Source organism: Rhodanobacter sp. C03 (assembly GCF_002001175.1).
Taxonomy (GTDB): Bacteria; Pseudomonadota; Gammaproteobacteria; order Xanthomonadales; family Rhodanobacteraceae; genus Rhodanobacter.
The window spans coordinates 1,038,090-1,153,432 of sequence record NZ_MUNT01000001.1 but is presented as its reverse complement, the minus strand read 5'-3'; the positions used below and the strand labels follow the sequence as shown (position 1 = coordinate 1,153,432).

At 62.8% G+C, this 115,343-nt stretch carries 96 protein-coding genes and 1 tRNA gene (2 of these 97 cut by a window edge); 53 read left to right on the top strand and 44 right to left on the bottom strand.

The annotated features are described in order from the left end of the window. The 4 genes from ppk1 to B0E48_RS04880 all read left to right on the top strand — a co-directional run. On the top strand, positions 1-189 hold the 3' portion of the coding sequence (gene ppk1, locus B0E48_RS04895; protein ID WP_077516418.1) for a polyphosphate kinase 1. The gene continues 1,905 nt to the left of window position 1, outside the view; only the last 189 of its 2,094 coding nucleotides appear in the window; its start codon lies beyond the left edge, outside the window; its stop codon occupies positions 187-189. A gap of 67 nt (positions 190-256) precedes the next feature. Beyond that, positions 257-1,774, top strand: a complete 1,518-nt coding sequence (locus tag B0E48_RS04890) for a Ppx/GppA phosphatase family protein (protein WP_077516416.1) — start codon at positions 257-259, stop codon at positions 1,772-1,774. 71 nt (positions 1,775-1,845) lie between these two features. Continuing rightward, the gene (locus B0E48_RS04885; protein WP_077516414.1) at positions 1,846-2,556 is read left to right on the top strand and encodes a peptidylprolyl isomerase; all 711 of its coding nucleotides are present in this window, start codon (positions 1,846-1,848) and stop codon (positions 2,554-2,556) included. Positions 2,557-2,564: 8 nt separating this feature from the next. Continuing rightward, positions 2,565-3,293, top strand: a complete 729-nt coding sequence (locus tag B0E48_RS04880; RefSeq protein ID WP_077516992.1) for a UDP-2,3-diacylglucosamine diphosphatase — start codon at positions 2,565-2,567, stop codon at positions 3,291-3,293. 36 nt (positions 3,294-3,329) lie between these two features. Here B0E48_RS04880 and B0E48_RS04875 read toward each other — a convergent pair whose 3' ends face one another. From B0E48_RS04875 to B0E48_RS04855, 5 genes are all read right to left on the bottom strand, one after another. Further along, entirely contained in the window at positions 3,330-4,577 is a 1,248-nt protein-coding gene (locus tag B0E48_RS04875) for a cysteine desulfurase (protein WP_077516412.1), read from the bottom strand. A gap of 54 nt (positions 4,578-4,631) precedes the next feature. Beyond that, a complete protein-coding gene (gene sufD / locus B0E48_RS04870) occupies positions 4,632-5,936 on the bottom strand; it encodes a Fe-S cluster assembly protein SufD (protein ID WP_077516410.1) in 1,305 nt (434 codons plus the stop codon). Continuing rightward, a complete protein-coding gene (gene sufC, locus B0E48_RS04865) occupies positions 5,933-6,685 on the bottom strand; it encodes a Fe-S cluster assembly ATPase SufC (protein WP_077516990.1) in 753 nt (250 codons plus the stop codon). Before sufC ends, sufD begins: the two co-directional genes overlap by 4 nt. Before the next feature lie 505 nt (positions 6,686-7,190). Next, positions 7,191-8,657, bottom strand: coding sequence for a Fe-S cluster assembly protein SufB (gene sufB, locus B0E48_RS04860; protein ID WP_174566718.1), 1,467 nt, complete (start codon positions 8,655-8,657; stop codon positions 7,191-7,193). 8 nt (positions 8,658-8,665) lie between these two features. Then, positions 8,666-9,139 carry an SUF system Fe-S cluster assembly regulator gene (locus B0E48_RS04855; RefSeq protein WP_077516406.1) on the bottom strand — a complete coding sequence of 158 codons (474 nt, stop codon included), beginning with the start codon at positions 9,137-9,139 and terminating at the stop codon, positions 8,666-8,668. Positions 9,140-9,380: 241 nt separating this feature from the next. On the opposite strand from B0E48_RS04855, the gene B0E48_RS04850 reads away from it, so the two are divergent. The 4 genes from B0E48_RS04850 to murU all read left to right on the top strand — a co-directional run bounded on the left by B0E48_RS04850 (position 9,381) and on the right by murU (position 12,877). Next, positions 9,381-9,719, top strand: a complete 339-nt coding sequence (locus B0E48_RS04850; RefSeq protein ID WP_077445118.1) for a P-II family nitrogen regulator — start codon at positions 9,381-9,383, stop codon at positions 9,717-9,719. Continuing rightward, positions 9,709-11,031 (top strand): ammonium transporter, encoded by a 1,323-nt coding sequence (locus B0E48_RS04845; protein ID WP_077516404.1) that lies wholly within the window; start codon positions 9,709-9,711, stop codon positions 11,029-11,031. The genes B0E48_RS04850 and B0E48_RS04845 overlap by 11 nt, the downstream gene beginning before the upstream one ends. A gap of 71 nt (positions 11,032-11,102) precedes the next feature. Then, positions 11,103-12,176, top strand: coding sequence for a phosphotransferase (locus B0E48_RS04840; RefSeq protein WP_077516402.1), 1,074 nt, complete (start codon positions 11,103-11,105; stop codon positions 12,174-12,176). Next, positions 12,173-12,877, top strand: coding sequence for an N-acetylmuramate alpha-1-phosphate uridylyltransferase MurU (gene murU, locus B0E48_RS04835; protein ID WP_077516400.1), 705 nt, complete (start codon positions 12,173-12,175; stop codon positions 12,875-12,877). The genes B0E48_RS04840 and murU overlap by 4 nt, the downstream gene beginning before the upstream one ends. 142 nt (positions 12,878-13,019) lie before the next feature. Here murU and secF read toward each other — a convergent pair whose 3' ends face one another. The 9 genes from secF to B0E48_RS04790 form a co-directional block, all read right to left on the bottom strand. Beyond that, positions 13,020-13,982, bottom strand: coding sequence for a protein translocase subunit SecF (secF, locus tag B0E48_RS04830; protein ID WP_077516398.1), 963 nt, complete (start codon positions 13,980-13,982; stop codon positions 13,020-13,022). 9 nt (positions 13,983-13,991) lie between these two features. Then, entirely contained in the window at positions 13,992-15,875 is a 1,884-nt protein-coding gene (secD, locus tag B0E48_RS04825) for a protein translocase subunit SecD (RefSeq protein ID WP_077516396.1), read from the bottom strand. A gap of 103 nt (positions 15,876-15,978) precedes the next feature. Next, positions 15,979-16,311, bottom strand: a complete 333-nt coding sequence (yajC, locus tag B0E48_RS04820; protein ID WP_077516394.1) for a preprotein translocase subunit YajC — start codon at positions 16,309-16,311, stop codon at positions 15,979-15,981. A gap of 322 nt (positions 16,312-16,633) precedes the next feature. Then, positions 16,634-17,761 carry a tRNA guanosine(34) transglycosylase Tgt gene (gene tgt, locus B0E48_RS04815; RefSeq protein WP_077516392.1) on the bottom strand — a complete coding sequence of 376 codons (1,128 nt, stop codon included), beginning with the start codon at positions 17,759-17,761 and terminating at the stop codon, positions 16,634-16,636. 26 nt (positions 17,762-17,787) lie between these two features. Then, the gene (gene queA, locus B0E48_RS04810; protein WP_174566709.1) at positions 17,788-18,852 is read right to left on the bottom strand and encodes a tRNA preQ1(34) S-adenosylmethionine ribosyltransferase-isomerase QueA; all 1,065 of its coding nucleotides are present in this window, start codon (positions 18,850-18,852) and stop codon (positions 17,788-17,790) included. A gap of 33 nt (positions 18,853-18,885) precedes the next feature. Next, on the bottom strand, positions 18,886-19,488 hold the full coding sequence (locus B0E48_RS04805) for a response regulator transcription factor (RefSeq protein ID WP_077516389.1): 603 nt from the start codon (positions 19,486-19,488) through the stop codon (positions 18,886-18,888). A 70-nt stretch (positions 19,489-19,558) separates the two neighbouring features. After that, a complete protein-coding gene (locus tag B0E48_RS04800; RefSeq protein ID WP_077516388.1) occupies positions 19,559-20,788 on the bottom strand; it encodes a sensor histidine kinase in 1,230 nt (409 codons plus the stop codon). A gap of 44 nt (positions 20,789-20,832) precedes the next feature. Beyond that, complete coding sequence (locus B0E48_RS04795; RefSeq protein ID WP_254423843.1) at positions 20,833-21,612, bottom strand: ABC transporter permease; 780 nt, start codon at positions 21,610-21,612, stop codon at positions 20,833-20,835. A 13-nt stretch (positions 21,613-21,625) separates the two neighbouring features. Then, the gene (locus tag B0E48_RS04790) at positions 21,626-22,570 is read right to left on the bottom strand and encodes an ABC transporter ATP-binding protein (RefSeq protein WP_077516385.1); all 945 of its coding nucleotides are present in this window, start codon (positions 22,568-22,570) and stop codon (positions 21,626-21,628) included. 290 nt (positions 22,571-22,860) lie between these two features. Here B0E48_RS04790 and B0E48_RS04785 point away from each other — a divergent pair, with 290 nt between their 5' ends. The 3 genes from B0E48_RS04785 to upp all read left to right on the top strand — a co-directional run bounded on the left by B0E48_RS04785 (position 22,861) and on the right by upp (position 25,691). Beyond that, positions 22,861-24,357 (top strand): aminotransferase class III-fold pyridoxal phosphate-dependent enzyme, encoded by a 1,497-nt coding sequence (locus B0E48_RS04785; RefSeq protein WP_077516383.1) that lies wholly within the window; start codon positions 22,861-22,863, stop codon positions 24,355-24,357. 159 nt (positions 24,358-24,516) lie between these two features. Then, a complete protein-coding gene (locus tag B0E48_RS04780) occupies positions 24,517-24,912 on the top strand; it encodes a PsiF family protein (protein WP_077516381.1) in 396 nt (131 codons plus the stop codon). Between the two features lie 134 nt (positions 24,913-25,046). Further along, on the top strand, positions 25,047-25,691 hold the full coding sequence (gene upp, locus B0E48_RS04775; RefSeq protein ID WP_077516379.1) for a uracil phosphoribosyltransferase: 645 nt from the start codon (positions 25,047-25,049) through the stop codon (positions 25,689-25,691). Positions 25,692-25,724: 33 nt separating this feature from the next. On the opposite strand, the gene pip is transcribed toward upp, so the two are convergent. Both pip and B0E48_RS04765 read right to left on the bottom strand, forming a co-directional pair. After that, complete coding sequence (gene pip / locus B0E48_RS04770; RefSeq protein ID WP_077516377.1) at positions 25,725-26,681, bottom strand: prolyl aminopeptidase; 957 nt, start codon at positions 26,679-26,681, stop codon at positions 25,725-25,727. A 62-nt stretch (positions 26,682-26,743) separates the two neighbouring features. Then, positions 26,744-28,135 (bottom strand): FAD-binding oxidoreductase, encoded by a 1,392-nt coding sequence (locus B0E48_RS04765; protein ID WP_077516988.1) that lies wholly within the window; start codon positions 28,133-28,135, stop codon positions 26,744-26,746. Positions 28,136-28,255: 120 nt separating this feature from the next. Here B0E48_RS04765 and serA point away from each other — a divergent pair, with 120 nt between their 5' ends. Then, positions 28,256-29,488: a phosphoglycerate dehydrogenase gene (gene serA, locus B0E48_RS04760; protein ID WP_077516375.1), complete on the top strand. Its 1,233-nt coding sequence runs from the start codon at positions 28,256-28,258 to the stop codon at positions 29,486-29,488. A gap of 45 nt (positions 29,489-29,533) precedes the next feature. Here the strand turns inward: serA and B0E48_RS04755 are convergent, their stop codons facing one another. Beyond that, positions 29,534-30,283 carry a hypothetical protein gene (locus tag B0E48_RS04755; RefSeq protein ID WP_077516373.1) on the bottom strand — a complete coding sequence of 250 codons (750 nt, stop codon included), beginning with the start codon at positions 30,281-30,283 and terminating at the stop codon, positions 29,534-29,536. A 676-nt stretch (positions 30,284-30,959) separates the two neighbouring features. Here B0E48_RS04755 and B0E48_RS04750 point away from each other — a divergent pair. After that, positions 30,960-31,949 (top strand): hypothetical protein, encoded by a 990-nt coding sequence (locus B0E48_RS04750; protein ID WP_217317809.1) that lies wholly within the window; start codon positions 30,960-30,962, stop codon positions 31,947-31,949. A gap of 246 nt (positions 31,950-32,195) precedes the next feature. Beyond that, on the top strand, positions 32,196-32,918 hold the full coding sequence (locus tag B0E48_RS17445; protein WP_168170285.1) for a hypothetical protein: 723 nt from the start codon (positions 32,196-32,198) through the stop codon (positions 32,916-32,918). Positions 32,919-33,866: 948 nt separating this feature from the next. Here B0E48_RS17445 and B0E48_RS04745 read toward each other — a convergent pair. Together B0E48_RS04745 and B0E48_RS04740 are read right to left on the bottom strand one after the other, a co-directional pair. After that, on the bottom strand, positions 33,867-34,565 hold the full coding sequence (locus tag B0E48_RS04745) for a ribonuclease H-like domain-containing protein (protein ID WP_077516369.1): 699 nt from the start codon (positions 34,563-34,565) through the stop codon (positions 33,867-33,869). A gap of 119 nt (positions 34,566-34,684) precedes the next feature. Next, positions 34,685-37,093, bottom strand: coding sequence for a DEAD/DEAH box helicase (locus tag B0E48_RS04740; RefSeq protein ID WP_077516366.1), 2,409 nt, complete (start codon positions 37,091-37,093; stop codon positions 34,685-34,687). A 201-nt stretch (positions 37,094-37,294) separates the two neighbouring features. Between B0E48_RS04740 and lexA the strand changes: the two genes are divergently transcribed. From lexA to B0E48_RS04715, 5 genes are all read left to right on the top strand, one after another. Then, positions 37,295-37,915: a transcriptional repressor LexA gene (gene lexA, locus B0E48_RS04735; RefSeq protein ID WP_077516364.1), complete on the top strand. Its 621-nt coding sequence runs from the start codon at positions 37,295-37,297 to the stop codon at positions 37,913-37,915. Continuing rightward, entirely contained in the window at positions 37,915-38,538 is a 624-nt protein-coding gene (gene imuA, locus B0E48_RS04730) for a translesion DNA synthesis-associated protein ImuA (RefSeq protein ID WP_077516362.1), read from the top strand. Before lexA ends, imuA begins: the two co-directional genes overlap by 1 nt. A 12-nt stretch (positions 38,539-38,550) precedes the next feature. Continuing rightward, positions 38,551-39,954, top strand: coding sequence for a DNA polymerase Y family protein (locus B0E48_RS04725; protein WP_077516360.1), 1,404 nt, complete (start codon positions 38,551-38,553; stop codon positions 39,952-39,954). Next, entirely contained in the window at positions 39,951-43,022 is a 3,072-nt protein-coding gene (locus B0E48_RS04720; RefSeq protein ID WP_077516359.1) for an error-prone DNA polymerase, read from the top strand. Before B0E48_RS04725 ends, B0E48_RS04720 begins: the two co-directional genes overlap by 4 nt. 320 nt (positions 43,023-43,342) lie before the next feature. Next, entirely contained in the window at positions 43,343-45,883 is a 2,541-nt protein-coding gene (locus tag B0E48_RS04715; protein WP_254423842.1) for a cbb3-type cytochrome c oxidase subunit I, read from the top strand. 244 nt (positions 45,884-46,127) lie between these two features. Here the strand turns inward: B0E48_RS04715 and B0E48_RS04710 are convergent, their stop codons facing one another. Then, positions 46,128-46,505, bottom strand: a complete 378-nt coding sequence (locus B0E48_RS04710) for a response regulator (RefSeq protein WP_077516357.1) — start codon at positions 46,503-46,505, stop codon at positions 46,128-46,130. Positions 46,506-46,607: 102 nt separating this feature from the next. Between B0E48_RS04710 and B0E48_RS04705 the strand changes: the two genes are divergently transcribed. Then, positions 46,608-47,915 (top strand): PAS domain-containing sensor histidine kinase, encoded by a 1,308-nt coding sequence (locus B0E48_RS04705; RefSeq protein ID WP_168170284.1) that lies wholly within the window; start codon positions 46,608-46,610, stop codon positions 47,913-47,915. A 276-nt stretch (positions 47,916-48,191) separates the two neighbouring features. Here the strand turns inward: B0E48_RS04705 and B0E48_RS04700 are convergent, their stop codons facing one another. From B0E48_RS04700 to B0E48_RS04690, 3 genes are read right to left on the bottom strand one after another with little or no spacing between them, the layout of a single operon-like run. After that, positions 48,192-49,175, bottom strand: a complete 984-nt coding sequence (locus B0E48_RS04700) for an SOS response-associated peptidase family protein (RefSeq protein WP_077516353.1) — start codon at positions 49,173-49,175, stop codon at positions 48,192-48,194. A 26-nt stretch (positions 49,176-49,201) separates the two neighbouring features. Further along, positions 49,202-49,603 carry an ASCH domain-containing protein gene (locus B0E48_RS04695; protein ID WP_077516351.1) on the bottom strand — a complete coding sequence of 134 codons (402 nt, stop codon included), beginning with the start codon at positions 49,601-49,603 and terminating at the stop codon, positions 49,202-49,204. A 2-nt stretch (positions 49,604-49,605) separates the two neighbouring features. After that, complete coding sequence (locus tag B0E48_RS04690; RefSeq protein ID WP_077516349.1) at positions 49,606-54,534, bottom strand: type ISP restriction/modification enzyme; 4,929 nt, start codon at positions 54,532-54,534, stop codon at positions 49,606-49,608. 253 nt (positions 54,535-54,787) lie between these two features. Between B0E48_RS04690 and B0E48_RS04685 the strand changes: the two genes are divergently transcribed. Further along, positions 54,788-55,153, top strand: coding sequence for a hypothetical protein (locus B0E48_RS04685; protein ID WP_077516347.1), 366 nt, complete (start codon positions 54,788-54,790; stop codon positions 55,151-55,153). A gap of 28 nt (positions 55,154-55,181) precedes the next feature. Here B0E48_RS04685 and B0E48_RS04680 read toward each other — a convergent pair whose 3' ends face one another. From B0E48_RS04680 to map, 15 genes are all read right to left on the bottom strand, one after another. After that, positions 55,182-55,385, bottom strand: coding sequence for a hypothetical protein (locus B0E48_RS04680; RefSeq protein WP_077516345.1), 204 nt, complete (start codon positions 55,383-55,385; stop codon positions 55,182-55,184). Between the two features lie 185 nt (positions 55,386-55,570). Further along, entirely contained in the window at positions 55,571-57,442 is a 1,872-nt protein-coding gene (locus B0E48_RS04675) for a site-specific integrase (protein ID WP_139350144.1), read from the bottom strand. Positions 57,443-57,590: 148 nt separating this feature from the next. Beyond that, a tRNA-Pro gene (locus tag B0E48_RS04670) sits at positions 57,591-57,667 on the bottom strand. A 69-nt stretch (positions 57,668-57,736) separates the two neighbouring features. Beyond that, positions 57,737-58,093 (bottom strand): MerR family transcriptional regulator, encoded by a 357-nt coding sequence (locus B0E48_RS04665; protein ID WP_007804493.1) that lies wholly within the window; start codon positions 58,091-58,093, stop codon positions 57,737-57,739. After that, the gene (ihfA, locus tag B0E48_RS04660) at positions 58,074-58,373 is read right to left on the bottom strand and encodes an integration host factor subunit alpha (RefSeq protein ID WP_077516341.1); all 300 of its coding nucleotides are present in this window, start codon (positions 58,371-58,373) and stop codon (positions 58,074-58,076) included. The genes B0E48_RS04665 and ihfA overlap by 20 nt, the downstream gene beginning before the upstream one ends. Before the next feature lies 1 nt (position 58,374). Then, positions 58,375-60,753, bottom strand: coding sequence for a phenylalanine--tRNA ligase subunit beta (gene pheT / locus B0E48_RS04655; RefSeq protein WP_077516339.1), 2,379 nt, complete (start codon positions 60,751-60,753; stop codon positions 58,375-58,377). Between the two features lie 37 nt (positions 60,754-60,790). Further along, positions 60,791-61,786 carry a phenylalanine--tRNA ligase subunit alpha gene (gene pheS, locus B0E48_RS04650; RefSeq protein WP_077516337.1) on the bottom strand — a complete coding sequence of 332 codons (996 nt, stop codon included), beginning with the start codon at positions 61,784-61,786 and terminating at the stop codon, positions 60,791-60,793. 109 nt (positions 61,787-61,895) lie between these two features. Beyond that, positions 61,896-62,255, bottom strand: coding sequence for a 50S ribosomal protein L20 (gene rplT, locus B0E48_RS04645; RefSeq protein ID WP_072757645.1), 360 nt, complete (start codon positions 62,253-62,255; stop codon positions 61,896-61,898). A 16-nt stretch (positions 62,256-62,271) separates the two neighbouring features. Continuing rightward, entirely contained in the window at positions 62,272-62,469 is a 198-nt protein-coding gene (gene rpmI / locus B0E48_RS04640) for a 50S ribosomal protein L35 (RefSeq protein WP_077445148.1), read from the bottom strand. A 227-nt stretch (positions 62,470-62,696) separates the two neighbouring features. Next, positions 62,697-63,239 (bottom strand): translation initiation factor IF-3, encoded by a 543-nt coding sequence (infC, locus tag B0E48_RS04635; protein WP_083743671.1) that lies wholly within the window; start codon positions 63,237-63,239, stop codon positions 62,697-62,699. A 29-nt stretch (positions 63,240-63,268) separates the two neighbouring features. After that, positions 63,269-65,170 carry a threonine--tRNA ligase gene (thrS, locus tag B0E48_RS04630; RefSeq protein WP_077516335.1) on the bottom strand — a complete coding sequence of 634 codons (1,902 nt, stop codon included), beginning with the start codon at positions 65,168-65,170 and terminating at the stop codon, positions 63,269-63,271. Positions 65,171-65,371: 201 nt separating this feature from the next. Further along, on the bottom strand, positions 65,372-65,821 hold the full coding sequence (locus B0E48_RS04625; RefSeq protein WP_077516984.1) for a CopD family protein: 450 nt from the start codon (positions 65,819-65,821) through the stop codon (positions 65,372-65,374). Between the two features lie 82 nt (positions 65,822-65,903). Continuing rightward, positions 65,904-68,552, bottom strand: a complete 2,649-nt coding sequence (glnD, locus tag B0E48_RS04620) for a [protein-PII] uridylyltransferase (protein WP_254423841.1) — start codon at positions 68,550-68,552, stop codon at positions 65,904-65,906. Between the two features lie 29 nt (positions 68,553-68,581). Next, positions 68,582-68,863, bottom strand: coding sequence for a hypothetical protein (locus B0E48_RS17440; protein ID WP_139350143.1), 282 nt, complete (start codon positions 68,861-68,863; stop codon positions 68,582-68,584). 30 nt (positions 68,864-68,893) lie between these two features. After that, positions 68,894-69,658 carry a type I methionyl aminopeptidase gene (gene map, locus B0E48_RS04615; RefSeq protein WP_077516333.1) on the bottom strand — a complete coding sequence of 255 codons (765 nt, stop codon included), beginning with the start codon at positions 69,656-69,658 and terminating at the stop codon, positions 68,894-68,896. A gap of 310 nt (positions 69,659-69,968) precedes the next feature. Between map and rpsB the strand changes: the two genes are divergently transcribed. From rpsB to dnaE, 17 genes are all read left to right on the top strand, one after another. Further along, on the top strand, positions 69,969-70,844 hold the full coding sequence (gene rpsB / locus B0E48_RS04610; protein ID WP_077516332.1) for a 30S ribosomal protein S2: 876 nt from the start codon (positions 69,969-69,971) through the stop codon (positions 70,842-70,844). Positions 70,845-70,937: 93 nt separating this feature from the next. Further along, positions 70,938-71,816 (top strand): translation elongation factor Ts, encoded by an 879-nt coding sequence (gene tsf / locus B0E48_RS04605; protein WP_077516330.1) that lies wholly within the window; start codon positions 70,938-70,940, stop codon positions 71,814-71,816. A gap of 215 nt (positions 71,817-72,031) precedes the next feature. Continuing rightward, entirely contained in the window at positions 72,032-72,754 is a 723-nt protein-coding gene (gene pyrH / locus B0E48_RS04600; RefSeq protein WP_077516328.1) for a UMP kinase, read from the top strand. An 86-nt stretch (positions 72,755-72,840) separates the two neighbouring features. Then, positions 72,841-73,398, top strand: a complete 558-nt coding sequence (frr, locus tag B0E48_RS04595; RefSeq protein ID WP_077516326.1) for a ribosome recycling factor — start codon at positions 72,841-72,843, stop codon at positions 73,396-73,398. A 25-nt stretch (positions 73,399-73,423) separates the two neighbouring features. Next, complete coding sequence (gene uppS, locus B0E48_RS04590; protein ID WP_077516324.1) at positions 73,424-74,179, top strand: polyprenyl diphosphate synthase; 756 nt, start codon at positions 73,424-73,426, stop codon at positions 74,177-74,179. A gap of 9 nt (positions 74,180-74,188) precedes the next feature. Continuing rightward, entirely contained in the window at positions 74,189-75,007 is an 819-nt protein-coding gene (locus tag B0E48_RS04585; RefSeq protein WP_077516323.1) for a phosphatidate cytidylyltransferase, read from the top strand. Between the two features lies 1 nt (position 75,008). Further along, complete coding sequence (locus B0E48_RS04580; protein WP_077516321.1) at positions 75,009-76,184, top strand: 1-deoxy-D-xylulose-5-phosphate reductoisomerase; 1,176 nt, start codon at positions 75,009-75,011, stop codon at positions 76,182-76,184. 36 nt (positions 76,185-76,220) lie between these two features. Further along, positions 76,221-77,567 (top strand): RIP metalloprotease RseP, encoded by a 1,347-nt coding sequence (rseP, locus tag B0E48_RS04575; protein ID WP_077516319.1) that lies wholly within the window; start codon positions 76,221-76,223, stop codon positions 77,565-77,567. Positions 77,568-77,762: 195 nt separating this feature from the next. Next, positions 77,763-80,177, top strand: coding sequence for an outer membrane protein assembly factor BamA (bamA, locus tag B0E48_RS04570; RefSeq protein WP_077516317.1), 2,415 nt, complete (start codon positions 77,763-77,765; stop codon positions 80,175-80,177). A 129-nt stretch (positions 80,178-80,306) separates the two neighbouring features. After that, complete coding sequence (lpxD, locus tag B0E48_RS04565; RefSeq protein WP_077516315.1) at positions 80,307-81,338, top strand: UDP-3-O-(3-hydroxymyristoyl)glucosamine N-acyltransferase; 1,032 nt, start codon at positions 80,307-80,309, stop codon at positions 81,336-81,338. Beyond that, positions 81,331-81,804: a 3-hydroxyacyl-ACP dehydratase FabZ gene (fabZ, locus tag B0E48_RS04560; protein ID WP_077516313.1), complete on the top strand. Its 474-nt coding sequence runs from the start codon at positions 81,331-81,333 to the stop codon at positions 81,802-81,804. Before lpxD ends, fabZ begins: the two co-directional genes overlap by 8 nt. After that, a complete protein-coding gene (lpxA, locus tag B0E48_RS04555; RefSeq protein ID WP_077516311.1) occupies positions 81,801-82,589 on the top strand; it encodes an acyl-ACP--UDP-N-acetylglucosamine O-acyltransferase in 789 nt (262 codons plus the stop codon). Before fabZ ends, lpxA begins: the two co-directional genes overlap by 4 nt. Positions 82,590-82,655: 66 nt before the next feature. After that, complete coding sequence (gene lpxB / locus B0E48_RS04550) at positions 82,656-83,873, top strand: lipid-A-disaccharide synthase (RefSeq protein ID WP_077516309.1); 1,218 nt, start codon at positions 82,656-82,658, stop codon at positions 83,871-83,873. A gap of 58 nt (positions 83,874-83,931) precedes the next feature. Continuing rightward, positions 83,932-84,510 (top strand): ribonuclease HII, encoded by a 579-nt coding sequence (gene rnhB / locus B0E48_RS04545; RefSeq protein WP_254423840.1) that lies wholly within the window; start codon positions 83,932-83,934, stop codon positions 84,508-84,510. Between the two features lie 229 nt (positions 84,511-84,739). After that, entirely contained in the window at positions 84,740-84,940 is a 201-nt protein-coding gene (locus B0E48_RS04540) for a hypothetical protein (RefSeq protein ID WP_077516305.1), read from the top strand. Between the two features lie 165 nt (positions 84,941-85,105). After that, complete coding sequence (locus B0E48_RS04535) at positions 85,106-85,651, top strand: TlpA disulfide reductase family protein (RefSeq protein ID WP_077516980.1); 546 nt, start codon at positions 85,106-85,108, stop codon at positions 85,649-85,651. 138 nt (positions 85,652-85,789) lie between these two features. Next, on the top strand, positions 85,790-89,344 hold the full coding sequence (dnaE, locus tag B0E48_RS04530; RefSeq protein WP_077516302.1) for a DNA polymerase III subunit alpha: 3,555 nt from the start codon (positions 85,790-85,792) through the stop codon (positions 89,342-89,344). 106 nt (positions 89,345-89,450) lie between these two features. Here the strand turns inward: dnaE and B0E48_RS04525 are convergent, their stop codons facing one another. Beyond that, positions 89,451-89,831, bottom strand: coding sequence for a YajD family HNH nuclease (locus B0E48_RS04525; protein ID WP_077516300.1), 381 nt, complete (start codon positions 89,829-89,831; stop codon positions 89,451-89,453). Between the two features lie 161 nt (positions 89,832-89,992). Here B0E48_RS04525 and B0E48_RS04520 point away from each other — a divergent pair, with 161 nt between their 5' ends. The 6 genes from B0E48_RS04520 to B0E48_RS04495 all read left to right on the top strand — a co-directional run bounded on the left by B0E48_RS04520 (position 89,993) and on the right by B0E48_RS04495 (position 95,613). Beyond that, entirely contained in the window at positions 89,993-90,949 is a 957-nt protein-coding gene (locus B0E48_RS04520) for an acetyl-CoA carboxylase carboxyltransferase subunit alpha (protein ID WP_077516298.1), read from the top strand. A gap of 37 nt (positions 90,950-90,986) precedes the next feature. Then, the gene (locus tag B0E48_RS04515; protein ID WP_077516296.1) at positions 90,987-92,189 is read left to right on the top strand and encodes a hypothetical protein; all 1,203 of its coding nucleotides are present in this window, start codon (positions 90,987-90,989) and stop codon (positions 92,187-92,189) included. 57 nt (positions 92,190-92,246) lie between these two features. Next, positions 92,247-92,987: an NYN domain-containing protein gene (locus tag B0E48_RS04510; protein WP_077516294.1), complete on the top strand. Its 741-nt coding sequence runs from the start codon at positions 92,247-92,249 to the stop codon at positions 92,985-92,987. Continuing rightward, positions 92,984-94,285: a tRNA lysidine(34) synthetase TilS gene (gene tilS / locus B0E48_RS04505; protein ID WP_077516292.1), complete on the top strand. Its 1,302-nt coding sequence runs from the start codon at positions 92,984-92,986 to the stop codon at positions 94,283-94,285. The genes B0E48_RS04510 and tilS overlap by 4 nt, the downstream gene beginning before the upstream one ends. Positions 94,286-94,472: 187 nt before the next feature. After that, positions 94,473-94,730, top strand: coding sequence for an exodeoxyribonuclease VII small subunit (locus tag B0E48_RS04500; RefSeq protein WP_077516290.1), 258 nt, complete (start codon positions 94,473-94,475; stop codon positions 94,728-94,730). Beyond that, the gene (locus tag B0E48_RS04495) at positions 94,714-95,613 is read left to right on the top strand and encodes a farnesyl diphosphate synthase (protein WP_077516288.1); all 900 of its coding nucleotides are present in this window, start codon (positions 94,714-94,716) and stop codon (positions 95,611-95,613) included. Before B0E48_RS04500 ends, B0E48_RS04495 begins: the two co-directional genes overlap by 17 nt. Before the next feature lie 66 nt (positions 95,614-95,679). On the opposite strand, the gene B0E48_RS04490 is transcribed toward B0E48_RS04495, so the two are convergent. Both B0E48_RS04490 and pmbA read right to left on the bottom strand, forming a co-directional pair. After that, a complete protein-coding gene (locus tag B0E48_RS04490; protein WP_077516286.1) occupies positions 95,680-96,120 on the bottom strand; it encodes a DUF4870 domain-containing protein in 441 nt (146 codons plus the stop codon). A 113-nt stretch (positions 96,121-96,233) separates the two neighbouring features. After that, positions 96,234-97,601: a metalloprotease PmbA gene (gene pmbA, locus B0E48_RS04485; RefSeq protein ID WP_077516285.1), complete on the bottom strand. Its 1,368-nt coding sequence runs from the start codon at positions 97,599-97,601 to the stop codon at positions 96,234-96,236. Between the two features lie 106 nt (positions 97,602-97,707). On the opposite strand from pmbA, the gene B0E48_RS04480 reads away from it, so the two are divergent. The 6 genes from B0E48_RS04480 (at position 97,708) to B0E48_RS04455 (ending at position 105,563) form a co-directional block, all read left to right on the top strand. Then, a complete protein-coding gene (locus B0E48_RS04480; RefSeq protein WP_077516284.1) occupies positions 97,708-97,947 on the top strand; it encodes a DUF1653 domain-containing protein in 240 nt (79 codons plus the stop codon). A 29-nt stretch (positions 97,948-97,976) separates the two neighbouring features. After that, complete coding sequence (gene yjgA / locus B0E48_RS04475; protein ID WP_077516282.1) at positions 97,977-98,531, top strand: ribosome biogenesis factor YjgA; 555 nt, start codon at positions 97,977-97,979, stop codon at positions 98,529-98,531. Positions 98,532-98,860: 329 nt separating this feature from the next. Continuing rightward, positions 98,861-100,927 (top strand): tetratricopeptide repeat protein, encoded by a 2,067-nt coding sequence (locus B0E48_RS04470; RefSeq protein WP_077516280.1) that lies wholly within the window; start codon positions 98,861-98,863, stop codon positions 100,925-100,927. Continuing rightward, positions 100,924-102,777 carry a tetratricopeptide repeat protein gene (locus B0E48_RS04465; protein ID WP_077516278.1) on the top strand — a complete coding sequence of 618 codons (1,854 nt, stop codon included), beginning with the start codon at positions 100,924-100,926 and terminating at the stop codon, positions 102,775-102,777. The genes B0E48_RS04470 and B0E48_RS04465 overlap by 4 nt, the downstream gene beginning before the upstream one ends. A gap of 282 nt (positions 102,778-103,059) precedes the next feature. Continuing rightward, a complete protein-coding gene (locus B0E48_RS04460) occupies positions 103,060-103,632 on the top strand; it encodes a YkvA family protein (RefSeq protein WP_077516276.1) in 573 nt (190 codons plus the stop codon). An 806-nt stretch (positions 103,633-104,438) separates the two neighbouring features. Then, entirely contained in the window at positions 104,439-105,563 is a 1,125-nt protein-coding gene (locus tag B0E48_RS04455; RefSeq protein ID WP_139350142.1) for a hypothetical protein, read from the top strand. Between the two features lie 540 nt (positions 105,564-106,103). Here B0E48_RS04455 and tldD read toward each other — a convergent pair. Next, on the bottom strand, positions 106,104-107,543 hold the full coding sequence (gene tldD, locus B0E48_RS04450) for a metalloprotease TldD (RefSeq protein WP_077516273.1): 1,440 nt from the start codon (positions 107,541-107,543) through the stop codon (positions 106,104-106,106). A gap of 133 nt (positions 107,544-107,676) precedes the next feature. On the opposite strand from tldD, the gene B0E48_RS04445 reads away from it, so the two are divergent. Further along, on the top strand, positions 107,677-108,864 hold the full coding sequence (locus tag B0E48_RS04445) for a sterol desaturase family protein (RefSeq protein ID WP_077516271.1): 1,188 nt from the start codon (positions 107,677-107,679) through the stop codon (positions 108,862-108,864). A 1-nt stretch (position 108,865) separates the two neighbouring features. Here B0E48_RS04445 and B0E48_RS04440 read toward each other — a convergent pair whose 3' ends face one another. Both B0E48_RS04440 and rng read right to left on the bottom strand, forming a co-directional pair. Beyond that, entirely contained in the window at positions 108,866-112,786 is a 3,921-nt protein-coding gene (locus B0E48_RS04440; protein ID WP_139350172.1) for a YhdP family protein, read from the bottom strand. Between the two features lie 27 nt (positions 112,787-112,813). Next, positions 112,814-114,301, bottom strand: coding sequence for a ribonuclease G (rng, locus tag B0E48_RS04435; RefSeq protein WP_077516267.1), 1,488 nt, complete (start codon positions 114,299-114,301; stop codon positions 112,814-112,816). A gap of 177 nt (positions 114,302-114,478) precedes the next feature. On the opposite strand from rng, the gene B0E48_RS04430 reads away from it, so the two are divergent. After that, positions 114,479-115,186: an ATP-binding protein gene (locus B0E48_RS04430; protein WP_077516265.1), complete on the top strand. Its 708-nt coding sequence runs from the start codon at positions 114,479-114,481 to the stop codon at positions 115,184-115,186. Further along, positions 115,170-115,343: the 5' end (the start) of a mismatch-specific DNA-glycosylase gene (locus B0E48_RS04425; RefSeq protein ID WP_077516263.1), read on the top strand. The gene runs 336 nt beyond the window's last position; only the first 174 of its 510 coding nucleotides appear in the window; its start codon is at positions 115,170-115,172; the stop codon falls past the right edge of the window. Before B0E48_RS04430 ends, B0E48_RS04425 begins: the two co-directional genes overlap by 17 nt.

Here is a 115,343-nt window from a genome sequence, read left to right as displayed (position 1 = left end):
GAGGTGGCGTTCCCGATCCTCGATCCCGAACTGGCGGCGCGGGTGTTCGAGGAAACCCTCGCCAACGGCCTGGCCGACAATACCCAGGCGTGGCTGCTCGGCAGCGATGGTCGCTATGTACGCTCCGAACCCGGCGAAAATCCGCCCTACAGTGCGCAGCAAGGCTTGCTCGAGCGGTTCTGCCCATGAACAGGTTCCATATCCAGCCTGTACTCCCATGCGAGAATCCACACTTCACCGTCGTGGGAGTCTTGGCGTGAGTGCAGCCGAACAGACACCGATCCGCGATGGCGAACTGATCGCCGCGGTGGACATGGGCTCGAACAGCTTCCATATGGTGGTGGCACGCATGGAACACGGCGAGCCACGGGTGATCGACCGTTTGCGCGACAGTGTGCGTCTGGCTGCCGGCCTGCGCGCCGACGGCACGCTGGATGCCGAACGGCGCGCGCGCGCGCTGAATTGTCTGGCTCGTTTCGGCCAGCGCATCGCCGGTCTGCCGACGATCCGGGTGCGTGCGGTGGCAACCAATACGGTGCGCCGGCTGGCCTCGCCGCAAACGTTCCTGACCGCCGCCGAGGCAGCGCTCGGCCATCCAATCGAAATCGTCTCCGGCCGTGAGGAGGGGCGCTTGATCTTTCTCGGTGCCGCCCACGATCTGCCCGCCTCGCGCGAACCGCGCCTGGTGATCGACGTCGGCGGCGGCAGCACCGAATTCATCATTGGCCGCGGACTGTCCCCGCTGCATACCGAGAGCGTGCAGGCCGGCTGCATCGCCTCGACCCTGCGCTTCTTCCCCGGCGGCAAGCTCAACCGCAAGCGCTGGCAGCGCGCGCGCAGCGAGATCGGCGTGCTGCTGCAGCAGTTTGCCGAGGACTATCGCGAATCGGGCTGGCAGGATGCCTTTGGTTCGTCCGGCACCGCCAAGTCGATCGGTGCGGTGGTGCAGGCGATGAAATTCTCCGACGACGGCATCACCCCGACCTCGCTCGCTGCGCTGCGCGACGTGCTGATCGAACACGGCCAGATCGACACGCTCAAACTGCCTGGCCTGGTCGAGGAGCGTGCACCGGTGATCGCCGGCGGCGTGGTGATCTTCGAGGCGGCGTTCGCTGCGCTCGGCATCGAGCGCATGCGCGTGTGCGAAAGTTCGATGCGCGAAGGGCTGCTATGGGATCTGCTCGGCCGCGCCGGCGGCAGCGATCCGCGTACGGCCAGCATCGATGCACTGGCCACCCGCTACGGCGTCGACCGCGCCCAGGCGCGACGGGTGGAGTCGACCGCGCTGATGCTGTTCGACCAGATTGCGCGCTCATGGAAGCTCGACGCGGATGCGCGCGAATGGCTTTCATGGGCATCACGCGTGCACGAGATCGGCCTGGCCATCGCACACAGCCAGCACCATCACCACGGCGCCTACATCCTGCGTCATGCCGACCTGGCCGGCTTCTCGCGGCAGGAGCAGCAACTGCTCGCGGCCGTGGTCGAGATGCACCGGCGCAAGCCGGACCGGGCGGTGATCATGGCCTTGCCACAACGCTATCGCCAGTTGGCTCGCTACACCACCGCACTGCTACGCGTAGCGGTGCTGTTCCGTCGTGCCCGTCGTGCCGAGTCGCTGCCGCCGATGCGGCTCGCCGCCAACAGCAAGTCCCTCCGACTGAGCCTGCCGATCGCGTGGCTTGAGCAGCATCCGCTCAGCGAAGCCGACCTGCAACAGGAACAGGCGCCGATGGCGGAACTGGGACTGCGGCTGGAACTCTCTGCCAGCTGATCGCAGCTTCGTCTTCCTGAGCCATGCCGCAGCCGCGTATCATGCACGGACGCCCAGACTGTCTGATGCCCATGCTCAAGTCCCTGCTCGCCGCCCTGCTCCTGCTCCTGCCGTTGACCCTGACGGCACAAACCACCAAGCCGGCGACAACCGCGTCCCCGGCGCCGCAAGTGCTGCTGCGTACCTCGCAGGGCAACATCACGCTGGAACTGTATCCGGACAAGGCGCCGAAAAGCGTGGCCAATTTCCTGCAGTACGTGCGCGACGGTTTCTACGACGGCACCCTGATCCATCGGGCCATCCCCGGTTATCTGGTGCAGGGCGGCCTGTACACGCGCGACCTGCAGCCGAAGCGCACACGTCCGGCGATCGTCAGCGAAGCCGACAACGGCCTGTCGAACCTGCGCGGCACGCTGGCCGTCGCGCGCGGCGCCGATCCGAATTCCGGCACCGCACAGTTCTTCTTCAACCTGGTCGATAACCGCCGGCTGGATTTCGTCGGCAACCAGAGTGGCCTGACCTGGGGCTACACCGTGTTCGGCAAGGTGACCAAGGGCATGGACGTGGTCGACAAGATCGCCGCCATGCCCACCCACGCGCTCGGCCCGTTCGCCGGTGATGTGCCGAACCCGCTGGTACTGATCGAGAGCGCGCATGTCGTCGGCGAGGAGGCACCGGCTCCAGCCGCCAGCGCCAAGGCACCTGCGGCAGTGACACCAGCAGCTGCCAAACCGGCCACCAAGGCCGGCCGAAAGCCCGCCAAGCCCAGCGGCAACGGTTGACCGTCGCGATGGCAACGCTGTTCATCTCCGACCTGCATCTGGATCCGGCCCGGCCACAGATCACCACGCTGTTCGAAAATTATCTGGCCAGCGACGAGGTTCGCCACGCTGATGCGCTGTACATCCTCGGCGACCTGGTCGAAGTGTGGCTCGGCGACGACGACGACGCCGAACTGCCGCGGCGCATCGCCGACGCCACCCGTGCGGTGCACGACGCCGGTGTGCCGGTGTACTTCATGGTCGGCAACCGCGACTTCCTGCTCGGCGAGACGTTCGCCCGGCGTGCCGGCATGACCCTGCTTGACGACGGCACCGTGCACGACATCCAGGGTCATCCCACCCTGCTGATGCATGGCGACGTGCTGTGCACCGACGACGTCGCCTACCAGGCCGTGCGCCGACAGGTACGCACGCCGCAGTGGCAGGCACAGGTCCTGTCGATGCCGCTGGAAGCGCGTCGCGCCTTGGCCACCCAAGCGCGCGAGGACAGCCGCAAACATACCGGCAGCACGATGGAAAGCATCATGGATGTGAATGCCGCAGCCGTGGCCGACACCATGCGAAAGGCCGGCGTGATGCGCTTGATCCACGGGCATACGCATCGCCCGGCCGTGCACGCCTTCGAACTCGACGGCCAACCGGCCGAGCGCATCGTGCTCGGCGACTGGTACGAACATGGCTCGGTGCTGCGGCTGACGGCAGACGACGTGGTGCTACGCGGACTCGCAATCGCCTGAAGGAAAATATCGCCGAATCGACATCCGACGACAGCCTTACATCAGCAGCTTGCGTACCTTGAGCAAGGCGACGATGAACGCGTCGATCTCCTCACGCGTGTTGTAGAACGCCAGCGAGGCGCGCAGCGTGGCGGGCACCCCGTAGAACTGCATCAGCGGATGCGCACAATGGTGACCCGAGCGCACGGCAATGCCCTGCAGGTCGAGCAGAGTCGCCATGTCGGTGGCCTGCGCGCCCTCCAGCAGGAACGAAATCACCGGCTCCTTTTCCTTCGCCTCGCCGAAGATGCGCAGGCCGGGAATCTCGCGCAGGCGTTCGGTGGCATAGGCCAGCAGGTTCTGCTCCCACGCGTGGATCGCTTCGAAACCCATCGACTGGTAGTACTCGATCGCCGCCGCCAAACCGACGAAGCCGGCGATGTTCGGCGTGCCGGCCTCGAACTTGTGCGGTGGGGCGGCGAACGTGGTCCCGCTGAAACGCACCTCGCGGATCATTTCGCCGCCGCCGAAAAACGGCGGCATCGACTCCAGGTGTTCGCGCTTCGCCCACAGCGCGCCGGTACCGGTCGGGCCAAGCATCTTGTGCCCGGTGATCGCGTAGAAGTCGCAGCCCAGCGCCTGCACGTCGACCGGCCGATGCGGCACTGCCTGCGAGCCGTCGACCAGCAATGCGATACCGCGCTTTTTGCATTCACGCGCAATCTCGCGCACCGGGTTGACTGTGCCAAGCACGTTCGAGACATGGGTGACGCAGGCCAGCTTCACTTCCGGCGTCAGCATCTCGATGTACTTCTCGACGATCAATTCGCCGCGCTCGTCGATCGGCGCGGCCTTGACCGTAGCGCCACTGCGTGCGGCGACCAGCTGCCACGGCACGATGTTGGCGTGGTGTTCCATCACCGTGGTGAGGATCGCATCGCCGGGCTTGAGCCGCGGCAGCGCATAACTGTAGGCGACCAGGTTGATCGCCTGGGTGGTGCCGGAAGTGAGGATCACTTCGTTGCGCGACGTCGCGTTGATGAAACGCGCCAGCTTGTCGCGCGAGCCTTCGTAGGCCGCGGTGGCTTCCTCGCCGAGCTGGTGCACCGCACGCGACACGTTCGCGTTGTGCTCGCGGTAGTGTGTGTTCACCGCCTCGATCACCGACACCGGCTTCTGGCTGGTGTTGGCGTTGTCGAGATACACCAGCGGCTTGCCGTGCACGCTGCGTGCAAGCAGCGGGAAATCCGCGCGGATGCGCTGGACGTCGAAGACCGTGGGGGTGCTGGTGTGTGGTGCGGTCATCTTCGACGTTTCCGTAATTGGCTCCTTCCCCTTTTGCAGGGAAAGAAGAAAAGATCACGCGGGTAACTGTGCGACCAGCAACGCCGACAGATGCTCGCGCAATGCCTCGTTCGGCAGATCATCCAGCACCGCTCGACAGAACGCGGCTGTGAGCAGCGCACGCGCTTCCGCCAGCGGAATACCGCGCGAGCGCAGGTAGAACAGCGAGCGTTCGTCGAGCTGACCGACGGTGGCGCCGTGTGCCGCCTTCACCTCATCGGCGTAGATCTCCAGCTCCGGCTTGGTGTCGATCTCGGCGCCCGGTGACAGCAGCAGGTTCTTGTTGCTGAGGCTGGCGTCGCTGCCGTCGGCACCCGGCGCCACCACGATCGCACCGCGGAACACGCCGCGCGCGCGGTCGTTGGCGACACCGCGCCAGGTCGAGGTGGAGGTGGTGTTCAACGCCTGATGACGGATCGCCAGCTGGGTGTCGATATGCTGACGACCGTGCGGCATGAATACGCCGCGGGTATCGAAGCGTGCGCCGTCGCCGATCAGCTCGGCGCGCAGGTCGTGACGCACCAGCGCGCCACCGAGCTCCAGCACATGCAGCACCGCGTGGGCCCGCGCGTGCAGGCGCACGCTGCTGCGACGAATCAGGCTGGTCGCGACCGCGACGTTCTGCAGCACGGTATGGTGCAGTTGAGCCCCTTCGCGCAGTTCGATGTCGCTGACCACGGTGGCCAGCTGCGCCGGCTCGGTATCGGAAACATGTTGCTCGATCAGGCTCAGCTCGGCACCTTCGCCCAGCTCGATCACGTTGCGCAGGTGCCAGGCGAGTTCGACGTCGGTAGCCGCACCGACGAACACCAGCTGCACCGGCGCTGAGATCTTCACGCCGGCAGCAACGCGCAGCACCACACCATCGGTGGCGCTGGCGGCGTTGATCCGGGCAAATGCATCGCCCGCCTCGCGGTAATAACGCGAGAGTACGAAGCGCAATGGCTCTGCATCGCCGAGCAACGCCTGCGACAACGGCTGCAGGATCAGTCCGGCCGGCAGCGCATCGAGTGCCGACAGATCGGCACGGAACACACCGTTGACGAACACCAGTCGCGGCCCATCGGCACTGGGCAGCTTGAGCGTCGACGCATCCACCGCACGCGACGCAGCAGCAGCATCGCCTCGGGCAAAGCGGCGCTGGCCGAGCGCACGCAACGCGGTGTATTTCCACGCTTCCACCCGCGTATCGGGCAGCCCGCTGGCGGCAAACGCCGCGCGATTCTCCTGCCGTGCCGCATCCAGCCACGCGATGCCGCTGATCGGCAACGGTGCATCGAGCAGGGACTCGACCAACGGCAGCGACGCCGGCTGGCTCATGCCGCGGCTCCCTCACCGAGGCCGGCGTAGCCATGTTCTTCCAGCTTCAACGCCAGCGACTTGTCGCCACTTTCGACGATGCGGCCATCGGCCAGCACATGTACAAAATCCGGCACCACGTAATCGAGCAGGCGCTGATAGTGGGTGATCATCAGGAATGCGCGATCAGGCGAACGCAGTGCGTTGACGCCATCGGCGACGTGCTTGAGCGCGTCGATATCCAGCCCTGAATCGGTCTCGTCGAGGATCGCCAGCTGCGGTTCCAGCACCGCCATCTGGAAGATCTCGTTGCGCTTCTTCTCGCCACCGGAGAAGCCTTCATTGACCGCGCGATGCAGCAGCTCGTCGGAAATCTGCATCACCTTCAGCTTCTCGCGCACCAGCTTGAGAAACTGCATCGAATCGAATTCCTTTTCGCCACGCGCCTTGCGCTGCGCATTGAAGGCCGCGCGCAGGAAGTAGGTGTTGTTGACGCCGGGAATCTCCACCGGGTACTGGAACGCCAGGAATACGCCGGCAGCGGCGCGCGCTTCCGGCTCCAGTGCCAGCAGGTCGATGCCGTTATAGGTCACGCTGCCGGCGGTTACTTCATAACCGTCGTGACCGGACAGCACGTTGCCCAGCGTCGACTTGCCCGCGCCGTTCGGCCCCATGATCGCGTGCACCTCGCCCGCATTCACGCTGAGGTTGAGTCCCTTGAGGATTTCCTTGCCCTCGACGCGGGCGTGCAGGTTTTCGATTTTCAGCATGCTCATTTCTTTGATTCCGCGACCGACAGGTCGCAAGGTCCGTTGCCCACCAGAGATTTGTCGCCCGCGATGACACTGGACTTGCTTGCCGCATTCAAATCACACGTGGCGACGATGGGAGCTTTCAGTACGTAACCGAACAGTGAGTGATCCGACAGCCAGCCAGGATGCCAAGGCTGCGCGGAAGTCGATAACCGAAGGCCCCATGGAACAGTTTTTTCCATGGGAAATAGCGGTACGACTGCAGTCCAGGAAAACCGGCGAATCGGCCCCACCGTGAAACGACCCTGTGCGTCTGTGACGACCTCCTGCTTCCTAGCTGCGGGAGTGATCTCACCTGATTCATCCATCACGTCGGCAAGTTGTACATGCGCACCGGCTACCGGCTGCCCTGCCCTCGTGACTGTCCCGCTTATCCGTGGTGCAGTCAGATAGCGATGAGGCCAGGGCACACATCCGGCGAGACTTGCACACACCGTGCACAGCAGAAACTGAAGGAACCATCTCATCCGACAGCACCTTCCAGCGATACCTCAAGCAGCTTCTTCGCCTCCACCGCGAACTCCATCGGCAGTTCGCGGAACACCTGCTTGCAGAAGCCGTCAACGATCATCGACACGGCGTCTTCCTCGCTGATTCCGCGCGAGCGGCAATAGAACATCTGGTCGTCGGAGATCTTCGAGGTGGTCGCCTCGTGCTCAACGATTGCGGTCGGGTTCTTCACTTCCATGTACGGGAAGGTATGCGCGCCGCACTTCTTGCCGATCAGCAGGGAATCGCACTGGGTGTAGTTGCGCGCGCCCTCGGCGCCCTTCTCCATCTTGACCAGACCGCGATAGCTGTTGGAACTGCGTCCGGCGCTGATGCCCTTGGCGACGATCTTCGACTTGGTGTATTTGCCGAGGTGGATCATCTTGGTGCCGGTGTCGGCCTGCTGGTAATGATGGGTCAGTGCGACCGAATAGAACTCACCGACCGAGCGGTCGCCGCGTAACACCACGCTGGGATATTTCCAGGTGATCGCCGAGCCGGTTTCCACCTGGGTCCAGGAAATCTTCGAATCGTCGCCGCGGCAGTCACCGCGCTTGGTGACGAAGTTGTAGATGCCGCCGACACCGTTCTCGTCGCCGGGATACCAGTTCTGCACGGTGGAATACTTGATCTGCGCCTTTTCCAGCGCCACGAGTTCCACCACCGCCGCATGCAGCTGGTTCTCGTCGCGCTTCGGCGCCGTGCAGCCTTCCAGGTAGGAGACGTGGCTGCCTTCCTCGGCCACGATCAGGGTGCGCTCGAACTGACCGGTGTTCTGCGCATTGATGCGGAAATAGGTGGACAGTTCCATCGGGCAACGCACGCCCTTCGGGATGAACACGAAGCTGCCGTCGGAGAACACCGCCGAGTTCAGCGCGGCGAAGAAGTTGTCGCCGGTCGGCACCACGCTGCCCAGATATTTGCGCACGATTTCCGGGTATTCGCGGATCGCCTCGCTCATCGAGCAGAACAGCACGCCGGCTTCAGCCAACTGCTTGCGGAAGGTGGTGCCGACCGAGACCGAGTCGAACACAGCGTCCACCGCCACGCCGGCCAGCGCCGCGCGTTCATGCAACGGGATGCCCAGTTTCTCGTACGCTTCCAGCAACGCCGGATCGACTTCATCCAACGACTTGGGACCTTCCTTGGGCGCGGCGTAGTAGCTGATCGCCTGATAGTCGATCGGCTCGATATTGAGCTTGGCCCAGTCCGGTTTCGGCATGGTCAGCCAATGACGATAGGCATCGAGCCGCCATTCGGTCATCCACTCAGGCTCCTGCTTGATCGCAGAAATCTGGCGAACGGTTTCCTCGTCCAGGCCAGGCGGCAGGCCGGTCATCTCGATCTCGGTGACGAAGCCGGCTGCGTAGCTGCGGCCTAGCGCCTCGGCGACCTCGGCGTTGTCACGCAGCACGGTGCTGGCATTGCTCTCGTTGATCATGCTGCTGTTCATTCGGTGGTGGCCTCGCCGGTTTTCACGGTGACCGCAATCTTTCGGCCCTGACTCGATACAGCGGGTGGCAACGGCTTGAGCATTTCGGCAAGGCTGACCGCACGCAGGGTTTGGTCCAGCACGCTGTTGATCCGCTGCCAGCTGCCGCGCACGCCGCACTGCGATTCGCGATCGCACTGGCCCTCGCCTGCGCTGCACTCGGTCATGCCGATCGGGCCTTCCAATGCCTCGACAATTTCGGCCAGTGAAATTTCGCTGGCCGGCCGGGCCAGCCGGTAACCGCCGTTGACGCCGCGGAACGACTCGACCAGCGCGGCGTGACTTAGCGCCTTCAGCAACTTGCTCACCGTCGGCAATTCCAGATGCGTCTCGTCGGCGATCTGCACCGTGCTGAGCACGTCATCCGGATGCGCGGCGATGCAGGTCATCACCACGGTGGCGTAATCGGTGAGTCGGCTGACGCGGAGCATGGATGCGCTCGGGCTTGGGCGGCTTGAATCGGGACTAAAATGGTACTGATTTGACGCGGCGCGGTCAATTCGACTGAACGCACCAAGATCGGGCAATACTCTTTGAGCATCGCCCGCTTATCGTGCATCACTCCCGATCACCACGATGCAAGCCACTGAAATCATGAGTCATGTCTGTCCCTGATGCGATGGCATGCATCGTGCTGCATCGCAATAAGATACCATCATCAGGGAGCACGTCATGAAGTGGATCACGGCCATCATCAAGCCGTTCACGCTGGACGACGTGCGCGAGGCACTGGCCGAGGCCGGCGTGCAAGGCATGACGGTGACCGAGGTGAAAGGCTTCGGCCGCCAGCACGGCCATACCGAGCTATACCGCGGCGCGGAATACGTGGTCGATTTCCTGCCCAAGCTGAAGATCGAGGTGGCGGTGGCTGACGATCGCCTCGACCACGCGATCGAGGCGATCAGCAACGCCGCACGCACCGGCAAGATCGGCGACGGCAAGATCTTCGTCGGCGAACTCGACCAGGTGATCCGCATCCGCACGCAGGAGGTCGACGCCGATGCGCTCTAGATCCTTGCTCATCGCCGGCGCCGGCGTGGCCATCCTGCCGTTGTCCGCTACCGCGCAAACCACAGCTGCCGTACTCGACCACGGCGATACTGCCTGGATGATCGTCGCCAGCATGCTGGTGCTGATGATGACGATCCCCGGCGCAGCGCTTTTCTACGGCGGCATGGTGCGCGCGAAAAACCTGCTGTCGGTGATGATGCAGTGCTTTGCGATCACCGCCCTGGTCACCGTGCTGTGGATGCTCTACGGCTACTCGCTGGCCTTCAGCACCGAGGGCATGCATGCCGGCGTGACGAACTGGCATTCGTTCATCGGTGGCCTGGATCGCGTCCTGCTCGCCGGACTGAAACCCGACACGCTGTACCAGACGGTGCCGGAAAGCGTGTTCGTGATGTTCCAGCTGACCTTCGCGATCATCACCCCGGTGCTGATCATCGGCGCCTATGCCGAGCGCATGAAATTCAGCGCGATGCTGTGGTTCAGCGGCTTGTGGCTGACCTTCGTCTACCTGCCAGTGGCGCATATGGTGTGGAGCGGCCCTGGCTCGCTGCTCGGTGATCTCGGCGTGCTCGATTTCGCCGGCGGCACCGTGGTGCACATCAACGCCGGTATCGCCGGTCTGGTCGCCTGCCTGGTGATCGGCAAACGCCGTGGCTGGCCGCAGACACACATGCCACCGCACAACCTCGGCTACACGGTGATCGGCGCCAGCTTGCTGTGGCTGGGCTGGTTCGGCTTCAACGCGGGTTCGGCAGTAGCGGCGAACGGCAGCGCCGGCATGGCGATGCTGGTGACCCAGATCGCCACCGCCGCCGCCGCAATCGGCTGGGTCGCGGTGGAGTGGGCGATCCACAAGCGCGCCAGCGTGCTTGGCATCGCCTCGGGCGCGGTGGCCGGCCTCGTGGCGATCACGCCCGCAGCCGGCACGGCAGGTCCCGCCGGCGCCCTGCTGATCGGCTTCGTTGCCGGCACGGTGTGCTTCTTCACCGCCACGCGACTCAAGCACAAGCTGGGCTATGACGACACGCTGGACGTGTTCGGCGTGCACGCCATCGCCGGCATCATCGGCGCCCTGCTCACCGGCCCGTTCGCCGCGCCGAAGCTGGGCGGCTTCGGCACGGTGACGTCACCGCTGCTGCAACTGTGGATCCAGGCCAAGGGCGTGGGCTTCACCATCATCTGGAGCGCGGTGCTCAGCTGGGGCATCCTGAAACTGCTCGACCGCACCATCGGGCTGCGCGTCGATGCCGAACAGGAACAGATGGGCCTGGACATCGCCGAGCATGAGGAGCGCGCCTACAACCTGACGTGAGCAAGGCAGTCAACGGTGCGTTCGGCGCGCGCAGGCTCTAAGCTGCTCGCGTTTATCCAGCGACTTACTTCATGGACAGCACCCAAGACCGCGCCACCGCCCGCCTCGCCTGGACACGTCACACCCTTGGCGATCCAACCCTGACGCTGGCATCCGCCTCGGTCGATGCCAGCTTCCGCAGCTACTGGCGTACGCAGCACCAGGGTCAAAGCTGGGTCGTGATGGACTCGCCACCGGCGCAGGAGGATCCGCAACCATGGCTGGAAATCGGTGCGCGGTTGTCCGCCGCCGGCCTGCACGTGCCAGCCGTCAAGGCACAGGATCTGCAGCAGGGCTTCCTGCTGATCGAGGATCTCGGTTCACAGTTGTACCTGCCGGCCCTGAACGACAGTACGGTCGATGCGCTGTATGGCGACGCCATGGATGCGCTGCTGCGCATGCAGCGCGACGCGAACGTGGACGGCATGCAGCCGTACGACCATGCGTTCCTGCAACGCGAATTGGAAATCATGCCGGAGTGGTTCCTCGGCAGGCACCTCGGGCACACGCCCAGCTGCGCGGAATGGGACACGCTGGAGTCGGCGTTCACCGTGCTGCTGCACAACGCGCTGGCACAGCCTCGCTGTTTCGTGCACCGCGATTACCACAGCCGCAATCTGCTGATTGTGGATCACGACAGTCCACGCACCATCGCGCAGAGGCTGGCGAGCCGCGGCAATACTGCTCCGGGCCTCTTGAGTCCGGGGATTATCGATTTCCAGGGCGCGCTGATCGGCCCGATCACCTACGACCTCGCCTCGTTGTTGCGCGACTGCTACATCGCATGGGAACGCGAGCGCGTGGAGGGCTGGGTGGAAGGCTACCGCCAGTGTCTGCAGGCCGCCCAGCTGATCGACGCTGCGGTGGATCGCCAGCACTTCCTGCGCTGGTTCGACCTGATCGGGCTGCAGCGGCACATCAAGGTGCTCGGCATCTTCTGCCGGCTCTGCTACCGCGACGGCAAGCCCGGTTATCTCGACGACCTGCCGCGCGTGTACGACTACGTGGTCGACGTGGCCAGCCGCTATCCCGAGCTGGCCGACTTCGTGGCGTTGCTGCAGCGCTGCGTGGGTGAACGCGATTTGCGCCGCTTGGTGGCGGCATGAAGCACGCGCTGATCTTCGCCGCCGGCCTCGGCGAACGCATGCGTCCACTCACCGACCACACAGCCAAGCCGTTGCTGCCCGTGGGTGGCAAACCGCTGATCGTGTGGCATCTGGAAAAGCTGGCCGCGGCCGGTGTGCACTACGTGGTCATCAATACCTCGCACCTGGCCGAACAGTTTCCCGACACGCTCGGCGACGGCTCGCGCTGGGGCGTGCGCATCCGCTATGCCTACGAAGGCACGACGCCACTGGAAACCGGCGGTGGCATGTTGAACGCGTTACCGCTGCTCGGTGTCGAACCGTTCCTCGTGGTGAGCGGCGACGTGTGGTGCGACGCCGATTTCAGCGCGCTGCCCGCCGAGCCGCGGGGCCTCGCGCATCTGCTGATGACGGACAACCCCGCGCATCATCCGCGTGGCGATTTTCGACTGGACGCACAGGACCGACTGCACGACGAGGGCGAACCCCGACTCACCTACAGCGGTATCGGCGTGTTCCGTCGCGAACTGCTGGACGGCTGGTGCGAGACTGTCGGCGATGCGCCGGGCGCCGGCGCGAAACCGCCGCGCTTCAGGTTGCGGCCACTGCTGGAGACGGCGATGGCGCGTGGACAGGTTGATGGCACGCATCATCGGGGCGCGTGGACCGACGTGGGGACGCCGGAGCGGCTGGCACAGCTGGAATCCGAACTGAGCGGGTAACGCTTACGCGCCAACGAAAACGGCCCGGTACAAACCGGGCCGTTTCTACTTCTGATGCGGCTTCCCCCTCTGCCCTTCGGGCACCTTCCCCCGCAAGCAGGGGAAGGAAGAGGAATCACTCGCTACACGAGCGATCGTGTCTTCAGGGACGCCGCGCCAGCTCCGGATTTTCCTTGGTAACCGGCATCAGATCCTTCTTCGACACACCCAGCCACAACAGGATCGGGCTGGCCACGAAGATCGAGGACAGCGTGCCGACCACGATGCCGATCAGCATGGTGATGGCGAAACCGTGTACGGCCGGCCCACCGAAGAAGTACAACGCACCCATGGTGATCGCCGTGAACAGCGAGGTGATGATGGTTCGCGACAGCGTGTTGTTGATCGAACGGTTGAGGATCTCCTCCGGCTCGGCCTTGCGCGCGAGGCGGAACAGTTCACGGATACGGTCGAACACCACCACCTTGTCGTTGATCGAGTAGCCGATCACGGCCAGCACCGAGGCCAGCACGGTCATGTCGAACTCGCGCTGCACCAGCGCCAGGATGCCCAGGGTCACCAGCACGTCGTGGATCTCGGTGGCCACCGCGGCGATCGCGAAGCGACGTTCGAAGCGGATCCACAGATAGGCCATGATGCCGAGGATCACGAACACCGCAGCGACGGTGCCGTCACTGCGCAATTCCGAACCCACTTCCGAGCCCACGTAATCGCGGCTCTTCAGCTTCGCGTCCGGACGCGCCGCCTGCAGCATCTTGGTGACATCAGCGGCAATGCGATCGAGATTGACCTTGCCATCGGCTGCCACCGCGCCCGGGTCATCCTTCGGCTGCATGCGGATCGAAACCTCGCGGGTGCCGCCGAGCGTCTGCACCACGGCATGGTCGAGGCCGCCCTTGGCCAGTGCATCGCGCACGTCGGCAATCTGCACCGACTGGTCGTAGTCGACCACCATCGAGACGCCGCCGGTGAAGTCCAGGCCATAGTTGAGGCCCTTGGTCGCGATCAGCACGATCGAGGCGATCATCAGCGCAAGCGCGATGGCGATGCTGTACTTGCGCATGCCCAGGAACGGGATATTGCTGTCGTGATTGAAAATTTCCATGGTGGTTCCTTAGACCGACAGCGTCTTGAGCTTGCGGTGGCCGTGGATCAGCGCGGTGAACGCGTGAGTCAGCGTCACCGAGGTGAACAACGAGGTCAGGATGCCGATCATCAGCGTCACGCCGAAGCCCTTGATCGCGCCGGTCCCCATCGTGGTCAGCGCCAGCGCAGCGATCAGGTGGGTGACGTTGGCGTCCAGAATGGTCGACCAGGCTTTCTCGTAACCGGCACGGATCGATGCGTGCGGTGTGGAACCGTTGCGCAATTCCTCACGCACGCGTTCGCAGATCAGCACGTTCGCGTCGATCGCCATGCCCAGGGTCAGCACGATGCCGGCGACGCCTGGCATGGTCAGGGTGACGCCGATCAGCGACATCACCGCCAGCAGGATCACCAGGTTGAAGAACAGCGCGATATCGGCAACCAGGCCGAACAGCTTGTAGTAGATCGCCGCCGCCAGCAGTACCAGCGCCAGACCGAGCAGCACCGCCTTGAAACCCTGGTCGATATTGTCCTGGCCCAAGCTGGCACCGATCACGCGCTCTTCGACGATGTCGACCGGCGCGGCCAGCGCGCCGCCCTTGAGCAGCAGCGCCAGGTCGGAGGCCTCCTTCTGGCTGCCCAGACCGGTGGTCTGGAACTGCTTGCTGAAAGCGCCCTGGATAGTGGCGTCGTTGATCACCGATTCGGTGATCTTCGGCGTACGCACTTCCTTGCCGTCGACCATCTTGGTTTCGGTCACGCGCTCCACGTACACCACCGCCATCGGTTTCTGGATGTTGGCGTTGGTGAAGTCGCCCATCTTCTTCGCGCCGGTGGCGTTCAGAGTGACACTGACCATCGGCGTGCCGGACTGCGTGTCGGTACCCGAAACCGCATCCACCAGCTCATTGCCAGTCACGATGATCTGTTTGCTGACCAGCACCGGCTGGTGGCTGCCGCGCATGTAGTAGAGATTGGCATCCGGCGGAATGTTGCCGGTACGGGCTGCGTCCTGTGCCGCCTGGTCGCCGGCATAACCGATGCCGGCACGATACTGCAGGGTGGCCGTGGCGCCGATCAGCTTCTTCGCCTCGGCCGGATCCTGCACGCCGGCCAGTTCGACCACGATGCGGCTGTCGCCCTGCTGCTGGATCAGCGGCTCGGAAACACCCAGTGCATTGATGCGGTTGCGCAGCGTGCCCAGGTTCTGCGTGATCGTGTTGCGCGACAGCTCGCGCAGCTTGTCCGGCTTGACCGTGGCATTGAGCACGAAGCGGTCACCGGTGCTGGGGCCGTCGGCGACCAGCAGGTCGGTGTATTCGTTGGCGATCGCGTCCGATGCCTTGGTGCGATCGTCGGCCGAACGCAGGATCACCGCGATGCCCTGACCGCGCACGGTGTTGCGCGCCACCGACTCGTAACGGATGTTCTTGTCGCGCAGCAGGCCACGGATATCGTCCGCGTAGCTGTTTTCCTGCTTGTCGATGACATCGTTCTCATCGACCTGCATCAGGAAATGCACGCCGCCCTGCAGATCGAGGCCGAGCGGCATCGCACGCGCGCCGATCGCAGTCAGCCAGCCCGGCACGGTGGATTGCAGCTTGAACGCAACCGTGTAGCCGTCGCCCAGGGCCGCCTTGATCGCATCGGCACCGCTCTTCTGCACATCGGTATTGGCGAACGTCGCCAGCAGATGATCGCCCTGCACACTCACTTCGCCAACCGTGATGTGCTGTGCGGCCAGTGCGGCCGTCGCTTTCTGCTGCACCGACGCGTCGATCGGCGGAGCATCACGGTTGGCGGTGACCTGTACCGCAGACAATGGCTTGAATGCATTAGGCAGCGCATAGATGACGCCAAACAGCATCACCAGCGCGACCAGCGCGTACTTCCAGCGGGGAAAATCACTCATGCCCTGAATCCATCAAAGCCGCGGCAACAACCCGCGGCGGTAGCAACAATCGAGGAATAATCGCGTGACAGGCAGCCGCCGGGCGGCGCCTCGAAGCCGCCGATCAGACAGACTTCAGCGAGCCCTTGGGCAACACCTGCGAAACCGCGCCCTTCTGCACCTTGACCTTCACGTTGGCGGCGATCTCGACCGTGATGAAGGTCTCGCCCACCTCGTCTACGCGGCCGGCAATGCCGCCGTTGGTGACCACTTCGTCGCCCTTGGCCAGGCCGGAGATCAGCGCACGATGCTCTTTCTGGCGCTTCATCTGCGGACGAATCATCATGAAATACATCAGGCCGAACAGCACCACCATCATGATGATCATGGACATGCCGCCACCGGCGGGCTGCGCCGCGGCAGCCTGGGCGATCACGGGGGAGATCGGAAAACTCATCGGTTTGTCTCGCAAGTTGTGGCACCAGCAGGGATTTCTGCTGAACGCCCGATAAAAGATCGTCGATTATGCCACGCACCCTCACACCGTGCACGGCACCACGTGGCGCCTCGGATCACGCGCCTGTTCCCTATTGAGGGCGCCGCGCTCCCGTTGCAAGCCCGGCCATGTGCCGTTGAGCCGCTCCGGCTGTCGCAGCGGCAGTCATGTAGGGCGGGCACTCCGCGCCGCTCTGTTCCATCCGCGCAAAAATCCAGAGCCGGCGGGCAGTGCCCGCCCTGCGAAGTCGTTTACACCAGCATATCGATCATGGGATGTGTTTCTATGCGACGCCGGCGCTCTGCCTTTGCGCATAGAACCCGGCAACAAAGTCATCCAGCGTACGACTGGCAATCGCCTCGCGCAGGCCAGCCATCAGCCGCTGGTAGTAGCGCAGGTTGTGGATGGTGGCGAGCTGGCTGCCGAGGATTTCGTTGCAGCGATCGAGATGGCGCAGGTAGGCGCGGCTGAAACCATTGCTGCAGGCATAGCAGTCGCAGCCCTCCTCGATCACCTGTGTATCGGCGGCGAACTTCGCGTTGCGGATGCGCAGCGTGCCCTCGGCGGTGAACAGGAAACCGTTGCGCGCGTTGCGCGTCGGCATCACGCAGTCGAACATGTCGATGCCACGGCGCACCGCCTCGACGATGTCTTCCGGCCGGCCCACACCCATCAGGTAGCGCGGCTTGTCGACCGGCAGCAGTGGCACCGTGAAATCCAGCGCATGATTGCGCTCGGCCTCCGGCTCGCCGACTGCCAGACCACCCACCGCATAACCGTCGAAACCGATGTTCACCAACCCCGCTGCGGAACGCTTGCGCAGGTTCTCGTACACACTGCCCTGCACGATGCCGAACAGCGCATTTGGATTCTTCAAGTCATCGAATGCCCGGCGCGAACGCTCAGCCCAGCGCAGCGAAAGCTCCATCGAGTCGCTGGCGACCTTCTCGGTGGCCGGGTACGGCGTGCACTCGTCGAAGATCATCGCGATGTCCGAATCCAGTGTCTTCTGGATCTGCATCGACACTTCCGGCGACAGGAACACCTTCGAACCATCCACCGGCGAGGCGAACGTCACGCCCTCCTCGGTGATCTTGCGCTTGTGCGCCAGCGAGAACACCTGGAAGCCGCCCGAGTCGGTGAGTATGGGTTTATCCCAACCGATGAACTTGTGCAGTCCGCCGAACTTCTCGACGATCTCCAGCCCCGGCCGAAGAAACAGATGGAACGTATTGCCCAGAATGATCTCGGCGCCGGTCTCGGTGACGTCGCGCGGTGTCATTGCCTTGACCGAGCCATAGGTGCCCACCGGCATGAACGCTGGCGTTTCCACCGTACCGCGGGCAAACGTGAGACGACCGCGGCGCGCGGCACCATCAGTGGCGAAAAGATCGAAATTCATGGCAGTCATCCGCCCAGTTTAACCGCTGCCGCTGCTCAGCCGCCCTGCGGCAGGATCAACATCGCGTCGCCATAGGAGAAAAACCGGTAACCCTGCTCGACCGCATGGCGATACGCGTCGAGCATGTACTCGCGTCCGGCCAGTGCCGACACCAGCATCAGCAGGGTCGACTGCGGCAGATGGAAATTGGTCAGCAGGCCGTCGATGCTGCTGAAGTGGTAACCGGGAAAGATGAAGATCTGCGTCTCACCGGCAAACGGGTGCAGCTCGCCGTCCTTGCTGGCGCTCTCGAGCGCGCGCACCACGGTGGTGCCAACGGCAATCACCCGGCCACCGTTGGCGCGCGTGCGGCGGATCTGTCCGATCAGGTGCGCCCCGACGTTGAGCCACTCGCGGTGCATGTGGTGATCCTTCAGATCGTCCGCACGCACCGGCTGGAACGTACCGGCACCGACATGCAAGGTGATGTAGCCGAAATCGACGCCGCGTTCGCGCAGCGTGGCCAGCATCGCCTCGTCGAAATGCAGGCCAGCGGTAGGCGCGGCGACGGCACCCGGTTCGCGTGCGAACACGGTCTGGTAGCGCTCCAGATCGCTGGCATCGGCATGCCGCTCGATATACGGCGGCAGCGGCATCTCGCCGAGCTTGAGCAACAACTTTTCCAGTGGCTCGGGCGCCTCGAAATGCAACCGGAAGAAACCTTCGTCGCGACCTAGCACCACCGCATGGCTGCCATCGGCCAGCTCGATCCGGCCGCCTTCCTTCGGCTTCTTGCTGACGCCGAGTTGCACGGTCGCCTCGTGCGCGCCGGTGACCCGTTCGATCAGGATTTCCACCACACCGCCGCTGATCTTGCGCCCGTACAGGCGCGCCGGCAGCACGCGGGTGTCGTTGAACACCAGCAGATCGCCCGGCCGCAGGAAGTCGGGCAGCTCGCGAAACATGCGGTCCTGCCGCGACTGCGCCGGCACATCGAGTAACAGCATGCGGCTGGCCGAACGCTCGGGCAGTGGCGCCTGCGCGATCAGCTCGGGCGGCAGTTCAAAATCGAAATCGGACTTCTTCAAGGGATACAAGGCCAGCAGGTGAAAACGGGGCATTATCCCGCACTGGACCAGCCCTTGCTCGACGACCTACAACCAGCCTTTCTGCCGTGCCAGTCGATACGCCTCGATGCGGTTGGCGACACCGAGCTTGCCGATCGCCTCGGACAGGTAATTGCGCACAGTGCCGTGCGACAAGCTCAGCTGCGTCGCGATATCACCAGCCGACTGGCCTTCGCCAGCCAGCCGCAATACCTGGCGCTCACGGTCGTTCAGCGGATCGGCCTCCGACCAGGCTTCCAGCGCCAGCTGCGGATCGATCGCGCGGCCACCACGATGCACGGTGCGCAATGCCTCGGCCAGATTTTCAGCAGGCGCATCCTTTAGCAGGTAACCGCTGACGCCAGCGTCGAGCGCACGACGCAGGAAGCCCGGGCGAGCAAACGTGGTGACGATGATGACCTTGATCGGCATGGCGTGCCGCTGGATACGTTGCGCGAGTTCCAGCCCGGTGAGACCGGGCATTTCGATGTCGGTAACCAACACGTCCGGTTTCAACCGCTGCAGTTCGCGCCACGCAATTTCACCGTCGGCGGCCGAACCGAGTACCTCGATATCGGATTCCAGCTTGAGCAGCGCCGAGAGCGCGCCGCGCACCATCGCCTGATCCTCAGCCAGCAAGATGCGGATCATGCAGCGCTCCTCGGGTGCCCGTTGCAAGGCACTACGGCAGTCAGATGTACGGCCAACGATAAAGAGCTTTTCATGTAGCAGGTTGTCCAGAAATTGTTGTGGTCAATGCTTCATCGACGGGCATGTTTGATGGCATGGATGACGTATCGACGAGCCGAAGAATCGGTACCGGCACAACCACCTTCAACCGGGTTCCCTGACCACGCGTCGACTCAATCATCAACGTGCCACCCAGCGCACGCACACGCTCACGCATGCCGCACAGCCCATTGCCCTCGTTGTCAATGCCACCGTGGCCGTTGTCGATGATCTGCATGCGCACACTGGCATGCTCGCGGGCCCACTCGACCTGTGCGCGACTGGCATCGGCGTGGCGCGCGATGTTGGTGACCGCCTCGCGCAATACCAGCGACAAGCCACGTTCAATGTCGCCCGGCAGGTCGGACGGCGGCAGGCCATAGTCCAGATGCACTCGCGAGGATTCCAGCAGCAACCGGGCGGCCGCCAGTTCGGCCGCCAGATCGGCAGCACGGATGCCGGTGACGGCACAGCGCACCTCGGCCAGCGCATGGCGCGCAACTTTCTCGGCCTCCTCCACTTCGCGCTTTGCCGCCTGGACATCGCGGTCGAACAATTTGCGCGACAACTCCAGCTTCAAGGTGATCAGTGACAGCGTATGTCCCAGCAGATCGTGCAGGTCGCGCCCGATCCTTTCGCGCTCCGCCGTCGCGGCGAGCCGACGCACTTCCTCATGCGAAAGACTGAGTGCGGCATTCTTCTCCTGGCTCATGTGCTCGACGGCGACAATGGTGAAAATGATGAAGACTGTGACCGGCATGATCACCAGCAGTACGGGCGGATAGCCAAGCCACCAGGCCAGAGCCACGTAGGCTGCGTTGAGCAGCAGCACCTGGATCGCATAGTTGCGAAACCGGCGCATGTCGCAATGGCCCAACATCACACAGGCATAGACGAAATAGCTGAGGCCACTCGGATACCAGTGCAGCAAGCTGAAACACAGGACTGCCATGCCCCATGCATACCAATGCGCCGTCCGACGGGAAGCCAGCTGGATCTTCGCGAACAGCAGCAAAAACACCGGATACGAACCCAGCGTGCACAGCAGCCAGGTTCTGGTGTAGCCGTTCAGGCCATGGTCGAACAACGGCGTGATGAATACCCAGAACGACCACAGCACGTGCACGCTGTCGATCCATGGTGACTTGCCCCGGCGAAGGTCGTCGGCCACACCCGAATCGGGCGCTGGTGAGAACCATCGTGCAATGAAGTCAGGGATCATGGCGTGGCTTTTCGCTGATGGATCGGTTTGGACAGCATGCTACTTCAACCGTAGCGGCGCAGGCGCCGCGCGGCCAGCAGCAGGAATCCCGCAGCAAATCCAAACAACGTCAACACATGCGGCAGCAACATCCCTTGCCGCATGCCCACTGCCGCCAGGGCCAGCTGATCGAGGTGATAGCTCGGCCACACCGGCGCGATCTGCTGCAGGAATTTCGGCAGCATCGGCAGCGGAAACCACAGACCGGACATGATCGACATCGGCATATAGACCAGCTGCAGCATGCCGGGCGCACCCTGGCCCTTGATCAGGGTACCAACGAACATGCCCAGCGCACAGAACGGCAGCACACCGAGCATGCCGGTGAGCAGCAACGCACCGGCTTGCAACGGACTCAACGCCACGTGCCCCAGCGTTACAGCCATGGTCAGCAGCAACAGGATGACCACGCCAGCCGCTACCATCGCCATCAACATCTTGCCCAGCAGATAGGCGCCCGGCGGCATCGGCAGTGCGCGCTTGAAAGTCAGCAGGCCGCCATCGCGTTCCAGCGCCAGCGACACACCAAAGCCGAACAGGCCCGGACTCATCACGCCGAACGTGCCGTAGCTGGCCAACAGGTAGCGCCCCGCATCAGCGCCCTCGGTCCGGGCCATCAACACACCGAAAAACAGATAGAACAGTCCAGGGAACAGCATGATCGGCAGCATGAAGGACGGCGCGCGCATGTAACGCAGGCACTCGCTGCGCGCCTCTTCCAGATAGGCGCCGATGACGCGACTGCGCGGCATCGCACTCGTCGTTGTCAGTTCGGTGACAGGCATGATGGTTTCCATCTCAGGCAGCCTCGCGCTGGTCGGTATCCGATGCCTCGTCGGCATCGCGGGTAAGTTCGGTGAATGCCTCAGCCAGGCCGGCGCGGTGTACTTCCAGTTCGCGCAGGTGGCGATCAGCGTCGAGCAATCGACGCACGACAGTTTCGGCCTCGGCGGTGGCGATGTGCAGGCGCTCGTTTTCCCGACGCACTTGGCTGACCTCAGGCCAGCCTTGCACGGTGTCGATCGGCAGTGCACTCAGGCAACGGATGCGTTTCATCGCCACCCGCGCCCGCAGCTCGTCAACCGTGCCTTCGTGGATCATCCGGCCCCGCGCCATCACACAGACACGGTCGGCCAGTGCCTCGGCCTCTTCCAGATAATGCGTGGTCAGCAATACCGAGCAACCTTCCGCAAGCAGTTGGCGGATCGCCACCCACAGCTTCTGCCGCGCCTCGATATCCATGCCCACAGTGGGCTCGTCCAGGAACAACAGCTCGGGGCGACCGCACAACGCCAGCGCGAATTGCACGCGCCGCTGCTGGCCACCGGAGAGTTTCGCGTAGGGGCGCTTGAGCAGGTCGGCAATGCCAGCCAGCTCGGCGGTTTCCGCCAGGGTGCGCGGTGCCGGGTAATAGCTGGCGGTCAACCGCAGCAGTTCGACCACCCGCAGCGTTGCCGGCAGCTCGGCGTTCTGCAGCATCACGCCGATCCGCCGGCGCGCCTCGATCCGCTGCGGATCCTGACCAAACAGTTCGATCGTGCCCGCATCGGCACGAATCAGCCCCAACAGCAGGGCAATCGCGGTGGTCTTGCCCGCCCCATTGGGGCCGAGCAGGGCGAGCAGTTCGCCGCGCTGCAGACTCAGGTCGGCGCCGTCCAACGCGGTCAGTGGGCCATAGCGTTTGACGGCACCGCCGAGGCGGGCGATCGGTTCACGGGTATGTGGATCAGGGGAATGCGGCATGGGAACTCCTCCAGTGCCACCTATCCTGCGCGGGACCAAGCGCCGCAGGCAGTCGCTGGCGTCAGTCATCGGGGGTGACAGCCGTCACCCCACCCGGGTACGGGGTTACGGCCACCGACGCCGCAAGGTATCCTGTGAGGGATAAAGCCGCCCGTAAGGCACTGAAATGGCGGCATGAAATACCTGAAACCTTGAGGAAGCGCCTGCTCGCCTGCGTTTCCCGCCACGCATTCACTAATGTCCGCCAGTCCGGCACGCGTGCCGACCGACGGAGCTACGGAGGACTCATCATGGGTGTGATCAACCAGCTGCGCGAATTGCGCGATTTTGGCGGCAAACCGCGGACCGTCGGTCTGGATGACGCCAGCATCGAGCGCATGGCTGCCAACGACCCGATGCTGGTCCAGGCGATTGCCGAAGCGGTGGTGCGCCATCGCGAACTGCGTGCCGACCTGAGTGATTTCCTCAAGCTCGATGAAGTCGAGCAACTGGCGCAGACCCAGGCCGGTTTCGTCAACTTCTATCCTGACGACGCGATCAACCCGTACCTGGCGGCTGCCGCGCGCGGCCCGTGGATCGTCACGCTGAAGGGTACCGTGGTGCACGACAACGGCGGCTACGGCATGCTCGGCTTCGGCCACAACGACCCGGCGATCCTCGATGCGCTGAGCCGTCCGCAGGTGATGGCCAACGTGATGGCACCCAGCGTGTCGCAGCTGCGCTTCACCGCCGCGCTCAACAAGGAGCTGGGCCGCACCCGCGGTGGCAGTCCGTATACGAATTATCTGTGCCTGAACTCCGGCTCCGAGTCGGTCTCGCTGGCCTGCCGGATCGCCGACGTCAATGCCAAGCTGATGACCGACACTGGCGCCCGCTATGCCGGTCGCACGATCAAGCGGCTCGCGGTGAAGGGCGCGTTCCATGGCCGCACCGACAAGCCGGCGCTGTATTCCGATTCCAGCCGCAAGACCTACCAGCAGCACCTGGCCAGCTACCGCCACGAAGACAGCGTGCTCACCGTGGCGCCATATGACATCGCGCAGCTGGAAACCGCCTTCGCCGACGCCGACAAGCACGGCTGGTTCATCGAGGCGATGTTCCTGGAGCCGGTGATGGGCGAAGGCGACCCGGGCCGCGCGGTGACACCGGATTTCTACAAGGCAGCGCGCGCGCTGACCGAAGCGCACGGCACCCTGCTGCTGATCGATTCGATCCAGGCTGGCCTGCGTGCGCATGGCGTGCTGTCGATCACCGACTACCCGGGCTTCGAGAAACTCCCCGCACCGGACATGGAAACCTTCTCCAAGGCGCTCAACGCCGGCCAGTACCCGTTGTCGGTGCTGGCGGTCAGCGCGCGCACCGCCGGGTTGTACCGCAAGGGCATCTACGGCAACACCATGACCGCGAACCCGCGCGCGCTGGACGTGGCGCTGGCCACGCTGGGTGAGCTGACCGACGAAGTGCGCAGCAACATCCGCGAGCGCGGCAAGGAATTCGTCGACAAGCTCAACGCGCTGAAGAACGAGCTGGGCGGCCTGATCACCAAGGTGCAGGGCACCGGCCTGCTGTTCTCCTGCGAACTGGCGCCGGAGTACAAGTGCTACGGCGCCGGCTCGACCGAGGAGTACATGCGCGAACACGGCGTCGGCGTGATCCACGGCGGCGTCAATTCGCTGCGTTTCACCCCGCACTTCAACGTCACCAGCGCCGAAATCGACCTGGTCGTGGCACATGTGCGCAAGGCCTTGCTGGAGGGTCCGCGCAAGGCCAAGGCCGAGGCGGCCTGAGCGCTCGTACCGAAGTCATCCTGCGGCGAGGCTGAATACTCGCCCGTCGCAGGATGAATCGAAAGCACACGGGAAATCACCCCCACTGTCGCACTTTCATGCAACCGGCATAGACTTGCCTCCACCGGTACTCGCCGGTCATCTCAGGAGGGTTTCCACATGTCTCTGCGTTTCAGCCTGATTGCTGCCAGCGCCGCGCTGGTTCTTGCCGCCACCTCGGCCTTTGCCGCCACCCCGGCAGCCCCCACCAAGACGTTGTCCGCATCGCAGCAGCGCATGGCCGACTGCAGCCACCAGTCCGCCGGCAAGAAGGGAGCCGACCACAAGGCTTTCATGAGCGCCTGCCTGAAGGGCGATAGCACCGCGGCTGCCACTCCAGCCGCTGCGCCAGCTGCCGCTGCCGCAGCTCCCGCAATGACCGCGAAACAGACTCAGCAGCAGAAGATGACCAGCTGCAATGCCGACGCCAAGACGAAGGCGCTAGCGGGCGCTGCCCGCAAGACTTTCATGAGCGGCTGTCTGAAGGGTGGGGCCGCCGCACCGGCCACGCCGTAATTGTTTTCGGGGGCGCCGGCAATCGGCGCCCCTTCTCTTTCCGTACGCGTCATCGTGCGGTAAGCGGAACCTCCCGTTAAGCTTCCGACTGTCGCGGTGCGCAAGGCGCTGCATCCATCCCCAGGCAGTCAGGCATGAAAATCACCGAAGTCCGCCATCCGCTGATCCAGCACAAGCTGGGCCTCATGCGCCGTGCCGGCATCAGCACCAAGGAATTCCGCGAGCTGGCCTCCGAAGTCGCCGCCCTGCTCACCTACGAAGCCACCAAGGATCTGGAAACCGTCGAGGAACAGATCGATGGCTGGGCCGGTCCGCTGCAGGTGCACCGGATCAAAGGCAAGAAGATCACCATCGTGCCGATCCTTCGCGCGGGTCTGGGCATGTTGCCTGGTGTGCTCGACATGATTCCGTCGGCCAAGGTCAGCGTGGTCGGGGTGCAGCGGGACGAACACACGCTGCAACCGGTCGCCTACTACGAGAAGCTCAGCGGCCGCATGGACGAGCGCATCGCGCTGATCGTCGATCCGATGCTGGCCACTGCCGGCACCCTGATCGCTGCCGTCGACATGCTGAAAGCCGCCGGCTGCAAGCGCATCAAGGGACTGTTCCTGGTCGCCGCGCCGGAAGGCCTCAAGCGCATCGAGGCCGCCCATCCGGATATCGAGATATACACCGCCTCGATCGACGAGCGCCTGAACGAGCACGGCTACATCCTGCCGGGACTCGGTGACGCGGGTGACAAGATCTTCGGTACCAAACAACTGCCGGCAACCGACTGAAGCCAGACCCGCTCCTGCAATGCCGACAGAGCCTCAGCGACCGAAACGATCGGTCGCCTCCAGCAGCTGATGCATGATGCCTGGCTCGAATGCCGAGTGACCCGCATCCTGCACGATGTGCAGATCGGCTTCGGGCCATGCACGATGCAGATCCCACGCACTGCGCAGCGGGCAGACCACGTCGTAGCGACCCTGCACGATCACCGTGGGAATGGTGCGGATACGATCCACGTTGCGCAGCAACTGATCGTCGTGCTCGAAGAAGCCACCGTTGACGAAGTAATGGCATTCGATCCGCGCGAACGCCAGCGCGAACTCGTCTTCGGCGCTGGATTCGATGTGCGACTTGTCCTGCCACAGAAAGCTGGTGGCACCCTCCCAGACCGACCAGGCGCGGGCAGCATCGGTACGCGTTTTCTCATCAGTGCTGGTCAATCGCCGGTGATAGGCACTCATCAGATCGCCGCGCTCGACCTCCGGAATCGCGTTGAGATAGGTCTCCCACGCGTCCGGGTACAGCGCGTCGCAACCCTTCTGGTAGAACCACTCCAGCTCCCAGCGGCGCAGCATGAAGATGCCGCGCAGCACCAGTTCGGTCACCATGTCCGGATGCGCCTGCGCATAAGCCAGTGCCAGCGTGGAGCCCCAGGAGCCGCCGAACACCTGCCAGCGGTCGATCACCAGGTGCTCACGCAGGCGCTCGATGTCAGCGACCAGCTCCCAGGTAGTGTTGTCAGTCAGTTCCGCATGTGGCGTGGACTTGCCGCAACCACGCTGATCGAACAGCACGATGCGATAGATCGCCGGATCGAAGAAACGTCGGCACTTCGGATTGGTACCGCCGCCCGGGCCACCGTGCAGGAACACCACCGGCTTGCCGTTCGGGTTGCCGCTCTGTTCGTAGTACAGCGTGTGCAGTGCGGACACCTTGAGCAAGCCGCTGTCGAAGGGCTCGATCTCGGGGTACAGCGAACGAAGCGGCGGCGACATGACGGCTCCTCAAAGCGAATAAACAAGCCGCCAAGATTAGCATGCAGGCGGCTTCAGAGCCCTCAGCCGCCTGCGAACAGCTTGCCGGGATTGAGGACGCCGTTCGGATCAAACACCTTGCGCACGCCCTGCATCAACGCAATTTCCGCCGCGCTGCGAGTGCTTTCCAGGTAGGCCCGCTTGACCAGCCCGATGCCGTGCTCGGCCGAGATGCTGCCGCCGTGCCGTTGCAGGGTTGCCGCCAGCAGCCTGGTGACGTGTTCGCATTGGGCGATGAACGTCTCCTCAGACATACCGTCCGGGCGCAACACGTTGATGTGCAGGTTGCCATCGCCGATATGGCCAAACCACACCACCTCGATCTGCGGGTATTCGTGCGCCAGCAGCGCCTGCATCTCGTGCAGGAACGCCGGTACGGCACTGATGCGAACCGACACGTCGTTCTTGTAGGGTCGCCGCGACGCCAGGCTCTCCGTGATGCCTTCGCGCAGCCGCCACAGTGCAGCTGACTGCGCCTCGCTCTGCGCGATCACGCCGTCGCTGACCCAGCCCTGCTCCAGTGCATGCTCGAATGCCGCCAGCGCGGCGTCCTGCGCCCGCTCATCGACAGCATCGAACTCGGTCACCACGTAATACGGATAATCGCCGTCGATGGCACGCTGCGCGCCATGCGCCAGTACATGCTCAAGCGCGTGATCGGTGAAGAACTCGAATGCCTGCAACGTCAGGCGCGCACGGAACAGCGCAAACACCTGCATCAGCGCGTCCATGTGAGGCAACGCCAGCAACATCACCTGCGACGGCGGCGGCGGATCGGTAAGTTTCAGCGTCGCTTCCACCACAATGCCGAGCGTACCCTCCGAACCGATCATCAGCTGACGGAAGTCGTAGCCGCTGGAGTTCTTGATCAGGCCGCGATTGAGCTCAAGCAGCTCGCCGTTGCCGACCACCACCTTCAATCCGACGATCCACTCGCGCGTATTACCATAACGGATCACCCGGATGCCGCCGGCATTGGTCGCGATATTGCCGCCGATCGAGCATGAACCCCGCGCGGCGAAATCGACCGGATAGATCAGGCCATGGCTGCGGGCGGCCTCATGCACGGTTTGCAGGATGATGCCCGGCTGCACGGTCAGCGTGCGATCCACCGCGTCGAAATCCAGCACGCGATTCATCCGTTCCAGGCTCAACACCAACTCACCGTTGGCGGCCACTGCGCCACCAGACAGGCCGGTGCGGCCGCCGGAGGGGACGATCGCAATCTGCCGTTCGTTGGCCCAACACACGATCGCCTGCACCTCGTCGATGCTCGACGGCAACGCGATCGCCAACGGCGCCGGCGTCCAGCGCCGGGTCCAGTCGCGGCCGTAATGCTCCAGCTCGCCTGGCTCGGTGAGCAGCCGCAGATCAGGCAACCGGCGGGACAGGTCGGCAAGGCGGGCATCGGACATGCGTGGCTCCAGAATGTCCGCACAGCCTGCCAGTCGCATCGCTTCGCGTCCAGTGTTGCAGCGCCGCAAATCGTCTCCAGCTCTGGCATAGTACGAACTCCTTCCTGCCCGGGCCGACGCATGCAAACCTCCTACCCCCGCCAAGACATCAAGGTGTTGCTGCTGGAGGGCGTCAGCGCCAGTGCGGTCGAGAATTTTCATCGTGCTGGCTACAGCCAGATCGAGCTGCACGCGAAGTCGCTGCCGGAGGTCGAGCTGAAGGCACGCATCGCCGACGCGCATATCGTCGGCATCCGTTCCCGCACGCAGCTCAGCGCCGAGGTACTGGCGCAGGCCAAGCGCCTGATCGCGGTGGGCTGCTTCTGCATCGGCACCAATCAGGTCGACCTGACTGCCGCGCGCAAGCTGGGCGTGCCGGTGTTCAACGCGCCCTACTCCAACACGCGCAGCGTGGCCGAACTGGTGATCGCCGAGGCGATCATGCTGTTGCGCGGCATCCCGCAGAAGAACGCGCTATGCCATCGCGGCGGCTGGACCAAGTCCGCCACCGGCAGCTACGAGACGCGCGACAAGGTGCTCGGCATCGTCGGCTACGGCCACATCGGCACCCAGGTCGGCGTGCTGGCCGAGAGCCTGGGCATGCGGGTGATCTTCCACGATATCGAAACCAAGCTGTCGCTGGGCAATGCGCGCGCGGTGTCCAGTCTCGACGAACTGCTGGAACGCGCCGACGTGGTCACCCTGCATGTGCCGGAGACTCCCGCCACGCAGCTGATGATCCGGCGCGAGCAACTGGCGAAGATGCATGCCGGCGCGATGCTGATCAACGCCTCGCGCGGCAGCGTGGTGGACATCGACGCGCTGGCTACTGCGCTGCGCCAGGGCCATCTGGCCGGCGCCGCGGTGGATGTCTTCCCGCTCGAACCAAAAGGCAACGACGATGCCTTCGTCTCACCGCTGCTCGGCATGGACAACGTCATCCTCACCCCCCACATCGGCGGCAGCACGCTGGAGGCGCAGGACAATATCGGCATCGAGGTCGCCAGCAAGCTGATTCGCTACAGCGACAACGGCTCGACCCTGTCGGCAGTCAACTTCCCCGAAGTCACCCTGCCCGAACATCCCAACAGCCGCCGCCTGCTGCACATCCACCGCAACGTGCCGGGCATCCTTTCGCGCGTCAACGAACTGTTCTCGGCTGGCAACATCAACATCGATGCGCAGTTCTTGCAGACCGACAGCGAAGTCGGCTACGTGGTGATCGACGTCACCGCCGATGCGGCGCAGGCCACGGTGTTGAAAGAGCAACTCGCAGCGATTCCCGGCACCTTGCGCAGCCGCGTGCTGTATTGATCCGGGTTGCTGTGGCCCGCGCGAACGCGCAGGCCACAGCAACGATCAGGTAACCGGGGTGCGGGCCTTGCCCCGCCCATCGGCCGTCTTCTTGCCAATTGCTGGCTTCTTCGCCGGCGGCTTCCCCGCCGCACGGCTAGCACCACGTTCACCGATTGCGGCCGCGTTGCTCTTGGCCGCTACGTTGCCGGATGCACGGCGCTCCACCCGATGCTCCTCGCGAAATGCCGCGGCATAAGACTTCAGCTCATCGCGCAGCTTCGCACTGCTGCCCGGCGCGCGATCGATGTGCTGCAGCATCTGCTGCATCAACTCGTAGTCGTGATAATCGCGGTACGGCTTGAGATCGAGATCCGCCGGAACCTTGCTCAATCGCTCGTCACCGATCGACTTCACATACTTCTGCATGAAGCGGTCGTACGCCGCCCAGGTGATGCGCTCGGCGTTCACCGCCGCCTCCTCGGCGCGGGTGGCGATCTGGTGGGCATGCAGATAGTGCAAACCGAGCTGGTCGATCAGGGTTTTCTCCACTTCCTCGTGCAGGATCAGGAAGCGATCCACTTCGATGGTGCGACCGCGGAAAGTGAAGCTCTTCGGCAGATGACGGTCGATGTAAATCGTCTTGCCGTCCTGGCTGTAGCCGGCGAGGTAAGGAATGTCGTGATTGCGATCGAGGTTCTTGAGCCGACGCAGGATCGCGTCCAGCGCACGATCCAGCATCAATGCCGACACATACCAGTCCGGCGCCTTCAGCTTGATGTGGGGTGCATCCGGGTGACAGCAGTTCGACGGCATACGCAACACCTCCGAGTGGGAATCCGGAGACAGCCTAGCGCGCCGCTGGCAGCGGCGTCGCGTGCGCACAAACGACAACGGCGCCCTAGGGCGCCGTCACGTGATTCTTGCGAATTGGTCGGGGCGGCCGGATTTGAACCGACGACCTCGCTCTTTGCAATCAACAACTTAGCCAAGACGCGTCTCTGATCAAACGTAGCAACCGCAGATGCCACTAGGAATCAGACACTTAGCGCTCGACCAGTGCTGCCAGACGTAGCAACTACTCGTGCTGACAATCGTAGCACGCGGGAAGCAAGATTCCGGGTGCCAGACGCACAACTAACGATGCCGCTCTGAAGGCATAGGTCGAGGGAAAACCAAGGATTATAGTCAGCATGCAACTAGTTTGACGGACGGGTCGGTGACCCGGATTCCGGGCGAATTTTTTTTCTTCAAGAAAAAAATTCCTGACTAAACTGTAGGTGGTCAACAACACTTTTCAGCGGTGGTATCGGATCTGACGCGCCGACTGCTGAACTCGTTGGCGTTGACATAACCAGCATGCATCGGTTGATGCGTGCTTCTTCACGGCACTAGAGCGAGCCTAGTGCGGTGTTCAACAACTCAGCCTTCAAACATGCATCGAATGATGTGTGGTGGATGCTTTCGCCTTGGAAATTGTATGCAATCACCTATGACACCGCCGCGCGCAGCGGTAACAACGAAAACGAACAACCGGAAAAATGTCACCTACCCCGCGGCGAATTCGAAGACCCATCAAGGCGCACAAGCTCTTGTTGCGATTAGCCTTCTTCACCCTGACGTTCAGCCGGTGGTGAAGCGCCCTTTAGTGACGCTAACCATCCAGAACACAAATCCAACTAGCCTTGTTTATACCAATAGCTCAAAGGGATCTCAGGAGATCACGATGGCAACCGGGGAAGACCTGAAGATGGCTCTCTACAACAAGCAGCCCATCTACTTCCCCAAGAAAGAACTGTTGAAAGCAAGGGAAGTGTCGCTAGACGCGTCCTACTACCACTACACGCTCAGGAACTGGGATACCAAGTCAGCCGTAGAGAAGGTGATGATGGTTGCCAGTGGCGTTGATCGGACCAAGGGTGGTGTCAGCTTTACCGTGAATTTCGGAGAACGGCGACGAGAGGCCATGCAGATTGATCCGCGTGAGGTATTTCGCAAACTGCGCAACGAGCTGATGCCACTCCTTTGGTGCGGGCCTGTGATGATGACGCTGGAGAGGTCACGTTCCGGCATATTGCACTTGCACGGGTTGATCAGAACCACCGCAGATCCCAAGACCATCAAAGGGCTGCTGTGGAACCTCGCCGGGCATTCTCCCAACCTGGCGTTCCGGAACCTTCATCAAGTCCACGCCGATCGGTGCCACTCGGCTGTTTGCTGGTCGCTCTATATGACCAAAGACCTGTTGAAGCTGGATGCGGCGGAAGCCTCGAAGCGGATCTACATGTCGCACGAGTCAACTCGGCTGGGCAAAGAGCAGCTCGGCGTGCTTCGCGAGGCGGCGTTCCGGAAGTTAGGTATTGAAGCTGAGTGGCGCGGTCGTTGGCAACAACATCGCACTTACAAGCCGAGCCTCGGTAGACCCGCATGGGCGGGTCACGATGGTTCGAGCACCTCGCCGGCATCGAGCATCATCCACTGAGGGTTCGTGGTGTGAGCACGCTGGGAGAGCGCATCAGCAGCGATTCTGGCGCGCTGTCGAACGACCTGTGGGCGAGCAGGTATCACCTTCCGGATCGCCACAGGAGACCATTCTGTGGCTGCTGGTGCGTGTCAATATATGCAAGGTGGCGGTTTTCCGGATCTTCAACGACTCGGTCACAGGGGAGCTATGGGTACAAATAGGAAGCGTGACAATCTAACGTTCGTGCTCACGGTTTTTACGGCGATGGCCACCGCGGTGGCTGGTTGGCTGCTCCGGAAGTCGGGGCTGTTCCAGGACGGTTGGACATACCCCAGCTTGGACCAGCTCGATCATGTTGGCGCGTTCTTAAGTGGGGTATTCACACCCCTCGCGCTTGCCTGGGCTGCGCGAAGCTTCTTGCTGCAGAGGCAACAGATGAGCGAATCATTCCAAGCCATGCAGGAACAGATCGAAACACAACGCAAGGCGAATGATCTGACCAGTGCTGCCATGGAAGAACAGCTCCGGCTTCAACGGCAAGCCAATGAGCACACACAACAACAGATAGACGATGATCGGGTACATCGACGGGAAGAGCGCGAGAGGACTGGGCCGGATTTCACGTTGGCACCTGGTCTGCAAATCGCAAGCTCAGGCACCCTCACCCAAAAACTCGTTTTACAGAACATCGGACTGGTCGCGAGACGCACGCGAATTTCATGGATCGTGACGGATCGGTCTGATAGTCGGAGGGTCTTCTGCAATCTTATGACGGACTTGCCGCATCCATTACAACCCAATGAAAAGCGGGAAATTGACATAATTCTGAGAAACAGATTCCCGCCTGAAAACGAACTTCATACTGTTGTAAGAGTGCAAACGGAGCGCGCAGATGGTGAATATGGATTGTGGGTGTTTTCGTTTGACGGGTACTCCAGACCAACGCTATCCGAGAAACACCCGATTTACCCGGACGCGAGATTTTGAATCTTCTGGCACGACAATCAAGATGATCACCATTTGCACGAAGCAAGAGGTGTATCCATTCAACCAGTCGACCCGACCATAACGCATGCCGGAGCGTGCGAGATGTGTATGACGAATGCTTAGGTGTGCGCAGTCGGTCTACCGCAAACCGACCTCAAGCAAGGCTCAAGTTCGTCCCTGCTGCGTTGACCATCTGAGCCCGGGAATGCAGTTGAGTGCATTTCAAGCGTCAATATGCGAGTCAGATCGCGTGACAGCGCGAATTCGCGTTTTTGAGCGCTGGCAAGGGCTGCGAGCGACAAACGTCATGCTAACGTCAAGTAAAGGCGATGCAAACTGAGTATTGAATTCTTACACCGCAGAGCAGGTCCGCAGCCTGATCAGCATTCTGGGCGATGTATAAGCACCATCCCAGGATCAGCTGCAACTGCCGTCAGGAATTTCACTGCGCCGTGGTATCTGCCCAGAGTGGAAGTCCTAGGAAAATCCACGTGTCCCCCTTATCCCTTACGCCGAACTTCAGGTGCTTCTAGCCAATCTCCATACAGGCGCCACTGTCATTCCGGGTCCCGTCGTCGCAGCGACTCAGCATTAACTGAAAGCGTGCTCTACAGCGTCGCTCACGCGCTTCTGCTGAGCGCCAATGTGCTGCGAGTAGAGGGGCGCGAGCGACGTCGAGGCGAGCTCACACGTGCGCCATGAAGCCCTGACCTAGCACGCCCATCGACTGCTTTGCGACGCCCAGAAAAGCAAAGCCCCACAGTTGCCTGCAGGGGCGCGCGAGGGTTCAGAGGCGCTCATCTCTCTGTCCTGCTGCAACTGCCATCCTTGCGGATCTCGCTGCAGTCTCGAAAGTCGAACTGAATCGACAGGTGAATTCTAACGCTGAACGAGTTCAGGTCAAGCTCGTGGTGCGCATGAAGTCGTCCAGTCCATCGCTACCTGCGCTTACGAAGGCAAGCCGGCCAAGTGCAGCAACACACCCGCCACGCTCTTCAGATCTTGCGAGTTGTGCACCATCACTCGTCTCAGGTTCACCGCGGACCCGCCACGCAGATAGCTAAGCCAAGCGGCAGGAGCTTCCGATCCCGGCAAGTCGTCTTCGCGCACCACGCCGAGCAGTTCGCGTTCTGCAGTGGCCAAGCGGCAGTTCTCCCACGAACCTTTCCAGTGCCGGCGCACAGGATGAAGCAGATCCAGATGACCAAGTCCAGTCAGTGGTTCCGGTAGCCGAGCCAAGCGATATCGCGTCTTGAGCAGAGGTGAGTCGTAGCATTTGCCGTTGTAACTGACGAGCACCGTGTCCGGTCGCAGCCACCGGGCGAAATTCCGCAGCATGTCGGTCTCTGCGCCCATCGTGGTCGTTGTCAGCTGGCGCAGGCGGAAGCGCCCATCAGCCAGCCAGTCAGCAGTCCCAATCATCCATGCGCGCGTGCCGGTGCCTCCGGCGAGACCTGTTGTCTCAGTATCGAAGTGCAACAAGCGGTTGTGAGCGACAGGTTCATTCCACCGCGCGAATGTAGTGTCGATCATCGCTGGGGGATGTCCCCACTCCATGATCGCTTCGGTAAGGAACAGACCCGGTGCGATCTCAATCCCAGGGACCATTCGGTCGCTGGACGGTGCACGCGGACCCACGCTCAGCATGCGAGCGCGTCCTTGAATCAGCCGGAGCAAGTCAGGCGACAGGCTGGGCTTCGAGGGGGCCACAGCAGACGGTTTACCTGACTGTGTACGTAGTTGGCGCAAACGCGCAGCCAAAGCGCTCACAGGGCCACCAGCAGCGCCAGCACGCGAAGTGCTAACGCCTTGGGCGTTGTTGCTGCATTTTCATCTGCAGCCAGCACCGGACCCACACAGCCCGGACAGCCGCCACGACAATCGCAGCGTTCGATGAGGGTCACGGATTGCGCCACGAGATCCTCGCGCCGACTGAACAGCGGTTCGCTTTGACCGATGCCACCGGGAAACGCGTCGTAGAGGTAGACCGTTGGTGTAAACGGTGCGTCGGCCGCCAATGCGACAGGCTGTCCGTCTGTGCCGCGGATCTGGCCGCGACCTGCCACATCGGCACTGACGAACCACGCGCCATCACCACTGCCTACGGACTTCTGCAGGTCGCGCGCTTCGGCCATCACGGCTACGGTCGCCACGATGTGTAGCGCATAAGCCGCTCCGAGAAAGCCGTCGAGCGCTTGCTGGCGCTGCTCGAAGGCGGCATCCAGCACCAGCTGCGCGAGCTGCCACCACACGGCCGTCGTGTGCAACTCCTGATCAGGCAGGTTGACTGGACCGAAGCCGATGTTCTCGTGCGAGTAAAACCTGATCTTCTTGTAGCCTGGCACGCGGCGAACGACATGCACTTCGCCATGGTGGGCCTGACCACATCCGGCGTTGGACGTGTCGAAGCAGTCAAGCACTTTGAGCTTCGTATAGTCGATTGCGTCGGTGTAGTAGTCGACGTGGGTTCGCGTGACGTAGGCCTTGCGACCCTCCCAGTCGAGCCGTTCCACCTGGTAAGGCACGGACTGGATCATGTGGATGGCGCCCTCGTAGAGGGTCACCGGCGCGGCGGAGTAGTCGACTTCGGCAATGATCGTCTGACGTCCGTTGGTGCGATCGACCACCACGAAGTTGCCGTCGGCAACCGAGCGCAACGACACGGTGATGGCCGGATAGCTGTCGGCAATCCACTCCCAACGATCGCCTTCTCGATGCAGCACCCCTTCCTCACCCAACACGTCGAGCCAAGGCGTTGCCACGTCGGTGCCGAACATCTCGTCGCCAATGAAAGGCAGCTCGAAAGCGGCACAGCGAATGTGGTCGAGCAGGATCAGCGGCTGATCGGGCTGGATGCGGGCATGTTCAGGCGTTGCGCCCTGGAAGAACTCCGGGTGCCGCACGAGGTATTGATCGAGTGGGTCTGAGCTGGCCACCATCACGCCCAACGCCGACTGCTGCCGGCGACCAGCACGGCCGAACCGCTGCCAAGTGGCTGCAACGGACCCGGGATACCCGTTGAGCACGACGACATCGAGGCTGCCAATGTCCACGCCCAGCTCCAGGGCAGAGGTGCTCACGATCCCGTCGATGGTGCCAGCACGCATCTCCCGTTCTGCAGCGCGCCGTTCCTTGGGAAGGTAGCCGCCGCGGTAGGCCCGAATCCGGGCGGGTTTGCGCGGATCGCTGTCGAACACGTCTTTCAGATACTTGGTCAGCACCTCGACCATAGTGCGCGACTGCGCAAACACCAACGTCTTCATCCCCGACTTGATCGCCAGTCGCGCGATGCGGTTGGTTTGCGACCGCGCCGAGGCGCGCAGACCGAGATCGGGATTTACCACGGGTGGGTTCCACAACAGCACGTGCTTGTCGCCGGTCGGTGCACCGCTTTCGGTGATCGCGGTGACGGCGTCCTCGATCAGTGCCTCGGCGTGCTCCTTCGGGTTGCCTATCGTGGCGGAGCAGAGGATGAACTGCGGGGTCACGCCATAGAACGCGCACACGCGCTTCAGCCGGCGAATGACATTGGCGACGTGCGAACCGAAGACGCCGCGGTAGGTATGCACCTCGTCGATCACGACATACCGCAGGTTCTCGAAGAATTGCGCCCATTTGGTGTGATGCGGCAGGATCGCCTGGTGCAGCATGTCGGGATTACTGACTACGATGTCGCCATGCAACCGGATGGCTTGGCGCGCGTCACCGGGCGTGTCGCCATCGAAGGTGAAGGCTTTGACTCCCAAATCGCCGGCCTGATTGAGTTCGAGCAACTCGGCCACTTGGTCCTGCGCCAGCGCTTTCGTGGGAAAGAGATACAGCGCCTTGGCGTGCTGCGTCATTGCGGCAGTGATGACAGGCAGCGTGTAGCAGAGCGACTTGCCTGAAGCGGTGGGCGTGACGATGGCGACATGGGCGCCTGATTGCGTCGCGACCCAAGCGTCAGCCTGGTGGCTATACAGCTGCTCGATGCCACGCGAGCGCAAGGCTTGGGCGAGCGCAGTTGGTAGGTCGTCGGGCAACGGTGCAAATGAGCCGTCACGCCCAGGCACGACGAAGGCGCCAGTGATCCTTGCCGCATACCGCTTTGAGAGACGCTGGGCGAGCGTGCGGCCGTCACCCGGTTCCCGCAGGACCAGTTCATCGGAAGCGTAGCGGTCGGGAAGAGCGTTCATGCGATGGCCTGGTCTGGTGATGGTTGCAGTGAATCGCGGCGCCATCTCATCCCGTGAGATAGCTTCGGGGGACGCTGGGACTGAAACGGCGTTTGAAGCCGGATGCGAACACCGCGCTAAACCTTTGATCTGTCTCAAGTGGTTCGGCGTGGCTTTTTTTCATCTTCCATTTTCACCTAAATAGGTGAAACTATGCGAGCCATGACCATCCAGATCACCCAGCGCCAATCGAACGTCCTCGCTTTCATCCGCGCGCGGATCGAGCGGGATGGGCAGTCGCCCACCTTGGAAGAAATCGGTGAGGCATTGGGGATCGGCAACGTCAGTGCAGTGTTCAAGCACGTCCAATCGCTCGCAGCGAAAGGTCGGCTGACGATCGAGACCAGCCATGCCCGCGGTATCCGACTGGTACGCGAACCCGATCCGATGGATGCGGACACGCTGGATCTGCCGCTGATCGGCCGCATCGCGGCCGGTGAGCCCCTATTTTCGGAGTCTCGCGTCGATCGCAGTCTGCGCGTGTCCCGTTCGTTGTTCCGATTGCGACCGGACTACCTTGTGAAGGTGGTAGGCGATTCGATGCGCGACGAAGGCATCCGGGACGGTGATCTGGTGGCAGTGCACGCCACGCCGGTGGCTCGTCACGGCCAAGTGGTGGCTGCGCGTGTGGATGGCGACCGTTTCACGATCAAGCGCCTCTACATGAAGGACGACGTGATTCGGTTGATGCCGAACAGTCCTGGCTTCAAACCCATCGACGTGGACCCGACCGAAGATTTCGCGATTGAAGGTCTGTTTGCAGGCCTGCTGCGGGGCAGCTGATGAATGCGGTTGTCCCACTGTCCGCTTTGCTCGATGCCCGTCAGGTCTGGCGTGGTCGTGCCCCCGAGGTGCCGATCGGTGATCAGCCCACTGGCTTGCGCGCACTCGATGCCGTGTTGCCGGCAGGCGGTTGGCCCGAGGCTTCGCTGTCCGAGATCCTGCTGCCCGTCGATGGTGTGGGCGAACTTCGCCTCGTGTTGCCCATGCTTGCACGGTTGACCCAAGGTCAGCGCCACGTAGTGATCGTGTCGCCGCCGTATGCGCCGTGTGTCGCCGGTTGGCGCCAGCAAGGTGTCGACATGCGCCGCGTAGAAATCGTTGATGCTGGTGAGAAGGATGTGCTCTGGGCCACCGAGCAGTGCCTACGATCGGGAAGCTGCGCCGCCGTGCTGGCGTGGCCGCATCACGCTGACGATCGCGCCTTGCGCCGTCTGCAGGTTGCCGCTGCCACCGGGCAGGCCCTCGCCTTCGTATTCCGCGATCGCTCTCACCTGTCCAACGCATCACCTGCGGCGCTGCGTCTGGAACTGGAAGCACTGCCACGTCCGCAGGTCTGGGTCCGTAAATGCCGAGGTGGCGCTGTGCCCGCCCAAGCCGTTCCCTTGCCGCGTTCTGTTCATTGATGGCGCTCAGACATGCTTTGGGCCTGTATCTACCTGCCAAGTCTGGCGCTGGATGGGATTCTCCGACGTCGCCCCACAGAAGGACCGTTGGTGCTGGTCGACGGGCCGATCAACGCACGTACGATCGTCTCGGCCAATGACGCCGCCCGAGCGGCAGGCTTGCATGTCGGGCAGCGACTGAGCGCTGCGCAAGCGTTGCTGTCGCAGTTCGACGCGATCCCGTATGACCGTGAGTCGGTAGAGAGGTGGCATCAGTTCCTGGCCGCTGTGGCTTACCGCTACAGCTCCGAAGTCAGCCTGCTGCCGCATGCGATTGTGCTGGAGGTCAGCAAGAGCATGGGTCTGTTCGGGCCGTGGCCACGGCTTGAATCCATGCTGCGGGCGGACTTCACGGACCTGGGATTCCGTCATCGCATGGCGGCGGCACCGACCGCTCACGCCGCCCATGTGCTGACGACGGTTTCCGATGGGCAAGCGGTGCTGACCGTAGACACGCTGCGCAACGCCCTGCAGCGGGTGTCGATCGTCAAGAGTCGATTGCCCGAAAAGGCGATCGCGACGCTGCCCAGCATGGGTATTCGCACACTTGGCCAAGTCCTGGCGCTACCACGAGACGGATTGCGTCGACGCTTCGGCGTGGAGCTGTTGGCGTCGCTGGATCGTCTGACTGGCGATCTGCCGTCTGGCTTGGAGCTGTATCGACCGCCGGACACGTTCGATCTGCGCATCGAATTGCTCCACGAGGTCGAGAACCAATCCGCCCTGATCTTTCCAGTGCGGCGCATGGTCGATGATCTGGCCGCGTACCTGGCTGGTCGCGATGGTGGAGTGCAGCGTTTCCTGCTGCGCCTGGAGCACCGCGAAGGTCACTTCACGGATGTGCCTGTGGGGCTGCTGGCATCGGAGCGCGACGGTGCCCTGTTGTTCGAGTTTGCACGGGGTCGGCTGGAACACGTGACGCTGCCTGAGCCAGTTCTGGCGCTGCGCCTGATCGCCCGTGATCTGCCGGCGTTCGTGCCCGCAGGACGTGATCTGTTCGACGAGCGGCATGCGAATGCATTGCCGATCGAGCAGCTGCGCGAACGACTGCGCGCGCGGCTGGGGGATGGCGCAGTCTATCGACTGGGCAGCACACAGGACCCTCGGCCCGAACGTGCGCAGCGCGAGGCCACGCATGATGAAGTGCCGATCGAGCCCCATCCACGACCCACCTGGTTGCTTCGACGTCCCGTTCCGTTGCGTGGCGGGAACCCAATCATCTTGGCGGGTCCAGAGCGCGTCGAAACGGGCTGGTGGGATGGGGGTGAAGTCTGCCGCGACTACTACGTCATCGAGACCTCACTGGGGCAGGAAGCTTGGGCGTTCTGCGCACCCGATGAGCAGACCGGCTGGATGATCCACGGGTGGTTTGCATGACGGCCTACGCGGAGCTCCACTGCCTGTCGAACTTCTCCTTCGGCCGCGGCGCATCCAGTGCACGCGAACTGTTCGAGCGGGCGAAGACGTGCGGTTATTCCGCTCTGGCGATCACGGACGAGTGCTCATTCGCCGGTATCGTCCGCGCGCTGGAAGCCTCACGCCAAACGGGCGTGCCTTTGATCGTCGGCTCGGAAATCCAGCTCGACGATGGTCCCAAGATCGTCGTGTTGTGCGAAACGAAGACAGGCTACACGTCGCTCTGCAGTCTGATCACACAGGGTCGACGTGCATCGGAGAAAGGCACCTACCGCCTGACGTGCGCTGACATGGTCACCGGCTTGCCAGGCACGCTGGTCCTGTGGGCTCCTGACCTGATCGCCGACATGGCTCATGGTCGCTGGGTACGACAGACGTTCGGCGATCGCGCCTGGCTGGCCGTTGAGCTACATCGCGGACCGAACGATGCACGGCGCGTGCGTGAACTGGAAGCGATCGGCCGCGAGCTGGATCTGCCACTGGTAGCGGCGGGCGACGTGCACATGCACGTCCGACGGCGGCTGGCTTTGCAGCACACGCTCACGGCGATCCGACACCGCGTACCAGTCGCCGCGGCGGGAGGGTTGATCGCACGCAATGGTGAGCGACACCTACGGCGCCGACACGTGCTCGCCACGCTCTACCCCGAGGCCTTGCTCGACGAGAGTGCGCGGATCGCCGCACGATGCACCTTCACGCTCGATGAGCTGCGTTATCGCTATCCGGCCGAGCTCGTGCCGGAAGGCCACACCGCTACCAGCTGGTTGCGCCAGCTGACGGAAGAAGGCGCGCGCTGGCGCTGGCCTGAAGGGGTGTCGGAGAAAGTGCATAAACAGATCGAGCACGAACTGGGATTGATCGAGGAACTGCGCTACGAGCCCTATTTCCTCACCGTGCACGACATCGTGCGCTTCGCGCGAAGCCAGGGCATCCTCTGTCAGGGCCGAGGGTCCGCGGCGAACTCGTCAGTTTGCTTCGCACTCGGTGTGACCGAAGTCGACCCGATGAAGATGAGCCTGCTGGTCGAGCGGTTCATCTCCAAGGAGCGCAACGAGCCGCCAGACATCGACATCGACTTCGAGCACGAGCGCCGCGAAGAGGTCATTCAATACATCTATCGCAAATACGGTCGAGAGCGTGCCGCTCTGGCGGCGACCGTCATCTGTTACCGCGGCAAGAGTGCCGTGAGGGACGTTGCCAAGGCTATGGGGCTGCCGCTGGACCAGGTCGATCAGTTGAGCCAGGTGTTTGCATGGTGGAATGGCGACGAGTCACTAACGAAGCAGTTGCGCGAGCGTGGGTTCGATCCTGAGAGCGCAGTCATCCGGCGCATCATCAAGCTGACGGCCGAGATCCTGGACATGCCGCGTCACCTGTCGCAGCACGTCGGCGGCTTCGTTATCGCGGATGCACCCCTGAGCGAACTGGTGCCGGTGGAGAACGCTGCGATGCCCGATCGCACGATCATCCAGTGGGACAAGGATGATCTCGACACGATGAACTTGTTAAAGGTCGACTGTCTGGCCTTGGGCATGCTCACCTGCGTGCAGAAGTGCTTGAACATGCTGCGCGACCAGCGGGGGAAGGATTACTCGATGGCCACGCTGCCTTCGGAGGATCCCGACACCTACGCGATGATCCAGCGGGCGGACACGATCGGCGTTTTCCAAATCGAATCGCGGGCGCAGATGGCCATGCTGCCGCGACACAGACCTGAGAACTTCTTCGATCTGGTGGTGCAAGTCGCCATCGTGCGGCCTGGCCCAATCCAGGGCGACATGGTGCATCCGTATCTGCGTCGGCGCAGGGGCGAGGAACCCGTCGACTACCCATCGGAGGAATTGAGGCAAGTATTCGAGCGCACGCTGGGCGTTCCACTTTTTCAGGAACAGGCCATGCAGCTAGCCATGGTCGCGGCCGGGTACACCGCAGGCGAAGCCGACGGGCTCAGACGCGACATGGCCGCATGGAAGCGGCATGGCGGCCTGGAGAAACATCGGAACCGCCTCCTCACTGGCATGATCGAACGGGGCTACACGGTCGCCTTTGCTGAGCAGCTATTCGAGCAGATCAAGGGTTTCGGCAGCTATGGCTTTCCGATGAGTCATGCAGCCAGTTTCGCCGGCATCGTCTATGCGAGCTGCTGGCTGAAGTGCCACGAGCCGGCGGCCTTCGCGTGTGCATTGTTGAACAGCCAGCCCATGGGCTTCTATGCACCAAGCCAGATCGTGCAAGACGCCAGGCGACACGACATCGACGTCTTCCCTATCGACGTGGAGTGCAGTGATTGGGACAACACGCTCATTACTCGGGATGAAGAAGCTCCCGCGCTCCGGCTCGGCCTGCGCCAGGTGCGCGGGTTCAGCGAAGAAGCTGCACGCCGGATCATGGCAGCCCGAACACAACGCCCGTTCGTCGACATCGCGGATCTCTGCGCCCGAGCGGCCGTGGACAAGCATCACCAGGACTTGCTGGCGCAGGCTAGCGCACTGCGGGGTCTGTCGCGGCATCGTCATCACGCGCACTGGGAGATCGCCGGTGTCGAAAAGCAGCTGCCGCTCTTCGGCAACGTCAGCCCGACAGAGATCGCGGTGGTGTTGCCGAAGCCGACACAGGCCGAGGACACGCTGGCGGATTACGCACGAACCGGCCTGACGCTGGGGGTACATCCCATGGCACAGATCAGGGATCGGCTGCGCGCAGCCCGATGCACCGACTCACGAACGCTACGCCGACGGCCCCATAACAGCTATGCGCGCGTCGCTGGCCTTGTCACGATGCGTCAGCGACCCCAGACGGCCAGCGGGGTGACGTTCCTGACCATGGAAGACGAGCACGGCATGGTCAACGTCATCGTATGGCGCGATGTCGCCGAAACCCACAGGCGAGTGTTATTGGAATCAGAACTGCTGGGAATCGACGGACGCTGGGAGGCGGTCGATGGCGTGTGTCATCTGATCGCCAGTCGCTTGCTCGACATGAGCGAGCTGCTCGGTGGGCTAGACGTGCGGTCGCGCGATTTTCACTGAATCAGTGCGGGCACCGCAGTCGATCACCTACATGAACAATGCGCCACCGATGCGCGCATCGCGGTTAATGCATTACGCGACCAATCGACAGTGACCAGCCTCCTACCACTGTAGCCCGCTGCAAGCCGATGTTGACCGGCGGAACCCGACCCTAACCTGCCGGTGGCGACCGTCCGCTTTCGGGCAGTTCGGCGACAACGCGGTAAGCGCCCAAGGTTAACCAAAAAAACCACGAATTTAGGCGGGCGCGCTTGACTACGCGAGTTCGATCAAACGCCATTCGTGAACAAAATTGACGCGAAATCGCGTTCTCATGTCCGTTGTTTTCTCGCCTAATTTTTCGAGTTGAGTTTATCAACAGAATCGACCGCTACTTGCCACTCAAATCCGGGGAAGAGGTCCAATTCAGCCGCGTGGCCTCAAGACAAATTTCACTACTTCGTCATCCAAAGGGTGATATCCGACACGTTGAATCGGAACCCATAACGACTGCTGGCGTGACAGCACGCCCTTCCCGATGGCAGCATTTCGCTCTGTTCGGGAGAACCATGATGAATGACGCAGCACTACCTCTGGTCGAACCGGAGGTTTCAGCCCTGTCTCCGTGGTGGATTCGTTCGATCCTGATCGTGATGGCATTCGGCTTTGTCATGCTGGTGGCCATGACCGTCATGGGCTATCGCAACGCCCCGCCGATTCCCGGCAAGATCGTCGATGCACAGGGCCAGACGTTGTTCACGGGCGCAGATATCAGCGCCGGCCAGGGCGTGTTCCTTAAATATGGCTTGATGGACAACGGTTCGATCTGGGGCCACGGGGCCTACATTGGTCCCGACTACTCAGCCGAAGCGTTGCACCACATGGGTCTGGACACAGCCGATGTGCTGGCACGCCAGCAGTATGGTAAGCCGGTTGACGACCTCGACCCCCAGCAACAGGCCGGCATCTACGGACAAGTCGGCGTACTGCTGAAAACCAATCGCTACAACGTCGGCACCGACACGTTGCAACTCACGCCTGCGGAAACGCTGGCCTGGAATCAGCAGATCGTACACTGGACCGATTACTTCCAGCACCCTGCCACCGACGGTGGCCTCAAGCCTGATTTAATCTCCGATCCGACAGAGTTGCGTGAGTTCAGCGCCTTCGTCACCTGGGCCGCCTGGGCCTCGGTCGCTGATCGTCCGGGCTACAGTTATTCCTACACCAACAATTTTCCGTATGAACCACTGGTCGGCAATACACCGATCGCCGGCGCCTACCTGTGGAGCGCGCTGAGCCTGCTGGTGCTGCTGGCCGGCATCGCGACGGTGTTGCTGGTCTTCGGCAAGTTCGATTATCTCGGCTGGATTTCGCGCGGCCACGGCCTGCCGCCCAGTATTCTGCCGGGTCAGGCCAGCGCGGGGCAGCGGGCGCTGTTGAAGTTCTTTGTCGTCGTGGCGTTGCTGTTCCTCTTCCAGACCTTGGTGGGCGGCGCGCTAGGCCATTACCGCGCCGAGCCTAAGGGCTTCTACGGCTTCCAGCTCGAAGATATTTTCCCCAGCAATCTGATGCGCACTTGGCATCTGCAAAGCGCCATCTTCTGGATCGCCACCTCGTATGTCGCCGCGGCGCTGTTCCTCGGGCGCACGCTGCGCCAGCGGGATGACGAGCCGCGTGGACTAGCGATGTGGACACACCTGCTGTTTGGCGCCTTCGTAGCGGTGATCGCACTGAGCATGCTCGGTGAATGGGCGGGCATGTCTAACCTGTTAGGTAAATGGTGGTACTGGTTCGGCGACCAGGGCTGGGAATACCTGGAAATCGGCCGCTTCTGGCAGTACCTGCTGGTGCTCGGTCTGCTGGTGTGGTTTGCGCTGCTGTATTGGGTGGCGCGGCCGAGCAAGGTCGCCAATATCAACGCGCGCCCGATCGCACGAATGTTCCTGTGGGCGGCGCTGGCGATCCCGGTGTTTTACATCCCGGCGCTGTTCTACGGCGCGTCGACCAACCTTACCGTGGTGGAGACCTGGCGATTCTGGATCATCCATCTGTGGGTCGAAGGTTTCTTTGAGTTCTTCGCCACCACCGTGGTCGCGCTAATCCTCTACCAACTGGGCCTGGCCCATCGCAACATCGCGTTGCGGGTGATCTATCTTGACGCGATCCTGTATTTCCTGGGTGGCCTGATTGGCACTGGTCACCATTGGTATTTCGAGGGCCACAACACGTTCAATATGGCAATGTCGGCGATGTTCTCGGTCTTGGAGGTGGTCCCGTTGACCTTGCTGACGCTGGATGCGTGGGACTTCGTCAGGACTACCAGAAACAAGGTGGATGTTGACGGTATCGAGCGCCTCGTACCGCACAAGTGGACGTTCTATTTCCTAATGGCTGTGGGCTTTTGGAACTTCGTCGGCGCCGGCATGTTCGGGTTCCTGATCAACCTGCCGATCGTCAGCTACTACGAAACTGGCACTCTGTTGACGCCCAACCACGCGCACGCCGCGATGATGGGCGTGTTCGGCATGCTGGCGATCGCGCTGATGGTGTTCGTGCTGCGACAGACCGCGACCGAAGAGAACTGGCCCGGCATCGAGAAGTACGTCAGATGCTCGTTTTGGGGTACCAATATCGGGCTGGCGATGATGATCGTATTCAGCCTGTTTCCCAACGGCGTGCTGCAATTGCTGGACGTGATCGAGCACGGCTACTGGCACGCGCGTAGCTTCGCCTACCTGGACATGGAACGCACGCGCATCCTCGAATGGATGCGCATGCCGGGCGATGCGGTGTTCATCATCTTCGGTGCGACCCCGCTGGTGATTGCCACTTTCAAGGGCTGGCTCGGGATGCGTGCCGAAGTGCGGACCGGTCGCTGAGCCAGCGTCACGCAAGAAGAGTCCGCACCTACAAGCACCGATGCGGGCTCCGGAAGGTCTGATCAAACCTGCAGTCGCAGTCGTTCCAAGGGCACTTGCTACGCGCTCGTCTAGTGCCTGTGCGCGACTGGCTGGCGAAGGCTCAGCTTGTACGCGGCGAACCGTTTTCCCTCACCCTCACTGCATGGCAGCAAGTTTCCTGCAACAGCTGGCTCAGCGAGGCTAGGCTCCGAACGACTTGATCTCAGGCCGCAGCCGGCCATGACAGCCCCGTCACAGCGGCAAGCAGCGCGCGGCGATCGTAGGGTTTAGGCAGAAAGGCCACGTTGTCGGGAAACCACACGAAGCTGCTGCGTGGATCCGCCGAAGTGAGCACGATCGGCATCTGCCGCTTCATCTGCACGCGCCTAGCGAGTTCGATGCCATCGATACCACCAGGCATCTGGATGTCGCTCAGCAACAGGTCGACGGTGGCGTCGTTCTGCAGGATATCCAGTGCGATGGTGCCATTGCCGGTCGTGATCACCTTGTAGCCTGCGGCCTCTAACACCAGCGCCGTGACTTCACGGGCACTGCGGTCATCTTCGGCTAGCAGAATGGTTCTGGTCCGGGTAAAAGTCATGAGTGATCTCGGGCAGAAGATGCACCGACCTTGACCCGCGCTATGTAAAAACGCGGTGAGGCCGAATTAGCCCTATGCTCGGTCTCCATGACGAGTGCACAAATGAACGATCTTGAGCGCTACCGGCAATTGCTCGCCTTTTCGGCGGACGGCGTCCACGAACTCGACTTGCGCGGTCATATTACCCGCATCAATGCCAGCGGCTGCGCCGTGTTGTGCATCGCCGATCCGGCTGCCGCGCTCAGCCAACCGCTGGCCACGTTTTGGCCGGAAGCGGCCCGTGACGTGCTCGAAGCATCTCTGGCCACCGCGCGCACCGGCCGATCCATGCAGTTCACCCAGGTGCTGCCATCGGCCAGCGGCGAGCCGGGCTGGTGGCTGATCAGCGTTCACCCGTATGTGGATGCGACCCATCAGGTCGATGGCATGGCTGTGATCTGTCACGACATCACTGAAGCGGTCGAAGCGAAGCTGGCGCTGGACACGGCGATCGTCGGCCTGGCCAGCAGACTCAGTCTCAGCGAATCCGCTCGCGCCGTCAGCACGGTTCGCAACCAGAGGCTGGATGACCAGTTGGCGCGCGCACGGGTTTCACATCAGCAGGGCGCGGGCCGTGAGCAGTCGCTGAAGCTTCAGCTTGGCCTGGCCAGCGCGGCCCAAGCGGTCGCAGAGCACGCTGCGCAACAATCGCAGAAGAACGAGGCCATCGGTCAACTGGTGGCTGGCCTATCGCATGACTTCTCCAACATGCTGCAGATTGCCGTGGTCGCGCTCAGCAGCATCCAGGACGATCCGACCAACCTCACCGATAGTCAGCGCCGCTTGCTGGGCTATTCGATGGACGGCGTGCACCATGCCGCGCGGCTGGCGCAGCGCCTGCTGGCATTCGCTCGCGTGCATCGCTACACGCCCGAGCCGGTCGAGCTGGTCGGCATCGTAGGTGACATCGAGAATTTCGCGCGGCACAGCCTCGGCGCCGGTATGGATTTCCAGATCGAGCGTGCCGCCACCGCACTGTCGACCATGTGCGACCGTCATGCGATCGAGCAGGCCTTCATTAACCTGTGCATCAACGCCCGTGATGCCTGCGGTGGGCAGGGTGTGATCACTGTGCGGCTTGGTGGGTTGACGGTGACCGCGGAGCACGGCAGCACGCTGCGACCGGCTGGCGACTACGTGACCCTGGCTGTGATCGACAACGGCAGCGGCATGGACGAGAGCGTGCGCGAGCGGTTGTTCGAACCCTACTTCACCACGAAGCCCGAAGGCAGCGGCACCGGCCTGGGCCTGGCCCAGGTCTACGGCGTGGTGCGCCAGGCCGGCGGTTTCGTGGACGTCGAGTCCACGTCCGGCGTCGGCACTACCATGACGATGGCGTTCCCGCGCCTGCAACTGCCTTCTGCCGACTAGCGCCTCATGCGTGCGGAAATAGGGGATCGGACTGAGGTTAGCCAATCGTGTTTCGTACGAACCCTGTTGGATGGGTGGGGCGTCGCCGCTTGCATATTAAACGTCAGCTTTGCGGCAACTTGGTTGAGGCTGTGACTGACCGCAGTTGGCCGATTCCGGCCGGTGGCCTTCGCTGGCAAGGATGCCGATGCGCTGATCATGATCGGTCGGATCTAATGATCAACTGCATCGGTGCGCGCAGTCAGCTTAAAGTTGTTGCGATCGGAAGAATCAAGGCTACTTCTGCTGCACAAGTTGATGTTCGTAGTACGGGCGCACACGTCGGTCGAGGATCGCATACAAGGGCGCGTAGTCATCAGGGTTTGGATCGAGCCATGCGTCGATGTCCTCTTCCTGAATTGGAACAGGACACCGGTCATGGCCGGCCTCGACAACCTCAAAGGGCGGGTCATCGGTAATCGCGGCGAACGTGTAGAACCCTGGATCATCACCGGCGGCCTCAACATAGGTCCATAGACAAGCCACGAAGAGGTTTTCCCCGGTCGACGGCGAGAAGAGAATTTCAACGCTCTGCTCGCGCTCGCCTGGTACCAGCGGTCGTTGCTGCAGATTGTGGAGATAGACACTTTCGTAGAACCGATCCACGATCATGATCCCGTGGTTGTGGCCGAATACTTTGCGCCATACGGTCGAAAGCTTGTCGCGCCGTGCGTTATATGTGCCTGGCTTCTCGATCTCATCGGCTTCTGTCCACCCCGGCAGACGGCAGCGGTAGCGCATCGGGACGACCATACGCTCGCCGGTTTCAGCATCACGAATCATTACCGGAGCGAAGTGACCGGGCCAGATTCTGTCGATGCCATCGGCCGCCGCTGGTAAGGCTAAGAGTTCCAGCTTCTTCTTTCCAGCCTCAATCTTGTTCGTCGCGACGCGGCGATCGGTCTCAGCCTTCTTGGTCGGCTTGCTTGATGCCAGCTTGGCGTTCGCTTCGACGAGCCGAGCTTCCTGGACGCCGATCTCAGACGCGATCAAGGCGATTGCCTCCGATTCCGCTTCGCGCGCGATCTCGACCGTTTCCATGTCCAACACGCCACTCGTGGCGTCAATCATCGCGCGCCGCATCGCCTTCGGAACAACCTTTACCCAGTTGCCCTTCTTCTTCGTCCAGCCCGCGAGCTTCGTGAATTCCTTAATGGCGAGCTTTCCGCCAAAGCGCTCGTATTTTCTGAAGTCCGCCCAGATTTGCGCCGAGTAGCACATGTCATTACCTGCTTGATATGACGTCGCTAAGCATAGAGCGTAGACAGTTGCGTCTGGATCTCTTCAACAACTGCGGCGGAAAATTCGACCCACCTAACCTCGCTCTTGTGCGCGTATGGCACCGGGCGTGGAAGCCGCCGCACGTTTGCCAGTTCCCACGCACAGGACCATGGTTTCCCCCCGGCGTTATTGAGCACAGACAGTGAGGCGCGATGGCGAACGAACGACTGCTCCAGTTGTTCTACGGTAAGTGGCCCGTGAACTTTCACTAGATCGGCAACACCGATCACGGTCTTTGAGCCCCTCAAGATCAAGCCAAACGATCCCCGGTGCGACGCGCGGTTGGAGCGCATTTCCCATGTCTTCTCGCCGGACAGAATCAGGTCGATCCATGGTTGCCTAATGATCAAGCCTTTCTGCACATCCATCCTTACATGATCTCCAGCTTGGGCAGCGCGTTCACTATCTTCATCGTCTCTAGGCTCACAGTGATCACGCGCAAGAACAGCTCTAGCGGGTAGCGGGGGTTGTGCATGGTGTCGATGGCCCAGTCGTTGGCGTCGTTGACGATGCCGCTCGCCTTGTCAGTCTTCACACACTGGCGCTCCACCACCCAGTCAAGCGCGGGCTTTCCGTTGACCACGTAGTCGTAGGCTTCTGGGGGGATATTCGTAACTGTGATCTTGCTGTTATAGATCAACGTCGCGCGATCTTGCTCGTTGCCGATCTTGGGAACCTTCATTTTTTTCACAAGGTAGTCGGCATCGGCCAGCTTCTTGCCGCCAGTATCAATTTTCACTCCTGCGTACATCGGCACGCTTTCGTAGTTCAGGTGTAGCTCTGACAGCGCGCGACCGGCTTGGGAAAACGCCCAGAAGTCGGCCACTTTCTTCACGCAAGGGATGCGAGGCAGTTCCTTGCCGAGATTGTCGGCGTATCGTTCACGATAGTCGGACGAGTGCAGCAGACCATAAACGTAGTAAAACAAGTCCTCTTTGGCGAGAGCCTCACCCGAATATGCGGACCGGAATTGTGCGAGACCAGCGTCGGTGATCGCGTCACGACGGGTCCGCGTAACAGGCGTGACGCCTTCCGCCTTGAATAGGCCTGATTGATTTGCGCGCGATTCAGCCGGTGCAGGTTCGTCGTAAAGGTAGAGCGAAAAGCATTGACCGCCTCCATCAGGCTGCAAGCACGTTACGGTATCAACCATAAGGGCAAACTGACCATCTCCGCGCCAATTGCCTTTGACCATGATGGCTCGATTACCCAACTCGGCATCTGGGAAGATGCGTGACATCTGGTACACCATCTCATTGAAGCGCCGGTTGAAATACATCCATTGCTTGGCGAAGGGGCGATACAAGCTCGATATCAGGCAGGAGGCATCAAAGGTGAAGGTGCGATCTTTCACAAGTTCATTCTTGAGAGATCGTGTCCAACTGATCTGCGCTGGATCCGTGTCGACGAAGCCTTCTACTTTAGCCTCGCGTCCTTTCTTGTCCAACCCTAAGTTGGCTGTGTCGAATCGCGCCACCTCACTGTTGTAGAACGAGATCATTCGAGCCATGTTATCCGAGACGACGATTTGGCTAGCGTTGTAACACCAAGCATCACGTCCGGTAGCCACACCCAGGGAGAAATTGTCGAACAGCTTCACGCCATCGCTCTTTTTGTCGCCCAGAGCGATGAAGGCACTGAAGCCTCGATCACGCTGCCTGAGCCAGTCACCATGAAGATCGGGGGCTATGGCTGACCAACCGTTGGTATTGGTGATGCCAGCGATGCTGCCGTAGGTTCGTATCTTCTCCAGCTTGTCCTCGCGGCTGAGGTAATCGCCAATGTCGTGGAACAGGATGCGTCCGTGTTCGGGCGCGTGTGGATTCTTAACCAGCAAGGAAATAGCGATCGGAGCGCGGCTGCCGCTGCCGAAAATCTTTCCGCCTTCCTTGCGCGATAGCTCGCCGGCCGTGCGCTGATTTCCACGCAAATGGAATACATAGATGCTGCTGAACTCCTCTGTTAGGCACTGGCGAAGGCCGTCAGAAGAAGTGGAATCCAAGAAACCAGCGTTTGTGACAAAGCCGATCACGCCGCAGTCTTGCACTCGGTCGCTGGCCCACCGGATCGCTCGGATGTAGCTGTCGTAAATGTTCTTAACAGACGTCATTGAAGAACGGACGGCGTAGGTTTCCGCGATACGTCGATCCAAGTGCGGGTAGGCAAGATTCTGGTTGTTGTCGTTCGCGCTGCCCTGCCCAATCGAATATGGTGGATTGCCAATGATGACTCGGATGTCCAACAGCTTCTGCCGCTTGCGCCGGGCGCTGTTGTCCACCAGCAGCGCGTCGATCAGGTCGTCCTTTTCGTACATCTGGAAAGTGTCGGTGAGGCAGATGCCCTCGAACGGCACGTAATCGCCGCCCACAATGTCGTGGTAAGTCGACTCTATGTTGATGGCGGCGATGTAGTACGCCAGCAGCACGAGCTCATTAGCATGGATTTCGTGTTTGTATTTTTGCCGGAGCTGTTCGGGGCTGATCAGGCCGCTCTGCATTAGGCGTGTGACGAAGGTGCCGGTTCCGGTGAACGGGTCGAGGATGTGGACGCTCTTGCTACCCAACGACTCGGCAAACTCGGCTTTCAGAATGTGCTCGACGCTTTGGACGATGAAGTCCACCACCTCCACCGGCGTATACACAATTCCTAAGCGCTTGGACAACTCCGGGAACGCCCCGTTGAAGAACTTGTCGTATAGCTCCTTGATGATCTTCTGCTTGCCCTCGGCGCTGTCGATGCCCTCAGCGCGCAGCTTCACGCTGTCGTAGAAGGCCTGAAGGGTGTCGGCCTCTTTGTCCAGGTTGTGTTCGCTCAGTGCATCAAGCACATCCTGCATGGCGAGCGACATCGGGTTGTGCTTGGCAAAGCTGTATTGCTTGAACAACGCCTCGAAAACCGGCTTGGTAACGAGGTGCTGGGCAAGCATCTCCACGATCTCCGCGTCGGTGATCGCGTCGTTGAGATCGTCGCGCAGCTCGGCAGAGAAGTCGCCGAACGCCTTGCGCTCACGCGTGTTCTCAGGGTTCTCCAAAATCGCCTTGATCCGATCTATGTGCGTGTTCGCAATCGTAGCAATGTCTTTGGCCCAGTCTTCCCAGTGATGGCGATTGCCGACCTTCTGCACCAGCCTGGCGTAGATGGCGCGCTCGATCTCCCCGATCTCGAACTCCATGGCCACCTGCTCTGGTGGTCGCTCGTCGGGGGAAGTTCGCCCGATGCTATGGCCACCACGGGCTTTGCCGGCCTGTTGCTGTGACTTGCTCGTTCGCAGGTTTGCGGCCCGACGTTGCACTTTGTCGGTGACAGCCACCACTTCCATCTTGCTGGTGTCCTTGCCGATCAGATCGAGCTTATTGACCATCGCGTCAAAGCGGTCGTCGTGCGAACGCAGTGCCTGCAACACCTGCCAAACCACCTTGTAGGTGCTGCTGTCGTTGAGCGCCTCGTGAGGTTCCACGCCGGCGGGGATAACTACTGGGAGCACGATGTAGCCAAGCCGCTTGCCCGGCGCGTTGCGCATCACGCGGCCCACCGACTGCACCACGTCCACCTGCGAGTTGCGCGGGGTAAGAAACAGGACGGCATCCAGCGCGGGCACGTCCACACCTTCGGACAAGCAGCGGACGTTGCTGAGTACCCGGCAAGTATTTTCTGGCGCCGCGGCCTTGAGCCAGTCGAGCTTTTCCTCTTTCTCGCTGGCATTCATACCGCCGTCCACATGCTCGGCTTCGCAGGTAAGGGTGGCGGCGATTTCTTCGTCGGTATCAGCGCCCTTCTGGTACTCCTCGACTACAGCCTGGAACATCTGCGCAATGTTCTTGGAGCCGACCTTGCGCGACTTGGCGCCTTTCTTCGCCTCGATGACCTGGCAGAACGCCACCGCGCGCTGCATGGGATGGTGATCGTCGCCCAGATCGTTCGTCAGCCCCTGCTTCGACAGCGCCTTCCAGCAGCCCACGATCCGAGCGGCGTCGTCCATCTTCAGCTCGTTGTCGTCACCGGCCAGAAGCTTTTGCAAGCGGCGGTTGATATGGGATTCCTCTACAGCCAGGACAATCACCTTGTAGTCCACCAGCAGGCCACGCTTGACCGCCTCGGAGAACGTAAGCGCGTAGAGCTGCTTGCCGAACAGCGCCTCGTCGTCCATCGAGCAAAGCGCCACGTTGTCCTTCTGCGCGCTTGCCTTGGCGTTCTCGCCGTAGATCCTGGGCGTGGCGGTCATGTAGAGGCGCCGAGCCGCCTGTATGAAGGCCGCGTCGTGCACCTTGACGAAGTGACTCTCGTCGTCACCCTCGAACGTAGCTCCCGTCGTGCGGTGTGCCTCGTCGCAAACAATAAGGTCGAACGCGGGCAGGCCGTGAACCTTCTGCGCCTGACTGATGACGTCGATGGAATGGTAGGTGGCGTAGACCACGCTCATGTGCGTGGCGTCATGACGCTTGGCCATTTCGGTGGCGAGCCGTTTGGCGTCGGTGGTGGCCGGGTAGCGCAGCTCGTGGGTGAACGTCTGCACGCTGTCATCGTCGGCTTTGCGCTTCTTGCCGACGTCCGAGTCAGAACAGACGGCGAAGTTGTGCAGCGGCGTGGCACTCTCCTGTGTCCACTCGGTCAGCGTCTGCGATAGCAATGCGAGGCTGGGCACCAAGAACAGCACGCGCTTGCCTTTGCCCGCCCGCTCCTCGGCAATCTTGAGCGAGGTGAAAGTCTTGCCGGTGCCACAAGCCATGATCAGCTTGCCGCGATCCGCCATGTCCAATCCCGCGCTGACTGCGGCCAAGGCAGACTGCTGGTGCGGCCGTAGCTGCTTCTGCGGCTTCAGCACTGCCGGGGCTTTTGGCTTGTACTTCGCCCAGTCGATCTGGCTGGTTTCCAGGTCGTGCAGGTCGATCTTGCTAACCGGCGGTTGTTGGTCGCGCAGCGCCTCCTCGGCGTGCTCGCTCCAATGATTGGTGCTGCAGACGATGATGCGGTGCGTGAACGGCTTCTTGCCCGACGCGGTGAAGAAGCTGTCGATGTCCTTCTTCTGCAGCCGATAGTCTTCCGCGTAGAGCTTGCACTGGATCGCGTGGAACTCTCCGGTGCCCTGGGTCTTGGCGACGAGGTCGATGCCGGTATCGCGCTTATCAAGCCCCTGCAGCTTGGCCCAGGCCGAATACGTCCACACGTCGCTGTAGAGGTCGCGATAGGTAGCTTCGTTGCGCAGGTACACGCAGATCAGCTCTTCAAAGTACGTACCCTTTTCGCGTTCCGAAACGGCTGCGTCGCGGTATGTGTTCAGCAAGTCCTGAAGGGCGCTCATCTATTCGCGTGTCCTGGTGTGCATCACAGCCATTGCCCCAGCTCCGGAGGTAGTCCAAGGCCGATTTTGGCATGCATGCGATGGTCATGGTTGCAGCGAAGGCTCCGAAGGCAGGCTGAGTCCGGATCGAAACAGTCACGCCCTGCCTTGCGATCAGAAAAGCACTCCCTGCACTTCCTGAATTCCCAGCCCGACAGACGCTCGCGACGTCTCTAGCATTGAGCATTCAATCACTCTTGAACGCGAGGTGCACATGTCTGTCTATCATCTGATTTCAGTGTCCGAAGACCAACTGCGAGACTGGCGAGGCGATCGTGACGATCTATTGAGGAATATCGGTTCGGCCGTGGTGATTGCCTGCCTCGATCCCGAAAACAAGGATGTCTCGATTTGCGCAGATGGCAGTGATGCGCACAGCGAACAGGCGGCCTCAAGGATCACCGTCAACCACGTCGACAAGTATCGTGCTGACGCGTTTTCGGTCTGGGCATGGTCGACCGGCGATTCCGTGTGCATCGCCGATCTGCAGGATCAGGACCTCGACCTGATCATCAAGCTCGCCCATGCGGTGAGAACGCAGGCTGTGCACGACCCTGGTAAGGAAGATCCCAGCGAATAGCCGGACCGATGGCCCAGTAACGGGTTGGCTACCGAGTCAACGTGATGGCGAAGTCTGGCCCGTGCATCTCGACTACGGCATTCTCGCCCGTGGCACATTGCTCGTCGCGGGAAAGCTGATTCGCTTGCTTGATCGCCTGCTCCAGCCGCAGGCGGCTAGCGAAGTCAAGCTGGCCACGACAGATGCGCCAGAGCCCAGCGCTGTCTTCTTTGATGGCAAAAGTCGCGGACATTGGATTTGCGCCGTTGGGAGACGTTTGCCCCGGTTCGTCGGTTCCACCTGACTCTTTGCGACGTCGGCACGGCCTGACGTCCGTCGGCTCGGGCCGGACTAGCGGGGCGATTCCATCATCAACAGGGAAAGGATCCGCGTGAATCAGCGCAACGCCGCAGATCCTGTCAGTGAAAGCCGACTCGGCTACTTGAGCAGCCCGAGATCCAGTCCATCGTAGCGAATCAGCTCAATGGCTTCCTTGCGCTGCGCCAAGGTCATCTCGCTCGAAGATCCGTAACCGCTGGTCATCGGAGCGAGGGAAGCCTGATGACCCACGAACGGAGCGATCTGATGATCGAAGAGGCCATATGACCTCAGTTTTTCGATCACAGTGTGCCGGAACCGGTGAATGCCACCACGTTGCCCCACCCCTTTCCGTTTGACACCAATTCGAGTGAGATACTTTCGGAAGCGCTTTCCGGCCGCCTCCGATCGCCGACCACCTCGGTCAACGGGGATGTCGTGGAAGAAGTGCTCTTTCCCGGCGGCCTTGACGGCATCCAACCGCTCTTTGAAACCGAGCTCAAGCAAGACGCTATGCACGGGTACCAGGCGCTTGGATTGCTGATTCTTTAAGCTCTGGCCATCACCGGAGTCAGTGACATTGAGCGTCAGAACGCCATCTCGCTCGAAAATGTCACTGATCTGGAGCTGTGTCAGCTCGTTGAGCCGACACCCGGAGTAGGCAGCCGTCAAAGGCAGCCAGAATCGGAAATCACGGACACGGTAGTCGCCAGGCTCGGACTGATTGCGTTCACCCGCGCATCCGATGAAGGTTGGGTGGAGGAATATCTTGCTCACTTCCTCGTCAGTGAATTCCTTCATCTTGTCGCTCGTCCCTGCCACAGGGAGCGCCGCCGTCGTGAAATTGATCGCCACCACGTCATCGCGGGTGTCTTCCAGCCACTTGCCGAAGACAGCAAGCTGTGAAAGGCGGGCATTGATCGTTTTCGGCTTCAGCCGTGGTGCGCCGGCAGGCACCGACTTGATGATCTGATCGACCGTCTTACCGGGGTAATCGCGCACCGCATTGGGTGGAAGCTGCTGTATGCGCTTCTTGTAGGCCGTGGCATGGGCTTTGCGGTAGGCGGTAACGTCACTTATCCCGCTGACTTCGACAAACTGCTGCATAGTCCGTCGAATATCGGCCTCGCCCGACGACGACAGCGACTTTTTCTGGTCGGACAGATAGTCCTCAAACAACACGAGTATGTCGCGCTCTGACTCAGCCGCGTCGCTGGTGACAAGGGCCGCACCGTCATTCGCTGAAGGCTGTCCCCCGAGTTGACCGGCCTGAAACAGGTTGGCGGTCGATGCCGGAAGATCCACATTCATGAAGACAGAATCGGCCGAGTCCAGCTCCTGAATCCAAGCCCGCATCAGGAGCGAGCCCAGAACGCGGTAGTTGGCGTCGTCTTGCTCGATCAAGTAGCCGTGCTGGTCGGCAATCTGCTGAATCGCCCAGTCCACCAGAACAAACTCATGGTCTCCCAGGTGTGCAGCCAGCTCGGCACGCAGCGCATGTCGCCGCTCGGTCAGACGCTGCTTGCTGTCGATGATGGATTCGAGTTCGAGCCGCTGGGAAAAGCGATCCCAGGCGGTCTCCGATGGGCTCAGCGGGGTGCTGTCCAAAATGAACCGCTGATCCGCAGCCTCCCGCACCTGCTTCCCTGTCGGCAAGTAGTGGAGCCGTTCGCGATAGAGCTCGCCCTGCTCCTTAGCCTTGAAGGCGAAGGCAGCTTGCTGCAGTTGGAACTCGGTCGGGGGAATGCGAGGGGGTGGATTGAGTGCGGCCGTGAGCTGGGCTGTCTCGTCGTCGAAGGCTCGCAGCACCTTGGCCTTGGTCTCGCTTACGCGTCGCAGCGCTTCGTGACGATCGCTGGTGCCCAGCGCTTGCCAGATCTCCCGCTGCTCGGTAATGCCCATCTGGGCCCGAAGCTCCCGCAAGCGCTTGGGCACAGCAAGACGCAGACTCCACTTGGAGCCTCGCAAAATAAGGTTGGGTTCTGCTCGCATACACTCTCCGTCGGTTGAAAAGACCCTGACGTAGCAGTGCGACGTAGCAAAGAGACGTAGCGTTTGGGAAAGGCGTCATGGACGCGAACGCTACGTGCATCAAGATCAATAGCTTAGACACCGTGACTGTGATGTCTAACTTGCGAATTGGTCGGGGCGGCCGGATTTGAACCGACGACCCTCTGCCCCCCAGGCAGATGCGCTACCAGGCTGCGCTACGCCCCGACTGTTCGGCAAGACGACTAGTCTAACAGCTCACCGGGCCATGCCGGAAGCCACGAACACGGATACGTATCAGCGGCGCAGCAGGGTCAGTACTTCTTCCAGCTCCATCCGCACCTGACGCACGATCTGGTGCGACATGCTCGCCTCCATCCGCGCCTGCGGACCTTCCAGCCGTGCACGCGCACCGGTGATGGTGAAACCTTCGTCGTACAGCAGCGAACGGATCTGGCGGATCATCAGCACGTCGTGACGCTGGTAATAACGGCGGTTGCCGCGGCGCTTGACCGGGTTGAGCGCAGGAAACTCCTGCTCCCAGTAACGCAGCACGTGGGGCTTCACACCGCAAAGCTCTCCCACCTCACCGATGGTGAAGTAGCGCTTGGCGGGGATGGCGGGCAGTTCGGTGTTATTCCCTTGATCCAGCATAACCCTCGACTCTCACCTTGAGTTTCTGTCCCGGCCGGAACGTCACCACTCGCCGCGCGGAGATCGGAATCTCCTCGCCGGTTTTCGGGTTGCGTCCCGGTCGCTGGTTTTTCAGCCGCAGATCGAAATTGCCGAAGCCGGACAACTTCACCTGCTCGCCGTCTTCCAGAGCCCCGCGGACGACCTCGAAATAGGCGTCCACGAATTCCTTCGCCTCACGCTTGTTGAGGCCTACGTCGAGGAAAAGCCGCTCGGCCATTTCCGCCTTGGTCAGCGCCATCTCATCCTCGCAACTTTGCCTTGCATGTTTGCTCCAACGCAGCTACCGCTTCGCGTACGCAGCGATCCGCGTCGTCGTCAGTAAGCGTGCGTGAAGCGTCCTGTAAAATCAAGCCCATAGCGAGACTTTTTCGGCCCGCTTCGACCCCTTTGCCGCTATAGCGGTCGAACAGCCGCAGTTCCTGCAGCCCTGTGCCGAGGCTGCCGCGAACGGCCCGCTCAATCTGTGACCAGCTGATCTCTTCCGGCAGATCCATGGCGATGTCCCGGCGTACCGCAGGAAATCGCGGAACCGGCTGTGCCAGCGGCAGGCGGCGCGCCAGCAGCGGCACCAGCGCCAGTTCCAGCACGTGCACGTCGGCGCCCAGGTCCAGCGCCTTGGCCAGCTGCGGATGCAGTGCACCGAGGTAACCGACGGTTTCGCCATCGCGTGCTACCCGTGCGCCACGGCCCGGATGCAACCAGCCTGGCAGGCCATCGGCATGCACCGACCAGCGCTGCGGCTCGCCGCCCCAGGCAATCAGGGCATCCAGGTCACCCTTGAGATCGTAGAAATCGAGCTGACGGGAAGGCTCGCCCCATTGTTCGCCACGCGCATTGCCGCAGGCAACGATCGCCAGGCTCGGAGTCTCCACCGGCGGATCACCCGCCGCAAATACCCGGGCCACCTCGAACAATCGCACACGCTCCTGCTGGCGCGCACGGTTATGCCGCAACGCCTCGATCAGGCCCGGCAACAAGGACGGACGCATGATCGCCAGATCCGCCGACAGCGGATTGGCCAGCGGTACCAGTCGTTCGGTGAAGCCCCAGCGTGCCAGCAACTCGGCGGGAACGAAGGACAGATTCACCGCCTCGTAGTAACCGCGTGCGGCCAGCTGCTCGCGCAGCGCCAGTTCGTTGATGCGTGCTTCCGGCTCGATCGCCAGCGCTAGCGCGCCGGCCGGCGAATGCGTGGGAATGTTGTCGTAACCGAAGATGCGTGCCACTTCCTCGATCAGGTCTTCCTCGCGCTCGATGTCGAAACGGCTGCTGGGCGCGGTGATCTGCCAACCCTCGGCATGCGCCTCGACCCGCATGCCCAGCGCCGTGAAGATGCGCGCCACTTCGGCATCGGCCACGTCCACGCCCAGCACGCGCTTGAGGCGCGTGCGGCGCAACACCACCGTCGCCGGCTTCGGCAGGTCAGCCAGATTCTCGGCGACCAGCACAGGACCGGCATGGCCGCCGGCAATCGACAGCAACAGTTCGGTGGCGCGCTCCAGCGCACGGCGCGGCAATTCCGGATCGACGCCACGCTCGAAGCGGTGAGATGCATCGGTATGCATGCCGAGCTTGCGTGCACGCCCCATGATCGCGGCAGGTGCGAAGTGTGCAGCTTCCAGGAAGATGTTGCGGGTGGTGTCGGTGACGCGCGAGTCGTACCCACCCATCACGCCAGCCACAGCCAGCGCCTTGTGCTCGTCGGCAATCAGCACGAAGCCTTGATCGAGTTTCGCCTCGCTACCATCGAGCAGCTTCAGCGTCTCGCCGGGATGCGCATGACGCACCACAATGTCGCCGCCGAGCTTGTCGTTGTCGAACGCATGCAGCGGCTGACCCAGCTCCAGCATCACGTAGTTGGTAATGTCGACCACTGCACTGATCGGGCGCAGGCCGGAACGACGCAGGCGCTCAGCCAGCCACAGCGGGGTGCGTGCGAATGGGTCGATACCTTCGACGATGCGGCCCAGATAACGCGGTGCATCCTTGCCAGCCTCAAGCCGAATGCCACGGCGCGCTTCGCTCGTGACTGCCGCAGCAGCCTGTGTCGGCACTTTCACTGCACTGCCAAACAGCGCTGCGACATCGTGCGCGAGACCGACCAGCCCCAGGCAATCGGGACGGTTCGGCGTGAGCTTCAGTTCGATGCTGGCATCGGGAAGGCCAAGGTAATCGGCCAGCAACTGGCCCACTGGCGCATCCAGCGGCAACTCGAGCAGGCCGGAGGCATCGGCGTCGATGCCGAGTTCCTTGGCCGAACAGAGCATGCCGAACGATTCAACGCCACGCAGCTTGGCAGCCTTGATCGACATGCCACCCGGCAGGCTCGCGCCTACTATGGCCAGCGGCACCTTGATGCCGATGCGCGCATTCGGCGCGCCGCAGACGATTTGCAGCATTTCGCCCTGCCCCGCATCCACCTTGCACACCTGCAGGCGATCGGCTTCAGGATGCTTTTCGGCGGCGACGATTTCGGCCACCACCACGCCAGCCAGGCCATCGCCCAGCACGGTCAGTTCTTCCACTTCCAGCCCGGCCATGGTCAGCGCATGGGCCAATGCGGCGCGATCGGCCTTGATCTCGACCAGCTCGCGCAGCCAATTTTCGGAGAATTTCATCGTGTCTTTTCCTGCTGGCCCAGCTCAATACAAGGAATCAGGCGAACTGCTTCAAGAAGCGCAGATCGTTCTCGAAGAACGCGCGCAGATCGGAGACGCCGTAACGCAACATCGCGAAGCGCTCCACGCCGAGGCCGAAAGCAAAGCCGGTGTATCGCTCCGGGTCGATACCGCAGTTCGCCAACACAGTCGGATGCACCATGCCGCAGCCCAGGACTTCCAGCCAGCGCGTGCCACCGTCCTCGGTATCCCAGCGGATATCCACTTCGGCCGAGGGCTCGGTGAAGGGGAAATAGCTGGGCCGAAAACGCATCTCGAAATCGCGCTCGAAGAACGCGCGGATGAATTCGGCCAAGGTGCCCTTCAGGTCGGCGAAGCTGGAGGTCTCGTCGACCAGCAGGCCTTCGATCTGATGGAACATCGGCGAATGAGTCTGATCCGAATCGCTGCGATAGACCTTGCCCGGCGCGATGATGCGAATCGGCGGCTGGCGCCCCTTCATCGAGCGGATCTGCACCGGCGAAGTGTGCGTGCGCAACAGGCGCCCGTCGCCGAAGTAGAACGTGTCATGCATCGCGCGCGCCGGATGATGCGGCGGGAAATTCAGCGCCTCGAAGTTGTGCCAGTCGTCCTCGATCTCCGGGCCGTCGGCACGCTGGTAACCGAGCCGCGCGAAGATCGCGGAGATGCGCTCCAGCGCACGAGTGATCGGATGGATGCCGCCGCGTTCGCCATCGCGGCCTGGCAGGCTGATGTCGAGCTTTTCGGAAGCCAGCCGGCGATCCAGCTCGGCCTGTTCCAGCACCTGCTTGCGTGCGGCCAGCGCATCGGCGAGACGATCCTTGACCCGGTTCACCTCGGCGCCACGTGCCTTGCGTTCGTCCGGTGCCAGCGCACCCAGCGCCTTCAATGCGGCAGTGACGATGCCGCTCTTGCCCAGCAGGCCAACGCGCAGCGCATCGAGCGCCTCCAGCGTGTCGGTCTTGTCGATATCGGCCAGCGCCTGCGCGGCGCGGCTGTCCAGATCATCCATCGATGCGATTCCGGCTTGAGGATCCACAGAAACGAAAACGGGGAGGAGACCATGGCCTCCTCCCCGCTTGCTTTACATCATATCGTGCTGACGCAGGAGCGTCCGACGATCAAGCGGCCAGACTGGCCTTCGCTTTCTCGGCGATCACTTCAAACGCCTTGATGTCGTGCACGGCGATATCAGCGAGGACCTTGCGGTCGACCGTGATACCAGCCTTGCTCAGGCCATTGATCAGGCGGCTATAGGACAGACCGAACATACGCGCAGCGGCGTTGATACGGACGATCCACAGAGCGCGGAACTGACGCTTGCGCTGCTTGCGGCCGATATAGGCGTACTGACCAGCCTTGATGACGGCCTGGTTGGCAACGCGGAAGACCTTGCGGCGGGCGTTGTAATAGCCCTTGGCACGACCGATAACTTTCTTGTGACGACGACGGGCGGTAACGCCACGCTTTACACGAGCCATGGTTTATCTCCTCGTCTTACAAGTACGGCAACATGCGCGCTACACCCTTGGTGTCGCACGCCTTCAGATGATTCGGTGCACGCAGACCTCGCTTACGCTTGGTCGACTTCTTGGTCAGGATGTGTGACTTGAAGGCGTGGCCGCACTTGATTTTGCCCGACGCGGTCTTGCGAAAACGCTTCGCCGCCGCCCGGTTGGTCTTGATCTTGGGCATGAAAATGCTCCATGTGTGGAATACGCCTGCCATAAGGCGACCCCGGTTTCTGACTGATCTGGCGGTGATCCCATCCTCTGTGAGTCTGGACCACTCTTTCCGTCCTGCCGCGATCGGTTCACGACCCTTCCTGCGGGTCGAACCGCCGATTATACGGATTAAACCTGCCAGATACCAGTTATGCAGACGTCGACATGAAAACGGCGACCTGTGGGTCGCCGTTTGTCTTACTGCTTCTTCTTGGGGCCGATCATCATGACCATCTGGCGCCCTTCGAGCCGCGGAAACGACTCGATCTGGCCGTTCTCGCCGACGTCTTCCTGGATCTTCTTGGCCAGGTTCTGGCCCAAGTCCTGGTGCGACATCTCGCGACCACGGAAGCGGATGGTGACCTTGACCTTGTCGCCTTCCTCGAGGAAGCGAAGCATGTTGCGCAGCTTGATCTGGTAGTCGCCCACGTCCGTGACCGGACGGAACTTCACTTCCTTGATCTCGACCTGTTTCTGCTTCTTCTTGGCGGCCTGCGCCTTCTTCTGGGCTTCGAACTTGAACTTGCCGTAATCCATGATGCGGCAGACCGGCGGGTCGCCGTTCGGCTGGATCTCGACCAGATCCATGCCAGCTTCCTGCGCCAGCGCGAGTGCCTCGTCACGGGTCAGGATACCGAGCTGCTCTGCCTCGGCACCAATCACACGAACCCGCGGAACGCGGATTTCCAAGTTACGACGGTTGCCCTTGTTGTCGGTGGTAGCGATACCACGATCCTCCAGAAGAAGTAATGAAACTGACCGATCGGCGCTCAGCGCCGGGTTTCGGTCACCAGTCGCTCAACGAAATCGGCCAGCGGCATGCTGCCCAGATCCTCGCCCGAGCGGGTACGCACGGAAACCGCACCCGTCTCTTTTTCGCGGTCACCGACCACGAGGAGATAAGGCACTTTCTGCATCGTATGCTCGCGGATTTTATAGCCGACTTTCTCGTTGCGCAAATCCGATTGTACCCGGAAACCTTTGTCGACAAGGGTTTGCGTCACCTGACTGACGTAATCGCCCTGCGCATCGGTGATATTGAGCACCACCGCCTGTATCGGAGCCAGCCAAGTCGGCAGCAGGCCGGCATGGTGCTCGATCAGGATGCCGATGAAGCGCTCCATCGAGCCCACGATCGCCCGATGCAGCATCGCAGGATGCTGTTTCTGCGAGTGTTCATCCACATATTCGGCGCCCAGGCGCTCGGGCATCATGAAATCGACCTGCATGGTACCGACCTGCCAGGCGCGGCCAATCGAGTCCTTGAGGTGGTATTCGATCTTCGGGGCGTAAAACGCGCCCTCGCCCGGCAATTCTTCCCATTCGACGCCGGCCGCGCGCAGCGCACGACGCAGCATCTCCTCGGTGCGATCCCAGAATTCGTCGGAACCGATGCGCTTTTCCGGCCGCAGTGCCAGCTTGATCGCCAGATCGGTGAAACCGAAATCGGCATACACCTTCATCGCCTGCAAATGAAATGCAGTGACTTCCGGCTCGACCTGCTCGGGCATGCAGAAGATATGGCCGTCGTCCTGGGTAAACGCACGCACGCGCATGATGCCGTGCAGCGCACCCGATGGCTCGTTGCGGTGGCAGCCACCGAATTCGCCGTAGCGGATCGGCAACTCGCGATAGCTGTGCAGGCCGGTGTTGAACACCTGCACATGGCCAGGACAGTTCATCGGCTTCAGCGCGTAAGTGTGCTTCTCCGATTCGGTGAAGAACATGTTCTCGGCGTAGTTGTCCCAGTGCCCGGACTTCTTCCACAGCGACACGTCCAGCACCATCGGGCAACGCACTTCCTGGTAGCCGCTGCGCTTGTACACGCCGCGCATGTACTGCTCCACGGCCTGCCAGATCGCCCAGCCGTTCGGGTGCCAGAACACCATGCCCGGGCTTTCTTCCTGTTGATGGAACAGGTCGAGCTGCTTGCCGATCTTGCGATGATCGCGCTTCTCGGCTTCTTCCAGCTGAAGCAGGTAAGCCTTCAGTTCCTTGTCGTTCAACCATGCCGTGCCGTAGATACGGGTCAGCATCGCGTTGTTGGAATCGCCGCGCCAATAGGCACCGGCCACCTTCATCAGCTTGAACGCGCGCAGCTTGCCGGTGTTCGGCACGTGCGGGCCGCGGCACAGATCGGTGAACTCACCCTGCGAATACAGCGACAGTGGCTCATCGGACGGAATCGACTCGATGATCTCGGCCTTGTAGTTCTCGCCCAGACCGCGGAAGAACGCCACTGCCTCGTCGCGCGACTTCACGCTGCGCGTCACCGGCAGTTGTTCGGCGACGATCTTCTCCATCTCCGCCTCAATCTTCGGCAGATCGTCCGGCGTGAAAGGACGCTCGTAGGCGAAGTCGTAGAAAAAGCCGTTGTCGATCACCGGGCCAATCGTGACCTGCGCGCCGGGGTACAGGCGCTGCACGGCCTGCCCCATCAGGTGCGCGGTGGAGTGACGCAGGATTTCCAGCGCCTCGGGGCTCTTGTCGGTGACGATCTGCAGGCTGGCATCGTGCTCGATCGGGAAGCTGGCATCCACCAGCTGGCCGTCGACCTTGCCAGCCAGGGTTGCCTTGGCCAGACCGGCGCCAATCGAGGCGGCCACGTCCTGCACGGTAACGGGGTGATCGAACGGCCGCTTGCTGCCGTCGGGTAGCGTGATCTCAATCATGGGAACCATTCTCTGAAAAGCAAAAAAGGGCATCCGCCCTTCTTTGAAAAATACCAAGGCGTAGTGGGATCAGCAGTGGAAGCGGGTAGTTGCCATGTCGCACACTCGGCCAGCGCGGACGCAGGCCACCTTGTCTGATGGATGTAGCCGAAACACTAGTTTAGCCCAAATCCGCGGTCAATCCTTGCCCCGCAACCTTACTCAGAACGGCTTGGCCAGCACCAGATAGAGCACCGCCAGCAACAGCAGCACCGGCAATTCATTGAGCCAGCGCAACGTCCGCGATGGCGGCAACGCGACACCGCTGGCCGTCCGCTTGAGAAGGCGGCCGCAGCAGATGAAATAGACCAGCAACACCGCCACCAGGGTCAGCTTGGCGTCGATCCAGTGCATGCCTGCCGTCACGTTCGGCAACGCTGCAGGAAACATGCGCCAGCCCTGCCACAAGGTCAGCCCGAACAGGAACGCGAGACCGAACATGTTGTGGCCGAACTTGTACAGCCGTCGCCCCATCAACTGCAGGCGCGCCTGCACCGCCGGTTCGTTGCCGGTCTCGGCCAGGTTCACCAGGATCCGCGGCAGATAGAACACCGTGGCCATCCACGCGATGACAAACAACAGGTGCAGCGACTTGATCAACGGATAGATCACGATGGAATCACCGGCAGGCACTGCAACGCGCAGCGGCGCGATGATAACGCGAGCGCGCCGACCCACGCCGGCACTGCGGCGTTCAGTCCGCAGCTGGCCCGATCCGTTCCAGCAGGGCCTGCAACAGGCGCTCCTGCTGCGCCGTGCCAAGCGGCGCATTGTGACGATCGGTCAGCTGGAAGAAATCCTCGACACGTTCGCCGAACGTCGCGATGCGCGCGTCATGTACGCGTACCTCGGTGCTCAACATGATCTGCGCCACCGCGGCGAGCAGGCCAGGACGGTCGGTGCCGACCAGGGCCAACTGGGTGCGGTCGCCGGCAGCGTGGAAACTGATCTGCGGTGTCATCTGGAAATGCTTCTGATGGCGTGACATGCCGCGCTTGCTCGGCTGCACGCCGCTGGACAGTATCAACGCACGTTGCAGTCGTTGCTGCAGCTCCTCCGCCCGCCCCGCACTGACCGGCTGCTGACTGTCCGCGTCGAGTAGCAGGAAGGTGTCCAACGCCATGCCCGTCGGTGAACTGAGGATGCGCGACTCCATCACCGAGAAACGCAGGCGATCCAGCACCGCGGTGACCGTGGCGAACAGGCCATCGCGATCGGGCGCATACACAAACAATTCGGTGCTGCCACGCACCGACAGCGGATGCACCACGACCAGCGGCAGCTCGCCCTGGGCACGCAGGATCGCGGTGGTCTGCCAGGCGATCTGCTCGGGTCGATGGCGCAGGAAGCTGAGCTGCGGAAAGTCCAGCCAGACGCGCACGACATCGGCTTCGGCGTAGCCATCGTTCATCAGCAGGGCCAGTGCGTAATCGGAGCATTCGCGCACGCGCACACCGATGTCACGCGGCAGTTCTACCTCACTGCGCAAGGCATAGCGGGTACTGGTATACAGGTCGGACAACAAGCGATCCTTCCAGCCGTTCCACAGCCGCGGGCTGGTCCCGATGATGTCGGCAATCGTCAGCAGGTACAGCTGGCCAAGCCGCTCGCGGTCACCGACCAGTTCAGCGAACCGATGCACCACATCCGGATCGGTGATGTCCTGACGCTGCGCGGTAGTACTCATCAGCAAGTGCCAGCGGACCAGCCAGGCCACCCGCTCGACGTCTCCAGGCGGCAAACCAAGTCGTGTGCAAAACGCACGCGCATCCTCTTCACCCAATACCGAGTGATCGCCGCCGCGCCCCTTGGCGATGTCGTGGAACAGTGCAGCCAGCAGCAGCACTTCCGGCGTCGGCAGCCCGGCCCAGATTTCGCAGCCGAGCGGAAACTCGCGTTGCGCCGCCGGGTCGGCAAACCGCGCCATGTTGCGCAGCACGCGCAAGGTATGTTCGTCGACCGTGTAGACGTGGAAAAGGTCGTACTGCATGCGCCCGAACACTTTGCCGAACGCCGGCAGGATCGCCGCCAGCAGTCCATGTCGGTTCATTCGCCACAGCGCTTCCACCGCCGGCGCCCCGCGGCGCAGCAGTTGCATGAAGGCCGCCAGCACCTCGCGGTCATCCGCCAGCGCGTCGCCATGCACCGCGGTGGCCTGGTGGATGCGCCGCATCGTGTCGGCACTGAAGCCGATTACGCCTGGCTGGTCCAGCCGTGCGATGAAGATCTCCACCAGCGCGGACGGCCGCCGCATGAACAGCTGCGAATCGCGCGCCGCTATCCGCTTGCCATAGCGCATGAAGTCGGCACCGACCGACTCCCCCTCGCTGGGCGATTCCAGCATCTCCTCGAAACGTTCGGCCACCTGCACGCCGAGCCGCTCAACCTGACTGGCCGCACGGTAATAGCCCTGCATGAACTGCTCGACGCCGAGGTTCCTCGCGTGCTCGTCCTCGAAACCCAGTCGCGCGGCCAGTGCACGCTGATAGTCGAACAGCAGCCGCTCCTCGGGGCGGCCAGCCTCAAGATGCAAGGCGTAGCGATAGCGGCGCAGCGTTGCCTCGGACTGTTCCAGCGCGAACTGCTCGGCGGGATCGAGCAAGCCCTCCGCCACCATGCCGGACAGGTCGTCCGCATGCGCCAGCCGTCGACCCAGCCAGCGCAACGAATCTAGCGTGCGCAGACCACCCGGGCCATCCTTGAGGTTCGGCTCGAGGTTGTAGGCGGTGTCGTCGTAGCGAGCATGCCGCGCATCACGCTCGGCCAGCCGGGCGGCCAGATACTCGCGCGGCGGCCACAAGACAGGGTCATCGACGATGGCACGCAGACAAGCATCAAACGCCGGATCGCCAGCCAGCCGCCGCGCATCCAGCAAACTGGTGAACACGCTGGCGTCCTGTGCGGCCAGCGTGCGGCACTGCACCGGATTGCGCACGGCGTGACCGACCTTCAGGCCGACATCCCACAGCGTGGCGAAGAATTGTTCCAGGGCGCGCAGACGTGCCGGTTCGGACACGCTGACCAGCGCTAGCAGGTCCACGTCCGAACAGGGAAACAGCAAGCTGCGACCGAAGCCACCGACGGCGAACAGCGCCGCCCCGCTGACTTCGCCGAGACAGGCCATCCACACGTGCGCCACCACCCGCTCGACTGACTCGCCGCGCCGCCGTGCGAGCACGCTGGCATCGGCCCCGTCCCTGAATGCCGTAGCAAGTGCCCGGTCGACGTCGCCCAGCAACTGCCGCAGCGCACGACGTGCCTCGGCAGAGACACCCGAACGCGGCACCGCCACCGGCAGGCGCGGCAGCGGCGGCAGGGTGGAGTGAGTGGTTTCTATGATCACGAATTCCGGCGCAGATGAATCGCATCAGCTCAAAGGGCAGGACGTTGCCACCGCCACAAGGCGCAAGCTCCAACGATACTTGTCCCTACCGCAATGGCCAGAGAGTAACCGGCAGGATTGTGCAGTCCCATGAAATCAGAAAGAAAGATCAAGCCAACAGCGATAACCAATTGCGCCGGCCAGATAACCCACAGTCCGGAAAACGGCTTTGGAACGCGTAGCCCTCTCAGCCAGATCGCAACCGAGCATGCCGGAAGCCACAGGATGACGAGAAATATCACCGCCAGGGAAGCGAGAAAAAGGTAATTCATGAGTTTCCCGCTTCCTTCCAGATCAGTAGATCAGGCGTCCGGCCATGCCGTGAGGATCTCGTAGCCGTCGTCGGTCACCGCGATAGTGTGTTCCCATTGCGCCGACAGCGAATGATCCTTGGTCACCACGGTCCAGCCATCGGGCAGCTGTTTGGTCTGCGGCTTGCCGGCGTTGATCATCGGCTCGATGGTGAAGGTCATGCCCTTCTTCAACTCGACGCCGGTGCCGGGCTTGCCGTAGTGCAGCACCTGCGGCTCGTCGTGGTAGACCTTGCCGATGCCGTGGCCACAGTACTCACGCACCACCGAGAAACCGGCCGCTTCGGCGTGCTGCTGGATTGCGTGGCCGACGTCGCCCAGCGTGGCACCCGGACGCACCGTGCGGATGCCGCACATCATCGCTTCGAACGTGGTGTCGACCAGGCGCTTGGCCAGCACGGATGGGGTGCCGGCGATGTACATGCGACTGGTGTCGCCGTGCCAGCCGTCCTTGATCACAGTAACGTCGAGATTGACGATGTCGCCGTCCTTGAGCACCTTCCCTTCGTTCGGGATGCCATGGCAGATCACGTGGTTGACCGAAGTGCACAGGGTCTTCGGAAAGCCGTGGTAGCCCACATTGGCCGGAATCGCCTTCTGCACGTTGACGATGTGCTCGTAGGCGAGCCGATCCAGCTCCTCGGTGGTGACGCCGGGCTTCACGTGCTCCTTCAGCATCGCCAGCACTTCGGCCGCCAGCCTGCCGGCAACGCGCATGCCTTCGAGGTCTTCGGGAGATTTCAGGGTGATAGCCATGCGTTCCACTCATAGGGCGGCAGAAGCTGTTGCAATCCAGCAACTTGCCGCACGGCCGGCGTACCGGCTACAATTTCGGAGTTTTGCTGATCTGACGTACCCGTTTTGACGGTCGGCCAGCGCAAAGCGAACCGGGATTGTAACCGCCCCGCGGTACAACACCCAACCAACGCCACACACGTATCGGCACCGCCTTCGGGGTGCTGCGGCACGCCCACCAACAAAATCGGGCAAGTCGCGGTCGAAGCCGGGGATGCGTGGAGGTCCCAACCCCCAGGTCCTTCAAGGACCATTGCAAGGAGTTACACCCATGGCACAAGTCACCATGCGTCAGATGCTCGAAGCCGGCGTCCATTTCGGTCACCAGACCCGTTACTGGAACCCCAAGATGGCCCCGTACATCTTCGGTGCGCGCGGCAAGATCCACATCATCAATCTCGAAAAGACCCTCCCGCTGTTCACCGACGCGATGAATTTCCTGTCGGCGCTGGCGCAGAAGCGCGGCACCGTGCTGTTCGTCGGCACCAAGCGTTCGGCCCGCGAGCCGTTGGCCGAAGAGGCTGCACGCGCCGGCATGCCGTTCGTCACCTCGCGCTGGCTCGGCGGCATGCTGACCAACTTCCGCACCGTCAAGCAGTCCGTGTCGCGTCTGAAAGAGCTGGAAGCGGCCGAGACCGACGGTTCGTTCGAGAAGCTGGTCAAGCACGAAGTGCTGGCCCGTCGTCGCGAGCGCGACAAGCTGCAGGCCTCGCTGGGCGGCATCAAGGACATGAACCGTCTGCCCGACGCGCTGTTCGTGATCGACATCGGCCACGAAGACATCGCCGTGCAGGAAGCCAAGAAGCTCGGCATCCCGGTGATCGCCGTGGTCGACACCAACTACAACCCGGAACTGGTCGACTACGCCATCCCGGGCAATGACGACGCGATCCGCGCGATTCAGCTGTACGCCCGCGCCGCCGCCGACTCGATCCTCGAAGGCAAGGCTGCCGCTCCGGCTGCCGCCCAGGGCGACGGCAACGACTTCGTCGAACTGGACGAGGAAGGCAACCCGGTCGCCAAGATCGATCGCAAGCCGGCTCCGCGCCGCGACGCCGCCCCGAAGAAGGGCGCTGGCGCTCCGCGTCGTGACGGCGGCCGTGATGGCGGCCGTGGTCCGCGCAACGACGGCGCACCCGCCAAGTAAGTGTGATCACGGCGCTTAGGCGCCGGATCAACCAGCGATAACGCGCCGCGGCATGCCCTGCCGCGGCGCCATCAAAGCATTAGAGGACTACCGATGAGCAATATTTCCGCCCAACTGGTCAAGGATCTGCGTGAGCGGTCCGGTGCCGGCATGATGGAATGCAAGAAGGCGCTGGTCGAGAACAACGGCGACATCGAAATCGCGATGGAATGGTTGCGCAAGTCCGGCCTGGCCAAGGCCGACAAGAAGGCCAGCCGCATCGCCGCCGAAGGCCGCATCGTCGCCGCCCAGGCACCGGGCAAGGCCGTGCTGGTCGAGATCAACTGCGAGACCGACTTCGTCGGCAAAGATGCCAGCTTCCTGAAGTTCAGCGACACCGTCGCCGACGTCGCGCTGAATTCCGGTGCCGCCGACATCGACGCGCTGAAGGCTGCCGCCTACCCGGGTGCCAGCAATGTCGAGGAAGCCGCCAAGGTCCTGATCGCCACCATCGGCGAGAAGATCGACGTGCGCCGCATGGCCGTCGTCAAGAATGATGGCGTGATCGGCAGCTACACCCACGGCGGCCGCATCGGCGTGCTGGTCGCGCTCAAGGGCGGCTCCGAGGAGCTGGCCAAGGGCATCGCGATGCATGTCGCCGCGATGAACCCGGCCTATGTCCGCGCCGATGACGTTCCCGCCGAGTTCCTGGCCAAGGAAAAGGACATCGCGCTGAGCCAGATGTCCGACAAGGAAAAGGCCAAGCCGGCCGAGATCCTCGAGAAGATTGTCGCCGGCAAGGTCCACAAGATCATCGCCGAAGTCACCCTGCTCGGTCAGCCCTACGTGCTGGATACCAACGTGACCGTGGCCGACGCGCTGAAGAAGGAAGGCGCCGATGTCATCTCGGTGGCCCGTCTGGCCGTCGGCGAAGGCATCGAGAAGGTCCAGGAAGACTACTTGGCCGAAGTGGCCAAGGCGATGCAGGTCTAAGCGACTTCCAGGCCATCAAGCTGCGAAAAGCCGCGGGAAACCGCGGCTTTTTTGTGGGCGCACCTCCCGCGAATCACGCCGTCACACGATTCGGGGCAGCTTGAAGCTCCCCATCATAGCCAGCGAATTGCAGCGACAGCCCGACCTCGGCGTTCCCGACGGGAGCCCGCTACCGCTACAATGCAGCGGTTTGCCCCACACAATCCGGAGATTCCATGAGCGACCAGCCGAAGTACCGCCGCATCCTGCTCAAGCTCTCCGGTGAAGCCCTGATGGGCGAAGCGGACTACGGCATCGACCCGAAAGTGATCGGCCGGCTCGCCGACGAGATCATCGAGGTGCAACGTGCTGGCATCCAGATCGGCGTGGTGATCGGTGGCGGCAACATCTTCCGCGGCGCCGGTCTCGCCGCCGCCGGCATGGACCGCGTCACCGGGGATCACATGGGCATGCTGGCCACGGTGATGAACGCGCTGGCGATGCAGGACGCGATCGAGCGGCGTGGCGGCTTCGCCCGCGTGATGAGCGCGATCCAGATCCATGACGTGTCCGAGGATTTCATTCGCCGTCGCGCGATCCGCCACATCGAGAAAGGGCGCATCGTGCTGTTCGCCGCCGGCACCGGCAACCCGTTCTTCACCACCGACTCGGCCGCCGCCCTGCGCGCGGTCGAAGTGGGCGCCGAGTTGCTGCTGAAGGCGACCAAGGTGGACGGCGTGTACACCGCCGACCCGACCAAGCACCACGACGCCACCCGCTACGAGCGGCTCGGCTACGACGACGTGATCGAGCGCAAGCTGGCGGTGATGGACACTGCCGCGATCGCGCTGTGCCGCGACCACCAGATGCCGCTGCGCATCTACGACATGAGCGTGCCAGGCAGTCTGATGCGGATCATGCATGGTGAAGCGATCGGCACCCTGGTCGACGGCGGCTGAATCCACGCAGAAACCATCCCCGGCACCGGCTGCAACAGTCGGCGCTGCTATAATTCAACGTTGCCAGATTCATCGGGAAACGCCACATGCTCAACGACATCAAAACCGATGCCCAGACCCGCATGGGCAAGAGCATCGACTCGCTCAAGCACGACCTCACCCGCATTCGTACCGGCCGCGCCAGCACCGCGCTGGTGGATCACATCAAGGTGTCCTATTACGGCGCCGACATGCCACTGAGCCAGGTCGCCTCGGTATCGCTGTCCGACTCGCGCACGATCATCATCACGCCATGGGAAAAGACCATGGTGGCACCGATCGAGAAGGCGCTGATGGCCTCGGACATCGGCATCACGCCGACCACAGCCGGCACCGTGATCCGCCTCAACATGCCCGCACTCACCGAAGAGCGCCGTCGGGAGCTGGCCAAGCATGTCGGCCATGAAGGTGAGAACGCGAAAATCGCGATCCGCAACGTGCGCCGCGACGCCCTGCAGCAGGTCAAGGATCTGCTCAAGGAGAAGCTCATCACCGAGGACGACGAGAGCCGCGCCGACGACGAGATCCAGAAGCTTACCGACCGTGCGGTCAAGGACGTCGACGTCGTGTGCAGGGCCAAGGAAGAGGAGCTGATGGCGCTCTGACGCGGCCATCATCCTTCCTCATTCCATGACCAAGGCCCAGGCTCGACAGGTTCCGGCTTCGCAGGTTCCACGCCATATCGCCATCGTGATGGATGGCAACGGCCGCTGGGCCAAGGCGCGCCACCGCCCGCGCAGCTTCGGCCACAACGCCGGGCGCAAGGCGGTGCGGGAGGCGATCGAATCCTGCCTGCGCGAAGGCATCCAGGCGCTGACCCTGTTCGCGTTCTCCAGCGAAAACTGGCAGCGGCCGCAAGCCGAGGTAGGTGCGTTGATGAGCCTGTTCGTGCGCGCACTGGACAAGGAAGTGGATGAGCTGCACGCCAACGGCGTGCGCCTGCGCTTCGTCGGCGACCTGGATGCCTTCGACGAACCGCTGCGTCAGCGCATGCAGGCAGCGATGGCCCGTACGGCTGGCAATGACCGGCTGCAGGTGAACATCGCGGTGAACTACGGCGGTCGTTGGGACATCGTGCAGGCCAGCCGTCAGGCGGCCGAGGCGGTGGCCCGCGGCGAGCTTCGGGCTGATGAGATCGACGAGACCCGGCTGAATCAGTGGACAAGTCTGGCCGAACTGCCACCGCTGGATCTGTTCATCCGCACCGGCGGCGAATGCCGCATCAGCAACTTCCTGCTGTGGCAGGTGGCTTACGCCGAATTGTACTTTACCGACACCCTGTGGCCGGACTTCGACCAGGCTTGCCTGCGTCGGGCCATCGAAGACTATGCCCGCCGCGAGCGCCGTTACGGCCGCACTGGCGAGCAGATCGCCGCCACTTCCTGAAGGATTTCCATGCTGCTACAACGCACCCTCACCGCCCTCGTACTCGCGCCTCTGGTGATCCTGATCATCCTGCTGTCGTCGAGCACGGTGTTCGCGCTGGTCTCCGCAGCGGCGTTTCTCGCGGCATTGTGGGAATGGGCCCAGCTCAGCGGACTGAAGAATCAGTCCGCACGGATCGGCCTGCTGATCGCCGCCACCCTCGTGTTCGCGTTGCTGTGGTGCGGGCATGCCGGCATCGCGACGCCGCTACTGCTGGCCGCTGGCGTAGCCTGGTGGCTGCTGGCCTGCCTGTGGCTGCGCCATTTCGCCTTCGCCGCCGCTCCGACCGGCGAAAACCGCATGCTGAAACTGCTGGCCGGCGCGTTCGTGATCTTCCCGGCATGGATCGCCCTGGTGAGCATCCATGAGCGCTTGCCGCATGGCCACTGGTGGACCCTGCTGGCGCTGGTGATTGTCTGGGCTGCCGACATCGGTGCCTATTTCAGCGGCCGCACCTTTGGCAAGCGCAAGCTGGCGCCGCAGATCAGCCCGGGCAAGACCTGGGCCGGCGCCTACGGCGCCATAGTCGCCGGCGTAGTGGTGACCGTGCTCGGTGGCTGGCTGCTCGATGTGCGGGGCGCTCAGTTGCTTGGTCTGACTGTGCTGGCCCTGCTCACGGTGGCGGCATCGATCGTCGGCGACCTGATCGAGAGCCTGATGAAGCGGCATGCCCAGGTGAAGGACTCGGGCACCATCATCCCCGGCCATGGCGGCCTGATGGATCGGCTCGACAGCGTGTTTGCCGCGTTGCCGGTCTTCGCCACCGGCCTGTTGCTGCTAGGCCTGTGAGATGAAGAACGTCGCCGTCCTCGGCGCCACCGGTTCGATCGGCGGCAACACACTCGACGTCATCGCGCGTCACCCGGAGCGCTTCCGCGCCACCGTGCTGACCGCGCATCGTCAGGTCGAGGCACTGGCCGAGCTGTGCATACGGCATCGACCGCAGCTGGCGGTGATCGCCGATCCCGCGCTGGAGGCCGAACTGGCACGCCGCCTCGCCGCCGCCGGCGTGCGCTGCGAGGTGGCCAGCGGCCATGCCGCGTTGACGGCCGCTGCCGCCGGTGAACTGTGCGACACGGTGGTAGCCGCGATCGTCGGTGCCGCCGGACTGGACTCCACCCTGGCAGCAGCGCGCGCCGGCAAGCATCTGCTGCTGGCCAACAAGGAGTCCATCGTGATGGCCGGCCCGCTGTTGCTGGCAGCGGTCGCTGCCGGCGGTGGCGCACTGGTCCCGGTCGACTCCGAGCACAACGCGATCTTCCAGTGCCTGCCGGGCGGGCGACCGGACCTGCGCGCCAGCGGCGTGCGCCGGCTGATCCTGACCGCTTCCGGCGGCCCGTTCCGCGGCCGCACCCGATCCGAACTGGCCGATATCACGCCGGATCAGGCCTGCAAACATCCGAACTGGGTGATGGGCCGCAAGATCTCGGTTGATTCGGCCACGCTCATGAACAAGGGCCTGGAAGTGATCGAGGCGCATCATCTGTTCGGTGCCCCGGCCGAGGCGATCGACGTGCTGGTGCACCCGCAGAGCCTGGTGCATTCGCTGGTCGAATACGTCGATGGCTCGGTGCTGGCCCAGCTTGGCAATCCGGACATGCGCACCGCAATCGCCCACGCGTTGGCGTGGCCGGAGCGGGTCGAGGCTGGCGTGGCGCCGTTGAATCTGGCCGCCTGCGCGCCGTTGCAGTTCGAGCCACCGGATCTGGTCACCTTCCGCTGTCTGGCGCTGGCGTTCCAGGCGCTGCGCGCCGGCGGCGACGCCCCGGCCGTGCTGAATGCCGCCAACGAGGTCGCCGTGGAAGCGTTTCTGGCCGGCGCGCTGCCGTTCCTGTCGATTGCCGACGTGGTCGAGGCGGTACTTGCGGAACTGCCGGCGCAAGCCGTGGTCGATGTTGGGACCCTTGCTGAACGTGACCGGGGCGCCCGCGAGGCGGCCCGCCGTATTCTGCGCAATGCTTGCTGATATCCTTGATCTGATGACTCCCCTTTACGGCGCTTGATGACTTCCTTTTTCGGCTCGGTGTTCTGGTTGCTGGTCACGCTGGGCGTGCTGGTCACCTTTCATGAATTCGGCCATTACTGGGTCGCGCGCCGCTGCGGCGTCAAGGTGCTGCGTTTCTCGGTCGGCTTCGGCAACGCGATCTGGAAGCGCATCGGCCGCGATGGCACCGAATACCAGATCGCTGCGATCCCGCTGGGCGGCTACGTCAAGATGCTGGATGCGCGCGAGGGCGAGGTCGACCCGGCCTTGCGCGACCAGGAGTTCACCGGCAAGTCGGTGTGGAAACGCATCGCGATTGTGGCGGCCGGCCCGGGCTTCAACCTGATCTTTACCATCGCGGCATTCTGGCTGATGTTCATGCTGGGGCGGCCGGACGTGGCACCCATCGTCACCGCCGTACCGCACAGCCTCGCCGCCGAGGCGGGCATTCTGCCGGGTGATCGCATCCTCAGCATCGATGGCCGTACGGTGAGTACCTTCACCGACGCGATGGACAGCGTGGCTAATGCGCTGCTCGGACGCACGCCGCTACCACTCACCGTGCGCGGCAGCAATGGCAGCTCGCGCCAGCTGGTGATACCGCTGGAGCAGCTACCAGCTGGGCAACCCATCGATCAATACCTGAAAAAGCTCGGCCTGGAGCTGGCACCCTCCCCCGCGGTTGCCGCCAACGTGCTGCCGGGCAAACCGGCAGCGCTGGCTGGCATGCAGGGCGGCGACCGCATCGTGACGATCAATGGCCAGCCTGTGGCCGATTACTCCATGTTCCAGAAATTGATACCCGCGGAAGCGGCCAAATCACCCCATCTGCAATTGGGCATCGAGCGCGCCGGCAAGCCGATGCTGTTGGCCGTCGATGCGAAATGGGAGTCCCTGCAGGGCCAGCCCGTCAACTGGGTGATTGGTATGGGTGCGCCTGGACCCGAACAGGTCACCCTGAGCTACGGCCCGGTTCGGGCTTTCGGCGCAGCGCTGCGGGCCACTTGGTTCAACACCACGCAAACTTTCAACCTGATCGGCAAGATGGTTAGCGGGCAGGCCTCCGCCAACAACCTGTCCGGCGTGATCGGCATCGCCCAAGTGGCCAATGACTACGCCGGCATGGGCCTGTCGTGGTTCCTGCAGTTCCTGGCACTGGTGTCGCTGAGCCTGGCCATCCTGAACCTGCTGCCGATCCCGCTGCTGGATGGCGGACACCTACTGTATTATCTTGTGGAGTTGGTCAAAGGCAGCCCGGTCAGTGAACAGGTGATGATCGTCGGTCAATACATTGGACTGGCGCTGCTGTTCACCCTGATGGGGTTGGCGTTCTACAACGACATCCACCGCATGCTGCTGTCGTGACCATGACGTGCAGCGATTTCGGCATGTCGATGCAAGCGTGCCTGCGCCATCCGCAGTGCAGCGCGGCGGCAAGTCAACCAAGGCACTCCGGCGGAGTGCAGACACCTTTTCGAAACAGGATTACCCCCTGTTTCATGCTCTTGATCGGGGCGGCCACGCTGGCTGCCTCATCGAAATAACCCAACGGAACCGACGATGAAGCGTATCGCCGCGCTGATCCTGCTTGCCTCCCTCTCCGCCAATGCGTTTGCGTTCGACCCGTTCGTGGTGTCGGACATCCGCATCGACGGCCTCAGCCGCATCTCGGCCGGTACCGTGTACAACTACCTGCCGATCAACAAGGGCGACCGGCTGACCAACGACGAGGCCCAGAAGGCCATTCGCGCGTTGTACCAGACCAAGTTCTTCAGCGATGTCGAGATGGATCGCGACGGCAGCATCCTGGTGATCAAGGTGGTCGAGCGGCCGTCGATCGCCAAGCTGACCATCCGCGGCAACCACGACATCAAGACCGACGACCTGAAGAAAGGCCTGAAGGATATCGGCCTCACCGAGGGCGAGACCTTCGACCGGCTGGCCATGGACAACGTGCAGCAAGAGCTGGTCCGCCAGTACTACAACCGCGGCAAGTACAACGTGTCGGTGATTCCGCACGTGACCGAACTCGACCGCAATCGCGTCTCGATCGATCTCGAGATCCGCGAGGGCAAGGTGGCCAAGATCCAGGAGATCAACATCTTGGGCAACCACGCGTTCACCGACAAGGATATCCGCAAGGGCTTCGAGTCGGACACCAGCAACCTGATGTCGTGGTATTCGAAGGACGACCAGTATTCGCGCGAAAAGCTCTCCGGCGACCTGGAGAAGTTGCAGTCGTACTACATGGATCGCGGCTATGCCGATTTCGGGGTGGACTCCACCCAGGTATCGATTTCGCCGGACAAGCGAGGCATGTACATCGACGCCAGCGTCAAGGAAGGCGATATCTACAAGGTGACCGACGTCAAGCTGCTCGGCACGCTGATCCTGCCGGAAGCGACCCTGCGCCAGCTGATCTTCGTCAAACAGGGCGACACCTTCAACCGTGCCGCGATCGAGGGAAGCTCGAAGTCGATCAAGGCCGTGCTGGCCAATATCGGCTACGCCTATGCCAAGGTCACCCCGATTCCCAAGCTGGACAAGGACAAGCGCACCGTCGACCTGACCCTGTACATCGAGCCGGGCCAGCGCGTCTACGTGCGCCGTGTGGTCTTCCAGGGCAATACCCGAACCGAGGACGAGGTGCTGCGTCGCGAAATGCGCCAGCTTGAGGGTTCCTGGTATTCGCAGGCCGCGATCGATCGCTCCAAGATCCGCCTGCAGCGACTCGGTTTCTTCAAGAAGGTCGACATCGACAAGAAGCTGGTGGCGGGCACCCAGGACCAGGTCGACATCAGCGTCAAGGTCGAGGAGCAGTCTGCCGGCAGCATGCAGTTCGGCGTCGGTTATTCGCAGTACTCCGGCATCATCCTGAACGCCTCGGTATCGCAGAACAACCTGTTCGGCACCGGCGACAGCTTCTCGGTAAGCGGCTCGCGCAGCACCTACAGCACCAGCTACGGGGTGAACTACTACAACCCCTATCTGACCGACAACGGCGTCGGCATCGGTTACAGCGCCAACTATTCCAAGACCGACTACGGCAATACCGATTTCGCGGATTACTCAACCAGCCAGAAGTCCTTTTCCAGCTACCTCGGCATACCGATCACCGAAACCGACAGCATGCGCGTGGGTCTTGGCATCAGCAGCAACAAGGTCAACCTGATTCCGGGCTACAGCCCGCAGGTGCTGATCGACTACCAGAACGAAATCGGTCACCAGACCGTCCATTCATGGATCGGCACGCTGGGCTGGAACCACGATACGCGCAACGGTTACTGGGCGCCGACCCGCGGCGGCCTGATGTCCCTGTCGACCGATGTCGCCCTGCCCGGTTCGACCGTGCAGTACTGGAAACTGACCGCGGAAGCCAACCACTACTGGCCGATCGGCAAGGGCTTCGTGCTGTATCTGGACGGCCAGGCCGGCTACGGCAAGACCTATGGTACCAATGGCATCAGCGACCAGGCTTTCGACGCGTTGAAGGCCGTCTATGCTGCCGCAGGCCAGCCCGCACCGGTGGACATGCGGCAGGACTTCCCGTTCTGGCAGAATTTCTATTCCGGCGGCGTGCGCGACGTGCGTGGCTTCCAGGACAACACACTGGGGCCGCGAGTCTGCATCGACGGTACAGCCGCATCGAGCAGCGGTTATTGCGACGGCGGCTACTACGCGCAGCCCGTCGGCGGCGCGTTCAAGGTGCTCGGCACGGCCGAACTGTACCTGCCGCTGCCGTTCCTGAAAGACACCAACACCGCACGCGTGTCGTTGTTCACCGATGTCGGCAATGCCTACCAGAGCATCAGTAGCTTCAATGCCAGCACGCTGCGCGCCTCGGCCGGTGTCTCGCTGCACTGGCAGGCACCGATCGGGCCGCTGATCATCAGCCTGGCCGTACCGTTCCGCACACAGCCGTCGGACGCCCACTACGAGGAGCGCATCCAGTTCACCTTCGGCAGCACGTTCTAACAGTCACCAACGAGCATCCGGAAACAAGCAGAAAGCGCGGCCATGCCGCGCTTTCTGCTTTGTGCTGGCCCGAAACCACGCAGATGGGCCGCCTGCCGATACAATGGCCGCCGTGTCACGGAGAGCATCTTGAGCGCGAACAGCACCTACTCCCTCGCCGAACTGGCCGAACGATTCGGTCTGACCTGTCACGGCAATGCGGAAATCCGCCTCGACGGCGTCGGTACACTGGCTGGCGCCGGCCCCAGCCAGCTGAGCTTTCTCTCCAACAGCAAGTACACCGCGCAACTGACAGGTACACGCGCCGGTGTGGTGGTGTTGCGTGCAGAAGACCTTGCCGACTGTCCGGTGGCCGCACTGGTCGCGCATGATCCGTACGTGGCCTACGCGAAAATCGCCGCGCTGTTCGAACGCCTGCCGGCCGCACCGCCGGGGATCCATCCCAGTGCGGTGGTTGCCGCCGGTGCACAGGTCAGCGCCAGCGCCAGCATCGGCCCGTGCTGCGTGATCGGCGACGGCGCCGTGATCGGCGACGGCGCGATACTCGGCCCGCATTGCATCATCGGTGAACACTGCACGGTCGGCGCGCAGTCGCGGCTGGTCGCCAGGGTGACCTTGGTCACCAATGTGACACTGGGCAAACGCGTGCTGGTGCATCCCGGCGCGGTGATTGGCTCGGACGGCTTCGGCCTTGCCTTCGACAGGGATCATTGGATCAAGCTGCCGCAGCTCGGCGGCGTGCGCGTCGGCGATGACTGCGAGATCGGCGCCAACACCACGATCGATCGCGGCGCCCTGGACGACACCGTGCTGGAAGAGGACGTGCGGCTGGACAACCAGATCCAGATCGCCCACAACGTCCACATCGGCGCGCACACCGCGATGGCCGGCTGCGCGGCGGTCGCCGGCAGCGCAAAAATCGGCCGCTACTGCATGATCGGCGGCAACGCCGGCGTGCTGGGGCATCTCGAACTGGCCGACCGGGTTACCATTACCGCCAAGAGCCTGGTCACGCATTCGATCCGCGAACCCGGCGAATATTCATCCGGCGTGCCCCTGCAGGAGAACCGCCAATGGCGGAAGAATGCGGCACGCTTCAAGCATCTGGACGAGTACGTGCGCCGGTTGTCGGCGCTGGAGAAGGACAGCAACAATGAGTGAGAAAACCGGGACCCTGTCGTTGCCGATCAATGTGGAACAGATCCAGCAATTGCTGCCGCATCGCTATCCGTTCCTGCTGGTGGACCGGGTGATCGAGATCGTGCCCGATGTCAGCGTGGTCGCACTGAAGAATGTGACGATCAACGAGCCGTTCTTCCAGGGGCACTTCCCTGGTCATCCGGTCATGCCCGGCGTGCTGATCGTCGAGGCCATGGCGCAGACCGCCGGCCTGCTGACCCAGATCAGCCGGCATCTCAAGGGCGACAAGGGCAGCCCGCTGTTCTATCTGGTCAAGGTCGACAACGCCCGTTTCAGCGCGCCGGTCGTACCCGGCGATCAGTTGCGTCTGGAAGTGACCTTGAAACGCCTGATGCGTGGCATGGGCCTGTTCGTGGCACGTACCCTAGTCGACGGCAAGGAAGTGGCCAGCTGCGAACTGATGTGCGCTGCGAGGTCCGACAAATGACTCATGCCGCTTCGATTCACCCCAGCGCGCTGATCGATCCCTCTGCTGTCATCGGCACCAACGTCAGCATCGGCGCCTACAGCGTGATCGGTGCCGAAGTGGAGATCGGCGACGGAACGGTGATCGGCCCGCATGTGGTGATCGAGGGGCCAACCCGGATCGGCCGCGACAACCGCATCGCCCAGTTCACCTCACTCGGCGGCGCACCGCAGGACAAGAAGTTTGCCGGCGAACGTACCGAACTGGTGATTGGCGACCGTAATCTGATCCGCGAATTCGTCACCATCAATCGCGGTACCGGCGAAGGCGGTGGTGCCACCCGTATCGGCAACGACAATTGGCTGCTCGCCTACGTGCACATTGCGCACGACTGCCAGCTCGGCAACCACGTGGTGTTTTCCAACTACGCTGCACTGGCCGGGCATGTGGAAGTCGGCGACTGGACGGTCTTCGCCGGTTATTCCGGTGCGCATCAGTTCTGCAAGGTCGGTGCCCATGCGTTCATCGGGATGGGCTGTCTGGTCGGCCATGACGTGCCGCCGTTCGTGACGATGGCGAACGAGCAGCAGGGCCGCCCCCGCGGCATCAACAGCGAAGGCCTGAAGCGGCGCGGCTTCGACGCCACGCGCATCGCCGCGATCAAGCGTGCTTACCGTACTTTGTACATGGCCGGCTTGTCGCTACCCGAGGCGCGCGAGAAACTGATCGAGCAGGCGCAGCAGAGCGACGACGTGCGCGCGATGCTGGAATTTCTCGACCACAGCGAGCGGGCGCTTGCCCGCTGATATGCGCGTAGCGCATATCAGCAAATCAAATACGCGCTCTTGCTCTGACTTTCCGTAGGAGACGAAATGCAAAACATTGACGTCTCCAGCCCAGCTCCCCTCATCGCCATCCTCGCCGGCGAAGATTCCGGCGACCAGCTCGGCGCCGACCTGATCGTCGCCTTGCGCCAGCGCTATCCGCAGGCCCGCTTCGTCGGCATCGGCGGTGCCCGCATGCAGGCGCAAGGCTTCGAGTCCTGGTACGACATCCACGAGCTTTCGCTGTTCGGCTTCAGCGAAGTGATCAGCCACCTGCCGCGCCTGCTGCGGCTGCGCAAGGCCCTGGTGGCACGTCTGCTGCAAGCGAAACCCACCGTGGTGGTCGGCATCGACGCACCCGATTTCAACCTTGGCGTGGAACAACGGCTGAAGCAGGCTGGCCTGCTGACCGTGCACTACGTCAGCCCATCGGTGTGGGCCTGGCGCGAGAAGCGCGCAGAGAAGATCGGGCGCAGCGCCAGCCGCGTGCTGTGCCTGTTTCCGATGGAGCCGGCGATCTACGCCAAGCACGGCATCGATGCCCGCTTCGTCGGTCATCCGCTGGCTGATCGCTTCGCGCTGGTGTCCGACCGGGTGGGCGCCCGCGACGTTCTGCAACTGCCACAGCAAGCTCCGGTACTGGCCGTGCTGCCGGGCAGCCGACTGTCGGAACTGGCACGACTGGGACAGACCTTCATCGACGCTGCCGCGCAAGTAGCCGCAGCCATCCCGGGGCTGCGCATCGTGATCCCGGCCGCCAACCCGCAGGTCCATGCCCGGCTCAAGGCCTTGCTGGCGAAGAGCCCTCACGACGAGACCGCGCCGCTGCTGCTCGATGGCCATGCACACGAGGCGATGCTGGCCTCCGACGTGGTGCTGCTGGCCTCCGGTACCGCCACGCTGGAGGCGATGCTGGCGAAGCGTCCGATGGTGGTGGGCTATCGCGTCGCCCCGTTGAGCTATCGCATTGCACGCGCCATGAAGATGCTGAAAACCGACATCTATTCGCTGCCCAACATTCTCGCGCGCGCCAGCGGCCTCGATGATGACCGGCTGGTGCCCGAGCTGATGCAGGATGACTGCACAGCCACGAATCTGGCCTCCGCCAGCTTGGCGCTGTTCCGCGACAGCGAGCGCCGCAGCCATATCGTCAACGCTTTCGAACAACTTCATCAGACATTGCGTGGCGGCATGGAGGGTCACGCGGGTGATCGTGCGGCCGCGGCGATTGCAGAGTTGATCGACGAAGCACCTGCCCATGGATGAGTTCTCCGCGAGCAGTCTCCCCTCCTCTCCAGGGGGAGTGGGGACAAACACAAAAAACATGCTCACGGCCGGTGTGGACGAAGCAGGCCGCGGACCGCTGGCCGGGCCGCTGGCGGTCGCAGCGGTGATCCTGGATCCGGAACGCCCGATCGCGGGTCTCAACGATTCGAAAAAACTCAGCGAGGCAAGGCGCGAGGCGCTGTACCCACTGATCATCGAGCGCGCGCTGGCGTATTGCGTGGTGCTGATCGAACCCGAAGAAATCGATCGGCTGAACATCTTCCAGGCCACCATGGCCGGCATGAGTCGTGCGGTAGCTGGGCTCGCACCGGCCGCATACGAGGCACTGATCGACGGCAACAAGCTGCCGAAGGACTTGCCCTGCCCCGGCCGCGCGATCGTCGGTGGCGATGCGCTGGAGCCGGCGATCAGTGCAGCCTCGATCCTTGCCAAGGTCAGTCGTGACCGCCTGATGGTGGCATTGGATGCGGTGCACCCCGGCTACGGTTTCGCTGTGCACAAGGGCTATCCGACCCCGACGCATCTGGCTTCGTTGCAGCTACTGGGGCCGTGCACGCAGCATCGCCGCAGCTATGCCCCGGTGCGACGGTTGCTGGATCAGGCGAGCCTGTTCTAAGCAGGTTTCGCCGACGGCCGGTGCGTGTAGACGCACCGTCCCACCATTACTGAGATTGATTCGTATAGCCCATTCGTCTATGCAACTTTTTCCTGTGCAGGCGCATCCTTCACTACAGGAATCCCCGCCTGCACGGACGCGCCAGCAACACCGGCCTGTCCCGCCAAGACACGCCGACCCGCTGTCACTGCGGACTCATCAGCGCCCTCACGATCGCAGGAGTCGTGCCATGATGCTTCCAGACAACCGCTCACCCACACCATCGACGCCCACCACGGTGCCCACGCCGCAACCGGTCGCCACCGCTCCCTCCGTTGTCGATGAAGACAACCCGTCGCACGCCGACTACAACCTCCACCGCCTGGAGGTACGCAGTTTCGACCACTACGTCGAACATGAAGGCGACGACGAACTCTTTCATGTCCACTGATGGCGGTGGATGGCCGTGAGAATCAAGCTTTGATGCCATCTGCTGAATAAAGCCAAAGGCTCCCGGCCGACCACGCAGGCAGCGCAGGCTTGGGGCGCCGATCATCGCTTCCACCATGCACTCCCGGTTGCTACGCTGGTGACACCAGCCAGGGGGATGGACTACATGCGCAGGATCGCTTTCGCACTGCTCGCACTGATGCTCTCTTTCGCTGCCGGCGCGGAGATGCCGCCGGGCAGCAGTCCGCCAGACGCGCTGGGTTCGGAGCTGGGTGGGCCGGCTGTCACCGTATCTTCCCTGCACGGCAAGGTCGTGGTGATCAGTTTTTGGGCAACCTGGTGTGGCTACTGCATGAAGGAAATGCCGGTGCTGGCAGGCCTGCAGGCGGTTGCCACCCAGCGCGGTCTGCCATTGCAAGTCGTAGCCGTCGACTCCAAGGAGGACCACGACACGTTCGCGCATAGCGCGCGCTTACTCAGAGAGCGCCTGCCGGGACTGTTGATTACCTGGGACCGCTACGGTGAAATCGGCAAACCCTACGGCGCCGACAAGGGCATCCCAGTGATGGTGATGCTGCATCGGGATGGCACCGTGGCGCATGTCCATGTCGGTTACGGCGCGGACATGCTGGACGACCTGATCGCCGAGATCAACGCCTTGCTGACCGAGCCGGCGCCCCCGACAGTTGCCGCAACCATCGCCAGCCATTGAGCCTCTCGAACACGGGAAAGCACGGCTCCCACGGGGCGACTCCAGCCACCGCCTCGAATTGCGCAAACTGCACGGAAGTCAATCTTGCCGCTGGACGGGTCGCCGGTTAGCCTGCGTGGACTCACCGCGCAAATCTGCATGACCGTCCGCTATACCCACCTGCACCTGCACAGCGAATATTCGCTGGTCGATTCGACCATCCGCATCAAGGCGCTGGTCGCTGCCTGCGTGCGCGACGGCATCCCGGCAGTGGCGTTGACTGACGAATGCAACATGTTCGCGCTGGTGAAGTTCTACAAGGCGTGCAGCGCGGCTGGCATCAAGCCGATCGGCGGGTGCGACCTGTGGATCAGCGCACTGGATGACCCGCGCCCGTGGCGGCTCACCCTGCTGTGCCAGAACCGCGAGGGTTATCTCAACCTGTCGCGACTGGTTTCGCGTGCATGGCAGGAAGGCCAGCATGGGGGCCGCGCGCTGGTCGAGTCCGACTGGCTGACTGCCGCCGCCAGCAAGGGCCTGATTGCCCTGCTTGGTCGCGACAGCGAGATCGGCCGCATCGCGCTGAACCAGGGCGTCGAGGCGGCGCTGGTAAAGCTGCGTCCGCTGGCGCGGCTGTTCCCCGAGCGACTGTATCTGGAGCTGACCCGCTGCGGCCGCGACAGCGAGGAAAACTGGAATACCGCGGCGCTGGCGCTGGCCGCCGAACTCGGCCTGCCGGTGCTGGCCAGCAACGACGTGCGCTTCCTGAAGCAGGACGATTTCAGCGCGCATGAAGCCCGCGTATGCATCAACCAGGGGCGCGTACTGGCCGATCCGAAACGCCCACGCGACTACAGTGATCAGCAATACCTGAAGACGCCCGAGGAGATGGCCGCGCTGTTCGCCGATCTTCCCGAGGCACTGGAAAACAGCGTCGAGTTGGCCCGGCGCTGCAACCTGGAACTGGAGTTCGGCAAGTACTACCTGCCCGACTTCCCGGTACCCGCCGGTTACAACCTAGACAGTCATATCCGCGAACTGTCCCGGCAAGGCCTGCAGGAGCGCCTCGCACTGGCGCCGCTCGCCGCCGGTCATACGCTGGCCGACTACGAGACGCGGCTGGAACGCGAGCTGGACGTCATCATCAAGATGGGCTTCCCCGGCTACTTCCTGATCGTTTCGGACTTCATCCGCTGGGGCAAGCACAATGGTATTCCGGTCGGGCCGGGCCGTGGTTCCGGTGCCGGCTCGCTGGTCGCCTGGGCACTGAAGATCACCGATCTGGATCCGCTACAGTTCAACCTGCTGTTCGAGCGCTTCCTCAATCCCGAACGCGTGTCGATGCCCGACTTCGACATCGACTTTTGCATGGATCGCCGCGACGAGGTGATCGACTACGTGTCGCGCAAATACGGCCGCGACCGCGTCAGCCAGATCATCACCTACGGCTCGATGGCGGCCAAGGCCGTGCTGCGCGACTCCGGTCGCGTGCTCAGCATGCCGTACGGCCAGGTCGACCGACTGGCCAAGATGGTGCCGCCGCGACCGCTCGATCTCACGCTGTCCGATGCACTCGGCCGTTCGGAGAAGTCGAAGAAAGAGACCGACCGCGTCGTCAAGGAATTCTGCGAAGCCTACGAGCAGGATGAAGAGGCCCGCGCCCTGATCGACCTGGCCTTGAGCCTGGAAAACCTCACCCGCAACGCCGGCAAGCACGCCGGCGGTGTGGTGATCGCACCGACGCCATTGACCGACTTCGCGCCGCTGTACTGCGAAGCCGGTGGTGGCGGCGTGGTGACCCAGTACGACAAGGACGACGTCGAAGCGGTCGGCCTGGTGAAGTTCGACTTCCTCGGCCTGCGCACGCTGACCATCATCGACTGGGCGGTGAAGGCGATCAACACGCGCCGCGCGAAAACCGGCGAAGCGCCGCTGGATATTTCGCAGCTGCCACTGGACGACCCAAAGCCATACGAACTGCTGAAGAAGGCGCAGACCGTCGCGGTGTTCCAGCTCGAATCCTCCGGCATGCAGCGCATGCTGAAGGATGCGAAGCCTGACCGCTTCGAGGACATCATCGCGCTAGTGGCGCTGTACCGTCCCGGCCCGATGGACCTGATCCCCAGCTTCGTCGCGCGCAAGCACGGCCGCGAGGAAGTGGAATATCCCGACCCGCGCGTCGAGCCGATCCTGCAAGAGACCTACGGCATCATGGTCTACCAGGAGCAGGTGATGCAGATGGCGCAGATCGTCGGCGGCTACTCGCTCGGCGGCGCCGACCTGCTGCGCCGCGCGATGGGCAAGAAAGACGTCGAGAAGATGGCGAAGGAGCGCGCCAAGTTCCGCGAGGGCGCCGCAAAGGATGGCCTGGCCGGCGACAAGGCAGACACCATCTTCGACCTGATGGAGAAGTTCGCCGGCTACGGCTTCAACAAGTCACACGCCGCCGCCTACGCCTTGGTGTCGTACCAGACCGCATGGCTGAAGGCGCACTACCCGGCCGAGTTCATGGCCGCGACGATCTCGTCGGACATGGACAACACCGACAAGGCGGTGACCTTCCTCGACGAATCGCGCGCGCTCGGCATCACCGTGCAGCCGCCGGACGTGAATGCGTCCGAATACATGTTTGTCGCGGTCGAACCCAAGGTGATCCAGTACGGGCTCGGGGCGATCAAAGGTGTTGGCCAGGGTGCCTGCGAGGCGATCGCCGCCGAACGCACACACGGCAAGTACACCGACCTCGCTGACTTCTGCCGCCGGGTCGATCCAACCAAGCTCAACCGCCGCGTGCTGGAAGCGCTGATCCTGTCCGGTGCACTGGATGCGCTGGCGCCGAACCGCGCCAGCCTGATGCTGCAGCTGCCCGATGCGATCAAGGCCGCCGAGCAGCATCTGCGCGACAGGCAGTCCGGCCAGAACGACATGTTCGGCGCCAGCATCTCAGATACGAGCCGGGGCGCGTTGACACCGGTGGTGCACATCAACCTGCCAACCGTGCCGGAATGGCCGCTGGAGCAGAAGCTGCAGGGCGAGCGCGACACGCTCGGGCATTATCTGTCCGGCCATCCAACCGACCCGTGGAAGGACGAACTGGCCCAGCTGTCCACCTGCCCGCTGGGCGAGATCGGCGACCGCTACCAGCCGCCGAAGCCGCGCAAGAACGATGACGGCGACAACAACCGCTTCCGCCGCGGCCCGGATACACCGTGGACCGTCGCCGGCATGGTCACCGCCGTGCGCAAACGTGGCGACAGCGACGCCTTCGTGCGGCTGGAAGATGGCAGCGGCATCATCGAGGTGAGCTTCTTTGGCGAGCTTTACCAGCAGGTCGCGCCGCTGCTCACCCGCGACCAGATGCTGATCGTCGACGGCGGCCTGCGCATCGACGACTTCTCCGGCGGCGGCTTCCAGCTGCGCGCGCGCAGCGCCACCTCACTGGCCGATGCCTGCCGCAAGCATGCGCGGTTGTTGCAGCTGAAATTGAACCGCATCGGCCCCGACTTCATCGCACAACTGCAACATGCGCTGGCTGGCTACCGCGGCGGTCGCGCCAGCGTGATGCTGCACGGCTACCGCAACCGCAACGCCCAGGCCGACATCGAACTGGGCGAAGCATGGCGCGTGGACGCCATCCCCGACCTGCTGCGCGCCGTGCGCGCGCTGCCTGGCGTGCAGGCGACCCGGCTGCGCATCGTCAAGCAGCAGGATTGAGCAACGTACCTGTGGGAGCGGCTTCAGCCGCGATGCGCTTGATGTTGCCGAACTGCAAGGCCAGAAGCATCGCGGCTGAAGCCGCTCCCACAGTGCGTCCGCGCCTCTAGGCTTTCTTGCCCCGTTCCAGCATCGCTTTCAGATCCGCGAACGGGTTGCCGGTAGCCGGCGGCGCATCCTCGACTTCCATCACGCCGCCACGCACATGGTCGATGTGCCGCGAGTGTTCGTTGTCATGGCAATACACGCACAGCAGCTCCCAGTTGCTGCCGTCCGGCGGGTTGAAGTCGTGGTCATGATTGCGATGATGCACGGTCAGTTCCTGCAGGTTTGCGCGGGTGAACTCGCGCGCGCAACGGCCGCAGATCCACGGATACATCTTCAGCGCGCGCTCGCGATAGCCCAGTTCGCGCTGCTCGGCGTTGCGCCGTGCCTCGGCCACAATGCGGTCGAGCTTGGCGTCGTCGATGGGTGGCTTGATCGGCATGGTCGGACCCGGTTAGTGCAGTGCTGGATGGGGCGGACGATAGCGCAATCGACCGGCATGCGGCAGGCATCTGTCGAACCCGTCACAGCCATACGGCGGCGTTCTCGTCTTTTCCTGCGGAACGGTATACTGACCCGCTTCTGTGCCATGAAATGCAACGAATGAACCCCAACTTCCTCGATTTCGAACAACCGATCGCCGAACTGGACGCGAAGATCGAAGAGCTTCGCCACGCCAGCACCGGCCAGGCGTTCAATATCGACGAGGAAGTCGGCCGTCTGCGCGAGAAGCTGAAGCTCAAGACCAACGAGATCTTCCGCAACCTCAACTCCTGGCAGACCACCCAGCTGTCGCGCCATCCGGCCCGGCCGTACACGCTCGACTACATCGGCGTGATCTGCGAGGAATTCCACGAACTGGCCGGCGACCGCATGTATGCGGACGACGCCGCCATCGTCGGCGGCCTCGGCCGCATCAGCGGCCGGCCGGTGGTGATCATCGGCCACCAGAAGGGCCGCAACACCAAGGACAAGGTGCGCCGCAACTTCGGCATGCCGCGCCCCGAGGGTTACCGCAAGGCGCTGCGCCTGATGAAGATGGCCGAGCGCTTCGGCCTGCCGCTGCTGACCCTGATCGACACCCCCGGAGCCTATCCCGGCGTCGGTGCCGAGGAACGCGGCCAGAGCGAGGCGATCGCCCGCAACCTGATGGAAATGGCTGAACTGAAGGTGCCGATCGTGTGCACCGTGATCGGCGAAGGCGGCTCCGGCGGCGCGCTGGCGATCGGCGTCGGCGACCGCACGCTGATGCTGCAGTACTCGACCTATTCGGTGATCTCGCCGGAAGGCTGCGCCTCGATCCTGTGGAAGAGCCCGGACAAGGTGAAGGATGCGGCCGAAGCCCTAGGAATGACGGCGCCCCGCTTGCTGGAACTGGGCCTGATCGACAAGCTGGTGCGCGAGCCGCTCGGCGGCGCCCATCGCAACCCCCGCTCAATGGCGGTGCGCCTGAAAGCCGTGCTGCTGAAGCAGCTCGACGAACTGGAAGCCATGCCGCTGCCCGACCTGCTCGAACAGCGCTACAAGCGCCTGCGCAGCTACGGCGCGTATCAGGAATAAACCTCATCCAGGGTAACGCTCAGGGAGGAGACCGCATTTGAAGCTCGTCCTGCTTGCCGCATGGTTCGTTGCAATACCGATGCTCGCCGCTGCCGGGCAGACTATCCAGACGCCGGCGCCGATCACGTCGACTGAAGCGTTGGCCCGCTATCTGCGTGATACACCGGCTGGCGATTCGCCACTGGACAAGCTTCCCACTGGGGCGAAGAAGCGTTTCCTGTCCAGCCTCGAATTCGGCAGCAAGGGCCTAGGCGGATTCGATACATCGGATCTGCAGGCGGAACTCGACGATGCCCAGATCCATCAGGTGCTTCTACTATTCGGTGCAGAAAGCTATGCATCGCAACTCCATGGCGCGCCGTCCGCACATCGCACATGCGCGATACCGAGCGACTGCCCGGAAAGCCGGATCGAGCGGCGCTTCGACCGCTTAAACGAGCTGGAACATTCGCTTGACCGCCAGCGCATTCCGGATCAGGAAAAAGGTCGAAAGCTGGCCAGTGCCTATCGCAAACTCTTTGCAGCCGAACAAACTCCCGACGAACTCAAGATCGTCTCGAACAGCGATCTGAAGCTGCTCTATCGCGCCGCCGACACAGCCTCATTGTGGTCATCTGAAGCAGTTTTCCTGCGCGACATGGCGAGTGATCACGACGAGTTGCAGCGTCGTGGCATGACCACAGCCGCCGACGTCATGCGGTTGCACGCCAAGCTGGTGACCAAACGCCAATTCGCTGAAGCCGATGCACTGGCAAGCAAGTATCCCGCAGCGGAACTGCGACCGCTGCCGGCCTTGCAGGACCGCGTCAAGCCGAACCATCAAGGCCCGACCCTGCTGACGGTGAATCCGTTGGGTACCGTCATGCAGCGGCGTCCCTTCGACATCGATGCACCGGTACAAATCGTGGTGGTGGCGGGCTGCCACTTTGCAGCCGACGCCGCGCGCGACATTCATGCCGATCCGGCGCTTGACCGGATATTCAAGCAGCACGCCATATGGCTGGGATCGCAAAACGAGAAGCTTGGCGACGTCAGTGAATGGAACCGCGAGCACCCGGGCCAGCCCATGAACATTGCATGGCAGGACAGCGAGTGGTCGATGCTCGACAGCTGGGCCATGCCCACGTTCTACATCTTTCAGCACGGCAAGTTGGTGAACAAGTTCAGCGGCTGGTCGCACGAAACGGAGCCGCGACAATTGCGTGCCGCGTTGCACCAGGTGGGTCTGCTCGACCAATGACCTGACCTGTACAGCGAGGCGCTATCATCGTTGGCGCCCTCATTGCCGGACACCGCCATGGCCCACGACACCACCAAGCTCGCCGTCCTGATCGACGCCGACAACGCGCGGCCGGCGATTGTCGAAGGCCTGCTCGCGGAGATCGCCAAGTACGGCACCGCACACGTCAAGCGCATCTACGGCGACTGGACCAAGCCCGATCTCAACGGGTGGAAGGAGGTGCTGCTGCGCCATTCGATCCAGCCGATCCAGCAGTTCCGCTACACCGTCGGCAAGAACGCCACCGATTCGGCCATGATCATCGATGCGATGGATCTGCTCTACGCCGAGCGTTTCGACGGTTTCTGCATCGTCTCCAGCGACAGCGACTTCACCCGGCTCGCCTCGCGCATCCGCGAATCCGGCCGCATCGTCTACGGTTTCGGCGAGAAGAAGACGCCCGAACCGTTCCGTACCGCCTGCGACAAGTTCATCTACACCGAAGTACTCGCCGGCACTGCCGCCACCGAAACCGAGACGGCGCCGAAGCAGCGCTCGGCCAAGGAACTGCGCGGCGACACGCACCTGATGAACCTGCTGCGTGGCGCGATCGAGGCTGCCTCGGACGACACCGGCTGGGCCGGGCTGGGCGCGATCGGCAGCATCGTCAACAAGCAGTCGCCCGACTTCGACTCGCGCAACTACGGTTATGCCAAGCTCAGCGGACTGATCCGCGGCATCGGCCTGTTCGATACCGAGGAACGCCAGATCGGCAACGGCAAGCATCTCTACGTGCGGCCCCGCACTGCCAAGAAGTGAGCAATCCGCTGCACCAGCATTTGAGTGACGCACTGGTGGCCACGCCATCTGGGTCGCTGTGCGTAGCGTTCAGCGGCGGCCCGGATTCCACCGCATTGCTGCACGCGCTGGCGCAACTGCCCGAGGCGCGTACGCGTGGCCTGCGCGCACTGCATGTCGATCATGGTCTGCATGCCGACAGCGCCGCCTGGGCCGCGCACTGCGAGCGCTTCTGCGCCACGCTGGCGCTGCCGTGCGAGGTGCTGCGCGTGCGGGTCGACACCAGCAAGGGTGAAGGACTGGAAGCGGCCGCCCGCGATGCGCGCTACACCGCCTTCGCCACGCATCTGCACGAAGGCGAATGGCTGTTGCTCGGCCACCACCGCGAGGACCAGGTCGAAACGGTCCTGCTCAAGCTGCTGCGCGGCGCCGGGCCCGACGGTCTGGGCGGCATGCGCGCCTTGCGACCGTTCGAGCGCGGCCAGTTGTGGCGGCCATTGCTGGGCCTGTCGCGACGGCAGTTGCGCGATTACATCGAGGTACACGCGCTGGATTGCATCGACGATCCTTCCAACACCGACATCCGACTCGCACGCAACCACCTGCGCCACGAGATCCTGCCTCTGTTGCTGCGATACTGGCCTCATGCGGCCGATTCGATCCTGCACAGCGCAGCACTCTGCCATACCGCCGCCGACGCCTTGCGGTCACAGTGGCTGACGGCGTTCAATCTGCTGCACGATCCCGCCACCGGCAGCCTGGATGCTGCCGGCTGGCTGGCGCTGGATCCCGCGCTACGCGAGCCGCTGCTCGATCACTGGCTGCATGCGCGCAATCTGCCCGTGCCGACCACCGCGCAGCGTCGACAGATCGAGCGTCAGTGCAGCGCGCGCACCGGCCAGTTGCCGTGCATTCGCTGGGCGGGCGCCGAGCTGCACATCTGGAAGCAGCGGCTGTGGGCATTGCCACCTGCGCGGACGATTGACTCCGACTGGCACACCTGCTGGAACGGCGAACCGCTACCCCTGCCCGACGGCGGCCAATTGTCGCTGACCGAAGCCAGCACCCGTCTGGCCGAACCGCTAAGCGTGCGCCTGCGCCAGGGCGGCGAGCGCATCAAACCAGCCGGCGATGCACATACACGCGAACTGCGTCACTTGTTCCAGCAGAGCCAGTTGCCGCCCTGGCACCGCAACGTTTGCCCATTGCTGTATGCCGGCGACGAACTGGTTGCTGTCGCCGATCGCTGGATCAGTGCCCATGGCGCTGCGATTTTCCAGCAGGCCGAGAGCAGGCCGCACTGGCAGCCAGCGCGCTGATCCGCTTCGACAGGCGGTACGGGGAGCACACCCTCTCCTCAATCCTCTCCCGCCAGCGGGAGAGGAGGCGAACGTGCCGGGCCGGGTCGCGACTTCGTACATGACTATGGCGTCGGGAATCGGGATCCCTTGATGGATCGGCTTTCTGGATTGATTCCGGACCGCCGCTGCGTTAGCGTTGCGGGCCATGGCCAAGACCGCTTCCGCATCCAGCAAGATCCCACCCGCTGCCGACTTCGAACACTCCCTCGACGAGCTGGAGCAACTGGTTGCGCGGATGGAAGGCGGCGAGATGAGCCTGGACGAATCCCTGACCTCGTTCGAGCGCGGCATCAGCCTGTACCGTCATTGCCAGCAGTCGCTGCAACAGGCCGAATTGCGCGTACGTCTGCTGCTTGACCCCGATGCCTCTGAAAGCGCCGAACCGTTTGAACCCGAACTCTGAGCTTGGTTCTGCCCTGCAAGCATTGATCGTCCGTGCCGAGCAGGCGCTGGATCGTTGCCTGCCACCGGCCGACCAATCCCCCGCTGACCTGCACAGCGCGATGCGCTACGCCGTACTCGGTGGCGGCAAGCGGCTGCGGCCGCTGCTGGTCTATGCCACGGCGCATGCGCTGGGCGAGGATGGCGTGTCACTCGATGCAGCCGCCTGTGCGGTGGAGTTGATCCACGCCTACTCGCTGGTGCACGACGACCTGCCGGCAATGGACGACGACGCGCTGCGCCGCGGCCGACCGACCTGCCACATCGTGTACGGCGAGGCGATGGCGATCCTCGCCGGCGATGCGCTGCAGGCGCTGGCGTTCGAACTGCTGGCCGACAACGCGACCCAACGGGTCGACGCGACGACCGTCGTGGCGATGTTGCGCGCGCTCGGCCGCGCCTGCGGCGCCGAGGGTATGGCCGGCGGCCAAGCACTCGACCTGGCCGCGGTCGGTCGCAAGCTGAATCTGGCCGAGCTGGAGCACATGCATGCGTGCAAGACCGGCGCACTGATCCGCGCCTCGGTGCAGCTCGGTGCACTCATCGCCGGCGCCGACGCGGACACGCTGGGTGCGCTGGATCACTATGCCCACGCGGTCGGCCTCGCTTTCCAGGTGCGCGACGACATTCTCGACGTGGAAGGCGAATCGGCGGTGATCGGCAAGACTGCCGGCAAGGACGCTGCCGCCGACAAGCCCACCTTCCCCTCGATCATCGGCCTTGACGCCTCGCGCGCACGACTGGCCGAGTTGACCGACGATGCGCTGACCGCGATCGCGCCGCTGGGCGAACGCGGTACCTTGCTGCGGGAACTGGCGCATTATTCCGCTAAACGACGGCACTGAAACTTTCATTTCACTCACAAAAAAGGCAGCCATGCGGCTGCCTTTTTTGTTGATGGCATGCGCGGATTACTTGATCAACCGCAACGTGAACGGATAGCGGTAACGCACGCCCTCGTTCGCCTTGATCGCCGCGATAATGGTGAGTACCAACCACGCGATGCCGATGATCACCCACAACGGAATCGCGAGAACCAGGCCGATGCCGAAGGTCATGATCGACAACAGCAGCAGGATCAGGAACGCGATCGCCACCGTGATGTTGAAGTTCAGCGCCTCCTTGCCCTGGTCATTGACGAACGGCATGGTGTCCTTCTTGACCAGCCAGATGATCAACGGGCCGATGAAACACCCCCAGCCATGACCGAAAGGACCGGTAACAATGGCGCCGATCAGCGCGGACAGATGCGCGAACAACGCCCACTGGCGCTCTTCGGCTGAAGGGGCCCCAACCAATGGCGGCTCGCTAGGCGGCGTGGGCGGAACGACGGACTCGGGTGGAACGCTCATGCGTATCTCCTCAAGATCGACAGATCGCCGGCCCAGCGCCGGTTTCGTGGATGCTAGCAAGCCCTGACCGGCTTGCCGAGTGAACTTACGGCACGGTTGGCGTCTTCGGCGATCTACTCGCCAGCCACCGTCATCCGCTCCAGCAGGATCGAACCGGTGAGGAGGTGCGAACGCAGGTCGACGTCGGTGCCCACCGCCACGATCCCGGCAAACATCTCGCGCAGATTCGCTGCGATGGTGATCCCTTCCACCGGATACGCGATCTGCCCGTTCTCGACCCAGAACCCGGCCGCGCCACGCGAATAATCGCCGGTGATGGTGGACACGCCCTGCCCCATCACCTCGGTCACCAGCAGGCCGGTGCCCATGCGTTGCAGCAGACCCGCGAAGTCATCCAGCGCGTGATCCGCGCTGCCAGGGTCGACGATCAGATTGTGGATGCCGCCGGCATTGCCGGTCGATTCCAGCCCCAGCTTGCGCGCGGAATAGCTGCCCAGCACGTAGCGCGCCAACACGCCGCCCTCGATCAATGCACTGTCGCGGGTTGCCACGCCTTCGGCATCGAAGCTGCTGGAGCCCTGTCCGCGCATCAACTGCGGCCGCTCGTTAATGTTGAGCCACGACGGCATCACCGATTTGCCGACGTGATCGAGCAGAAAACTGGCGCGGCGATACAGCGCGCCACCGCTGACGGCACCCAGCAGATGGCCGATCAGCCCGCGCGCCAGCTCCGGCACGAACAGCACCGGGCATTGCCGCGTCGACAGGCTGCGTGCGCCCATGCGCGCCAGCGTGCGTTCGGCGGCCCTATCGCCGAGTGCCTTCGCACTCATGAAATCACCGGCTGCACGCACGCTGTCGTACCAGTAATCGCGCTGCATGCCGTCCTCGTCGCCGGCGATCAACGCCAGCGACAGCGAATGCCGCGTGCCGCGTTCGCGTCCGACGAAGCCGTGCGAGTTCGCATACACCGACACGCCTTGGCCCGCCTGCACGCTGGCGCCGTCGGAATTGCTGATGCCGGCATGCGCACGACCGGCGTCCTCGATCTCGATGCCCAGCTCGATCGCGAGCGTGGTATCGATGTCCCACGGATGCCACAGGTCGAGATCGGGAAACGACGTGGCCATGCGCGACGGATCCGCCAGACCCGCCGCCGGATCGGCCTCGGTGTAGCGCGCGATCGCGCAAGCCTGGTCCAGCGTGGCCTGGATCGAATCCGGATGCAGGTCAGCGGTGCTGGCCGAACCCTTGCGCTGGCCGAAGTAGACGGTGAGGCCAAAACCGCGGTCGCGGGTGTGTTCGACCGTCTCCACCTCGCCCAGACGCACGTTCACGCTCAGTCCGGTGTCGATGCTGGCGGCCACCTCGGCCTGGCTGGCGCCGGCAGCACGGGCACGGCGGATCACGTCCTCGGCCAGTTCGGCCAGCCGGTCAAGTTCCTGTTGGCTGCGGTCCTGACTGATGACTACTTCGCTCACGTTGGGCTTTCCTGGGGGTTAGACGGGTAGAATAGGCGGTTCGCGGCCGCTGGACCTCCGAAATGGGGCCACGGCGACGAAATGCAAAGAGCTGCGGAGGAAGCCCATGCAACTAACCGCCGGCATCTATCGCCACTACAAGGGTCAGCGCTACCGCGTGCTGGGCACTGCCCACCACAGCGAAACGCTGGAGCCGCTGGTGGTTTATCAGGCGCTTTACGGCGATCACGGACTGTGGGTACGTCCGGCGGCAATGTTCAGCGAAACCATCGAGCTGGATGGCGAACCAATCGCCCGTTTTGCGCTGGAACAGGCCGAACCGGCGAATGACGACGACCACACCTGATCCACGTTCTATCTTCTGGAATTGAAACCGTGAGCCCGAGCCGCAGCCGCAACCAGCACGAACTCGACGAAGAGGACTACGGTCCCAGCCGCACCCAGCAACGCCGCGAAGCGCTCGCCGTGCTGGTGCTGGCGCAGCAACTGGTCGACCTGCAACCGAGCCGGCTCGCCAAGCTCGCGCTGCCGGACGACGTGCGCCACGAAATCGACGTCACCCGGCGCACCACCTCCCACGGCGCGAAGAAGCGCCAGCTCGCCTTCCTCGCCAAGGTCATGCGTCGCTTTGGCGAGGAGGATTTTGCTGCGGTACGCGCCGAACTCGGCGAGAACCGCGAGAAGCAGCGCCAGGAAAACGCCGCCATGCATCGCCTCGAAGCGATGCGCGATCGGCTGATCGCCGAAGACGAAGGCGCGTTGTCCGAACTGATCGCCGAGTATCCGCAGGTCGATCGTCAGCATCTGCGTTCGCTGGTGCGGCAGGCACGCCTGGAAAAGGAAGTCCCGAACAAGCCGCCGCGGGCGTATCGGGAAATCTTCCAGTTGTTGAAAGAGCTGGCCCAGGCCGATGCCCCGCCTGAGCCCTGAAACACGCGGGCAGCGCTGAAACACAACGTCCCACCCGCTCCTGCTCACGCTTCCATCGCCTCCCTCCCATCACATATCCGCTAAGCTTGGCCAATACAGCTCGCCAAGGTGTGACTGTGTATGGGGGAGCAAAGACATTTGCGCCTGCTTGCAACGCTGGCCAGTCGCGCCAACGCGGGAAAAGTGTGGTTCGAGTCCCTGTCGACGGATGCAGTGCGTGTGTCTTCCGCCGCCGCGCCCGATCCGACCATCCGGCACCCATCTGACACCTGCCTGAGTGCCGCCCCCGCGCTATCCAGGAACGCCGATCGCGCCGGCGCCAGGCCCGCATGAACATCGCCGCGTGGATCACCGAACTGCGCCGCCGCAACGTGCTGCGCGCGGCGGTGCTGTACGCCGGTGCGTTGTGGGCGCTGGCGCAGGGCATCTCGCAACTGGGGCCTTCGGTGGGTGCGCCGGACTGGGTGACGCGCTGGTTCCTGGTTGCGGCGTGCATCGGCTTCCCGTTCTGGCTCGCGTTTGCGTGGTTCTACGAGTTCACCCCGAGCGGCCTGAAGCGCGAAAGCGAGATCGCACCGGGTGATTCCATCGCCCACTCCACCGGCCGCAAGCTGGATTTCTGGATCATCGGCGTGCTCACCGTGGCGGTGGTGTTGCTGCTGACCGACCGCTTCGTGCTGCACAAGGATTCGGGCAAGCTCGCGATGACGCCCGCCAAATCCATCGCCGTGCTGCCGTTCGAGAACCTCAGCGACGACAAGGGCAACGCCTATTTCGCCAGCGGCATGCAGGATGAAATCCTCACCCGACTGGCCGGCATCCGCGACCTGAAGGTCATCTCGCGTACCTCGACCGAACAGTACGCGAGCCGTCCGCCGAATCTGAAGATCGTCGCCGAACAACTCGGCGTGGCCACGGTGCTCGAAGGCAGCGTGCAGAAAGCGGATGGCAAGGTGCGGATCGACCTGCAGTTGATCGATGCACAGAGCGACAGTCATCTGTGGGCACAGAACTATGACCGCGATCTCAAGGACGTGTTTGCGGTGCAGAGCGACGTCGCGGAAAAAGTCGCTGACGCGTTGAAGGCGCAGCTGCTGCCGGCCGAATCCGCACGCCTCGCCAGCGTGCCGACCCAGGATCCGGAAGCCTACGATCTGTATCTGCGTGCCGGCAACCACGCCAATCGCGCGTTCGATCAGGACGCTGTTGTCCTTGTGGAAATGCCCCAGGCGATCGTGTTGTACCAGCAGGCGTTGGAGCGCGATCCACACTTTGCGCTTGCCGCATGCGGTCTCGCGCAAGCGCAGCTATACATGTACTGGTACGCGTCCGATCACCGGGCAGCGCATCTGGCGGCGGCCAAAACAGCCGCAGAACAGGCGCTGGCCCTGCAGCCGAATCTGGGCGAAGGCCATCTGGCCCTGGCGGTCTACTATTACTGGGGACATCGCGATTACGCGCAGGCGCTGCAGCAGCTCGATCTGGCTCGCCGCACGCTGCCAAACAATGCGGACATCGAGTTCTTCGTCGCGTCCATCGCGCGCCGCCAGGGCCATTGGGACGATGCGATCGCCAGCTATCAGCGCGCCATGGTGCTCGGCCCACGCAGCTCGCAATCTCCCGGCCAGCTCGGGCAGACCTACCAGGTCCTGCGCCGCTACGCGCTGGCCGAACAGGAGTATGCCAAGGCAGCAGCCTTGACCGAGGACGCCTCCGACGAACGGGTTCGCTATGCGTTGAACGATGTGATCTGGAAGGGCAACCTGACGCCGCTGCGTTCCGCCTTGGGCGCGCTGCTTCCTGACAGCGATGGCTATGCCGGCAATGCGATCAACTTCTACCATCTGGGTTGGTGGTCGCGGGATTACCAGGCTGCCGCCGAAACATCTGAAACGAGTACCGTTGAAGACTGGATCGACCGCAGCAACGTCATCCTGCCAGCGCATCTTTATCTTGCATGGGCGTATGAGGCGCTTGGCGAACGCGCGAAGGCCACCGCGCTATACACCAGCCTGAAGGACCAGGCACAAACGACCCAGGCTGCACAACCCGACGATCCCAACGTCCATCTGACACTCGCGTTCGCCGACGCCGGGCTCGGTCTCAAACAGGACGCTGTGCGCGAAGGACAGAAGGTCGCCGCGCTGGCGCCCGTCAGCGTCGATGCACTCAGCGGCCCAGACTATCTGGTGTTCCTCGCGCAACTCGACATGCGTCTGGGCGACGACAACAGCGCACTCGACCTGCTCGACCAGTTATCCGCGATACCCGCCGGCCACGTCGCCTCGCCCGCGTTGCTGAAACTCGATCCGGTCTGGGACCCGCTGCGCAAGGATCCGCGCTTCCAGAAGCTGATCGCCGATGATGCAGCCGCGCAGGCGAAGATCACACCATGAGCAAGCCGTCCTTCCTCGCCGAACTCAAGCGCCGCAACGTGCTGCGCGCCGGCGCGCTGTATATCGGCGCCGTGTGGGCGCTGGCGCAGGGATTGGCCCAGCTGTTTCCGGTATTCGGCGTGCCCGACTGGGTGGTGCGCTGGATCGTGGTGGCGGCCACGATCGGCTTCCCGTTCTTCCTGGCATTTGCGTGGTTCTACGAGTTCACTCCGACCGGCCTCAAACGCGAAAGCGAGATCGATCCGGCCGACTCGATTACCCAGCACACCGGCAAGAAGCTCGATCGCTGGATCATCGCGATGCTGGCGCTGGCAGTGGTGCTGCTGCTGACCAACCAGTTCGTGCTGCACCGGGACGCGAACACCATCGCCGCCACCTCGGCGACCCCGGCCACACCAGGCACGCTTGCGCCGTCTCTGCTCAAGTCGATCGCCGTGCTGCCACTGCTCAATGAAAGCGGCGACCCGCATGAGGATTACTTCTCCGATGGCCTGTCCGAGGAACTGATCGCCAGCCTGGCGCAGATCGACGGCCTGAAAGTGATCGGCCGCAGCTCGTCGTTCCGCTTCAAGGGCGGAGGCGCCGACAGCAAGATGATCGGCGAGAAGCTGGGCGTCGATACGCTGCTGGAAGGCACCGTGCGCAGGCAGGGTGAACGCGTGCGCATCGTCGCCGAACTGATCAATGCCGCAGACGGCCGGGAACTGTGGTCGCAGACTTACGACCGCGAGCTGAAAGACATTTTCGCGGTGCAGGCCGGCATCGCCCAGGCCGTTGCCGATTCGCTCAAGGTGACGTTGATGTCCAGCCATGCCGGAGCGAACAGCAGGCATCATGTGCCCAGCTTTGAAACCTACGATCATTTCCTGCTGGGGCGGCAGCTGCTGACGCATAACACCGCTTCGGGTACCGCGACGACGGCCGTCGAGGCGTTCCGTCAAGCCGTCGCACTGGACCCGGACTATGCCGAGGCCTATTCCGGCCTGGCGATGGCGGAAAGTTTTGCGGCCGAAGAAAATCCGGATCCCACCCTCGCCGTACTGGGCAGGCGACGCGCAATGGCCGCCGCCGAGCGGGCGGTGGCACTCGACCCCGAGCTTGGAGACGCCTATGGCGCGCGCGGTTATCTGCGCGGCAACGATGATTGGAACTGGCAGGGCGCCGAAGTGGATCTGCTCAAGGCGGTCAGCCTCGATCCCGGGGATGGCAGAAACCAGCTGCGTTACGGCTATCTGCTGGCGGCGCTGGACCGCCTGCCGGAGGCAAGCGACGCTCTCGAAAAATGCACGAATCATGATCCACTGTTCCCGCCCTGCTGGTACTGGCTGGGGCGAATCAGGACCGCCCAGGCCGATTACGAGGGTGCGCGCCAGACGATGAAACGCGTGCTGGCCATCGATCCCGAATTCAGGCTCGCATCGTCCTACCTCGGAATCCTGTCGCTGCTGCAAGGCGACCCTGCCGCTGCACGGCAGATGTTTGCCCGACTGGACAGGCCGGCGGGACTGGCCATGGCCGAACACGATCTCGGTCATGCCGCACAATCGAAGTCCGCGCTGGATCGGTTGATCGCCACCCACGCGATGGACAGTGCCTATCTGATCGCGACCGTCTATGCCTGGTCAGGCGACCACGACGTGGCCTTCGCATGGTTGGAGCGGGCCATCAAGCAGCACGATAGCGAGCTGGTGGGTTTGACGTATGACCCGCTGTTGCGCGGGCTGTACGCCGATCCGCGCTTCGCCGCGTTCTGCCGGAAAGTCGGATTGCCGGCGCCTGGAAAAAAGCCGACAAGCGCGGCAACGACGGCCTCGGCAGCACCCGTCTCCACCAGCGAACGCATGCCATGAACGTGCCACTCGCTCTCTGCCGTTTCGGCTCAGCCAGGTCATCCCGGTGTCGCTGCAAGTCTCCGGATGACCGCCATGGGCCGGCTCTCCAAGCTTCCCTGCTGTCAGGAAAAATCCCGGCTCCATCTGCTGGACGGCTATCTGCCCAGCATGGTCGCTGGAGTCGCGCGCTGACTGACCGTGCCACCGGCCGGATTGCATACGGCCCAGGTGCAATTGACGGCCATGCACGACTGGCATAGGCTGGCCGATACTTCTTACACGCCTTGTGAATAGCCGACCATGAGTATGGATATCAGCATCTCCTTGAGTGACGCCGACCTCAAGCTTTTTGTCGATGGCATGAAGAGCGCGCAAAAAAAGGTCGACAAGCTGGATCCGCTCAGCATTGTCGGTGCCGCGCGCAAGCTGCTGGAAGACACTACCGGCCGCACCCTGCCGGATTTCGTCAGCACCCGCATGAAGCATGTGGAAACCATGATCGAGATGGTCGAGGATGCCGGCTTCGGCCTGCCGGAACCAGATCGTGAAAACGTGCTGGCTGCACTGACCTATTTCACCAGCCCGGACGACATCATCCCTGACAATGTGCCGGTGCTCGGCTTCCTCGACGATGCGATCATGATCGAGTTGTGCGTGCGCGATCTGAAGCCCGAGATCGAGGGTTATCGCGACTTCCGTTTCTGGCGCGACAACGAAGCCTCACGGCGCGGCGTGAATGCCGCCGAACTCATGCTGACCCGGGTCGAGTGGGCCGAGGCGCGGCGAGTGGAGATCCTCGAACGCATCCACCGGCGTCGCGAAGAGTCGTATACCGGCGGCAAGTGGTCGCCGCTGTTGTTCCACGTGCATTGACCGCGACGCTGGATCTGCATGTTGCGAAGGGCGCCTCGGCGCCCTTCGTCGTTTGAGCCGGCGCAGCGCGCAATGTCCGGCTTGCCAAGGAGGCAGGCACCACCTCTGCGAGTGCGCTCTGTCCCTGAGGTTGACCGAAAGCCAAGTGCTCCGCGACAGGCGCATGTAGGAGCGACTTCAGTCGCGATGCTGTGGCAGTCAGAGCGAAGAGCTTTCGTCCTCCTTCGGAGGGCGAGTCACTTCTCTTTTGCTTGTCCAAACGAGAAGTAACCAAGAGAAAACGACACCCCGCTTGGCGCTTGCCGCCCATCCATGGGCGGCAAGTCCGTGAGTCGGGGCCGGGCTTTTCGACAGGACTCCTGTCCTGACGAAAAGGAGTCGACATCCCTGTCGACTCCCCTGCGGGCCTGTCGTCCCCACCTCACCGCCGCACAGGGGCCCCGATAGAGCAGCGGGCCATCGTGGCCCGCACTATTCAGAAGAGCCCGATCAAGAATCCGCAGAGCAGCGGCTGAAGAATTTTAATCGGACAAGCCGCTCAGCCGAAGGTTGATAATTCTTCTAGCGAGCGAAACCAACTATCGCTCCAATCGCAATATGGTCTTAAATGTCTATTTTCGACCCGAAGTAAACCATGGCTTGCCTACTTGACTGACTAGTCCACACAATGTTCCTGAATGCAGAAAGGTGTATGGAAAATCGAGCGCCATATTAGCGGTTCTATTTTGGCTATCAGATTTTCTCCCCACTTACGCCATTAGAACGGCATGGATGCTATTGCATACTGGTGTAAACAGGGGATTGAGATGAAACGACGCATTGCGGGTTTGTTGTGGGCGGTTTTGTCACTGGTTTGCTGCGGGACAGTGGCCGCCCAGCCATCTCCCCATATTTTCGGCAGGGTGTCGGCTCCGGAATGTATGGATGCGATGGCTATCGCCAAACATATGTACGCATCCACTTCAGCTTATGTCTACGCACCTCTGCAACTGCCTGACCATCTGGGCAGCACCATAGTCCTTGGCGCAGCGGACGTAGACATCTCTGGCGGCGATGCGATCCCTGAAAGCACCGATCACTTCGGAAACCCGTTTCCGGATCTGAAGGACCCGTCATATCGGCACATTCACTGGGGCAGAGATGTCACCACCGCTGGACGGATCGTCATCACCGCGGATAGCGCTGGTTGGCGTGGAGACATGTACTCGCTCTACGTCCTTCAGAGCGACGTTACGCCGGAGCAATTCCACGCTGATCTGGCAGATACCAATCCGCGTCATCGTTACAAGCCCTTGTTGGATCGCGGGTGGCGAACACCGCTGGTTTTTTTGTCCAACACCACCGAAAAGTCATGGTTCATTATCGTCGATGAACCATACGAGCCGATCGGACAGTGGGAGGTCTATTTGGCTGATGACGATGGCTTCAAGTCAGCATGCCAAATCAAATTCTGGCCGGAACAGGGTCAAGCTAGGGCGCCACGCATTCTTCCGGAAGAAGTCAGACAGCTTGCTAAACTTTTGGACCAGACGCTGGGCTATGGCCCTGAGGAAGGTACGCTGCAGCCCACAGCGAGCCTTCGTATGTATTCGCAGCATATCTGGAGAAATGTTGTGTATCGTCCTTGGGCTTTGTCGGACAAAGACACATACAACTCAAAGGATCAGGCTGACGAGGGATTGTTGCAGTGGTCGCAAACTGGACCTTCTTCTGCTCGCCTGTACGCACGAATCAAGCGCGCTTATCCGGCGGCAGAATTAGCGCTAGCAAGGTATTACGAATCCCAGTTCAAGTTGCCGAAAGAACAGGCCAAGATAGTTGCGCGCTGGAACTTGGATGTTGCTTATCGCTCCAACTTCTCATTCAGTGGTGGTACGCCACTCTTCATGCGAGGGAAGGATGTCAGCCCTAATCCTTGGGTTAGTCAATGAGCAGATGCGCGATGTTGATCCCAAAAAAACGGCCAAAGCGCACCTCAAATAGCCGCTGTCGTGAGGATTGAAAGAGACTACGACCACCTCGTCCTAGCCGATAGCAGACATTTGCAGCAACAGGAACTCGCAACCTAATTCGAGGACTTGGCATTTCGGCCCTTCAGCTCTCGCAACCGCGCAGCGGTTGCGCACCGAGTGCGGGACAGGATGGCCCGCTGCTCTACCCGGGGCCCCTGTGCGGCGGTGAGTCGGGGACGACAGGCCGCGCAGCGGGAGGCGACAAGGATGTCGACTCCTTTTCGCTCGGACGGGAGTCCGATCGAAAAGCCCGACACCGGCTCACGGACTTGCCGGGCATGGATGCCCGGCAAGCGCCAAGCGGGGTGTCGTTTTCTCTTGGTTACTTCTCTTTTGGACAAGCAAAAGAGAAGTAACTCGCCCTCCGAAGGAGGGTGAAAGCTCTTCGCTCTAAAACGAGAGAGCAGATGCGATTCCGGCCTTCGCCGGAATGACGAGCATGGGGTGTGAGGCCAAAACTTACGAGGCCGTCCCACCCACCGTCATCGAATCAATCTTCAACGTCGGCTGACCCACGCCGACCGGCACACTCTGCCCATCCTTGCCGCACACGCCCACACCTTCATCCAGTGCCAGATCGTTGCCAATCATCGACACCCGATTGAGCACATCCGGACCGGAGCCAATCAACGTGGCACCCTTCACCGGCCGTGTGATCTTGCCGTCCTCGATCAGATACGCCTCGCTAGCGGAGAAAGTGAACTTGCCGTTGGTGATGTCGACCTGGCCGCCGCCGAAATTCGGTGCGTACAAACCCTTCTTGACCGAGCGGATGATCTCGGCCGGATCGTGCGAGCCGGCGAGCATGTAGGTGTTGGTCATGCGCGGCATCGGCAGGCTGGTGAACGATTCGCGGCGGCCGTTGCCGGTCGGCGCCATGCCCATCAGGCGCGCATTGAGTTTGTCCTGCATGTAGCCTTTCAGGATGCCATCTTCGATCAGGGTGGTGCATTCGGTCGGCGTGCCTTCGTCATCGATGCTGAGCGAGCCGCGACGACCCGGCAGGGTGCCGTCGTCGACGATGGTGACGCCTTTCGCGGCCACGCGCTGGCCGATACGACCGGAGAACGCGGAGCTGCCCTTGCGGTTGAAGTCGCCTTCGAGGCCGTGGCCGATCGCCTCGTGCAGCAGCACGCCGGGCCAGCCGGGTCCGAGCACCACGGTCATGTTGCCGGCCGGGGCATCGACCGCATCCAGATTCACCAGCGCCTGACGCACTGCCTCGTCGGCGAACGCGAGCGCACGGCCGTTCTCGATCAATTCACGGTAGCCGTAACGACCACCGCCACCGGAGTTGCCCTGCTCGCGCCGGCCGTTCTGCTCGGCAATCACCTGCACGCTGAGCCGCACCAGCGGGCGTACGTCGGCGGCGAGGGTGCCGTCGGAGGCGGCGATCAGGATCGTGTCGATGGTGGCGGCGAGACTGACGATGACCTGCTTGACGCGCGGATCGCGCGAGCGCGCATAGGCATCGACCTCGCGCAGCAACGCAATCTTGTCGGGATTCGGCAGGCTCTCGACCGGATCGATCGCCGGATACAGCTGACGCGCGCCGTTCAGTGCCAGCGGCTTGCCGGCGCCATTGCCGTCGTGCGCGATCGCACGCGCGGCTTTCGAGGCTTCCAGCAACTGCGGCAGCACGATCTCGTCGGAATAGGCGAAGCCGGTCTTCTCGCCGCTGATCGCGCGCACGCCCACGCCCTGCTCGATTGAATGGCTGCCGTCCTTGACGATGCCCTCTTCCAGCAGCCACGACTCGCTGCGCGAATGCTGGAAGTACAGGTCGGCGGCGTCGATCGACGGGCCCATCAGCTGGGTGAATACGCGGTCGAGGTCGCCGGTGGCGATGCCGCCGGGGGACAACAATTTGCTTTCGGCTAGCGCGATCAGGGAATCCATGGGGCTTTGTTCGTCTGCGGTCGTTCTGGAACTATCCCACATGGGGTTGCCGCCGGCCGCTTTAAAGCCTCGGCGCGGGCGCTGGGCTACCATGCACGGCAATGCCAGCCGGCGCCCGACGTGAAGGATCACCATGAGCGAACACTCCAAACGCGAAGCCATTGGCCGCGCCGTCAAGGCGCCAGTCGCGGAAACCCGCGCACTGCTGAACGACGCCGGCGAGATGAAGGCGGGCCAAGGCTGGATCACCAGCACGATTGCGCTGTCGCTGGGCTTCCTGTGCCTGCTGGCGGTGCTCGCGTTCCACTTCCCGCAATACCTGACCACGCCGGACCTGCGCCACAAGTATTCGGTCGACGTAATCCGACAGTTGCTGCTGGTCGGATTGCTGGTGGCCGGCGGCATCTCGCTGGGCAATCTGATCCTCAACCGCCAGCGCAACCTCAACATCGTGGCGTTCCTGCTGGTATTTGCGGCGGTCGCGCTGGGTGGCTCGCGCGTGCCGGTGGGCAACTTTCCGGATCACACGCCGTATATCGGGCTGGACTGGTTCATCCTCGACCTGCTCGGCTCGACCCTGATCTTCGTGGTGATCGAGAAACTGTTTCCGCTGTACAAGGGCCAGGCGATCTTCCGCAAGGAATGGCAGACCGATCTGAAGCACTTCGCGGTGAACCATTTCATCGTGGGGCTGGCGCTGCTGACGGTGAATTTCCTGCTGCACCACCTGTTCGGCTGGCTGGTCAGCAGCCACTTCCAGCAGACCGTGCGTGACATCCCGTTCCTGCCGCAGCTGCTGCTGTGCGTGCTGGTCGCGGACATGGCGCAGTACTGGACGCACCGCGCGTATCACGAGGTGCCGTTCCTGTGGCGCTTCCATTCCGTGCATCACAGCGTGAAGACGATGGACTGGCTGGCCGGCTCACGCCAGCACATGCTGGAGCTGATCTTCACCCGCGTGTGCGTGCTGGCGCCGCTGTATATCCTCGGTTTCAGCGAGGCGGCGATGAACGGTTATATCCTGATCGTCGGCTTCCAGGCGGTGTTCAACCACGCCAACGTGCATCTGCCGTGGGGACCGCTGCGCTACGTGCTGGTGACGCCAGATTTCCACCACTGGCACCACGCCTCCGATGACGAGGCGATCGACAAGAACTACGCCGCGCACTATGCGTTTCTCGACTACCTGTTCGGCACCGCGGTGAAGTCGAAAAACAAGTTCCCGGAGCAGTACGGCGTGGTCGGCGATTACATGCCGGACGGCTTCGTGAAGCAGCAGCTGTTTCCGTTCCGGCGCCAGCGCGAGACGACGAAACCCTGACTCAGTGGCTACCCGTGCTGCTGGCAGGCGCAGGAATGGCTGGTGCGGGGCTGGCCAGTGGCGGCAGCACACTCGACGTCGGCGCGGGCAACAGTGACGGCGCGGTCAGCGCCGGCTTGAGCTGGATATCGCGCTTCTCCACCAGTGTCATCACCGGTTTATCCCAGGTACCGGTGATGTGGTAGCGCCGGATGGCCGCATGATTCAGGCCCTTGCCGAGCAACCCCTGCACGGCAAACCCGGCAGCCGCCCCGATCGGACCGCCCACCACGGCGCCGACGAGGGGCAGGCTGTTGCCGACATGCGGGGTCTCCAGCATCTGTTGGTCGTAGTCCTTTGCACGCAGGCCCGTGCGACCGCTGATGCGAATGTTCGCCGCCGGACCATTGATCTCCATATTGCTGGTCGTGGCATTGCCATTGGCAAGTTTGAAGTCACCGGTAATCGAATCGAACGCAAATCCCTTGCCGAACACGTCGCCAAAATCCAGGCTGAGCCGGCGTGGCAATTCGCCCAGCGAGACGAGCCCAAGCAGCCGCCCCGCCCCGGGCGATGCATCCGGGATGCGACCGTCGCTGACGTGGATGCTCAGCGTGCCGTCCATCGTGGCCAGCGACAGTGCGATCGGTGAACCAGGCCAGCTTGCATCGAGCTGGTCCTGCGTCTTGCCACCTTGCACCAGTCCGTCGTAACCCAGGGCGCTCAGCATCGCACCAAGGTCCTCGGCTGAAAAACTGATCTTCATCTGCGTATGGCTGTCGGTGGCGCTGCCGTTCCAGTCGCCGCTGGCATTGATCTGTACCTGACTGGACAGCGCGCGCAGTTGTTCGATGTGCTGGCCATTGGCTGTCGGCCATGTTTCCAGGCGTGCCTCACCAAGCTTCGCATCACCGATGCGCAGGTCGCTCACCCACAGATGAAAGGGCGGCAGCGCGGCCGGATTGATACCGGTATTGGCGGGATTGCCCGTGGGCGCGGGCGCACTCGCGGCAGCCGGAGCCACCGTGCCGGCCGGTGCCGGCTGGCTCTTCGGCCAGTACAGCCGCTGCAATCGCGCGGTGATGCCACGCTTGTTCAGGTCCTGCATCGGTACGCTGAAATTGCCGGCGAGCGCAGCGCCATCCACGTCCATACTCAGCATGTCGGCTTGTGGCGTGGCCTTGATCTTCATCGCCCCCACCGTTTGGCCGAACAACTGCGCCTGATCAGTAGTGACGTCGATGCTTTCCAGCCCCGGGCCGTTGCCGCCGCTGCCGGCAACGGTGCGTTGCACCCAGCCGGTAACATCCAGTTCGTTGGCATGGCCGCGAATGCGCAGGTCGCGCGCCGGCAACGCCTCCGGCATCTGGTTGCCGAACGCGATAGTGGCTGCCAGCGGCTGTTTCGAATCCGCGGTGGACAGACGAAAATGCGCGCGCATCACCTGCCCCAATGCCACTTGCAGATCGCTACCGCTGATCGGCAAGCCCATCGTCATGTGCAGTGGCAGGTTGGCTGGCGCCGGCTTGTCCAGCGGTGCCGGCAGATTCAGCGTTATCCCGCTAAGCGGCGAGTCGATGGTGAGGGTCTGTGCCAGCGCGGCGTGGCCGGCAATTTTCGCAATCGCAAAGCCGATGCTGAAGTCGCTGCGCCCATCGGCCAGCTGGCCCAGCCAGTCCAGCGACGGATAGTCCTGCACCAGTTCGGCCACCTTGTAGCTGCCTTGCAACTGCGCAGAGAACACGGTGCTCGGATCGCTATTGGCCCCGGCGATCGCCAGTTGCAGCTTGGACGGCTGGCCGCGAAAACCCGCACTCAAGGCACTGGCCTGCATGCCGTGCAGGTCGAAGCGCAGTGGCCCGTTGATCTTGTCCAGCTTGAGGTTCCACTCCGGCGCGCTGAGGTCGGCATCCTGGAGTTGGGCGGCGCCGCTGAGCTGGGCGTCTTCGATCTTTTTCAGCGGCATGCTCAGGTGGAAATCGAAGCTGCCGGTGCCGCCCAGATTCAGCTTGGCCAGCGTGTCGGCCTGATGGATGCCGATCGGGCTCTTGCTCACGAAGTTCATCAGGCTCGCTCCGCTGCCGCTGCCCTGCACGTTGAGGTCGAGCAAACCCTCGCCGAAATCCGGGATCAACGCGACGGCCTTGTCCGCCTTCACGCCGAGCGACTGACCGCCGCTGGCCTCGATCAGCATGCCGCTGTTGACGAAGCTGGCCACCGCGCTGACACCTTCCGCGTGCGGCCACGCATCGCCGTAGTCGAAGGTGAGGTCACTGATCTGCGCATGTGCCTCAAAGCGACCTTCGTTGTGATGGAACGGCCAGTCCGCCAAGTCGCCACGCACCAGTACTTGCGCCTGGTCGATATGGCCGGCCACCAACGCCCGGTCCAGCCACGCGACGGTGCCCGGCGGCAACACGCTGACCGGCCAGAACAGCTTGGCCGCCGGCACGTCGGCTTGATCCACCGCAGCGTACAAATCGAGGAACGGCGCGCCGCCTTGCGTCGGCAGGATCGCCTCGCCACGGGCCTGACCGGCGTAGCCGGCACCGCCGAAATCAAGCGTATCGGCCCCGATATGCCAGCCGTCGTCCTGTGACCAGAACGCCAGCGTGCCGGTCAGCTTCGACAGCACGAATGGCTGGCGGAACAGATGTGGAAATTGCAGCGTGGCGGGTTGATCGGGCAACTCCAGCGACACCGCCTCGGCATCGCCACGCAGCTCGCCATGCAGATCACCCACGCCTGGCAGTTTGCCGACCGGGTCGATACCCAGATCCTTGAAGGTCACATCCGCCGCGCTTAACCCGTTGGCCTGACTCCACTGCAACGCGACCGTGCTCAGATCGCCGCGCGGATGGCCGCTGCCGAGCCACTGCGCCAGGCCCGGTGGCACGTCCGGCGCCAATGCCAGCCAAGGCAGCAATGGGGCCAGCTGCAGCTCGCGCGCAGCGACGCCGACGCTGAGCTGTGGGCCGCCAGGTTGATGCAGGCTCAGCGCCAGCGCGCTGCCGCCGTCGTCGGCCCAGCGCACATCGTAGCCATCCTTGGTCTGTCGCATTCCAGCCAGTCCATGCAGACTCGGCACGCTGGCCGTGGCACCCGCCGGCGAAGTCACTGCCAGTGCGTCCAGGTCGAAACGGATCAGGCTGTTGGTCAACTGGCCTTTGTGCCAGTCCAGCCACGCGGACAATCGACCATGGCCTTGATCGGCCGTATAGCCGCCCATATCGATGCCATCCAGCAACGGCTTGAGCTCGACATCGGCAGCGCCCAACCAGATCTGGCCGCTGCTGCCGTCGTCACGGAAGCGACCAGCCGCGCGCAAGGCGGTGTCCACGCCACCACGCTGCAACCGGCCGCCGAAGCGGATCTGGCTGCCTTGCCGACTCAGCCGTAATTGTGGGGCCAGCAAGATGTAGTGCTTGCCGCGAACGGTGTCGGTGATATCCAGCCGCAGGTCTTCCAGCCACAGATCCAGTGAAAGCCGACCCGGCGAGAACGGTTGCTTGTTGGTGCCACCGGCGACGCCGATGCCGTTGATGTGCCAGCCAGCGGTGTCCCGCGCCAGATCCAGTTGCAGGCCACGCACGTGCAGGTTGAGCAGGTGCCGCGATGGCAGCAGCCAGCCGCCAAAATCCAGCTTCAGTTCGGACTCCGGAAGCTGCAGTACGGTGCCTTGCTCGCCAGGTGCCGCACCCACGGTCACGTTGTGCATGATGAACAGCGGACCGGACGGTGCCCAGCGTCCTTCCATGGAAGTGAACGTGACTGGCCGCTGTATACGCTGACTGAGCTGTGCGGCCACCCACGCCGGGTGCCGCGCCAGCAGCGGCAGCAGCAGTTGCGACAACGCCATCAGCACGGCCAGCAGAATCACCGTGACGCCTGCTACCCAGCCCAGTGCACGGGCGCAAAAATGCGGCCAGCGCAGCCACCGCATGTTCACGCGCAGTAATCCAGGCGGGATTTACAGCAAGACGACATCAAACTGTTCCTGCGAATAATGTTCTTCAGCTTGAAATCGTATGCTTTTGGAGATGAACTCTTCCAGTTCGGCCACCGCGGTGGACTCTTCCTCCAGGATGCGGTTGACCACCAGCGGGTTCGCCATCACCAGCAGCTGCTGGGCATTGAACTGGCGTACCGCGCGGGTGATCTCGCGGAAGATCTCGTAAGTCACCGTTTCGGCGGTCTTCAGCACGCCGCGGCCGTTGCAGGCCGGGCACGGTTCGCACAACTGCCGCGCCAGGCTCTCGGTGGTGCGCTTACGGGTCATTTCGACCAGACCCAGCGCCGACATCGGGTATACCGTGGTCTTGGCGTGGTCGCGCGCCAGGCCCTTGCCCAGCATGCGCAGCACCTGACGCTTGTGCTCCTCATCGTTCATGTCGATGAAGTCGATGATGATGATGCCGCCCAGGTTGCGCAGCCGCAGCTGGCGGGCCGCCGCCTGCGCCGCCTCCAGGTTGGTGCGGTAGACGGTTTCCTCCAGGTTGCGCGAACCGAGATAGGCGCCGGTATTGACGTCGATCGTGGTCATCGCCTCGGTCTGGTCGACGATCAGGTAGCCGCCGGATTTCAGCGGCACCTCCTTTTTCAACGCCCGCTGCATCTCGTCCTCGACCCCGTACAGGTCGAAGATTGGCCGCTCGCCGTCGTAGTGCTCGATGCGGTCGTCCAGGCTCGGCATGAACTTGTGCACGAACTTGGTCACCTTCTCGAAGGTGTCGCGCGAATCCACCCGCACCTTCTCGATGTCGTCGTTGAGCATGTCGCGCAGGCTGCGCAGCGGCAGCGACAACTCCTCGTAAACGCGCTCGCCCATCTTCGCCTTGGCGATGTTCTCCTGCACCACCCGCCACACCTTGGTGAGGTAAGCCACGTCGAACGCCAGCGACTCGGCGCTCTGGCCCTCGGCATTGGTGCGCACGATGTAGCCCAATGGGTTCTCACCGATCAGCGGGGTCAGCACGTCGCGCAACCGCTGGCGTTCGGTCTCGTCCTCGATGCGCGCGGAAATACCCAGCGTGCGCGCATACGGCAACAGCACCAGGTAGCGCGAGGGGATCGACAAATGTGCCGACAGCCGCGCACCCTTGGTGCTGATCGGATCCTTCACCACCTGCACCACGATCTCCTGACCTTCGTGCACCAGTTCGCTGATCGATGGGATGTGCCCGTTACCGTTGCCGTTCGATTCCACGCCTTCGGCGCTGGCCGCCGGTGCGGGCCGCACGATGTCCGAGGCGTGCAGGAACGCCGCCCGCTCCAGCCCGATCTCGACGAACACCGCCTGCATGCCGGGCATTACCCGCTGCACCCGGCCCTTGTACACATTGCCGACATAACCGCGCTTGGAGGCCCGCTCGACGTGAACCTCCTGCAACATGCCGTTCTCGACCACCCCGACCCGTGTCTCGCGTGGGGTCACGTTGATCAGTATTTCTTCACTCACCGCATACTCCCCCGGACAAGTCATCTTTATAGCGGCTGCAGCCACAGGCTGTCGATGAACCATGACAGCGAATCAGCATTCCCGTCCCTGATGCCGCAAAATAAGCTGTCTGCACGCAGGCTGTTGCGCGGCGACCGCTCTATCGCGGTCCATCGAAAACCCGGGAGTTCAGGAATCATGACCACGCCGATACTGCTGGCCTGGAGCGGTGGCAAGGACTGCCTGCTGGCACTGCAGCGTCTGCTTGCCGATCCGCAATGGCAGGTAGTCGGCCTGCTCACCACGGTCAATCGCAACTACGCGCGCGTGGCGATGCACGGCGTGCAGCGCGAGGTACTGCTGGCGCAGACGGCTGCGCTCGGCCTGCCGCTGGTCGAGGTCATGCTGGACTGGCCGGGCAGCAACGAAGCCTACGAGCAAGCCCATGCGCAGGGGCTGGTCGAGGCGCGCATGCGCTGGCCCGGCATCCGCCATTGCGCGTTCGGCGACCTGTTCCTGGAGGATGTGCGCGACTATCGCGTGCGCCAGCTCGGTCGCGAGAACTGGCGCGCGGTGTTTCCGCTATGGGGTGAGGACACCGCCGCGCTGTCGCGGCGCTTCGTCAGCGAAGGTCATCGCGCCTTGTTGTGCTGCGTGGATACCCAGCAGCTCGACGCCGACTATTGCGGCCGCGCCTACGATGCCGCCCTGCTCGACATGCTGCCGGCCGGCGTCGATCCTTGCGGGGAACGCGGCGAATTCCACACTTTGAGTTACGGCGGCCCGCTCTTCCGCCAGCCGCTCAAACTGCGCCGCGGCGAATCGGTGCTGCGCGACGGGCGTTTCCAGTTCACCGATTTCCTGCTCGATGACAACCGGCTCGACCGCGATGCCGCGAAAAGCTGAGGGCCATATCCTGCCCGACGTGCTTCGGCCGGGTCTGCAGTTGGTGTTCTGCGGCACCGCCGCGGGCAAGCGCTCGGCGGCGGAACGCGCCTACTACGCCCATCCCGGCAACCTGTTCTGGCGCGCGCTGTACGAAGCCGGGCTGACTCCGCGTCAG

Bases quoted from the DNA above. Each gene is read 5' to 3' on its own strand.
- B0E48_RS04885 (WP_077516414.1), top strand. From the start codon at position 1,846: ATGCTCAAGTCCCTGCTCGCCGCCCTGCTCCTGCTCCTGCCGTTGACC.
- B0E48_RS04880 (WP_077516992.1), top strand. From the start codon at position 2,565: ATGGCAACGCTGTTCATCTCCGACCTGCATCTGGATCCGGCCCGGCCA.
- B0E48_RS04875 (WP_077516412.1), bottom strand. From the start codon at position 4,577: ATGACCGCACCACACACCAGCACCCCCACGGTCTTCGACGTCCAGCGC.
- sufD (WP_077516410.1), bottom strand. From the start codon at position 5,936: ATGAGCCAGCCGGCGTCGCTGCCGTTGGTCGAGTCCCTGCTCGATGCA.
- sufC (WP_077516990.1), bottom strand. From the start codon at position 6,685: ATGCTGAAAATCGAAAACCTGCACGCCCGCGTCGAGGGCAAGGAAATC.
- sufB (WP_174566718.1), bottom strand. From the start codon at position 8,657: ATGATCAACGAGAGCAATGCCAGCACCGTGCTGCGTGACAACGCCGAG.
- B0E48_RS04855 (WP_077516406.1), bottom strand. From the start codon at position 9,139: ATGCTCCGCGTCAGCCGACTCACCGATTACGCCACCGTGGTGATGACC.
- B0E48_RS04850 (WP_077445118.1), top strand. From the start codon at position 9,381: ATGAAGTGGATCACGGCCATCATCAAGCCGTTCACGCTGGACGACGTG.
- B0E48_RS04845 (WP_077516404.1), top strand. From the start codon at position 9,709: ATGCGCTCTAGATCCTTGCTCATCGCCGGCGCCGGCGTGGCCATCCTG.
- B0E48_RS04840 (WP_077516402.1), top strand. From the start codon at position 11,103: ATGGACAGCACCCAAGACCGCGCCACCGCCCGCCTCGCCTGGACACGT.
- murU (WP_077516400.1), top strand. From the start codon at position 12,173: ATGAAGCACGCGCTGATCTTCGCCGCCGGCCTCGGCGAACGCATGCGT.
- secF (WP_077516398.1), bottom strand. From the start codon at position 13,982: ATGGAAATTTTCAATCACGACAGCAATATCCCGTTCCTGGGCATGCGC.
- secD (WP_077516396.1), bottom strand. From the start codon at position 15,875: ATGAGTGATTTTCCCCGCTGGAAGTACGCGCTGGTCGCGCTGGTGATG.
- yajC (WP_077516394.1), bottom strand. From the start codon at position 16,311: ATGAGTTTTCCGATCTCCCCCGTGATCGCCCAGGCTGCCGCGGCGCAG.
- tgt (WP_077516392.1), bottom strand. From the start codon at position 17,761: ATGACTGCCATGAATTTCGATCTTTTCGCCACTGATGGTGCCGCGCGC.
- queA (WP_174566709.1), bottom strand. From the start codon at position 18,852: ATGCCCCGTTTTCACCTGCTGGCCTTGTATCCCTTGAAGAAGTCCGAT.
- B0E48_RS04805 (WP_077516389.1), bottom strand. From the start codon at position 19,488: ATGATCCGCATCTTGCTGGCTGAGGATCAGGCGATGGTGCGCGGCGCG.
- B0E48_RS04800 (WP_077516388.1), bottom strand. From the start codon at position 20,788: ATGATCCCTGACTTCATTGCACGATGGTTCTCACCAGCGCCCGATTCG.
- B0E48_RS04795 (WP_254423843.1), bottom strand. From the start codon at position 21,612: ATGCCTGTCACCGAACTGACAACGACGAGTGCGATGCCGCGCAGTCGC.
- B0E48_RS04790 (WP_077516385.1), bottom strand. From the start codon at position 22,570: ATGCCGCATTCCCCTGATCCACATACCCGTGAACCGATCGCCCGCCTC.
- B0E48_RS04785 (WP_077516383.1), top strand. From the start codon at position 22,861: ATGGGTGTGATCAACCAGCTGCGCGAATTGCGCGATTTTGGCGGCAAA.
- B0E48_RS04780 (WP_077516381.1), top strand. From the start codon at position 24,517: ATGTCTCTGCGTTTCAGCCTGATTGCTGCCAGCGCCGCGCTGGTTCTT.
- upp (WP_077516379.1), top strand. From the start codon at position 25,047: ATGAAAATCACCGAAGTCCGCCATCCGCTGATCCAGCACAAGCTGGGC.
- pip (WP_077516377.1), bottom strand. From the start codon at position 26,681: ATGTCGCCGCCGCTTCGTTCGCTGTACCCCGAGATCGAGCCCTTCGAC.
- B0E48_RS04765 (WP_077516988.1), bottom strand. From the start codon at position 28,135: ATGTCCGATGCCCGCCTTGCCGACCTGTCCCGCCGGTTGCCTGATCTG.
- serA (WP_077516375.1), top strand. From the start codon at position 28,256: ATGCAAACCTCCTACCCCCGCCAAGACATCAAGGTGTTGCTGCTGGAG.
- B0E48_RS04755 (WP_077516373.1), bottom strand. From the start codon at position 30,283: ATGCCGTCGAACTGCTGTCACCCGGATGCACCCCACATCAAGCTGAAG.
- B0E48_RS04750 (WP_217317809.1), top strand. From the start codon at position 30,960: ATGACACCGCCGCGCGCAGCGGTAACAACGAAAACGAACAACCGGAAA.
- B0E48_RS17445 (WP_168170285.1), top strand. From the start codon at position 32,196: ATGGCCACCGCGGTGGCTGGTTGGCTGCTCCGGAAGTCGGGGCTGTTC.
- B0E48_RS04745 (WP_077516369.1), bottom strand. From the start codon at position 34,565: ATGCTGAGCGTGGGTCCGCGTGCACCGTCCAGCGACCGAATGGTCCCT.
- B0E48_RS04740 (WP_077516366.1), bottom strand. From the start codon at position 37,093: ATGAACGCTCTTCCCGACCGCTACGCTTCCGATGAACTGGTCCTGCGG.
- lexA (WP_077516364.1), top strand. From the start codon at position 37,295: ATGACCATCCAGATCACCCAGCGCCAATCGAACGTCCTCGCTTTCATC.
- imuA (WP_077516362.1), top strand. From the start codon at position 37,915: ATGAATGCGGTTGTCCCACTGTCCGCTTTGCTCGATGCCCGTCAGGTC.
- B0E48_RS04725 (WP_077516360.1), top strand. From the start codon at position 38,551: ATGCTTTGGGCCTGTATCTACCTGCCAAGTCTGGCGCTGGATGGGATT.
- B0E48_RS04720 (WP_077516359.1), top strand. From the start codon at position 39,951: ATGACGGCCTACGCGGAGCTCCACTGCCTGTCGAACTTCTCCTTCGGC.
- B0E48_RS04710 (WP_077516357.1), bottom strand. From the start codon at position 46,505: ATGACTTTTACCCGGACCAGAACCATTCTGCTAGCCGAAGATGACCGC.
- B0E48_RS04705 (WP_168170284.1), top strand. From the start codon at position 46,608: ATGAACGATCTTGAGCGCTACCGGCAATTGCTCGCCTTTTCGGCGGAC.
- B0E48_RS04700 (WP_077516353.1), bottom strand. From the start codon at position 49,175: ATGTGCTACTCGGCGCAAATCTGGGCGGACTTCAGAAAATACGAGCGC.
- B0E48_RS04695 (WP_077516351.1), bottom strand. From the start codon at position 49,603: ATGGATGTGCAGAAAGGCTTGATCATTAGGCAACCATGGATCGACCTG.
- B0E48_RS04690 (WP_077516349.1), bottom strand. From the start codon at position 54,534: ATGAGCGCCCTTCAGGACTTGCTGAACACATACCGCGACGCAGCCGTT.
- B0E48_RS04685 (WP_077516347.1), top strand. From the start codon at position 54,788: ATGTCTGTCTATCATCTGATTTCAGTGTCCGAAGACCAACTGCGAGAC.
- B0E48_RS04680 (WP_077516345.1), bottom strand. From the start codon at position 55,385: ATGTCCGCGACTTTTGCCATCAAAGAAGACAGCGCTGGGCTCTGGCGC.
- B0E48_RS04675 (WP_139350144.1), bottom strand. From the start codon at position 57,442: ATGCGAGCAGAACCCAACCTTATTTTGCGAGGCTCCAAGTGGAGTCTG.
- B0E48_RS04665 (WP_007804493.1), bottom strand. From the start codon at position 58,093: ATGCTGGATCAAGGGAATAACACCGAACTGCCCGCCATCCCCGCCAAG.
- ihfA (WP_077516341.1), bottom strand. From the start codon at position 58,373: ATGGCGCTGACCAAGGCGGAAATGGCCGAGCGGCTTTTCCTCGACGTA.
- pheT (WP_077516339.1), bottom strand. From the start codon at position 60,753: ATGAAATTCTCCGAAAATTGGCTGCGCGAGCTGGTCGAGATCAAGGCC.
- pheS (WP_077516337.1), bottom strand. From the start codon at position 61,786: ATGGATGATCTGGACAGCCGCGCCGCGCAGGCGCTGGCCGATATCGAC.
- rplT (WP_072757645.1), bottom strand. From the start codon at position 62,255: ATGGCTCGTGTAAAGCGTGGCGTTACCGCCCGTCGTCGTCACAAGAAA.
- rpmI (WP_077445148.1), bottom strand. From the start codon at position 62,469: ATGCCCAAGATCAAGACCAACCGGGCGGCGGCGAAGCGTTTTCGCAAG.
- thrS (WP_077516335.1), bottom strand. From the start codon at position 65,170: ATGATTGAGATCACGCTACCCGACGGCAGCAAGCGGCCGTTCGATCAC.
- B0E48_RS17440 (WP_139350143.1), bottom strand. From the start codon at position 68,863: ATGAATTACCTTTTTCTCGCTTCCCTGGCGGTGATATTTCTCGTCATC.
- map (WP_077516333.1), bottom strand. From the start codon at position 69,658: ATGGCTATCACCCTGAAATCTCCCGAAGACCTCGAAGGCATGCGCGTT.
- rpsB (WP_077516332.1), top strand. From the start codon at position 69,969: ATGGCACAAGTCACCATGCGTCAGATGCTCGAAGCCGGCGTCCATTTC.
- tsf (WP_077516330.1), top strand. From the start codon at position 70,938: ATGAGCAATATTTCCGCCCAACTGGTCAAGGATCTGCGTGAGCGGTCC.
- pyrH (WP_077516328.1), top strand. From the start codon at position 72,032: ATGAGCGACCAGCCGAAGTACCGCCGCATCCTGCTCAAGCTCTCCGGT.
- frr (WP_077516326.1), top strand. From the start codon at position 72,841: ATGCTCAACGACATCAAAACCGATGCCCAGACCCGCATGGGCAAGAGC.
- uppS (WP_077516324.1), top strand. From the start codon at position 73,424: ATGACCAAGGCCCAGGCTCGACAGGTTCCGGCTTCGCAGGTTCCACGC.
- B0E48_RS04585 (WP_077516323.1), top strand. From the start codon at position 74,189: ATGCTGCTACAACGCACCCTCACCGCCCTCGTACTCGCGCCTCTGGTG.
- B0E48_RS04580 (WP_077516321.1), top strand. From the start codon at position 75,009: ATGAAGAACGTCGCCGTCCTCGGCGCCACCGGTTCGATCGGCGGCAAC.
- rseP (WP_077516319.1), top strand. From the start codon at position 76,221: ATGACTTCCTTTTTCGGCTCGGTGTTCTGGTTGCTGGTCACGCTGGGC.
- bamA (WP_077516317.1), top strand. From the start codon at position 77,763: ATGAAGCGTATCGCCGCGCTGATCCTGCTTGCCTCCCTCTCCGCCAAT.
- fabZ (WP_077516313.1), top strand. From the start codon at position 81,331: ATGAGTGAGAAAACCGGGACCCTGTCGTTGCCGATCAATGTGGAACAG.
- lpxA (WP_077516311.1), top strand. From the start codon at position 81,801: ATGACTCATGCCGCTTCGATTCACCCCAGCGCGCTGATCGATCCCTCT.
- lpxB (WP_077516309.1), top strand. From the start codon at position 82,656: ATGCAAAACATTGACGTCTCCAGCCCAGCTCCCCTCATCGCCATCCTC.
- rnhB (WP_254423840.1), top strand. From the start codon at position 83,932: ATGCTCACGGCCGGTGTGGACGAAGCAGGCCGCGGACCGCTGGCCGGG.
- B0E48_RS04540 (WP_077516305.1), top strand. From the start codon at position 84,740: ATGATGCTTCCAGACAACCGCTCACCCACACCATCGACGCCCACCACG.
- B0E48_RS04535 (WP_077516980.1), top strand. From the start codon at position 85,106: ATGCGCAGGATCGCTTTCGCACTGCTCGCACTGATGCTCTCTTTCGCT.
- dnaE (WP_077516302.1), top strand. From the start codon at position 85,790: ATGACCGTCCGCTATACCCACCTGCACCTGCACAGCGAATATTCGCTG.
- B0E48_RS04525 (WP_077516300.1), bottom strand. From the start codon at position 89,831: ATGCCGATCAAGCCACCCATCGACGACGCCAAGCTCGACCGCATTGTG.
- B0E48_RS04520 (WP_077516298.1), top strand. From the start codon at position 89,993: ATGAACCCCAACTTCCTCGATTTCGAACAACCGATCGCCGAACTGGAC.
- B0E48_RS04510 (WP_077516294.1), top strand. From the start codon at position 92,247: ATGGCCCACGACACCACCAAGCTCGCCGTCCTGATCGACGCCGACAAC.
- B0E48_RS04500 (WP_077516290.1), top strand. From the start codon at position 94,473: ATGGCCAAGACCGCTTCCGCATCCAGCAAGATCCCACCCGCTGCCGAC.
- B0E48_RS04490 (WP_077516286.1), bottom strand. From the start codon at position 96,120: ATGAGCGTTCCACCCGAGTCCGTCGTTCCGCCCACGCCGCCTAGCGAG.
- B0E48_RS04480 (WP_077516284.1), top strand. From the start codon at position 97,708: ATGCAACTAACCGCCGGCATCTATCGCCACTACAAGGGTCAGCGCTAC.
- B0E48_RS04470 (WP_077516280.1), top strand. From the start codon at position 98,861: ATGAACATCGCCGCGTGGATCACCGAACTGCGCCGCCGCAACGTGCTG.
- B0E48_RS04465 (WP_077516278.1), top strand. From the start codon at position 100,924: ATGAGCAAGCCGTCCTTCCTCGCCGAACTCAAGCGCCGCAACGTGCTG.
- B0E48_RS04460 (WP_077516276.1), top strand. From the start codon at position 103,060: ATGAGTATGGATATCAGCATCTCCTTGAGTGACGCCGACCTCAAGCTT.
- B0E48_RS04455 (WP_139350142.1), top strand. From the start codon at position 104,439: ATGAAACGACGCATTGCGGGTTTGTTGTGGGCGGTTTTGTCACTGGTT.
- tldD (WP_077516273.1), bottom strand. From the start codon at position 107,543: ATGGATTCCCTGATCGCGCTAGCCGAAAGCAAATTGTTGTCCCCCGGC.
- B0E48_RS04445 (WP_077516271.1), top strand. From the start codon at position 107,677: ATGAGCGAACACTCCAAACGCGAAGCCATTGGCCGCGCCGTCAAGGCG.
- B0E48_RS04440 (WP_139350172.1), bottom strand. From the start codon at position 112,786: ATGCGGTGGCTGCGCTGGCCGCATTTTTGCGCCCGTGCACTGGGCTGG.
- B0E48_RS04430 (WP_077516265.1), top strand. From the start codon at position 114,479: ATGACCACGCCGATACTGCTGGCCTGGAGCGGTGGCAAGGACTGCCTG.